The 115343-nt window shown below is 49.9% G+C and carries 84 protein-coding genes, 7 tRNA genes and 4 pseudogenes (2 of these 95 cut by a window edge); 70 read left to right on the top strand and 25 right to left on the bottom strand.

The window, feature by feature from the left end; all coding sequences use genetic code 11:
- The 17 genes from ST42_RS07885 to ST42_RS07810 all read left to right on the top strand — a co-directional run.
- Positions 1–804, top strand: the 3' portion of a protein-coding gene (locus ST42_RS07885) for a tyrosine-type recombinase/integrase (protein ID WP_044073085.1). 81 nt of this gene lie to the left of the window's left edge; 804 of the gene's 885 nt are visible here — the last part of the coding sequence; its start codon lies beyond the left edge, outside the window; its stop codon occupies positions 802–804.
- A gap of 25 nt (positions 805–829) precedes the next feature.
- Positions 830–1129, top strand: a complete 300-nt coding sequence (gene hpf / locus ST42_RS07880) for a ribosome hibernation-promoting factor, HPF/YfiA family (protein WP_022316019.1) — start codon at positions 830–832, stop codon at positions 1127–1129.
- 102 nt (positions 1130–1231) lie between these two features.
- Positions 1232–1305, top strand: a tRNA-Thr gene (locus ST42_RS07875).
- A gap of 28 nt (positions 1306–1333) precedes the next feature.
- Positions 1334–1416, top strand: a tRNA-Tyr gene (locus tag ST42_RS07870).
- A 17-nt stretch (positions 1417–1433) separates the two neighbouring features.
- Positions 1434–1506 (top strand) — tRNA-Gly (locus ST42_RS07865).
- Between the two features lie 6 nt (positions 1507–1512).
- Positions 1513–1584 (top strand) — tRNA-Thr (locus ST42_RS07860).
- Between the two features lie 79 nt (positions 1585–1663).
- Positions 1664–2857 carry an elongation factor Tu gene (gene tuf / locus ST42_RS07855; protein WP_042520216.1) on the top strand — a complete coding sequence of 398 codons (1194 nt, stop codon included), beginning with the start codon at positions 1664–1666 and terminating at the stop codon, positions 2855–2857.
- Between the two features lie 58 nt (positions 2858–2915).
- Positions 2916–2988, top strand: a tRNA-Trp gene (locus ST42_RS07850).
- Positions 2989–3002: 14 nt separating this feature from the next.
- The gene (secE, locus tag ST42_RS14585; RefSeq protein ID WP_082026244.1) at positions 3003–3194 is read left to right on the top strand and encodes a preprotein translocase subunit SecE; all 192 of its coding nucleotides are present in this window, start codon (positions 3003–3005) and stop codon (positions 3192–3194) included.
- A gap of 12 nt (positions 3195–3206) precedes the next feature.
- Positions 3207–3749 (top strand): transcription termination/antitermination protein NusG, encoded by a 543-nt coding sequence (gene nusG, locus ST42_RS07845; RefSeq protein ID WP_022316016.1) that lies wholly within the window; start codon positions 3207–3209, stop codon positions 3747–3749.
- A gap of 57 nt (positions 3750–3806) precedes the next feature.
- Positions 3807–4247, top strand: coding sequence for a 50S ribosomal protein L11 (gene rplK / locus ST42_RS07840; protein ID WP_022316015.1), 441 nt, complete (start codon positions 3807–3809; stop codon positions 4245–4247).
- Positions 4248–4269: 22 nt separating this feature from the next.
- The gene (gene rplA / locus ST42_RS07835; RefSeq protein ID WP_022317234.1) at positions 4270–4962 is read left to right on the top strand and encodes a 50S ribosomal protein L1; all 693 of its coding nucleotides are present in this window, start codon (positions 4270–4272) and stop codon (positions 4960–4962) included.
- An 18-nt stretch (positions 4963–4980) separates the two neighbouring features.
- Positions 4981–5499: a 50S ribosomal protein L10 gene (gene rplJ, locus ST42_RS07830; protein ID WP_022317235.1), complete on the top strand. Its 519-nt coding sequence runs from the start codon at positions 4981–4983 to the stop codon at positions 5497–5499.
- Between the two features lie 56 nt (positions 5500–5555).
- Entirely contained in the window at positions 5556–5933 is a 378-nt protein-coding gene (gene rplL, locus ST42_RS07825; protein ID WP_022317236.1) for a 50S ribosomal protein L7/L12, read from the top strand.
- A gap of 168 nt (positions 5934–6101) precedes the next feature.
- Positions 6102–9914: a DNA-directed RNA polymerase subunit beta gene (gene rpoB / locus ST42_RS07820; protein WP_022317237.1), complete on the top strand. Its 3813-nt coding sequence runs from the start codon at positions 6102–6104 to the stop codon at positions 9912–9914.
- Positions 9915–9953: 39 nt separating this feature from the next.
- A complete protein-coding gene (gene rpoC / locus ST42_RS07815; protein ID WP_044073083.1) occupies positions 9954–14294 on the top strand; it encodes a DNA-directed RNA polymerase subunit beta' in 4341 nt (1446 codons plus the stop codon).
- A gap of 569 nt (positions 14295–14863) precedes the next feature.
- A complete protein-coding gene (locus ST42_RS07810) occupies positions 14864–16939 on the top strand; it encodes a glycoside hydrolase family 20 protein (protein WP_231556971.1) in 2076 nt (691 codons plus the stop codon).
- Between the two features lie 102 nt (positions 16940–17041).
- Here ST42_RS07810 and ST42_RS07805 read toward each other — a convergent pair.
- The 6 genes and pseudogenes from ST42_RS07805 to trpS form a co-directional block, all read right to left on the bottom strand.
- Positions 17042–17410 (bottom strand): annotated as a pseudogene (locus tag ST42_RS07805) (virulence RhuM family protein); the annotation flags it as partial.
- A gap of 269 nt (positions 17411–17679) precedes the next feature.
- Complete coding sequence (locus ST42_RS07800) at positions 17680–18693, bottom strand: GGGtGRT protein (RefSeq protein ID WP_022317242.1); 1014 nt, start codon at positions 18691–18693, stop codon at positions 17680–17682.
- A 17-nt stretch (positions 18694–18710) separates the two neighbouring features.
- Positions 18711–19412 (bottom strand): iron-sulfur cluster assembly scaffold protein, encoded by a 702-nt coding sequence (locus tag ST42_RS07795; RefSeq protein WP_022317243.1) that lies wholly within the window; start codon positions 19410–19412, stop codon positions 18711–18713.
- 50 nt (positions 19413–19462) lie between these two features.
- A complete protein-coding gene (locus ST42_RS13855; RefSeq protein ID WP_156136901.1) occupies positions 19463–19645 on the bottom strand; it encodes a hypothetical protein in 183 nt (60 codons plus the stop codon).
- Positions 19646–19852: 207 nt separating this feature from the next.
- Positions 19853–21322, bottom strand: a complete 1470-nt coding sequence (locus ST42_RS07790; protein WP_044073080.1) for a hypothetical protein — start codon at positions 21320–21322, stop codon at positions 19853–19855.
- Positions 21323–21679: 357 nt separating this feature from the next.
- Complete coding sequence (gene trpS / locus ST42_RS07785) at positions 21680–22768, bottom strand: tryptophan--tRNA ligase (RefSeq protein ID WP_022316694.1); 1089 nt, start codon at positions 22766–22768, stop codon at positions 21680–21682.
- A gap of 3086 nt (positions 22769–25854) precedes the next feature.
- On the opposite strand from trpS, the gene ST42_RS07780 reads away from it, so the two are divergent.
- The 6 genes from ST42_RS07780 to ST42_RS07755 all read left to right on the top strand — a co-directional run bounded on the left by ST42_RS07780 (position 25855) and on the right by ST42_RS07755 (position 42076).
- On the top strand, positions 25855–29226 hold the full coding sequence (locus ST42_RS07780) for a T9SS-dependent choice-of-anchor J family protein (RefSeq protein WP_044073078.1): 3372 nt from the start codon (positions 25855–25857) through the stop codon (positions 29224–29226).
- Positions 29227–29386: 160 nt separating this feature from the next.
- The gene (locus tag ST42_RS07775) at positions 29387–31912 is read left to right on the top strand and encodes a choice-of-anchor J domain-containing protein (protein ID WP_044073076.1); all 2526 of its coding nucleotides are present in this window, start codon (positions 29387–29389) and stop codon (positions 31910–31912) included.
- A gap of 29 nt (positions 31913–31941) precedes the next feature.
- Complete coding sequence (locus tag ST42_RS07770) at positions 31942–33861, top strand: Omp28-related outer membrane protein (RefSeq protein WP_082028618.1); 1920 nt, start codon at positions 31942–31944, stop codon at positions 33859–33861.
- 106 nt (positions 33862–33967) lie between these two features.
- Entirely contained in the window at positions 33968–37894 is a 3927-nt protein-coding gene (locus tag ST42_RS07765) for a carboxypeptidase regulatory-like domain-containing protein (protein WP_082028617.1), read from the top strand.
- A gap of 227 nt (positions 37895–38121) precedes the next feature.
- On the top strand, positions 38122–39162 hold the full coding sequence (locus tag ST42_RS07760) for a porin (protein WP_044073128.1): 1041 nt from the start codon (positions 38122–38124) through the stop codon (positions 39160–39162).
- Between the two features lie 367 nt (positions 39163–39529).
- Positions 39530–42076, top strand: coding sequence for an outer membrane beta-barrel family protein (locus ST42_RS07755; RefSeq protein WP_044073074.1), 2547 nt, complete (start codon positions 39530–39532; stop codon positions 42074–42076).
- Here ST42_RS07755 and ST42_RS07750 read toward each other — a convergent pair.
- Genes ST42_RS07750 through ST42_RS07725 form a run of 6 tightly spaced genes read right to left on the bottom strand, consistent with a single transcriptional unit; the run spans position 42073 to position 48671 of the window.
- Positions 42073–43377 (bottom strand): DUF58 domain-containing protein, encoded by a 1305-nt coding sequence (locus tag ST42_RS07750; RefSeq protein WP_044073073.1) that lies wholly within the window; start codon positions 43375–43377, stop codon positions 42073–42075. The two genes, ST42_RS07755 and ST42_RS07750, sit on opposite strands and share 4 nt — an antisense overlap.
- 42 nt (positions 43378–43419) lie before the next feature.
- Positions 43420–44382, bottom strand: a complete 963-nt coding sequence (locus ST42_RS07745) for an AAA family ATPase (RefSeq protein ID WP_022315838.1) — start codon at positions 44380–44382, stop codon at positions 43420–43422.
- 18 nt (positions 44383–44400) lie between these two features.
- Positions 44401–45813, bottom strand: a complete 1413-nt coding sequence (locus ST42_RS07740) for a DUF4350 domain-containing protein (protein WP_044073072.1) — start codon at positions 45811–45813, stop codon at positions 44401–44403.
- The gene (locus ST42_RS07735; protein ID WP_052488279.1) at positions 45810–46454 is read right to left on the bottom strand and encodes a DUF4129 domain-containing protein; all 645 of its coding nucleotides are present in this window, start codon (positions 46452–46454) and stop codon (positions 45810–45812) included. The genes ST42_RS07740 and ST42_RS07735 overlap by 4 nt, the downstream gene beginning before the upstream one ends.
- A gap of 5 nt (positions 46455–46459) precedes the next feature.
- Complete coding sequence (locus tag ST42_RS07730) at positions 46460–47566, bottom strand: hypothetical protein (protein WP_044073071.1); 1107 nt, start codon at positions 47564–47566, stop codon at positions 46460–46462.
- 55 nt (positions 47567–47621) lie between these two features.
- Positions 47622–48671, bottom strand: a complete 1050-nt coding sequence (locus ST42_RS07725) for a stage II sporulation protein M (protein WP_044073070.1) — start codon at positions 48669–48671, stop codon at positions 47622–47624.
- 139 nt (positions 48672–48810) lie between these two features.
- Between ST42_RS07725 and ST42_RS07720 the strand changes: the two genes are divergently transcribed.
- Both ST42_RS07720 and ST42_RS14340 read left to right on the top strand, forming a co-directional pair.
- The gene (locus tag ST42_RS07720) at positions 48811–49554 is read left to right on the top strand and encodes an RDD family protein (RefSeq protein ID WP_044073069.1); all 744 of its coding nucleotides are present in this window, start codon (positions 48811–48813) and stop codon (positions 49552–49554) included.
- 210 nt (positions 49555–49764) lie between these two features.
- Positions 49765–49935 (top strand): annotated as a pseudogene (locus ST42_RS14340) (IS982 family transposase); the annotation flags it as partial.
- Here ST42_RS14340 and ST42_RS07710 read toward each other — a convergent pair.
- Positions 49932–50321 carry a hypothetical protein gene (locus tag ST42_RS07710; protein ID WP_197068929.1) on the bottom strand — a complete coding sequence of 130 codons (390 nt, stop codon included), beginning with the start codon at positions 50319–50321 and terminating at the stop codon, positions 49932–49934. The pseudogene ST42_RS14340 and the gene ST42_RS07710 overlap by 4 nt on opposite strands.
- 306 nt (positions 50322–50627) lie before the next feature.
- Between ST42_RS07710 and ST42_RS07705 the strand changes: the two genes are divergently transcribed.
- From ST42_RS07705 to ST42_RS07660, 13 genes and pseudogenes are all read left to right on the top strand, one after another.
- Positions 50628–51104, top strand: coding sequence for a transposase (locus tag ST42_RS07705; protein ID WP_082028615.1), 477 nt, complete (start codon positions 50628–50630; stop codon positions 51102–51104).
- A gap of 117 nt (positions 51105–51221) precedes the next feature.
- Positions 51222–51386 (top strand): hypothetical protein, encoded by a 165-nt coding sequence (locus ST42_RS13850; protein ID WP_156139330.1) that lies wholly within the window; start codon positions 51222–51224, stop codon positions 51384–51386.
- A 140-nt stretch (positions 51387–51526) separates the two neighbouring features.
- A complete protein-coding gene (argS, locus tag ST42_RS07700) occupies positions 51527–53344 on the top strand; it encodes an arginine--tRNA ligase (RefSeq protein ID WP_042520202.1) in 1818 nt (605 codons plus the stop codon).
- 264 nt (positions 53345–53608) lie between these two features.
- Positions 53609–54079: an RNase H family protein gene (locus tag ST42_RS07695; RefSeq protein WP_022315845.1), complete on the top strand. Its 471-nt coding sequence runs from the start codon at positions 53609–53611 to the stop codon at positions 54077–54079.
- Positions 54080–54359: 280 nt separating this feature from the next.
- The gene (locus tag ST42_RS07690; protein WP_042520200.1) at positions 54360–54911 is read left to right on the top strand and encodes an RNA polymerase sigma factor; all 552 of its coding nucleotides are present in this window, start codon (positions 54360–54362) and stop codon (positions 54909–54911) included.
- A 10-nt stretch (positions 54912–54921) separates the two neighbouring features.
- On the top strand, positions 54922–56274 hold the full coding sequence (locus tag ST42_RS13190; protein ID WP_052484564.1) for an outer membrane beta-barrel protein: 1353 nt from the start codon (positions 54922–54924) through the stop codon (positions 56272–56274).
- A gap of 302 nt (positions 56275–56576) precedes the next feature.
- On the top strand, positions 56577–58010 hold the full coding sequence (gene tnpC, locus ST42_RS07680) for an IS66 family transposase (protein ID WP_044073066.1): 1434 nt from the start codon (positions 56577–56579) through the stop codon (positions 58008–58010).
- 222 nt (positions 58011–58232) lie between these two features.
- Positions 58233–60158, top strand: a complete 1926-nt coding sequence (gene tet(Q) / locus ST42_RS07675; protein WP_044073065.1) for a tetracycline resistance ribosomal protection protein Tet(Q) — start codon at positions 58233–58235, stop codon at positions 60156–60158.
- Positions 60158–60367, top strand: a pseudogene (locus ST42_RS07670) (hypothetical protein); the annotation flags it as partial. The gene tet(Q) and the pseudogene ST42_RS07670, both read left to right, overlap by 1 nt.
- Positions 60368–60714: 347 nt before the next feature.
- Positions 60715–62334 (top strand): hypothetical protein, encoded by a 1620-nt coding sequence (locus tag ST42_RS07665; protein WP_044073064.1) that lies wholly within the window; start codon positions 60715–60717, stop codon positions 62332–62334.
- Positions 62280–62402, top strand: a pseudogene (locus ST42_RS14580) (hypothetical protein); the annotation flags it as partial. The gene ST42_RS07665 and the pseudogene ST42_RS14580, both read left to right, overlap by 55 nt.
- A 3-nt stretch (positions 62403–62405) precedes the next feature.
- On the top strand, positions 62406–62546 hold the full coding sequence (locus ST42_RS13845; protein ID WP_156137022.1) for a hypothetical protein: 141 nt from the start codon (positions 62406–62408) through the stop codon (positions 62544–62546).
- 208 nt (positions 62547–62754) lie between these two features.
- The gene (locus tag ST42_RS07660) at positions 62755–66306 is read left to right on the top strand and encodes a glycosyl hydrolase 2 galactose-binding domain-containing protein (RefSeq protein WP_197068928.1); all 3552 of its coding nucleotides are present in this window, start codon (positions 62755–62757) and stop codon (positions 66304–66306) included.
- 176 nt (positions 66307–66482) lie between these two features.
- Here ST42_RS07660 and ST42_RS07655 read toward each other — a convergent pair whose 3' ends face one another.
- Positions 66483–66881: an HIT family protein gene (locus tag ST42_RS07655; RefSeq protein ID WP_022317581.1), complete on the bottom strand. Its 399-nt coding sequence runs from the start codon at positions 66879–66881 to the stop codon at positions 66483–66485.
- Positions 66882–66893: 12 nt separating this feature from the next.
- Positions 66894–67361 carry a transcription elongation factor GreA gene (greA, locus tag ST42_RS07650; protein ID WP_022317580.1) on the bottom strand — a complete coding sequence of 156 codons (468 nt, stop codon included), beginning with the start codon at positions 67359–67361 and terminating at the stop codon, positions 66894–66896.
- Positions 67362–67607: 246 nt separating this feature from the next.
- Here greA and ST42_RS07645 point away from each other — a divergent pair, with 246 nt between their 5' ends.
- The 5 genes from ST42_RS07645 (at position 67608) to ST42_RS07625 (ending at position 74626) form a co-directional block, all read left to right on the top strand.
- A complete protein-coding gene (locus ST42_RS07645; RefSeq protein WP_197065834.1) occupies positions 67608–68906 on the top strand; it encodes an L-cysteine desulfidase family protein in 1299 nt (432 codons plus the stop codon).
- A gap of 82 nt (positions 68907–68988) precedes the next feature.
- On the top strand, positions 68989–71019 hold the full coding sequence (locus ST42_RS07640; RefSeq protein WP_022317578.1) for a protein-disulfide reductase DsbD family protein: 2031 nt from the start codon (positions 68989–68991) through the stop codon (positions 71017–71019).
- Between the two features lie 143 nt (positions 71020–71162).
- A complete protein-coding gene (locus tag ST42_RS07635) occupies positions 71163–72452 on the top strand; it encodes a M18 family aminopeptidase (RefSeq protein ID WP_044073063.1) in 1290 nt (429 codons plus the stop codon).
- A 382-nt stretch (positions 72453–72834) separates the two neighbouring features.
- Entirely contained in the window at positions 72835–73617 is a 783-nt protein-coding gene (gene kdsA / locus ST42_RS07630; RefSeq protein WP_262503199.1) for a 3-deoxy-8-phosphooctulonate synthase, read from the top strand.
- 61 nt (positions 73618–73678) lie between these two features.
- Entirely contained in the window at positions 73679–74626 is a 948-nt protein-coding gene (locus ST42_RS07625; protein ID WP_042520191.1) for a KpsF/GutQ family sugar-phosphate isomerase, read from the top strand.
- Between the two features lie 100 nt (positions 74627–74726).
- On the opposite strand, the gene ST42_RS07620 is transcribed toward ST42_RS07625, so the two are convergent.
- Positions 74727–75515, bottom strand: coding sequence for a leucine-rich repeat domain-containing protein (locus tag ST42_RS07620; protein ID WP_044073061.1), 789 nt, complete (start codon positions 75513–75515; stop codon positions 74727–74729).
- A 124-nt stretch (positions 75516–75639) separates the two neighbouring features.
- Complete coding sequence (locus ST42_RS07615) at positions 75640–76026, bottom strand: A1S_2505 family phage non-structural protein (RefSeq protein WP_042520236.1); 387 nt, start codon at positions 76024–76026, stop codon at positions 75640–75642.
- A 727-nt stretch (positions 76027–76753) separates the two neighbouring features.
- Here ST42_RS07615 and ST42_RS14055 point away from each other — a divergent pair.
- Positions 76754–77095 (top strand): hypothetical protein, encoded by a 342-nt coding sequence (locus ST42_RS14055; protein WP_042520190.1) that lies wholly within the window; start codon positions 76754–76756, stop codon positions 77093–77095.
- Between the two features lie 30 nt (positions 77096–77125).
- The gene (locus ST42_RS07605) at positions 77126–77941 is read left to right on the top strand and encodes a vWA domain-containing protein (protein WP_052488277.1); all 816 of its coding nucleotides are present in this window, start codon (positions 77126–77128) and stop codon (positions 77939–77941) included.
- 274 nt (positions 77942–78215) lie between these two features.
- Here ST42_RS07605 and ST42_RS07600 read toward each other — a convergent pair.
- A tRNA-Leu gene (locus ST42_RS07600) sits at positions 78216–78297 on the bottom strand.
- A gap of 206 nt (positions 78298–78503) precedes the next feature.
- On the opposite strand from ST42_RS07600, the gene ST42_RS07595 reads away from it, so the two are divergent.
- From ST42_RS07595 to ST42_RS07500, 20 genes are all read left to right on the top strand, one after another.
- Positions 78504–79592: a mannose-1-phosphate guanylyltransferase gene (locus tag ST42_RS07595; protein ID WP_044073060.1), complete on the top strand. Its 1089-nt coding sequence runs from the start codon at positions 78504–78506 to the stop codon at positions 79590–79592.
- A 220-nt stretch (positions 79593–79812) separates the two neighbouring features.
- On the top strand, positions 79813–80292 hold the full coding sequence (locus tag ST42_RS07590; protein ID WP_022316669.1) for an RNA polymerase sigma factor: 480 nt from the start codon (positions 79813–79815) through the stop codon (positions 80290–80292).
- 19 nt (positions 80293–80311) lie between these two features.
- Positions 80312–80905 (top strand): hypothetical protein, encoded by a 594-nt coding sequence (locus tag ST42_RS07585; protein WP_044066152.1) that lies wholly within the window; start codon positions 80312–80314, stop codon positions 80903–80905.
- Between the two features lie 482 nt (positions 80906–81387).
- A complete protein-coding gene (gene tsaB / locus ST42_RS07580; protein ID WP_044066153.1) occupies positions 81388–82077 on the top strand; it encodes a tRNA (adenosine(37)-N6)-threonylcarbamoyltransferase complex dimerization subunit type 1 TsaB in 690 nt (229 codons plus the stop codon).
- A 25-nt stretch (positions 82078–82102) separates the two neighbouring features.
- Complete coding sequence (locus tag ST42_RS07575) at positions 82103–82726, top strand: DUF4290 domain-containing protein (protein WP_042520186.1); 624 nt, start codon at positions 82103–82105, stop codon at positions 82724–82726.
- A gap of 10 nt (positions 82727–82736) precedes the next feature.
- Positions 82737–84047 (top strand): UDP-N-acetylglucosamine 1-carboxyvinyltransferase, encoded by a 1311-nt coding sequence (gene murA / locus ST42_RS07570; protein WP_044073057.1) that lies wholly within the window; start codon positions 82737–82739, stop codon positions 84045–84047.
- Positions 84047–84583 (top strand): ribosome maturation factor RimM, encoded by a 537-nt coding sequence (gene rimM / locus ST42_RS07565; RefSeq protein WP_044073056.1) that lies wholly within the window; start codon positions 84047–84049, stop codon positions 84581–84583. Before murA ends, rimM begins: the two co-directional genes overlap by 1 nt.
- Position 84584: 1 nt before the next feature.
- Positions 84585–85739: a 1-deoxy-D-xylulose-5-phosphate reductoisomerase gene (locus ST42_RS07560; RefSeq protein ID WP_022316663.1), complete on the top strand. Its 1155-nt coding sequence runs from the start codon at positions 84585–84587 to the stop codon at positions 85737–85739.
- A 139-nt stretch (positions 85740–85878) separates the two neighbouring features.
- Complete coding sequence (gene rseP, locus ST42_RS07555) at positions 85879–87261, top strand: RIP metalloprotease RseP (RefSeq protein WP_044073055.1); 1383 nt, start codon at positions 85879–85881, stop codon at positions 87259–87261.
- Between the two features lie 15 nt (positions 87262–87276).
- A complete protein-coding gene (locus ST42_RS07550) occupies positions 87277–89229 on the top strand; it encodes a phosphoethanolamine transferase (protein ID WP_044073054.1) in 1953 nt (650 codons plus the stop codon).
- Complete coding sequence (locus tag ST42_RS07545; protein ID WP_044073053.1) at positions 89226–90293, top strand: acyltransferase family protein; 1068 nt, start codon at positions 89226–89228, stop codon at positions 90291–90293. The genes ST42_RS07550 and ST42_RS07545 overlap by 4 nt, the downstream gene beginning before the upstream one ends.
- A gap of 111 nt (positions 90294–90404) precedes the next feature.
- Complete coding sequence (locus ST42_RS07540) at positions 90405–91457, top strand: acyltransferase family protein (RefSeq protein WP_044073051.1); 1053 nt, start codon at positions 90405–90407, stop codon at positions 91455–91457.
- Positions 91458–91514: 57 nt separating this feature from the next.
- Positions 91515–92399: a decaprenyl-phosphate phosphoribosyltransferase gene (locus ST42_RS07535; protein WP_022316658.1), complete on the top strand. Its 885-nt coding sequence runs from the start codon at positions 91515–91517 to the stop codon at positions 92397–92399.
- 38 nt (positions 92400–92437) lie between these two features.
- Complete coding sequence (locus tag ST42_RS07530) at positions 92438–93031, top strand: HAD family hydrolase (protein WP_022316657.1); 594 nt, start codon at positions 92438–92440, stop codon at positions 93029–93031.
- 66 nt (positions 93032–93097) lie between these two features.
- Entirely contained in the window at positions 93098–94567 is a 1470-nt protein-coding gene (locus tag ST42_RS07525) for a DUF6080 domain-containing protein (protein WP_052488276.1), read from the top strand.
- A 105-nt stretch (positions 94568–94672) separates the two neighbouring features.
- On the top strand, positions 94673–95548 hold the full coding sequence (locus ST42_RS07520) for a YicC/YloC family endoribonuclease (protein ID WP_042520180.1): 876 nt from the start codon (positions 94673–94675) through the stop codon (positions 95546–95548).
- Between the two features lie 55 nt (positions 95549–95603).
- Positions 95604–96176, top strand: a complete 573-nt coding sequence (gene gmk / locus ST42_RS07515) for a guanylate kinase (RefSeq protein ID WP_022316654.1) — start codon at positions 95604–95606, stop codon at positions 96174–96176.
- 149 nt (positions 96177–96325) lie between these two features.
- Positions 96326–96916 carry a nicotinate (nicotinamide) nucleotide adenylyltransferase gene (gene nadD, locus ST42_RS07510; protein ID WP_044073050.1) on the top strand — a complete coding sequence of 197 codons (591 nt, stop codon included), beginning with the start codon at positions 96326–96328 and terminating at the stop codon, positions 96914–96916.
- Between the two features lie 36 nt (positions 96917–96952).
- Positions 96953–97582 carry a YhcH/YjgK/YiaL family protein gene (locus ST42_RS07505; protein WP_044066163.1) on the top strand — a complete coding sequence of 210 codons (630 nt, stop codon included), beginning with the start codon at positions 96953–96955 and terminating at the stop codon, positions 97580–97582.
- Positions 97583–97705: 123 nt separating this feature from the next.
- Positions 97706–97779 (top strand) — tRNA-Pro (locus ST42_RS07500).
- 485 nt (positions 97780–98264) lie between these two features.
- On the opposite strand, the gene ST42_RS07495 is transcribed toward ST42_RS07500, so the two are convergent.
- Positions 98265–101090, bottom strand: coding sequence for a hybrid sensor histidine kinase/response regulator transcription factor (locus ST42_RS07495; RefSeq protein WP_044073049.1), 2826 nt, complete (start codon positions 101088–101090; stop codon positions 98265–98267).
- A 478-nt stretch (positions 101091–101568) separates the two neighbouring features.
- On the opposite strand from ST42_RS07495, the gene ST42_RS07490 reads away from it, so the two are divergent.
- The gene (locus ST42_RS07490) at positions 101569–102132 is read left to right on the top strand and encodes a hypothetical protein (RefSeq protein WP_156139329.1); all 564 of its coding nucleotides are present in this window, start codon (positions 101569–101571) and stop codon (positions 102130–102132) included.
- 306 nt (positions 102133–102438) lie between these two features.
- Here ST42_RS07490 and ST42_RS07485 read toward each other — a convergent pair whose 3' ends face one another.
- From ST42_RS07485 to ST42_RS07475, 3 genes are all read right to left on the bottom strand, one after another.
- Positions 102439–103350 (bottom strand): hypothetical protein, encoded by a 912-nt coding sequence (locus ST42_RS07485; RefSeq protein WP_022316649.1) that lies wholly within the window; start codon positions 103348–103350, stop codon positions 102439–102441.
- A gap of 38 nt (positions 103351–103388) precedes the next feature.
- Positions 103389–104111: a DUF6935 domain-containing protein gene (locus ST42_RS07480; RefSeq protein WP_156139328.1), complete on the bottom strand. Its 723-nt coding sequence runs from the start codon at positions 104109–104111 to the stop codon at positions 103389–103391.
- Between the two features lie 232 nt (positions 104112–104343).
- On the bottom strand, positions 104344–105636 hold the full coding sequence (locus tag ST42_RS07475) for a TMEM43 family protein (protein WP_044073047.1): 1293 nt from the start codon (positions 105634–105636) through the stop codon (positions 104344–104346).
- Positions 105637–106339: 703 nt separating this feature from the next.
- On the opposite strand from ST42_RS07475, the gene ST42_RS14050 reads away from it, so the two are divergent.
- The 3 genes from ST42_RS14050 (at position 106340) to ST42_RS07465 (ending at position 109031) form a co-directional block, all read left to right on the top strand.
- The gene (locus tag ST42_RS14050) at positions 106340–106501 is read left to right on the top strand and encodes a hypothetical protein (RefSeq protein ID WP_197068927.1); all 162 of its coding nucleotides are present in this window, start codon (positions 106340–106342) and stop codon (positions 106499–106501) included.
- Between the two features lie 247 nt (positions 106502–106748).
- Positions 106749–108062, top strand: coding sequence for a hypothetical protein (locus ST42_RS07470; protein ID WP_044073045.1), 1314 nt, complete (start codon positions 106749–106751; stop codon positions 108060–108062).
- A gap of 135 nt (positions 108063–108197) precedes the next feature.
- Entirely contained in the window at positions 108198–109031 is an 834-nt protein-coding gene (locus ST42_RS07465; RefSeq protein WP_044073044.1) for a hypothetical protein, read from the top strand.
- Positions 109032–109352: 321 nt separating this feature from the next.
- Here ST42_RS07465 and ST42_RS07455 read toward each other — a convergent pair whose 3' ends face one another.
- From ST42_RS07455 to dapF, 3 genes are all read right to left on the bottom strand, one after another.
- The gene (locus ST42_RS07455; protein ID WP_022316644.1) at positions 109353–111542 is read right to left on the bottom strand and encodes a glutamine synthetase III family protein; all 2190 of its coding nucleotides are present in this window, start codon (positions 111540–111542) and stop codon (positions 109353–109355) included.
- Positions 111543–111707: 165 nt separating this feature from the next.
- A complete protein-coding gene (locus tag ST42_RS07450) occupies positions 111708–112943 on the bottom strand; it encodes an LL-diaminopimelate aminotransferase (RefSeq protein ID WP_044073042.1) in 1236 nt (411 codons plus the stop codon).
- A gap of 117 nt (positions 112944–113060) precedes the next feature.
- Complete coding sequence (gene dapF / locus ST42_RS07445) at positions 113061–113906, bottom strand: diaminopimelate epimerase (RefSeq protein WP_044073041.1); 846 nt, start codon at positions 113904–113906, stop codon at positions 113061–113063.
- 1124 nt (positions 113907–115030) lie between these two features.
- On the opposite strand from dapF, the gene ST42_RS07440 reads away from it, so the two are divergent.
- Positions 115031–115343, top strand: the 5' end (the start) of a protein-coding gene (locus ST42_RS07440) for an iron-containing alcohol dehydrogenase (RefSeq protein WP_044073039.1). The gene runs 869 nt beyond the window's last position; 313 of the gene's 1182 nt are visible here — the first part of the coding sequence; the start codon lies at positions 115031–115033; its stop codon lies off the right edge, out of view.

Genomic DNA, 115343 nt, shown 5'->3' with positions numbered 1-115343 from the left:
CTGACCGAACTCGAAGAGTATTTCAGGAATGTCGACGCCGGACTGTCGTGGAACACCATCGACTCAGACGTCATTCGCGGATGGATGGAGACAATGATAGACAAAGGCAACGTGGCGGCGTCGGTCAACAGAAGACTCAGCGCCGTGAGGTCGTTCTTCAAGTTCGCCCTCTCCCACGGACTCGTGGACAAAGATCCCTCACGGATAATCGAAGGAGTGAAGAAAAACAAGCGCCTTCCGGTATTCGTTAAAGATTCAGAGATGCAGGAACTGCTCGATGAAACGATGTGGGACATGACGAAATTCATAGACGTATGCGCCAGAACGATAATCATGGTGTTCTATGAAACGGGGATGCGCCTCTCGGAACTGACGTCGCTCGACGACGATGCCGTTGATTTCGTAAACCTTCAGGTAAAGGTGACCGGAAAACGCAGCAAGCAGCGCATAATCCCATTCGGCGAGGAACTTAAAAAGGAGATTCTCTATTATATAAAGGTTAGAGACGAGAATGTAACGCGCCATACCGAAGCCCTGTTCGTGACGAAAAAAGGCATACGGATGGATGACGCAGCCGTAAGATACCGGGTGAAGAAAAACATCTCGCGGGTCTGCACGGCAAAGAAACGCTCTCCCCACGTGCTCCGACACACCTTCGCCACCACGATGCTCAACCATGGCGCCGGACTGGAAAGCGTGCAGAAGCTGCTCGGACATGAGAGTCTGGTCACCACGGAGATCTATACACACACCACATTCGAGAAACTTAAACAAGAGTACAAAGCCGCTCATCCGCGGCGATAACCTTTTTAATATAGGAGAAAGAACTATGGAAATTAAGATTAAATCAATTCACTTCGACGCAACAGACCAGTTGAAGGCATTCATCGAGAAGAAGGTAGAGAAGTTGTCAAAGACTTATGAGGATATCCAGAACACAGAAGTACAGCTGAAAGTCGTGAAGCCTGCAACGGCCATGAACAAGGAGGCAAGCCTTAGTGTTACGGTGCCTGGAAGCAAACTTTTCGTAGAGAAGACATGCGACACTTTTGAGGAGGCAATCGACCAGTGTGTGGACTCTATGAAGGTTCAACTGACCAAATTTAAAGAAAAATCAAGGGAAAATTAAAAAAAAAGCCCAAAAGTTTTGGTGGTTTAAAAATAATGCGTACCTTTGCAGCCGTGTTCAAGACACATCGCTTGCGACAAGCCAATACGGCTGCAAGGTTTTGCCTCTTTAGCTCAGTTGGCCAGAGCACGTGATTTGTAATCTCGGGGTCGTTGGTTCGAATCCGACAAGAGGCTCAAACGCAAGGTGTCTGAAACATGACAAGGGTGGTTACCAGAGTGGCCAAATGGGGCAGACTGTAAATCTGCTGTCTTTCGACTTCGGTGGTTCGAATCCATCACCACCCACTTCAGTAGAGATTTTTGCGGAAATAGCTCAGTTGATAGAGCACTAGCCTTCCAAGCTGGGGGTCGCGGGTTTGAGCCCCGTTTTCCGCTCTCGCTGCTGTAATAGCTCAGTGGTAGAGCACTTCCTTGGTAAGGAAGAGGTCCCGAGTTCAAGTCTCGGTTACAGCTCTACGGCTTTTTTATTTTTTTTAATAGGAAGCACGATTAACACGATAATTCATTATAAATAATAAACTAAAGAAAAGCTATGGCTAAAGAGACATTCGTACGTACCAAACCGCACGTAAACATTGGTACTATTGGTCACGTAGACCACGGTAAGACTACTCTGACAGCTGCCATCTCAAAGGTTCTCAGCGAGAAGGGTTTCGGTTCAGAAGAGATTAAGTCTTTCGATCAGATTGACAACGCTCCTGAGGAAAAAGAGCGTGGTATTACCATCAATACTGCTCACATCGAGTATGAGACAGCTAACCGTCACTATGCACACGTTGACTGTCCGGGACACGCCGACTATGTGAAGAACATGGTTACTGGTGCCGCTCAGATGGATGGTGCTATCATCGTGGTTGCTGCTACCGATGGTCCTATGCCTCAGACACGTGAGCACGTGCTTCTCGCTCGCCAGGTAAACGTTCCACGTCTGGTTGTTTTCCTGAACAAGTGTGATATGGTTGAGGACGAGGAAATGCTCGAGCTCGTTGAGATGGAGATGCGTGAGCTTCTTGATCAGTACGAGTACGATGGCGACAATACTCCTATCGTCCGTGGTTCTGCTCTCGGTGCACTGAACGGTGTTGAAAAGTGGGTAGATAAGGTTATGGAGCTTATGGACGCTGTTGACACATGGATTCCACTGCCTCCACGTGACTTGGATAAGCCATTCTTGATGCCTGTTGAGGACGTATTCTCAATCACTGGTCGTGGTACTGTTGCTACTGGTCGTATCGAGACTGGTCGCGTTAAGGTTGGCGACGAGGTTGAGCTGCTCGGTCTCGGTGAGGACAAGAAGTCAGTTGTAACTGGCGTTGAGATGTTCCGCAAGCTCCTCGAAGAGGGTGAGGCTGGTGACAACGTTGGTCTGCTGCTCCGTGGTATCGACAAGAACGAGATCAAGCGTGGTATGGTTCTCTGCCACCCAGGACAGATCAAGCCTTACAAGAAGTTCCAGGCTCAGATCTACGTTCTGAAGAAAGAGGAAGGTGGACGCCACACTCCATTCGGAAACAAGTATCGTCCTCAGTTCTACCTCCGTACGATGGACTGTACAGGTGAGATCTCTCTTCCAGAGGGAGTTGAGATGGTAATGCCTGGTGACAACGTAACAATCACTGTAGACTTGATTTACGCTGTTGCTCTGAACGTTGGTCTCCGTTTCGCTATCCGTGAGGGTGGTCGTACAGTAGGTGCTGGTCAGATCACAGAGATCATCGATGACTAATCAATAGTCTTCAGATAAATACAAGAGTTCCGTTTGGAATAAAGCGGAACTCTTTTTTACGGGAATAGCTCAGTTGGTAGAGCACTGGTCTCCAAAACCAGGTGTCGGGAGTTCGAGCCTCTCTTCCCGTGCTAATTCAATAATTATGTTCAAAAAGTTTGGAAATTATTGCAAGGTTTGTTACGACGAACTTGCGCATAAAACTACTTGGCCGACGCGGGGTGAGTTGACCCACAATGCTATGGTTGTATTATCTGCTTCCTTGATCATAGCACTTGTAGTCTTCGCAATGGACTCCGTGTTCAGCTTTGTCATGAGTGTGGTTTATCCTAACTAATCGTTTGAGAAAATGGCTGAAACTAAGAGAAACTGGTATGTTCTTCGTGCCGTTAGCGGAAAAGAAGCTAAGGTGAAAGAATACATCGAAGCAGAATTAAAACACAACGAATTGCTTTCTAAGTATGTTTTTCAGGTATTCATACCTACAGAAAAACATGCTACTTTGCGTAATGGTAAGCGTGTCGTGAAAGAGAAAATCGCTCTTCCGGGATATGTTCTTATTGAGGCGGAGTTGAAAGGCGATACTGCTCACACATTGAGGTTCATGCCAAACGTTTTGGGTTTTCTTGGCGGTCTGGATCATCCTACTCCTGTAAAGCAGTCTGATATCAACCGTATGTTCGGAAGCGCCGAGGAGTCTGAGATAGTGGATGAGGTTGCAATCCCATACATTGTCAACGACACCGTGAAGGTGACCGACGGACCATTCAGTGGTTTCACTGGAGTTATCGAAGAGGTAAATACTGAGAAGCACAAGCTGAAGGTTATGGTTAAGATCTTCGGACGTAAGACACCGCTTGAGTTGAGTTTTATGCAAGTAACAAAAGAGTAACTCGCTGTTACGGGCGTGTGACTCTTTTATAATAATCAATTTTTAATAAACAAAGAAATGGCTAAAGAAGTTGCTGGATTAATCAAATTACAGATTAAAGGTGGCGCTGCGAATCCTTCACCTCCAGTAGGACCTGCACTTGGTTCTAAGGGTATTAACATTATGGGATTCTGCAAAGAGTTCAACGCCAGGACCCAGGATAAGGCAGGTAAGATTCTTCCTGTTGTTATCACTTACTATACTGACAAGTCATATAGCTTTGAGATAAAGACTCCTCCTGCTGCTGTTCAGCTGCTCGAGGCTGCCAAGGTAAAGAAGGGTTCTTCTGAACCAAACCGTAAGAAGGTTGCTTCTGTAACTTGGGATCAGGTCAAGGCTATCGCAGAAGACAAGATGCCGGATTTGAACTGCTTCACTGTCGAGTCTGCAATGAGACTTGTAGCAGGTACAGCAAGAAGTATGGGTATCACTGTAAATGGGGACTTCCCTGGTAAATAATTTATAACTTCAACTTAAGAAAATGAGTAAACTGACAAAAAATCAAAAATCAGTAGCTGATAAGATTGAAGCAGGGAAAGCATACTCTTTGAAGGAGGCTTCAGAGTTGGTAAAGGAAATTACCACTACCAAGTTCGAGGCTTCTCTTGATATCGATGTGCGTTTGGGCGTTGATCCACGTAAGGCCAACCAGATGGTTCGCGGTGTTGTTACACTGCCTAACGGAACTGGTAAGGTTACACGTGTTCTCTGTCTCTGCACACCTGATGCTGAGGCTGCTGCTAAAGAAGCTGGCGCTGATTATGTTGGTCTTGACGAGTACATCGAAAAGATCAAAGGTGGATGGACTGACATTGATGTTATCATAACAATGCCTTCTTGCATGGGTAAGATCGGTCCTCTTGGCCGTGTGCTTGGTCCTCGCGGACTCATGCCTAACCCTAAGAGCGGTACTGTTACCATGGATGTAGCTAAGGCTGTCAAGGAGGTAAAGGCCGGTAAGATTGACTTCAAGGTTGACAAGTCTGGTATTATTCACACATCAATCGGTAAGATTTCATTCACTCCAGAGCAGATCTATCAGAATGCTAAAGAATTCATAGCTACTGTAATCAAGTTGAAACCGTCTGCTGCTAAGGGTACATATATCAAGAGTATCTATCTTTCTAGTACGATGAGTAAGGGTATCAAGATTGATCCTAAATCAGTTGAATAACTCTAAAAGTTTTGTAAAATGAAAAAGGAAGTAAAAGATACTATAGTTGTTGAACTTGGCGAGAAACTCAAAGAGTTCGCTCACTTCTATTTGGTTGACGTTCACGGACTGGACGCTGCCAAGACAAGCGACTTGCGCCGCAAGTGCTTCAAGAGTGAGATTCAGATGGTTGTTGTGAAGAATAATCTTCTTCGCAAGGCGTTCGAGGCTTCTGAAATCGATTTCGAGCCTCTCTACAGCTGCTTGAAGGGTAGCACAGCTGTTTTGTTCTGTAACACAGCTAATGTTCCTGCTAAGTTGCTGAAGAGCTATGTCAAGGAGGGTATTCCTACACTCAAGGGTGCTTATGCTGAGGAAGGTCTCTTCGTAGGTGCTGACAAACTTGAGGAACTTGCAGCTCTCAAGAGCAAGAACGAGGTTATCGCAGACATTGTTGCTTTGCTTCAGTCTCCTGCAAAGAACGTCGTTTCAGCTCTCCAATCAGGTGCAAACACTATCCACGGTGTGCTTAAGACTTTAGGCGAGCGTCCTGAATAAAAACAATTAAAGTCACTAACATTAACATTAAAAAAACAATAAAAATTTAGAATAAAATGGCAGATATCAAAGCTATTGCTGAAGAATTGGTAAATTTGACAGTTAAGGAAGTAAACGAGTTGGCAACAGTCCTGAAGGACGAGTACGGAATTGAGCCTGCTGCTGCAGCTGTTGCTGTTGCTGCTGGTCCTGCTGCTGGTGGTGCAGCTGAGGCAGAGGAGAAGACTTCTTTCGACGTTGTTCTCGCTGAGGTAGGTGGCGCTAAGCTTCAGGTTGTAAAGGCTGTTAAGGAGGCTTGCGGTCTTGGTCTGAAGGAGGCTAAGGAGCTCGTTGACGGTGCACCTTCTACATTGAAGGAGGGTTTGGCTAAGGCTGAGGCTGAGAACCTGAAGAAGGCTATCGAAGAGGCTGGTGCTAAGGTTGAGCTCAAGTAATTGAGTATTAAAAAATATTTAAGGTTAAGGTTCTTCCAATAGAAGAGTCTTAACCTTTTTGTGTCTTTGCGCTTCTGTTGTTAACCACCGCAGCAGTGGCTCCGGCTCTCCTTTGAGAGTCTTCTATATATTCAATGGTGGCTTATATAACGGTAACAAAAATCTGTAATGGCTTCTAAAATCGTTGATAACAGAGTAAACTTTGCCAGCATCAAGAATCCGATGCCGTATCCGGATTTCCTCGATGTGCAATTAAAGTCTTTTAGAGACTTCCTGCAGTTGGACACTCCGCCTGAGGAACGTGAGAACGACGGTTTGTACAAGGTGTTCTCTGAGAATTTCCCTATAACCGACACTCGTAATAATTTCGTTCTTGAGTTCTTGGATTACTATATCGACCCGCCTCGCTACTCTATTGATGAGTGTCTGGAGCGTGGTCTTACATATAGTGTGCCTTTGAAGGCCAAGATGAAACTATACTGTACGGACCCTGAGCATGAGGACTTCGGTACTGTTATCGAGGATGTCTTCCTCGGTACGATCCCTTATATGACGAGTAATGGTACTTTCGTGATTAATGGAGCAGAGCGTGTTGTTGTATCTCAGCTGCACCGTTCGCCTGGCGTTTTCTTCAGCCAGGGCGTGCACGCCAACGGTACTGCACTCTATTCTGCCCGTATCATCCCGTTCAAGGGTTCATGGATTGAGTTTGCTACTGACATCAACAACGTTATGTTCGCTTACATCGACCGTAAGAAGAAGTTGCCTGTAACTACTCTTCTGCGTGCCATCGGTTTTGAGTCAGACAAGGACATCCTGCAGATATTCGACCTTGCCGAGGAGGTTAAGGTGAACAAGAAGAATCTGAAGGAGGCCGTTGGCAGAACTCTTGCCGGAACGGTATTGAAGAGCTGGAATGAGGATTTCGTTGACGAGGACACCGGTGAGGTTGTATCAATCGAGCGCAACGAGGTCATCATGGAGCGTGAGACTGTCATCACAAAGGAGAACATGGAGGACATCATCGACAGCGGTGCTTCTACTATCCTTCTCCACAAGGATGCCGAGTCTGCAAACAAGTACTCCATCGTGTTCAACACATTGCAGAAAGACCCGACAAACTCTGAGAAGGACGCCGTGCTCTACATCTACAAGCAGCTGCGTAATGCTGATCCTGCTGATGAGGCAAGTGCAAAGGAGGTTATCCAGAACCTGTTCTTCTCTGACAAGCGTTATGACTTGGGCAAGGTGGGCCGTTACCGCATCAACAAGAAACTGGGTCTTGATACCGACGAGGATGTTCGTATCCTGACCAAAGAAGATATAATCGAGATCATCAAGTATCTCATCCAGCTGGTTAACTCCAACGCTACAGTCGATGATATCGACCACCTGAGCAACCGTCGTGTACGCACCGTCGGCGAGCAGTTGAGCAACCAGTTCTCTATCGGTCTGGCTCGTATGAGCCGCACAATCCGTGAGCGTATGAACGTGCGCGACAATGAGGTGTTCAAGCCAACAGACTTGATCAACACCAAGACAATCTCAAGTGTCATCAACTCATTCTTCGGCACCAACCCATTGTCACAGTTCATGGACCAGACCAACCCGCTTGCTGAGGTAACCCACAAGCGTCGTCTCTCTGCCCTCGGACCTGGCGGTCTGTCAAGAGAGCGTGCCGGATTCGAGGTTCGTGACGTTCACTACACACACTATGGTCGTCTGTGTCCTATCGAGAGTCCTGAGGGTCCTAACATCGGACTTATCTCTTCTCTCTGTGTGTATGCCAAGATAAATGAACTCGGATTCATCGAGACTCCATACCGTAAGGTCGAGAATGGTGTAGTAGACCTGAAGAACGAGGATGTCGTTTACCTTACCGCTGAGGATGAGGAAGACCACGTGATCGGTCAGGGAAATGCTCCGTTGAATGACGACGGTACGTTTATCCGCGAGGTTGTCAAGTGTCGTCAGGATGCCGACTTCCCAGTCGTGCCACCGACAGACGTTGACCTCATGGACGTTTCTCCACAGCAGATCGCTTCTATCGCTGCCGGACTCATCCCATTCTTGGAGCATGACGATGCTCACCGTGCGTTGATGGGATCCAACATGATGCGCCAGGCAGTTCCATTGCTCCACAATGAGGCACCTATCGTAGGTACCGGCGTCGAGAAGCAGGTATGTGTAGACTCACGTACTATGATCACTGCCGAGGGCGAAGGCGTTATCGAATATGTTGACGCTACCACAATCCGTATCCTCTACGACAGAACCGAGGACGAGGAATTCGTAAGCTTCGAGCCGGCGCTCAAGGAATACCGCATACCTAAGTTCCGTCGTACCAACCAGAACATGACCATCGACCTCCGTCCTATCTGCAACAAGGGACAGCGAGTGAAGAAGGGCGATATCCTGACAGAGGGTTATGCTACAGAGGATGGCGAGCTCGCACTCGGTCGCAACCTGCTCGTGGCCTACATGCCATGGAAGGGTTACAACTATGAGGACGCCATCGTGCTCAACGAGCGTATCGTCCGTGACGACGTGCTGACATCTGTTCATGTCGACGAGTTCTCTCTCGACGTGCGTGAGACAAAGCGCGGTACTGAGGAGTTCACAAACGATATTCCTAACGTCAGCGAAGAGGCAACCAAGGACCTCGACGACAACGGTATCATCCGTGTCGGTGCCCGTGTAGAGCCAGGCGATATCCTCATCGGTAAGATTTCTCCTAAGGGAGAGAGCGACCCGTCACCAGAGGAGAAGCTTCTGAGAGCCATCTTCGGCGACAAGGCAGGTGATGTGAAGGATTCTTCATTGAAGGCCAACCCATCATTGAGCGGTGTGGTAATCGACAAGAAGCTGTTCTCTCGTGCTATCAAGACCCGTGCTTCAAAGCAGAAGGACAAGGTTATCCTTGCCAAGATAGACGAGGAGTATGAGGCAAAGATCGACGACCTGAAGGATATCCTCGTTGACAAGCTCCTGACTCTCACCGAGGACAAGGTTTGCCAGGGCATCAAGGACTATTCACGTGCCGAGATCATCACAAAGGGCAGCAAGTTCACCGCTACCCAGCTCATGAACATCAACTATGAGGAAATCCAGTCGAACAACTGGACTGACGATGACCATACAAACGGCTTGATTTCAAAGCTCATCACAAACTTCCTGAAGAAGGCAAAGCTTCTCGATGCAGAGAACAAGCGTCGCAAGTTCGCCATCACCATCGGCGACGAGCTGCCATCGGGCATCCTGCAGATGGCAAAGGTATACATCGCCAAGAAGCGTAAGATCGGTGTCGGCGACAAGTTGGCCGGACGCCACGGTAACAAGGGTATCGTGTCGAAGATCGTTCGCCAGGAGGATATGCCGTTCCTGCCGGACGGACGTCCTGTTGACTTGGTGCTCAACCCATTGGGTGTGCCTTCACGTATGAACCTCGGTCAGATTTTCGAGGCTATCCTCGGTGCTGCCGGAAAGCGTCTCGGCGTGAAGTTCGCTACTCCTATCTTCGACGGTGCCCACCTCGACGACCTCAAGGAGTGGACAGACAAGGCAGGTTTGCCAAACCTCGGTTCTATGCACCTCTATGACGGTGAGACAGGAGAGATGTTCGACCAGCCGGCTACAGTGGGTATCACATACTTCCTCAAGCTCGGCCACATGGTAGAGGACAAGATGCACGCCCGTTCTATCGGTCCGTACTCACTCATCACCCAGCAGCCACTCGGTGGTAAGGCGCAGTTCGGTGGACAGCGTTTCGGAGAGATGGAGGTCTGGGCACTCGAGGCATTCGGTGCAAGTCATGTATTGCAGGAGATTCTGACCATCAAGTCAGACGACGTAGTAGGCCGTTCCAAGGCTTATGAGGCAATCGTCAAGGGCGAGCCTATGCCGACAGCCGGCATCCCAGAGTCTCTCAATGTGTTGCTCCATGAGCTGCGTGGCCTTGGTCTGAGCGTTACCCTCGACTAATATTGCAACTCTTTACTCATACATATATAAACAAGAATTATGGCTTTTAAGAAAGATACAAAGATAAAGAGTAATTTCACGAAGATTACCATCAGCTTAGCATCGCCAGAGGAAATCCTCGAGAATTCATTCGGTGAGGTTACCAAGCCTGAAACCATAAACTACCGTACATACAAACCGGAGCGCGACGGACTCTTCTGCGAGCGCATCTTCGGTCCTACAAAGGATTTCGAGTGTGCCTGCGGAAAGTACAAGCGTATCAGATACAAAGGCATCGTCTGCGACCGATGCGGTGTGGAAGTCACCGAGAAAAAGGTACGTCGTGAGCGTACCGGCCATATCGAGCTTGTAGTTCCAGTGGCCCACATCTGGTATTTCCGCTCATTGCCGAACAAGATCGGCTACCTGCTCGGACTGCCTACCAAGAAGCTCGACTCTGTGGTATACTATGAGAAGTATATCGTTGTGCAGCCAGGTGTGCTGGCTGGCAGAATGGATCCTGAGAAGGAAGAGGAACTCAATGGTTCCCACAAGATGGACCTCCTCACAGAGGACGAGTATCTCGATCTTATGGATCAGATTCCAGAGGACAACGAGTATCTTGATGATTCAGATCCAAACAAGTTCATCGCAAAGATGGGAGCCGAGGCTATCTACGACCTCTTGGCAGGTCTCGACCTCGACTCACTCTCATACGAACTCCGCGACCGCGCCAATACCGATTCATCACAGCAGCGCAAGACAGAGGCTCTGAAGCGTCTGCAGGTGGTAGAGGCATTCCGTGGAAGCAGCAACGTGAACCGTCCTGAGTGGATGATCATGAAGATCATCCCTGTCACTCCACCGGAGCTCCGTCCGTTGGTGCCGCTGGATGGTGGACGTTTCGCCACATCCGACCTCAACGACCTTTATCGTCGTGTCATCATACGTAACAACCGTCTGAAGCGACTCATCGAGATCAAGGCTCCAGAGGTAATCCTCCGCAACGAGAAGCGTATGCTTCAGGAGGCTGTTGACAGTTTGTTCGACAACTCCCGCAAGAGCAGCGCCGTGAAGAGCGAGTCAAACCGTCCGTTGAAGTCACTCTCCGACTCTCTGAAGGGTAAGGCAGGACGTTTCCGTCAGAACCTCCTCGGTAAGCGTGTCGACTATTCAGCACGTTCAGTTATCGTCGTTGGTCCTGAGCTGAAGATGGGCGAGTGCGGTCTTCCTAAGCTGATGGCAGCAGAGCTCTACAAGCCATTCATCATCCGCAAGCTCATCGAGCGCGGCATCGTGAAGACAGTGAAGAGCGCCAAGAAGATCGTTGACCGTCGTGAGCCTGTTATCTGGGATATCCTTGAGAATGTGATGAAGGGTCATCCGGTTCTCCTTAACCGTGCCCCTACGCTTCACCGTCTCGGTATCCAGGCCTTCCAGCCTAAGCTCATCGAGGGTAAGGCAATCCAGCTCCATCCGTTGGCTTGTACTGCGTTCAACGCCGACTTCGACGGTGACCAGATGGCTGTCCACCTCCCATTGAGCAACGAGGCAGTGCTCGAGGCACAGATTCTGATGCTCCAGAGCCACAACATCCTCAACCCTGCCAACGGTGCGCCTATCACGGTGCCGTCACAGGATATGGTGCTTGGTCTTTACTATATCACCAAGATCCGTCCGGGTGCTAAGGGAGAGGGCCTTACATTCTACGGTCCGGAAGAGGCTATCATCGCCCACAACGAAGGCCGTTGTGATCTCCACGCCCAGGTCAAGGTCGTTGTCAAGGACCTTGCCGACAATGGTGGCTACGAGCAGAAACTCGTAGAGACATCAGTAGGTCGTGTAATCGTGAATGGCATCATTCCAGACGAGGTAGGTTACGTAAACAAGGTAATCTCCAAGAAGAGCTTGCGTGACATCATCTCTGATGTTATCAAGGCAGTAGGTTTCGCCCGTGCCTGCGAGTTCCTCGATGGTATCAAGAACCTCGGTTACCGTATGGCATACCTCGCCGGACTTTCCTTCAACCTCGACGACATCATCATCCCAGAGGAGAAGAAAGCACTCGTTCAGCGTGGAAATGACGAAGTACGTCAGATTACTGACAACTATAATATGGGATTCATCACCGACAAGGAGCGTTACAACCAGGTAATCGATGCCTGGACTCACGTCAACAACGAGCTCGGTGATGTATTGATGAAGCAGATGACAGAGGCCGATCAGGGATTCAACGCCGTATACATGATGCTTGACTCTGGAGCCCGTGGTTCTAAAGACCAGATCCGTCAGCTTGCCGGTATGCGTGGACTTATGGCCAAGCCACAGAAGGCTGGTGCTGAGGGTGCACAGATTATCGAGAACCCTATCTTGTCTAACTTCAAGGAGGGAATGAGCGTGTTGGAGTACTTCATCTCTACCCACGGTGCCCGTAAGGGTCTTGCCGATACCGCCATGAAGACTGCCGACGCCGGATATCTGACTCGTCGTCTTGTTGACGTTTCTCACGACGTCATCATCAACGAGGAAGACTGCGGCACATTGCGCGGACTTGTATGCACAGCTCTGAAGAACGGCGACGAGGTTATCTCTACCCTCTATGAGCGCATCCTCGGCCGTGTGTCAGTACACGATATCGTGAATCCTCAGACTGGCGAGCTCATCGTGGCTGCCGGCGACGAGATCACAGAGTCTATCGCCCAGGCTATCGAGGACTCTCCAATCGAGAGCGTCGAGATCCGTTCAGTGCTCACCTGCGAGAGCAAGCACGGCGTCTGCATGAAGTGTTACGGACGTAACCTTGCTACCAGCCGTATGGTTCAGAAGGGTGAGGCAGTAGGAGTCATCGCCGCACAGGCTATCGGTGAGCCTGGTACACAGCTTACCCTCCGTACGTTCCACGCCGGTGGTGTGGCTGCCAACGCAGCCGCCAATGCCACTATCGTAGCAAAGAACGATTCAAAGATTGAATTCGATGAGTTGCGCACGGTGCCATTCGTTGAAAAAACCGACGATGGCAGCGACCGCGAGTGCGAGATGGTAGTGAGCCGTCTGGCTGAAATCCGCTTCATCGATCCACATACAGGCATCACGCTTTCTTCTATGAACGTGCCTTACGGTAGCTCGCTCTACCACAAGGCAGGCGATGTGCTCGCCAAGGGTGAGGTAATCGCCAAGTGGGACCCATTCAACGCCGTCATCGTTACAGAGTATGCCGGTACGCTGAAGTTCCGCGACGTTATCGAGGGCGTTACCTACCATTCAGAGACCGACGATACCACCGGACTTACCGAGACCATCATCACCGAGTCTAAGGACAAGAGCAAGGTGCCAACCTGCGACATCATAGATGAGAACGGCGAGGTGATTGGAACATACAACCTCCCTGTGGGTGGTCACGTTGTGGTGGTAGACGGTCAGAAGGTGGCAACCGGTGTCACTCTCGTCAAGATTCCACGTTCTGTCGGCAAGGCAGGAGATATCACGGGAGGTCTCCCACGAGTAACAGAGCTCTTCGAGGCCCGCAACCCATCCAACCCTGCTGTAGTGTCAGAAATCGACGGTGAGGTTACAATGGGCAAGGTAAAGCGTGGTAACCGTGAGATCATCGTTACATCGAAGACTGGCGAGCAGCGCAAATATCTCGTTTCGCTCTCTAAGCAGATCCTTGTGCAGGAGCACGACGCCGTACGCGCCGGAACACCGCTCTCCGACGGTTCTATCACCCCTGGCGATATCCTCGCCATCAAGGGTCCTACCGCCGTTCAGGAGTACATCGTCAACGAGGTACAGGACGTTTACCGTCTGCAGGGTGTGAAGATCAACGACAAGCACTTCGAGATCATCGTTCGTCAGATGATGCGTAAGGTTCAGATCAACGATCCGGGCGATACCACGTTCCTCGAGCAGCAGATGGTTGACAAGCTCGACTTCGCTGAGGAGAACGACCGCATCTGGGGCAAGAAGGTTGTAGTGGATGCTGGCGACAGCGACACACTCCAGAAGGGACAGATCATTACAGCCCGTCGTCTGCGCGACGAGAATTCAAGTCTGAAGCGCCGCGACCTCAAGCTCGTTCAGGTGCGTGATGCAGTGGCTGCTACATCTACTCAGATTCTCCAGGGTATCACACGTGCTGCCCTCCAGACCAAGAGCTTCATGTCGGCAGCATCCTTCCAGGAGACCACCAAGGTGCTCAACGAGGCTGCTATCCGCGGTAAGGTAGACCGTCTTGAGGGTATGAAGGAGAACGTTATCTGCGGTCACCTCATCCCTGCCGGTACCGGTCTTCGCGAGTTTGAGAAAATCATCGTTGGCTCTCAGGAGGAGCACGACCGTATGCAGGCAAACCGCAAGAACGTAATCGACTACTCCGACAAGCAGACCGTTGAGGAGAACTAATTCTGACTATACATGATTAAGAGAAGGGTGGACCACAGCTTCCGCCATTCTCTTTCTGAAAACAATAAACGCTATGAGGGCTGTCCTGTTGATATGGGACAGCCCTCATCGTGTTTTCGCATGTCATTATTCGTAATTGTATAAAGTGATAGTAGATTTGCTCCATATCCAGTCTGACGTTAAGGTCAGACTTGGGGCTTAGGAGATTGTTTTATTCGAAAATAAAACGGCATGTAGGGAGATTTCTGATTTCTCCTTCATGCCGCTTTTCCTTGTATGAGATGTTGTTTCAATAATCTGTTTCACTCCTTTCTCGCATATGGTTTAATTCAATAAATATCTTTTACACGAAGTTTATACCCGTTTTTGCATCAAATTTGTGCAGTTTTCTTCAAATTCTGCATCAATCTCGTGCAGATTCCTTTGAAAACTGCATCAATCTCGTGCAGATTCTGAATTCGGACTTGATTAAATGAAAGTCTTGTGTCTTTTCATTTTTTTGCATTATCTTTGCAAAGACATAGAAAACACAGGAAACCTAAGTTGGAATACAGAAAACATAATATCACATGAATATAGACAGAAGAATACGCAAAAGAGTGAAGACACTCGCCATGAGCCTTGTCCTCACCTTTGCCGTGGCCACGCCGCAGGGCAAGGCGTCAGCACAGGGCATACTACCCAAACCACAGTCGTGTGCGCCAGCCAAAGGCACATTCCATACCCGTGGCAGACAAGTGAGAGTGGAGAACAGGGTGGGGGACATCGCCCGCAACATCTATTCCGAGCCATGGATGGCTGTTAGCAAGGGAGGCGCCCGTCAGGTGATGATATTCGACAGACTGTCTCCAAAGTCGATAGCCGGACTGACGCTGAAAGATGGGGCAGAAGCCGAAGCCTATCAGTTGCATGTTTCTCCCGACACCATCCTTATCCGAGCCGCCAGTGCCGACGGCTTCCGTCTGGCTTGGGCTACGGTGAGACAGTTGACTACGAAGAAGGGAGTGGCATGCTGCGATGTGTTAGACGCACCGGCATACAAATGGCGCTCGATGATGCTCGACGTGTCGCGTCATTTCCGTTCCATCGACTTCCTGAAGCGTCAGATCGACGCCATGGCGCGATATAAGTTCAACCGCCTGCATCTGCATCTCACCGATGCCGCCGGATGGCGAATAGAGATAAAGCGATACCCCCGGCTCACCAACCTCGCCGCTTGGCGTCCCTATGCCACATGGCAGGAGTGGACCGACAACGGCGGAAAATACGTGGAGGAGGGCACACCGGGAGCCTACGGCGGGTATTACACCCAGGACCAGCTGCGTGAGCTCGTAAGCTATGCCGCCGACCGGGGCATAACGATAGTGCCGGAGATAGAGATGCCGGGCCACTCAGAAGAAGTGCTCGCCGCCTATCCCGAACTGTCATGCTCGCATGAGCCATACAAGGATTCCGACATGTGTCCCGGCAGTGTGGCAACATACGATTTCATGGAGAACGTGCTCCTTGAGGTGATGGACATATTCCCTTCGGAATATATCCATGTGGGAGGCGACGAGGCAGTGATGAAAGCCTGGGACAACTGTCTGCTCTGCCAGCGCATGATGAAAGAGCTGCATACCGACAAGGCAGGACTGCAGGCACATCTCATCACCCACTTCGGCAATTTCCTCAATGCCCACGGCAGACGTCTCGTGGGATGGGACGAGGTTATAGCCTCCCGTCTCGCCCCCAATACCACTGTGATGGTGTGGCGAGAGACCGACCTGGCACGCAAGGCTATCGAGCACGGCTACGATGTGGTGCTCTCGCCGGGCGACTACTGCTATATCGACAGATATCAGGATGCTCCCATCACCCAGCCTACGGCGATGGGCGGATACCTCACACTCAAGAAGATGTATGACTACGTGCCGGGCGATGACCTCACCGCCGACGAGCGCCGCCATATCACGGGCTTGCAGGCTAACCTGTGGGCAGAATACATACCGTCTGACGAGCAGATGGAGTATATGTTCTGGCCACGTGCTATGGCGATAGCCGAGATAGGATGGAACGGAGCAGAGAAGAAAGACTATGCCGATTTCCACCGTCGTGCCTTGGCAGAGTGTGACACGGTGAGGGCTATGGGAATCCACGCCTTCGACCTTCGTCATGAGATAGGAGAGCGCAAGGAGTCGTTCACTCCCGTGAAGCATAAGGCTCGCGGCTGCCGTGTGACCTACAACACACCGTTGCATCCCAAATACACTGCCGGTGGCGAACAGGCGCTTGTTGACGGAGTGCGTGGCGGATGGACCTATGCCGACAAGAGGTGGCAGGGCTTCACAGGCACCGATGGATGGTGTCTCGACGTGACGATAGACATGGGCAGCATACAGAAGCTGCATGAGGTGTCGGCGGTATTTATGCAGTCGCTCGGTCCGTGGATTTATTATCCTACCAAATATCGGGTGTCTTTGAGCGAAGACGGCAAGACATTCACCCAGGTGTATTCGCAAGACCAGCCGCAGCGCGACCCCTGTCGTGTGGGCTACCGCACTCAGGCATGGCATGGCAGCCGGAAGGCACGCTACGTGAGAGTGCAGGGCAGCTGCGACACCGAATTCGGATGGCTCTTCACCGATGAAATCGTGGTGAGATAAAAACAGCCTGATGACCGATTGGGAGTTAAGCACAATCGATCATCAGGGCTTGTATTCTGATATAATTAAGGTGTGGTTGATATGTAGAGCAGACTTTACTTATCCTTTCACAATATACTCCTTCAATACCTTGGTTGCCCATATACGGAACTGAACACCACGGTAGGAATGTACGCGGTAGCCTACGCTGATAATCATGTCGAGATTGTAAAAAGCCACTTGATGCTTCTGTAGCTTTCCTTCAATAGCACCGTGTTTAGTGGTTGTTGCAAAAAATGCAACAACCTCATTTTCGTCAAGTTCCCCGTCCTCCAACACATTCTTTATATGTCGTGAGATAGTGGACTTATTACGCTGAAACAACTCTGCCATCTGGTCAAGTGAGAGCCAGACAGTATCGTTTTGCAGCTTCACCTCTATCTGTGAATCACCGTCAGGAGTCTGATATAATAGAAATTGTCCTTTATCCATTGTTATTCTTTTCTTCTTAGCTTTTCTATCAGGTCATTTACAATTCTTGCTCCATATAGAATATAATGTCGCTTGATGCAAATATATATATATTCTCCGAAAATCCACCATTCTCCACGTTAAATAAAGGGAAATATGGCATACCCCCCGATCACAAGTTCACCAGAAAAGCCAATATCCAACAGGTTTGCAGATACAAAAAAATCCTCCATAATCGCTATAAGGATTATGGAGGATAATATTATGTAAATATCTTATGAACAAGATAATTACTTCTTGTTGAGGGCGAGGTCGATAGCTACGGCGATAGCCACTGTAGCACCTACCATCGGGTTGTTACCCATACCCAGGAAGCCCATCATCTCTACGTGGGCAGGAACTGAAGAAGAACCTGCGAACTGAGCGTCAGAGTGCATACGGCCCATGGTGTCGGTCATACCGTAAGAAGCAGGACCAGCAGCCATGTTGTCTGGGTGAAGAGTACGTCCGGTACCACCACCTGAAGCCACTGAGAAGTAAGGCTTGCCTGCAGCGAGACGCTCCTTCTTGTATGTACCGGCTACCGGGTGCTGGAAACGTGTCGGGTTTGTAGAGTTACCGGTGATGGAAACGTCTACATCCTCGCTCCAGTTGATAGCCACACCCTCGCGAACGTCGTTTGCACCGTAGCAGTTCACCTTTGCACGTGGACCGTCAGAGTAAGCGATGCGGTTAACGACCTTCAGCTCGCCAGTGTAGTAGTCGAATTCTGTCTGTACGTATGTGAAACCGTTGATACGGCTGATGATCATGGCAGCGTCCTTGCCGAGACCGTTGAGGATAACGCGCAGAGGATTCTTGCGAACCTTGTTTGCCATCTCAGCAATCTTGATGGCACCCTCAGCGGCAGCGAATGACTCGTGGCCGGCGAGGAATGCGAAACACTGTGTCTCCTCGCGGAGCAGACGTGCAGCGAGGTTACCGTGGCCAAGACCAACCTTACGGTCGTCGGCAACAGAACCAGGGATGCAGAATGCCTGCAGACCCACGCCGATAGCCTCTGCACAATCAGCAGCAGTCTTGCAGCCGCGCTTGATGGCGATGGCAGCACCGCAAACGTATGCCCACTTTGCATTCTCGAAGCAGATACGCTGAGTGTCCTCACACATCTGATAAGGATCAACACCTGCAGCCTCGCAAATCTCGTTAGCCTCTTCTACGCTCTTGATACCCTCAGCGTTGAGGGCAGCGAGAACCTGCGCCTCGCGACGCTCCTGACTTTCGTAACTTACTTTTCTAATCATGTCTTTGTTTCTCCTTATTATTCTTTACGTGGATCAATAGCTTTAACAACTCCCTGCTCGGCGGTGGTGCGTCCGTAAGAGCCTGTGAACTTCTTCACTGCCTCGTTGGCGTCCATACCGTTCTTGATGGCCTCCATCATCTTGCCCAGGTGTACATACTCGTAACCGCAAACCTGGTTGTCCTTGTCGAGGAACTGGCGTGTGATATATCCCTCGGTGAGCTCGAGGTAGCGTGTGCCCTTGGCAACAGTACCGTAGAGAGTACCAGTCTGTGAGCGGAGTCCCTTGCCGAGGTCCTCAAGACCGGCACCGATTGTCAGACCACCCTCAGAGAATGCACTCTGTGTGCGTCCGTAAACGATCTGCAGGAAGAGTTCGCGCATGGCAGTGTTGATGGCGTCGCAAACGAGGTCTGTGTTGAGAGCCTCGAGGATTGTCTTGCCTGGCAGGATTTCTGATGCCATGGCAGCAGAGTGGGTCATACCCGTGCAACCGATAGTCTCAACGAGAGCCTCCTGGATAACGCCGTCCTTAACGTTGAGAGACAGCTTGCAGGCGCCCTGCTGAGGAGCACACCAACCCACACCGTGTGTGTAGCCGGAGATGTCTTTGATTTCTTTAGCATAAACCCATTTTCCTTCCTCTGGGATAGGAGCTGGTCCGTGGTTTGGGCCTTTGGCCACAACGCACATGTTCTTTACTTCTGTTGAATAAATCATAATGTTATTATAATATTATAATGTATTGTGTCTCACTAATACCTTCTCGATTATCGATAATGCAGTTTTCGATTTGTCGTTGTTGTCGTTTCCCGATCTGTCGATGATGCCGTCTGCCGGCTTGTAGCTAATACCGTTTCGAGTCTTGTCATGCCGTTTCCGTTTCCGTGGTTGGCAAACATGGCTCGCTCTGGAGCTGCCACGATAACGGTATGGCTCTTTTTACGTGGCAAAATTACAAAGAAAATCTGATATACCCCGTACCCTTATGTAAATATTTTATGTCATTCACACTATTTAGTGAGGTTTGTCAATCCATAGTGCTGACTTTGTCAAGACGGGTTTGCAAAGTGGGTGTTATCGGCTGTAGAAATGAATAATCCCCGTGGCGTCTTTCGATGCCACGGGGATTGTATTGGATGTTAGTCTGGTCTATGTCATTATCTTGCTATGCGTACGCTCTTTGTCTCAGAGCCGTTGCTCATCTGGAGGATGAATACGCCGTGCTTGCCGCTACCGATGTTGTTGTTCATAGCGCCCTTCTCTACGCAGCGTCCCTGCAGGTCGAAGAGAGAGTATGTGGTGAAGCCTTCAGCGTTAGCCTTCACTGTGTCGATAGCGTCAACTTCGCCAACCTTTGTGAAGTCTGAGTAAACAGTGCGCTGGTTTGGAGTGTAGTTTACAGTGCCGTCCTCGAGAACCTTGTTGAAGAAATCGAATGAGTAAGCCACGATCTCTGTCGGGTAGTCATAGGTAGCATCGTATGTGTAAACGTCCTTGCGGGCATAGTAGAGTTCGATTGGAGAGCCGTATCCGCTTCCCCACTGCTCATCGCCACACTTCACGCCTTTTTCATTGTAGTAGTAAACATACTTGCTCAATGAAATCTCATCTGCGCCTTTCTCTCCGTCGCCGTTCTTATCCCACCAGCTTTCGTCATAGTAGTAGTAAGAACCGTTATCGTCAATTAGCTTGTTTGTCATGACGTCACTGCCAGATCCGTCGAGGTATGTATAATTAGCTACATACTCAGGATACTTCTCACCGTATGTAATTACATAGTCACCGTAGTCCACACCGCGATAATTGAATCTGTATTCAGTAGCGCGGCAATTGCCCATACGGAAGTTGTCGTTTATGTTCACGAACTGGTCGTCACACTCTTGCCATTTCAAGTTATGGAATCTCCTAATCTCGCCCAATACGTTTGCCTGTGCGTCATTGTCCCATATCTGGTCCTCCATCACCACTGATGAAGGATGGCCGGTAGCCTCGTCGTATGTAGGAGTGATACGCTGGTTGATATACTCCTTCTTCATGTCATTGTATCTGTAGTTCACATACAGAGTCACGCGGCCCTTGTCGTCGCGGGTAATCTCTGTGCGGAAGCAGTTCTCTGGAGACATCTTGGTGAGCTGCTTTGTCACGACGCTGTATTCATACATCATGGCACCAGTCTGTAGGCCCTTCACCACGTTGTCCCAAGTCTTCTCGATTTTCCAGTCGCCCTTCCATGTCTCTTTGTCGCCGCTGTATTCAAAGAGTACGAGCGTCTCGTTTCCGTCCTCGTCATACTCGTATGTGTAGCGCGAATATTTCTGGTTTGCAACCTCAGCCTTAGGGTCGTAGCTGAGCTTTGTCTTCACGCGGCCCTTCTCGTCGTAGGTGTAAGTGTACTCCTCGGCTGCCTTTTCTGCCCATCCGTCGTCTTTGTCGTTTCTGTAGAAGATCTGCTCCTTAGCAGGGCGCATGATGTCAGAAACCGCCTTCTTGGCTACCGGGCTCTGTGCTGGAGCGTAAACACCTGATACACTCTCAAGTGAGATGCGCTGGTTCTGTACAGGGTTCTGTGCATTTGCAGATTGTGCAGCGAAGATGGCCGCGAACGAAAGTAAAGTAAATATTCTCATAAGCTTAAATTTATTTAGTTGATAATTTAATCAGTTGTTGTATGTTTCTCTCTAACGTTTCCTTTCTTGCAATTTATACTGTTTTTCATCTTTCCTCATTGCAATTTTGCTTCTTGAATAACGTTCCGCTTGCAAAAGTCGAGATATTTTTTGAGATGTACAAATAAAATCCAAAAAATATTAGATAAAAATTGGCAATATGATTAAAATCCTTCTTTTAAAGTGTCAAATTGATAACCTTTTATTATATGTAAAAACTCCCCATACGGCATGAAGCGCAATATGGGGAGTATCGTGGTGTCTTTTTTTTGTCAGGATTGCGTTCCGATGATTGCTCCTTAGCCTCTCGGTCCGCAATTATTTATTTCTATACATCTCAGCCTGCTGCTGGATGAGGGCTGCGTCGTTGAAATAGTTTATCTTCATAGCCTCGCGAACCTCGTCGAGAGTCTTTGCTGCCACTTCGCGTGCTGCCTCGCTGCCCTTCTTCAGGATGTTGTAAACCTCAGGGATGTCCTGCTCAAACTCATGGCGGCGCTGGCGGATAGGTTCAAGGCGCTTGTCGAGCACCTTGATGAGGAACTTCTTGCATTTCATGTCGCCCAGACCGCCACGCTGGTAGTGGTCCTTCAGTTCATCGAGATTTTTATACTCTGGCCAGAACTCAGCGAAGTCGTCCTCTGTAGAGAATGCGTCGAGATATGTGAACACGGTGTTGCCCTCCACCTTACCCGGGTCTTCCACGCGCAAGTGGCCCGGATCGGTGTACATTCCTTTCACTTTCTGCTGCATTTCCTTCGATGAATCCGACAAATATATGCAGTTTCCGAGGCTTTTGCTCATCTTCGCCTTACCGTCGGTTCCCGGCAGTCGGCAGCACACCTGATTGGTAGGCAGCATGATTTTCGGTTCCACGAGCACGTCGCCATAGATATAGTTGAAGCGCTTCACGATTTCGCGGGTCTGCTCTAGCATCGGCTCCTGGTCCTCTCCGGCCGGCACGGTGGTAGCCTTGAAAGCCGTGATGTCGGCAGCCTGAGAAATAGGGTATGTGAAGAAGCCTACAGGGATGCTCGTTTCGAAGTTTCTCATCTGAATCTCCGTTTTCACCGTAGGATTTCGCTGCAGGCGCGACACGGTGACGAGGTTCATGAAGTATACCGTCAGTTCGGCGAGCTCCGGAATCATAGACTGTACGAAGAGCGTCACTTTCTCCGGGTCGAGACCTGCAGAGAGATAGTCGAGAGCCACTTCGATGATGTTCTGTCTGACCTTTTCTGGATTGTCAGCATTATCAGTGAGAGCCTGCACATCTGCGATGAAAACGAACATTTTGTCGAAATCACCCTCGTTTTGCAGTTCCACGCGGCGGCGCAGCGATCCCACGTAATGACCTAAGTGTAGGCGTCCCGTCGGACGGTCGCCAGTGAGTATAATCTTTCCCATTTTGTTGTATATTTTGTTGTTTTTATTGTTTATTCCGTATTTCGTTCCTTTGGAACATGGATTCTGCCATGCGGATTCTGTGGCGTTTCCCATTTCCGCCTTCGTTTCAATCTCATGGCAATTCTCCGCTTTGTGCATTGTCTTGGTAGCGCAACAAGGCGAAAAACTACAAAAAATGCCGATTTCATCGGTATTAACCCTTTGATATTGTAAAATTACGTCATATTTTCCAAACTTCCAAACTTTTGTCCTTAAAACAAGGATTTACAGCTTTTAGTACACTGCTCTTTAGTGGTCTTGTCCTGTGTCTCCTGACTTGAAATTGATGACACTATCCCTGACGGAGAGACAGGGAGCAATGATGGTGACTATAGAATTGCTATTTCACTAAAAAATCGTCAAAACTGTCAGATTGTCTGGTTTTTTCATGTAGTGCTTTGATATTCAGGCAGTTGGCTGTCAGACAACTGTCAGGCAATTGTCTGGATGGTTTGCTGATGAGAGGAAGTATCAGATGGCAGGAATTCAGATGGCAGGAATTGCATGTGTTGGCAGAATCCAGAAAACAGGAATATGGATATTACAACATTAACTTATTGGGCAGCCGTCTGGTGCATTTTCTGCCCAAGTGGGGCAAGCAGCGTGCCCAAGTGGGGCAAGCACGTTGCCCAACATGGGCAAGCACGTTGCCCCAGTTGGGCAGATTTTGTACTCTCTGACAGGATCATAGACTGCTGTCCATCAACCATAGGCTGGGGATACAGCGACATCACGGAATGACAAATGGTTTTATGGTGTTTTATCTGTAACCCATACGCTCTTGGTTACAACCTAACATTCCCAAAGTGGAGTAACAGATTACTCTGCCTCTGACTTCAGCCCCCTCTCGTTCTCCCCCGAAGGGGAGATGCAGGTTACTCCGTTTCTGTCATAGAGTGGTGGTGCCGTTTACTTCGAATACTGATGACCATTGGTGGTCAAGTTGCAAAATTATGGATAACCCACTGGTAAACAGGCAGTCAAGAGTAACCAGTCCCTCCCCTACGGGGGAGGATAGGTGGGGGCTGATGGCAATATGCAGAGTAACTTGTCCCTTCCCTTTAGGAAGGTCAGGATGGTTCTAATGACCGATTGGGGTTAAAATAAATAAAGCTGTATGATATTTCGATGATACATCAATGATACTTTTCTGTAAAGAGTTCGGAAAAGTATCATTGGCGTTACTCGTTGGCTTGCAGGATTTTAGCCGTTCTGAGAGACCATAAAATGATACTATGATACTTTTTCCCGTAAAAAAACATTCTTATGTGTATATTTTGTGCTTGATTATCGTTACCCCCCCCCATCGGTCATTAGGCCGTTTAATATATAATTCAAATAACTGCTTGCAGTCTTTTGATTTTCATAAGGCGTCTTTCGTCTGTTTTTAATTCGCAATAGCCCGCTATTACTCATTAAAAGCCAAACAAAATCCATCCTTCTAAAAAACAAAATCCAAGCAAGCCCTAACGACCGATTTGGGTTAAAAGACAATTATATTTCGACCTTCTAAAAGCAAGCCATAGTAGTTGATTGTGATCTAAGAATTGGCGGTTTCATCGGAAAAAACTTTTATTTTCCAACAGTTTTTCAATCAAGTGATTTTAGTTTGTATGTTACGAAGCCATACCTGGCAAGAGGTCCTGACTTATCAGAGCTGTAGCAATGGTCAAGACAAGTTATGGTTTTTTCGTCTGGTTGCCATCCACTTCTTGCATGATATTCTTCTGGTTTCTTATTATGAGCAGGGTAATGATTTATCTACTTACTTTTTTCTTTCTTTTTGTCCGTTTTCTATGTTATTGTCAATCTTTTTCCAATTCCGAATGTATACAGTCAATTTGTAAGTGACACTTTGTTATTTCTTTGTGATAAAATATCCAATATTTGTTCAATCCTCTTTCTTTCAATATGTAGCTTTGGCTTTGCCATCCCTGTATATCATTTAAGCAGAACAGAGTGTTTTCTTACAATCTGTAGCAAAACGGCAATTTTGCATTTACATTGTCTTATATATAATGTAGTAGAGACATTGTGCACTAAAAAAAGCGTATATTTTTGCGATTTTTTCAAAAAGCACAAAAAAAAGTGATATATTGTTTTGTGAAAATAAAATAAAGCAATATATTTGCAGGCGTAATAACAAAACAAGGAACATAGTAATAATTTAATTAAAGGAAACATACGATACTACTGACGAAAGCATATAAAAAGGACAAGAAATCGTGAAATCAACTTTTGTGGGAGCGTCAACGATAATGACATATTCTCCCGTTAGAGACAACTATTAACTGGCACCACAAGCCGTTACATTATTCATCAATCTCTATAGTCATAACGACTACAAATGATAGGTTCATAGTTTCTAAGGTCGAAAGTCAATTGCTAACCCAATCCAGACATTTCATCCAAAGTCTTTCAAAAATGCATCTTGACGTAGAAAAGCCGGTCAAGTGAGGTTATCTGGTCTTTTACATTCCATTCCTCCACGACGCGAAACTGCGAACAGGTCATGACAGTCAGTATGAAAAGAGAAAAAACAGACATAATATATAATATTTCCAAGTACATTTTTAGCAGAAATGAATAAATTATATTGAAGGTAATGATTAAATAACATGTAGTATTTGTTCGGACGCGAACAAGAAAACCTTAGGCAAGGCATTGTGTGTCCTGTCTAAGGTTTTTTAATTTTTATATGCTTGTTATGATTGTCATTGTTACTATTTCTCTCTGACTGATTTTAATCCGTAACTTTATTGGCGGTGGTCATGCAAAATCTTCCATTTTGTATCTTTTGCATTACAAATTAATGCGACAAATTGTATTTTAATAGATTGCCTGCCGTATTTTTGCATAAAATGTTAGCAAAAAGTGAGTTTTTTTATTACTTTTGCCGATGAAACGACACGATGATACAAGAAGTCAGTTGTCGGCAGAAAGGAACAACCAGTATGGTGATTGATTCACAAATATTATTCCCTCTATATATAAATATGTGTTTAACGAAATAGATATAACAATAATAATCCCAAAAAGCAAAGCCAATGAAAAAGTTTAAATCTTTAATGCTGTTAGCGGCAATGTTTGCTACTTCTGTAAGCGTCAGCGCACAGAAAGTATTGCTCGACGAGGGTTTTGAGACCGACTATGTGAGAGCTTCGGAAGAAGACACTCCATTCTCGCGTCCTGTAGCCAGCGGCCAAGGGTGGACAACGGTAGACACCTACGCCGGCGAGACCCCCCAGTATAAATGGACCAACTATTATTCTGAAAAAGGTACGATATCCGGTAAACACGTGGCATATTGCGACGGACAGATGTTTTCGGGTGCCGACGGCGCCGGACCGAGAGAGGAAATCCTGCTCACACCTGAGCTCGACCTCGACGACACCTATCAGCTGAGCTTCGACTGGAAGACCTCGCAGGTGGCATTCAGTGCCGAGTCCCTGTACGACCTGCAGGTGCGCATCGTGAAAAACGGTGACCTCGCCAATGCCGAGACGATATTCTCCATCCAGAATCCAGAAGACCTGAAAGAGAGCGGAGTGACCAACTTCGTGGGTTGGCAGACACAGTCAAGCAAGCTCGACCTCAGCGAATGGAAGGGCCAGAAGGTGAAGATCGCCTTTGTGTACAAGATGCTCACCACCAATTCAAACTCCATGGCATTGGACAACGTGCTCGTGAAGCAGTTCACTCCAGCCACTACACCAGTGGGCAAGCTCAACCTCACGAGCTATGACTACGGCAAGATGTATCTCGGAGAGAAATTCTATACCAAGCAGTTCACCCTCACCAACGTGGGCAAGAAGGGTCTGCAGATAACAGGCGTCGACATGCCTGACTGCGTTAAGATGACACTCGACCCTACCACAGTGAACCTCGACAAGAACGAGGCGGTCAGCTTCCAGCTGTCGTATACCGCTTCGCTTGCCAGTCCATCGTCAGCTGACGTGGTGCTCCATACCAATGGCGGCGACCTCACCATCACCCTGAAGGCAACCAAGGAAATGCTGCCCGACGGTATGACAGAGGAAACCTTCGAGGCATATTTCCCACCGGCAGGATGGAAGAACTCAGGATGGTCGGCAACATCTACAGCCCTTGAGGGCGACCGCTCGGCAGTGGCAAGCGTAGACATGCAGGACAACTACATCACTACGCCACGTCTCGACCTCACCAATGGCGGCAAGGTGATATTCGAATACTACAACGACTTCACCAGCGAAGACGGTACTACATACCAGAGCAACGACATCAAGGTGGAACTCTCTACCGACGGCGGAAAGACATGGACCGAGAAATGGATATTCCCATACCAAGATGTCAGCAAGAGCAACGTGAAGGTGACACAGACCGTTGACCTCGGCACAGGAACAGACAACTCATACGTGCGCTGGGTGAACACCGGCGTGACATCAAACGACGGCTACGTGCCGGAGTGCAGCAACTTCTATCTCGACCGTATCCTCCTTCCTGCACTCTACGGACAGGACGGCGTGCCAGACACCTGCAAGGTGGTGACACCTAAGGACAAGGCAACAGACATCTATCCTAAGGACATCAAGCTCGAATGGACACCGGCATTGTTCGCCGAGGGCTACAACCTCTATGTGGGAACAGCAGAAGGCGTTTACAACGTGATCGACGGACAGAATGTGGGCAACGTGCTCACCTATACAATCCCAACAGCCGACTATGAGACTACATACTACTGGAAGGTAGTGGCATACAACGCTGCAGGCCAGGCAACGAAATCTCCGGAATGGCGCTTCACCACACAGAAAGACGCTTCGGTTGCCGACTATCCATATACCGAGGACTTCAGTGGCGACAATCTGCCGACAGGCTGGACCACAGAAGGCGAGTCGCAGTATAACCGCGAATGGAGCGTCAATACAGTATCAGGCAATCCAATGCCATGCCTCTATGCCACATGGCTCAATAACGGCGAGCATATCTCAGTGTCTACACAGGAGTTCAAGCTCCCTGCCAACAAGACCATGGCAATATCATTCGACTGGGGCGACCGTCATCCTACAGACCTCGTGGCAGATGCGAGCGGCATTGAAAAGAAAGTAAACATAGAGCCTAACAACGGCGTTGAGAAGCTGACCTTCGAAATCTATGCCGACGGTGAATGGAAAGAACTCTCTTACATGTCAACAGACTGGGCGAAGGAGAAGATCTACTGGATCAGAGAATCGTTCGACCTCGCAGAATACGCAGGCAAGACAGTGAAGTTCCGCTGGACACACTACAGCTACAGCGGCAAGGATTCAGGCGGAGCTCTCGACAATGTGGTATTGGAAGAGAAAGAAGGCGACAAGGCAATCCTCAACAAGAGCGGATGGAACGCAGGCAAGGTGAACTACAACATGGCAACCAATTCCGGCGACATCTTCACACTCATCAACAAGGGAGCCAATACGCTCAAGGTCAAGAGCGCAACGTTCGCAACCGGCAACTTCGAGACATCCATCAAGGCAGGCGACGAGATAGCAGCCGGTGAGGGACAGAAGTTCAACGTTCAGTTCAATGCCAAGGATGCCGTTTCTACAGTAAGCGACAACCTCACAGTGACATTCGAGAGCGGCTACACCCTTTCGCTCCCTGTTGAGGGAACAGCGTTGGCAAGCAACGTTTACTACTATTCATTCGAGGACAACGACCTCGACCACAACTGGAAGAACGACTTCACAATGATTGACGTGGACAGAGCTGCAACATCACGCTTCACATACTACGGCACAGAATGTCCGGAGAGCGGTGGCGTCTTCGCTTTCACCATCGTCTACGAGCGTCCTAACCACAACGGCATCGCTCCAATATCAGGCGACGCAGTGCTCATGGCTGGAACACCGTTGTCGGAGAACATCACGGGCGACAACTGGATTATCAGTCAGAAGCTCAAGGCTGGAGAAGGCGCACAGTTCGACTTCTGGGCACGCAACCTGGAGAGTCTGCAGAGCGTGTTGCCATCAGCAAAGCATAAGGTGGCAGTGCTCGTCAGCGAGACAGGCAACAGCAGCACCGACCAGTTCACAGAGGTATTGCCGCTTGAGGAGATTCCGTTCCTCGACCGTGCAGACTGGAAACACTACGTCATCGACCTCTCTGCATACGCAGGCAAGGACATCTACGTGGCAGTGCGCGACTACAACGCGACATTTGCTCTCCAGGCATTCTACGACGACTTCACGTTCACCAACTTCGTGCCGGCAGAAGGCAGCAACATCCAGGGCATCAGTGCTGAAGACGCACAGAACGCTGCAGTCACAGTATACTCTCTGAACGGATCGCAGCTCGCCAAGGGAACCGGAATGCAGACACTCGACCAGCTCGAGAACGGCATCTATGTCGTAAGGATGCAGACCGCCGACGGTGTGAAGACCATGAAGGTAACTGTTAAATAAATTCTTTGAAAATTAGTATTGGTAATGGGTAACAGTCCCGCCCCAGCAGGCGGGACACCCCGTTACCTTTTTTTATTTTCCCGCATTTCTTGCCGCAGCCGCAGTTCGCTATGGTATAGGCAGATAATCAGGAAACAATATAAACGAAAAACAACGCGATATGAGAAAAGATATCCTACTCCTTATGTTTCTCTTCGTCCTCTTCGGCAGTATCCTCCCGGCATCCGCACAGAAGAAGGACAAGACGCTGAACATCACCGTTGTCGCCACTACAGGCGAGAATCTCAGCGGACAGCCGGTCAGCGTGAAGCAGACCGACTACGACGTGGCATATTCAAACGTCACCCTCAATGCCGAGGGCAAGGCCACGCTGAAGGCATACGCCGGAAACCACACCGTTGCCGTGACACGCGACGGATATGAACCGGCAACAACATCATTCAACATCGCCGACGGTGAAACCGAGAAAAACGTGTCGCTCACATTGGTGGAGAAGACACGCAAGCCATTCGCCTTCAACGCCAAGCTCAATGTAGACCCGTTCACAGGCAAGAACAGCGTGGCGCTGACATGGAACACCGAAGCACCGGCATTCTTCGATGATTTCGAGAGCTATGATCCATTCACCATTACCTTCGGCGACTGGACCGGTATCGACGGCGACCATCTCATGGCGGCACCGCTCACCGGCGACTATCCCAACCGAGGCGTGATGCAGTATGCACAGATCATCAATCCCCTCAAAGTAGATCCTATATGGTGGTATTCCTACCCGGTGCTCCGTCCTTATGACGGCAAACAGTATGTAGGTTTCGTGCGCACCGCAAACGGTGAAGCCAACGACGACTGGCTCATATCGCCCGAAATCACCGTAGGCACCGACAATATCCTCAGTTTCTATGCCAAGGCAGCCGACAAGTATAACGAGGAATTCTTTGTATATATCACCACCCAGACCGACAGTCCGGTGCAGTCAGATTTCACCCTCCTCACCAAAGGCAATGCCGAGAGCGTGGACTACAAGTCATGGCACGAGATGCAGTACGACCTCTCGCAGTATGCCGGCAAGAAAGTGAAGATAGCCATACGCTATGTAGGTGAGGCGAATTCCACTACGGGAGCCTTCATGCTGATGGTAGACAATTTCTATGTGGGTCAGCCGGATTATACAGCCCAGCCGGCGGCGGCAAAGCAGCTTGCTGCCAAGGCACACAGGGTAACTTCAGATATGGCGGCATTCTCGCCGGCCAACCCCAACGAGCGTTTCGAGGTGTATATGGACGATGCACTGGTTGCCACCACTGACGGATATACATATAATATAGATGATGTGGCAACCGGCACCCACACCTTCGGAGTGAAGGCGAAATATCTCATGACAGAGAGTGAGATGGTGACCACTACGATAGACGTGAACCACGACGGATATGCGGCAGCAGACTTCACCGTATCTTCAAACAGCAAGCTCACTGCCGACGGACAGAAGCTGAACATGCTCTCAACAGCCAGCGGCGAGACATATACCGCTGTCGTTGCCGGCGGCAAGGCATCGTTCAAGGCACTCGCTAAAGGGCAGTATCTCATGAATATCGGAGGCGGCGCCTTCAAGGGGCAGTCGGTAAACATCGACCTGACCGCCGATGCACAGTATGACCTGACGCTCGAAGACAATGTAATCACGCCATACAACATCACCGCCGACCTCACCGCCGCCGACGACGGTACGCAGACGGCACTGCTGAAATGGAACCAGGACCTCGGCTTCACCGACAGTTTTGAGGATTATGCCGACTTCGCTACAGGAGAGTTCGGAGGATGGAAGACTATAGACAACGACAAGATGCCGGTTTATCCGATCAGTCTTGCCGGCTATATCATCAGCTTCCCGGGTTCAGGCACTCAGTCAAGCCCTACGGCAATACCTCCTATGGTGTTCAATCCAGCCAAGACCGAACCGGCGATGGTGCCTACAGACAAGGCGATGTATGCCCCCACCGGCGACAAATATGTCATCTTCTTCTCCCCACAGTCAAGTCAGGCAGACAAATGGCTCATCTCGCCGGAGCTGACAATCTACGACGGTTATGAACTGCAGGTTACGGCTAAGAGCTATGCCGATACCTATCCGGAGACACTGGAGTTTGCCGTTTCAGAGGGTAGCGATGACCCTACAGATTTCGTGAAGATCAGCACTGCAGCCAAGATGCCGTCCGACCAGTGGTCGGTATTCACCACTCCGCTCACAGACTATGTAGGCAAGAAAGTGCGCATCGGCATACACTATATCTCATACGACACCTTCTTTGCCCAGCTCGACGACTTCAAGGTAGGTCCGGCAGCAGGCAGCGCCTCGTTGGTAGACTATGGCAACGTGGTCAACTACAACGTATATCTCGACTCAGAGAAGGTGGGCGAGCCGACCACGCCGGAGTTCACGCTCCGCGGAATCACGGCAGGCACACACACCGTAGCCATAGAAGCAGTGTATCAGGGTGCGGTGTCGGAAAAGGGTTATTACAACATAGAAGTCAGCTCCATCGGTACCATCACCTCTGTTGAGGCAATACCAGCCGATGCCGAAGTGTATAGCCTCTCAGGCCAGCGCATCGCCACATCTATATCATCATTGCCTAAGGGCGTGTATGTGGTGAAGAGCGGAGAGAAGGTCATGAAGGTGCGCTTCTGACAATTGTTTCACATTATATTTGTAAAGTCATGAAAAGAATAGCGATATTATCAGCGATGCTGCTGCAGATGTCACTTTGCGGAGCACAGGAAATCACTTTGGGTTCCATGCGAACCCTGCGGAACATCAGCATACCCACAGTAAGAGAGCTGCCGGCCGACGGTGACGGCCAGCGTCCGCAGCGTGTCCTGTCGGCTACGGAGCGTACTCTCGGCTACGTCAAAGGCGACAGCATCACCACAAGAGGCGTGTATGTGGGCAAGGCAGGCACGTTCAAGGTGGGTGCCATAATAACCCCTGCCACTCTGTCAGATTATGCCGGCTGCAAGATAGTCGGAATGCGTTTCGCCCTCAGCCAGTCGATAGGCAAGTCATCGGCATTCCTATATAATATAGTAGACAGCAAGGCGTCGGAGCTCGTCAGCAGTACCGTTCGCCGCACTGCAGAAGGATGGAACGAGGTGCGTTTCAACACAGCCCAGGAGTATACCATCACCGGCAGCGAGCAGCTGCTCTTCGGCTTTGCCTACAACGAGACGGAGGATATGGTGGCTGACAAAGCTGGCGCCCTCTGTTTCGACGTCTCGTCGGCAGTCAACGATAACGCTTCTCTGATAGAGAAAGAAGGGGCTTTCTATAACATCGACGGACTCGGCAACCTGTGTGTGCAGCTCATATTGGATGTCAGCAATCTGCCGGCAAAGGCAGTGCAGCTGCAGAATCTGATGACCGGCAACAAGTATCACAAGCCGGGTGAACAGATTGACGGTTTCGTGATGTTCAGCAACACGGGTCTTGAGGCAATCAATTCCGTGCGCATCGGCTATAGCATCGACAATGAAGAGCCGCAGTATATCGACCATACCGAGGCAGTCGCCTCCGGTGCTACGGGCAGTGTGGAACAGGTGTTCGCCCTTCCGCAAAACCTCTCGTCTGGCGACCATAAGATAAAGTTCTTCGTAGATAAGATTGACGGTGAGACTCCGGCAGAAGATGCGGCGTCGATGATATACAACGACATTGTTGTCTACACCCAGTCGCTGCCGCGTCAGAAGCATTATGTGGAGCAGTATAACAGTCAGCAGAGCTATCAGTCAGCCCTCGTCAATGAGGACATGAGCGGCGAGAACTCCAAAGACAACATCTGTCTCGTTAATATCTACCGTGAGAACGAGCCGTTGAATGATCCGTCCTCAGACTATCTCTTCGGCCTATATGCCTACACCTATCCGTGCTTCACTGTAGACCGCTTCTATTTCATGGCAGAGCCATACGTCGCCTTCGACGTGAACGACTACATCATGATAATGCCCGACATCGCGGCACAGTCGGTGGAGATGCTCGCTGCCGAGGCCGACAAGAATCCTTCGTTTGCAAGCATCGACCTGAAGCCGACATTCGATGATGCCAGCCGCAAGCTCACTGTCACAGTGTCGGGAAACGTGGTAGACGAATATCCTTCAGTCCTTGGCAACCTCGGCATAACGCTGATGCTCACCGAAGACAATGTGAAGTCCACTCAGCAGGTGCTGAACGGCAACACAGTGGTGACAGACAACAACTATATCCACAATCAAGTGTTCCGTACGTATCTCACCTCTTCTGTAGGCGACAAGGTGAACATCGTGGACGGCAAGTATGAGACCACCTATAACTTCACGTTGCCAGAGATGTGGAAAGCTGACGATATGCGCGTGGTGGCACTTGCCACAAGGTATTTCGATACCGTGGACGACAGTAATTTACTTGAAGCTGACGTTACCAATGCCATGAGCACCACGCTTAACGGTAAGGTGAATGCCATTGAGAGCGTTGAGGCGTCAGCCGCGGACAATGCTTCCGACGGTGTCTATACCATTGATGGCATGAAAGTAGGGGACGGTAAACTCCCGAGCGGAATATTTGTCGTCAGAAAAGATGGCAAAATTCATAAAGTTGTGATAAAATAACGTCGATATTTTATATTTGTCTGACTTTGTGTTGCGTTTATGGTTTAAAAACTGTAAATTTGCAACCGGGAACGTATAAACTACAACTAATTAATATATTTCGTTTATGAAACACTTGAATTATTTATTGTCGTTTCTCATGGCATTGCTGTGGGGGACCGGTGTGGCGAATGCTGACGTAGTGCAAAACTACACGATGGATTTCAACACGTCTATTGATGTGACCGACCATGAGTTCAAGGCGGCTTCAGGTTGGGGCCATATTGCCGAGAGCTATTACGACAATGAGGAATGGGAAACCTATTGGGTTACATACACCTATTCTACTACTGCGGGCGTTGGCGGTACCGGTGCTCTGAAAGTTGGAGACCAGACTATCGGTTCATGGTCAAACTCGCAGGCCGTGAATGACTTGCTCGTTACTCCTGCCGTGACAGGAACTTCGAGCATCTATGTGAAAAAAGTCTATAGCAGTGGCAGCATCTCCTTCTACAAGGTGACCAAGGATGCCACTACAGGCAAATTCGTGCAAGGCGACAAGATGAGCGTCACCATCCCAACGCTCTCCACTTCGGAGTATGTCAAGGTAGACATCCCTGCCGTTGAGGGCCAGTATATCGGAATACGCGCTTCTCAAGTATATCTCGACGACTTCGCCGCCGAGCAGGTGGACAAGGAGTTGGCCCGCTCGCTGAAGATCACCAGTGTGACGAAGGCTTCGAACACAGGCTATAGCATCGATTGCGACCCTACCGGACATTTCACCATCGAGCTTAAGGCTACCGTCACCAACAACGGTGACGTGACGCTGAATCCTGGCGACGAGAACTACAGCCTCTCTGTTGTAGCAGTGAAAGACAACGGCATTCTCGGAACGAAAGATATCGACCAGACACTTGCTCCTGGCGAGTCAGCAGAGTTCACCGTTTCCGGTACTGCCGATTATGCCACATACAGCGGCTATCTCGGATATACCGTGAAGGAAAACGTGTCAAATACTGTAAGCACAAACAGACAGTGGTATGAGGCTGTGCCATACGCTCCCGTCATGGAGCTGCGCACAAGCGACGGCGACAAGGTGGCGACGACAGACAACTTTGCCTACGGCATGGTGCAGGCTGCCACCTCTAAGATGTTCACAATCAAGAGCACAGGAGCAGCACCGCTCGTAGTCACGGCAGTGACGGTTCCAGACGGATTCACTACCGACCTGCAGTTGCCTCTCACTATCGCGCCTCACGAAATGTCGACCTTCAACCTCACTCTCACCGCAGCCACTACAGGAGTGTTCAGCGGCAACGTGACACTGTCGGCTACCGGACTCGACGACTTCTCTTTCGGAGTGTCAGGAACAGTGCTCGACCCGTCTAAGTTCTTTGTAGACTTCGAGAACCAGGAACTCCCTGCCGGTTCATACGCCGAGGGCTCATGGAAGATAGCACAGCGCAACTATTATTCTGAAGACAACGTATACTTCCTGAGCAACGGCACTCAGAACTCTGAGGATAAGTTCGTCACTCCTCTGCTCCGTGTGGCAGAGGGAGAGAAGATGACCGTTGATGTGGCACGTACATACTTCAACACCTCCGGCGACGGTGTTTATCTGAAGGTTTATTACTCTACAGACCGCCGCAACTGGACTCTCGCCAAGAATATCAGCAGTACGGAGATGAGTAGCACACGTGCCGTGTCTTACACATATACATTCGGTGAGCTCTCAACCTTCGTAATCGACAATATCCCTGCCGGTGACTACTATATCGGTTTCGCTGCCGGCTATAGCTGTATCGACAACATCTACGGATTCCAGAAACTCGACGTTGCCCACGACCTCGTGTTGAAGGAGCAGAAGATTCCTGCCAAGGGAATGGTGAACAACACTTATACAGCCAGCATTACATTGGATAATCTCAACGCTCTGGCAGAGGCTGCCGACTCTTATGAGGTTGCCCTCTATGTCAACGGCGAGAAGGTCAGCGAGGCTGTTGAGAAACCTGAGATTGCCGTAGCAGGCACAGCTACTTTCGAATTCTCCATGACTCCTCATGAGGTGGGCACATTCCCTGTATACATTGAGTTCAAGAGCCTTGCCGACGGATTTACCTTGAAGTCCGACGCAGTCGACGTTACTGTCAGCGAGGAAACGGCAAGCAAGGACATCGTGGTAGGTGAGGCTTTGAAGCAGGACTACAGCGTACCGTTCTATTTCTTCAATGCCGACAACGCGCTTGGTGCCGACACCGACATCCTCTACCCGGCAGACATGCTGAAGAACTTCGGTCTCTCTGCAGGACAGAAGATCTGTTCTGTCACATACACCGGAACACCGCTGACTAACAAGGATTACAAGACCCTCAACGCTTATGCTTGTGTGGGAGCAGTTGATGAGGCTACATACACACCGAGCGAGAATGAAGACGGAATGCAGAAGACGGAATTCTTCAAGGATGCCGCTTTCTCATTCAAGACCGACGAACCGTTCATCACAAAGATAGAACTTGAAGAGCCTATCGTCTGGGACGGTGTGCAGGCAATCCGCGTGCGTACCCATGCTCAGAGCAACACCTACGTAAAGGTGAACTACGACTTGGATACAAACTATAAGACAGCTTACTACAAGAGAACTTCATCTTCTTCGTTCTCCAACTGCGAGACCCCTGTTGCAGTGTTCGGTGTCACTGCCGATCCTGTCACGGTATCCGGTAAGGTGACATGCGGAGAGGAACCTGTTGCCAACGCCACTGTGAAGCTCACCAGCGGTGAGGTCTATTACACCGCCGTTACCGCTGATGACGGTACATATACAATGAGCATATTCCAGAGCGACAAGCAGTATGTGTTGACGGCCACTGCCGAGGGCTTCGATGCTTATGCTGAGACAGAACCGGTTGACGTGTCTGCCGGATTGACAAAGGATATCAATCTCGTTAAGACTTATGTAGCCGTGTCTGGTCTCGTGACCTATCGCAAGGCACCTCTTGCCGGAGCTAAGGTCACTCTGACCGATGATGCAGAGGAGACTCTTGAGGCAGTAACTGCCGAGGATGGAACATTCAAGTTTGACGCCGTGCGCCACTCAAAGAGCTACACTCTCAAGGCAACCTGCGAGAAGTTCAATGACTACACCGCTGCAGAACCGCTGGTGGTTGAGAACGACGACGTGAACGTGGCTGAAATTGCCATGGACAAGCCGAACGCCAATGTCACCGGTGTGGTGAAGTGTGGTGATGAGATTGTTGCCGGTGCAAAGGTGAAGGTGACTTCAAAGAACACCTACGGAATGGAGACAGAGCTGACTACCGATACTGACGGCATGTTCACGGTAGCTCTTCCACAGGACGTAAAATACATGTTCGCTTTCGAGGCTGAAGGTTACGAGCCATACGCTCTGACAGACTCTGTAGAGATTACAGGTGACTACGACTTCGGTACCGTAGAACTCAAGGCACTCACCGTAGACATCGTGATGCCAGAGGGCGGATACCTCGCTTATAGCTCCGACAAGGCACTCGACTTCTCCGTTTGCGACGGACTGAAGGCTTATGTCGTTACTGAAGTGAAGATGAAGAACGATGCTGCATACGTGGTGATGGCAGAGGTAGCCAAGGTGCCAGCCAAGACTGGTGTCATCCTCGTTGCTGCCGCCGGCGACTATACCGCCCGCGTGGCTCTTGACGCCGAGGCAGTGGAGACCAACCTGCTCATCAATACCGCTGATGAGGCTTACAAGGCAAAGGCTGACGAGAAGAACATTGTATGGACGTTGGGCAGAACGACAACCGACAAGGTGGCGTTCACCACAGCCGATGATATCGAGGTGCCACAGGGCAGTGCATACCTGCGCTTCGCTGCTGAAATACCTTATATATATATCAATGAGGCTGACGTTCCTAAACTCGACGGCATCAACGGCGTTTCTGCCAACGGCGCTCTCGACCTCAACGCTCCGATGTATGACCTCTCTGGCCAGAAGGTTGGCAAGGAGTACAAGGGCATCGTGATACAGAAAGGCAAGAAATACAGCAAAAAATGATAAGGAGATACCTGATTTTCTAAGGTAATACCTTATTGACATAGCAAAGATGGGATGTGGCAATCAGTTTGCTGCATCCCATTTTGCGTTTACACTTTTCTTTGTCTCTGTCTGGCGACAATATATTGTAACGGGATTGTAATGCATCTGACATTTCCCAGTAATCTTGAATCATGACCTTTGCAACCGGAAACGAAAGGATAAATGAACAAATCCAAATAATGGAAATGAAAACAAGGATTACAGCTTTAGCTCTGTTCTGTCTTCTCGCTGGAACATCAATGGCTCAGACAGAAGAGGAGAAGGACAAACCATCTGCCGTAAACGTCCACGGTACGATACGCTCCAAGTATGAATACCAGACCGAAGAGGCAGAGGGACGCTTCGAAGTGCGCAATGCCCGAATCAGCGTTGACGGCAGCCTCTCGTCAATCATCCAGTATAAGGCGGAGATAGATCTTTGCGATGAGGGCAAGATAAAGATGCTCGACGCATACACACGGCTGAAACCAGTCAGCGGACTGCAGTTTACTCTCGGTCAGTTCCGTGTGCCGTTTACCATCGACGCCCACCGTTCGCCACACCAGCAGTATTTCGCCAACCGTTCCTTCATCGCCAAGCAGGTGGGCAACGTGCGTGACGTGGGTTGCGCCGTGGGCTATTCCTTCAATGTCGGCATACCGGTAGTGCTGGAGGCTGGACTCTTCAATGGTTCCGGACTGACAAACCAGAAAGACTATTGGACCAAGAGCGTGAACTACTCCGCCAAGGCACAGTTCTTTCTCCCTCATGGCTTCAACCTCACGTTGAGCACTCAGAAGATAAAGCCCGACAATGTGGCTGTGAATATGTACGACGCCGGTGCCTACTGGCATTCCAAAGGCTGGCACGTTGAGGCTGAGTATCTCTATAAACATTATGCCGACGATGCCTTCCGTGCGGTCCATGCCTTCGACTCGTTCGTGAGCTATGATATTCCGACAGGCAACGGATTCATCCGCTATGTCACACCGCTCCTGCGCTACGACTATATGAGCGACCACAGCGACGGCAAGCGCTATCTCGACGGCAAGGTAGACGAGATGGGCAAACTGACAGTGAACGACCACCAGCGTTCCCGTCTCACCGGCGGTGTCACTCTGAGTCTGAAGAAACCTTTCGTCAGCGACATCCGTCTGAACTACGAGAAATATTTCTATCGCAACAGCGGCGTTGCCCTTCCTTCGGAGCGTGACAAGATTGTGGTGGAAGTGATGACAAGGTTCTGATGAAAATGCCAAGTAAGTCCTAATGACCGATTTTGGCGAATCTCCGGCTTCATGTGTATGGCTAAATGGTCGTGTGCTCAAATTGAGTGTCATGGATGTTTGGGCGTGACTTATTATCCCGAACTGAGGTAACGATATGGGTTTAAGAGCCATTATTTTGCCGGGCAGCAATATTAATATATCTTAAATGTGTGCTCTCTCTTGTATTTTTTCTGTCCTTCGCTTCGTCTAATGTATGTAATGCGCCACAGAGACGCAGAAAAGCGGAAAATGCCTTTGATTCCTGAAACTATGGCGGATAGTGGCAGGAAAAGAGGATTCCAGAGTAATGACAGTTTGAAGAATAACAACAATCAACAGAGAGAGTATGAAAATCAGGAAAAGAATAATCGTTTTGGCTTTCCTCGCCGTTGCCTTCATTTCGGCAATGGCGCAGAAACAGCAGTTTGATTACACGATATATGGTGTGGTGGAAGATTCCATCACGCATGAGGGAGAACCCTACGCCACTCTCAGCATATACCGCAAGGGACATGAGGAGAAAGCCGTTCAGATGGCAGTTACCGACGCCAACGGCAAGTTCAAGGTGACGTCGAAAGGCGAGGGCGACTATGTGCTCGAAGTGAAATCGGTGAGCCGTACGCCGTTGCGCCGCTTTTTCACCGTCAGCAAGCAATCCAGAAGCCAGAACCTCGGCACGCTTTTCGTCAGCGACAGCAAGACAGAGCTGAAAGGCGTGGAGGTGGTGGCATACAAACCACTCGTAAAGGCCGACATCGACAAGCTGACATACAGTGTGGAAGACGATCCCGAATCACAGACCAACACCGTGATGGAAATGCTCAAGAAGGTTCCGATGGTTAGCGTTGACGGACAGGACAACGTGAAGGTGAACGGCTCCACATCCTTCAAGGTGTATGTCAACGGCAAGCCGAACAACATGATGACCAAGAATCCGAAGGAAGTGCTCAAGTCGATGCCCGCCACGGGAATCAAGAAGATAGAGGTGATAACAAATCCCGGTCCGAAATACGACGCCGAGGGAGTGGCAGGCATCCTCAACATCGTCACCGCCGGCAGCGGAATGGAAGGATATACAGCAACGTTCTCCGGCAATGGCGGAACGAGAGGCGGCGGAGGAGGACTCTTCGCCACGGTGAAGAAAGGCAAGTTCACCATGAGCGTCAACTACAACAGCAACTTCGACAACCAGGGAAAGGCGACGAAAGTGGACCTGCAGTCCATACTCGACGATGAAGGCAACTATCTCCGCACCACCACTCAAGACGCCCATGGCAAGACAAAAAACCAGTGGCATGGCGGAACATTGGAGGCGAGCTATGAGATAGACACCCTGCGCCTCGTGTCGGCATCCTTCTCTATGAACAGGGCATCATGGAATATCCCAGGTGTGGGTTCTTTCACCTCCGTGGCTCCATACCTCGACAACAAGTTCCTATTCAGCCATGACATCAGCGGAAAGAACAAGGGCACCTACAACGACATCAGCGCCGGCATCGACTATCAGCGATCCTTCAAGACGCCTGGCCGTCTGCTCACCTTCTCATATCGTCTGGAGAGCAATCCCTGCACGACCCTTTCAGACTATCGCTACACCAACCTGCGCACTACTGCTGATTGGGCAGACTATACGGCATTGCTGGAGGACGTGCGCAGTGATGGAGACCAGAGCACTACGGAGCATACCTTCCAGCTGGACTTCACCACTCCGTTTGCCAAATACCACACGATAGAGACCGGCGCAAAATATATCCTGCGCCAGAACAAGGCATTTGACGACAGGTATTCGGCATTGTCGGAGAGCGGCAAGGAGCAGGAATACGACACCGAAAACAGTTCGCACTACAAACACCGCAACGACATCCTCGCCGCATACCTCGGCTATGGACTGTCGGTGGACAAATGGTCGGCAAGACTCGGATTGCGCTATGAGCACACATTCCAGAAGGTGGAATATCTGCTCGGCAGAGGTTCTGACTTCAGCAAAGACTTCGACGACCTCGTGCCGTCGGCAAAGATAGGCTACAAGATTTCAGACACCCAGAACCTCTCGTTCAACTACAAGATGCGCATCAGCCGTCCGGGAATATGGTATCTCAATCCGTATCTCTCAGATACTAACCGCGAACAGCTGACACAGGGAAACCCGAATCTGGAATCAGAGAAGAACCACTCGTTCGACCTGCAGTTCGGCAGCTTCGCCCAGAAGTTGAGCTACAACATCTCCGTGGGCTACAACTTCACCGACAACAGCATACAGAGCTTTCAGAAGATAGTCACCGACAATGAAGTGGCCGGTCTGCAGAATCCTACAGGCAAGCAGGTGCTCTACACCACATATTATAATATGGGAAAGACCCAGAGCGCCACCTTTAGCGGATATGCCAGCTGGTCGCCGTTCACCAACACCCGACTTGTAGTCAACACATGGGGTGGCTACAGCCATTTCAGCGACGGCCAGGGTCTGAAAAACCACGGATGGAACATAAGCGTATATGCCCAGCTACAGCAGACGATAGCCAAGACGTGGACAGCGTCGGCAAGTGTGTTCAAGATGACGCCGGGCGTCAATCTGCAAGGAAAGACGATGGGATATTTCAGCCATACGCTGAGTCTGCAGAAGTCGATGCTCAACGACAGACTCAACATCACGTTCACTGCCGACAACCCGTTCCAGAAATACTATCATATCAAGTCGAACAGCTCCGGCAAGAACTTCGCCACATCTTCTTCAATCAAGTTCATACCACAGTCATTCTCCATTGGCGTCAGCTATCGCATCGGAAAGCTGCAGAGTGGTGTGAAGAAGACAGAGCGCACAATCACCAACGACGACGTTAAGTCGGGCGGCGGCGGTGGCGGCAAATTAGGTGGCGATAATGTGGGAAGCTAAGACTTCCTCCTGATTTCCAGATATTTGTTTATCACGTCTACCGATAGATTCTCGGGCGAGGTGAGAATACTGAGAATACCGTTCTGGCGGAGCAGCGACACTATCAGCCGTTGTTCCGCCATTGTCTTTTCGGCTATCACGTGGCGGTAGTAGTCCTCGGTAGAGGAGTAGGGCGTTTCCACATATTCCTTCAGATCGTTGTCGATGAAGAACACCACGAGCAGCGTGTTGTCCTTTGCCAGTTGTTTCATATATGGCAGCTGGCGTTCCATGCTCGCCTTGCCGTTGAAGTTGGTGTAGAGAACCAGCAGGCTCCGCTTGCTTACGTGGCGGCGTATGCTGTCGCAGAGCGACGAGAAATCGCTCTCGCCGAATGTAGAGCGCTGTTTGTATAGCGACTCCAGTATCGTCTGCATCTGTCCCGGCAGCTTGGCGGGTGGCACATAGGAGTCGAAGTCTTCGCAGAAGGAGGCGATGCCCGCCTTGTCCTCCTTGTATATGGCGATATACGACAATACCAGACTGGCGTTTATTGCATAGTCGAGCAGCGTCATGCCGCGGAAGCTATGCTGCATCATGCGCCCCTTGTCGATGATGCTTATCACCTGCTGCGACTTCTCCTCCTCGTATGTGTTCACCATCAGACTGTGGCGGCATGCCGATGCCTTCCAGTTTATGCAGCGGTAGTCGTCGCCGCTCACGTATTCCCTTATCTGTTCAAACTCAGTCTTGTTGCCCGGCCGGCGGATCTTCTTGATGCCCAGTTCGGTGAGACGGTTGCTGATGGCGAGGAATTCAAACTGCCTCAGTGCGAGATACGACGGGTAGACCCTCACCGTGGTATCGTTGCCGCACGAGAAGCGCCTCTCAATCAGTCCGATACGTGTGGATGCGAACACGCGGATTCTGCCAAACCCGTATTCGCCGCGCTTCGTCGGTCTGAGTCTGTATTCTATGTCCTTTGTCCTGCCCTTTCCCACGCTGGCTCTGAAGTCGATGTCGCGCCGCTGGAAGATGAACGGAATCTCATCGGTCACCGACAGTCTCACGGCAAAGGGGAAACGGTTTTCTATATGTATGCCGATGATGTTGTCGTCGCCATTCGAGAATCTGTCGGCGCAGCGTCGTTCGGCGCTGATCCCCTTCTTGTGGTATAGCGCAAAGAATTCCACTACGAACAGAGTGGCGATGACAGCCACCACAGTCCATCCCACCTCGCGCAGCACCGGCAGATAGAGTCCGCCGGCGATGATGAAGATGGCCATTGTCAGTGCTATGTATAGTCTTGTCTTTAAGAACATACCGTCAGTGAGTTATCTTTGTTGCAATTCCGAGAGTGTGTGTTATTTCGGCACCTCCACTTTGTCGATGAGAGTCCTCGTCACCTTGTCGGGAGTCAGTCCGCTCATCTCCGCCTCGGCATTGAGGATAATGCGATGGTGTATGACGTATGGTGCCACCGCCTTGATGTCGTCGGGTGTCACGAAGTCGCGGCCCTGCAGCAGGGCATAAGCCTTGGCACACTGCATCACCGCCACCGTGGCACGTGGCGACGCACCCACAAACACCGCCTTGCTCTTGCGTGTCTGGCTTATTATCTCGGCGATGTAGCGCATCAGCGACTCTTCCATCACCACGCTGTCCATCATCCTGCGCATATCCGTGAGCTGTTCCTTTGTCATTATCGGTTCCACGTCGTTGATGCGGGCAAACTGCGAATTGCCGTTGTGGCGCTTCAGAATCTCCACCTCCTCGTCTATCGACGGGAATCCCATCGTTATCTTCATCAGGAAACGGTCGAGTTGGGCCTCCGGCAGGCGGTAGGTGCCCTCCTGTTCTATAGGGTTCTGGGTGGCGATGATGGTATATACGTCGTCCATCTTGTATGTGTTGCCGTCGATGGTGGCTTGTCTTTCCTCCATCACCTCGAAGAGGGCAGCCTGCGTCTTTGCCGGCGAACGGTTTATCTCGTCGGCAAGCACGATGTTGGCGAACACCGGACCGGGATGGAAATCGAATTCCGACGTCTTCATGCTGAATACCGATGTGCCGAGCACGTCGCTCGGCATCAGGTCCGGCGTGAACTGTATTCTTGAGAACTTCGCGTCGATGAGTTTTGCCGTGAGTCTTGCCATGAGCGTCTTCGCCACGCCTGGCATTCCCTCTATCAGCACGTGGCCGTTGGCGAGGATGCAGGTTATCAGCATGTCGACAGCCTCCTGCTGTCCCACGATGACGCTTGATATTCTCTTTCTTATCTGTGATATTCTCTCGTTGAATAGCGAGAGGTCTGTTCTTGCTTCCATATTTTGTGATGTTTGGGGTTATGATAGTTTTCTTGTTATCTCGTTCATGCTGTCGATTGCCTTCTTCATTTCCGGGTCAGAAACCTGCAGCTCGTTGCTGACGAGAAATCTCAGCTGTTTCAGCGTCTCGATTATCCTGTCGTGTGGCATCCCGGTCAGAGCGGCGATGGTCTGGGAGTTTTCCTCGTCGTCGGCAATGTTGGTGATGTCGGCGGCTGTGCTGTGGCGTATGGCATCAACGAAGGTGGCGTATTTCTTTTGCAGCAGGTCGTTGTTGTCGTGTCTTTGCCAATAGAGCGTTCCGATGAGTTTCACGAACTCAATGTTGTGGTTGCGAGGTGCTTTATACACTGGTATCACCCTCTGTCTGCGTCGTGCGTTGAAAATCAGGAACAGCAGGATGGTGAACAGCATGAGCTGCCATGCCTCGGTGAGCGACGGCTGGCTGAACACATAGTCCAGCGGAGTCTTCTCTTCTTTGCCGCGCAGCATGGAGTCAGAAAACCTGCTCGTACCCTTTGTGCTGCGCAGCGTCGGTTTGTCGGCGAGTTCAGCCATGAGCAGCGACGTCAGTCGGGTGTTCCTCCGGCTCAGTATGCCGTAGTTGGAGAAAGGCAATGCGCTCGCCACCACAATCAGTCTGCCTTTGCCGACCTTCTTCTCTATAGCCACGGGATGCTTTACCGGCGGCAGGTCGTCATTATAGTCGTCGTTGCCTTTGTAGAATTCTTCGTTGAAGTCCTCCAGCTTTCTCAACCTCGTTCCTTCGTCCGGTTCCTTCATTATCTCTTTTTGCCGCTGCTGGTTGGACTTGAAGTAAATCCTTGCATAAGGGTTTGCCCGGTCGTGGTTGAACACGTGGGCGATTTCTCTGTATTCAGATTCCTCATCGCAGATGAGATAAGAGCCGAACATGAAGTCATACAGCTGCATCTTTTCCGGTGTAGAACCGTTGCTCTTGTCGTAGAATATCGTGGTGTATGGCCGATAATCATTGTCGTTATTCTGGTTTATCAGGTTACTGACGTCTCTGAACAGATATTTGCAGTGCACCACGCCGTAGTCGTAGGCGAGTATGCTGTCGGTTTCATCCCTAAGAAAATTGGTTACGGCAATCATCACCGTGGCCCCGTTGTTCAGCATCCGTTTCAGGGCGTCCGCTTCGGTTTCAGAAAGATTCAGTTTCTCAGCCGCTATCAGCACGTTGTGTCTGCCGTCGGCAATCTGGTTGAGTCTCTTGTCCGTCACTTCATATCCCTTCGGCATACTGCTCCGCATCACGCTGTCGAACACCATACAGCCGTAAGGCTCGCTGTCGTTGCCGTCGTGAGTCTCCAGCCATACGTATTTATGTGGCATGGACAGCTGCAGCACTATCAGCACGGCGAGCAGTGACAGAATTGTCATTATGAATCCTCTGCTTGTCTTCATGGCGTGTCGTTTAGCTTGTTTTCGTTTATCGTTCCGGCAATGCCGTCGGCGAGTGAGCATACAGTGGCAAAAAGGTCTTTGTCAGCATCGAAGTCGCCGTATCTCACTCTCAGGAAATGGTTTGTCATAATGCGCAGTTTCTCGTCCTGGAACTCCCGGGTGTATTGAGAAGGTGTCTTGAAAGGCTGCCAGTCGATGATTTCCCTGTCCGAGAGCAGTCGCAGCGTCTTCAGATACGTCAGTCTTATTGCCTCCCTGTAGTTCCCGTTTTCGGCGGCACGGGTTATCTCCGTATCGAAGTCGATGCCGTAGATAGTGTCTTCGCTCACAGTATATTCCATCTTGTCGCCTCTGCTTTTCCTGGAGAAGAACAGGTCGGGCCTCTTTATCATTATCACCGCCACGATGGCTATCACGATGGCAATGGCTATCAGCGACCATATCAGCTGCTGGTTTTCGGCGTATGTGTCGCTGCCGAAGATGGAATCAATAAAATTCCTCAGAGCTTCGCGCAGCAAGTCGAAATACGAACTTCCCGGCTTCACTATCTGTGAGTCGTAGTCGTATTCCTGTCGCAGATTTTCAATCTGCAGACTGTCCATGGTCAGTGGGCTTGTCATTATGGTCAGTGAGTCAGTCATTGGCGTCAGAGTTTTTCAAAGTCGTCAATCTCGTCGAAGCGGGGCTTGCCGTTGGTGTTGCCTTGATTGTTGTTGGAATCGTATCCGCTTCCATTGCCGTAACCGTAATTGCCGGCATTGTTCCTGGTGTTGTCGTTTTTTCCGGTGTCGTCGTTATTGCCGCTGTTGTTCCGGCCGTCGTTGGCGAGATTGTCAAAATCGTTTATCTGGCTTGTTATTCCCTCATCGCCCAGCTTGTCGGCGGCATGGCCGTACTGGTAGGCGATAGCCACAGCCAATATCGAATATCCGAGATACGACACGAATGTGGTCAGCACTCCCATGATGTATGTCGCTATGGTGTATACAGGACTGTTCACTATGGGGGAGAGGTCGGATGTTATTCCCACCATTGACTTCATCACCAGCAGGATGGAGTAGGGGATGCTCGCCATGTTGCCCACCATGCTCACGATGAGACTTATCACGACACAGATGGCGAAGATTCCTCCCCAAGTCTTGAAACCCCAGACAATCGTTTTCTTCAGAGCCTCTGTTATGGAGATGCGCTCGAAGATGTAGACAGGGAACAACAGTGACAGAGGGATGAACAGGGCGAATGAGCCGAACAGCGGCAGCACAAGGAGAAATGGCGATACCATTGCGATGCCGATAGATACGAGAAGTATCAGCGCCGCAATCAAGTCTATAGTCACCATGGCAGTTGCAGCTCTCAGCATCGTCCTTTTCAGCTTGGGCAGCAGTTCCTTGAAGGTCATTCCGCTGATGTCACCCTTGTTCTCCTCGTATGCCATCATCAGTGCGTATGTCATGCCGAAGACCAGCGTCATGCCTATGATGGAGAAAACCATCGTTGCAGCGCTGCCGGCGATAAACTGCATCAGTAATCCGTCGCTTCCCGACATGTTGTTGATTTTGTCTATGTCCATCATTCCCTGCATGTAAGTGTTGAGGCTCAGCGCCTGAAACATGCTTAAGGGCAGAAGGATATAAGTCAGCATACGCAGATATACCTTCCAGTTTCTGCCGAAATAGTCGAAGGTGTCGTTGAACTTCTGTGTGAACGTGCGTTCCTTGTATAGTGGGATTATTGGTTTTTGGGATAGATTCATTGTCGTTGTTTTTTATTATAATGTCATTGATTGATGTTTCTTGATTGTGTCCCGTTTAATCCGGTGTCATTCCGTTTGATGAATGATGCATACTCGTCTGTTGGATAAGGTCTTCGTCATACGGCAGGTCTGATTTCCGGAGCGTCGTCAGCTTCCGTTTCCTGTTCCTTCTCCTTGGCAGCACCACGAAATAGAATATCACGAATGCGAGACAGAGGATGATGAACAAGAGGCGCACCCCGTCGGCAACTTCCGTATGGCGTGTGAGGAATCCCTCGATGAATCCCGCCACGATGAATATCGGCACTGTGCCCACGACGATTTTCAGTCCCCGTTTAGCCCCTCTCCTGAATGCCGTGATGCGTGAATACGTGCCGGGAAACAGTATGCCGTTGCCCAGTGCTATTCCGGCAGCACCTGCCACCACGATGGCGCTCAGCTCCAGTGTGCCGTGCAGGAATACCGCCAGCATCGACTCGCCCAGCAGCCCATGCTGCCAGAATAGCGTCTCGAAGCATCCCACCATCACGCCGTTGTAGAACAGCATGATGCCCGATCCTATACATGTCAGCATTCCCATGGCAAAGATGTTGAACGACACCCCGATGTTGTTCTGGGTGATTTCGAGAAACGAGTTCATCTCTCTGCCGCCGGTATATACGTTCATCGGCATCCCTTCCTTGATGTTCTCCAGTGTCATGTCCACATAAGCGTCGCCCAGGATGATGCGGCAGAAATCATGGTCGCCGAGCTGCGACACGATGCCTGTCACCACGCTCACCATCATTATGGTGAAGGCAGCCAGCAGCAGTCGCCTTGCCTCAAACATCGTGTCGGGCACCTCCTGAGTCCAGAAGGTGATAAGGCGGCTCCACTTCTCCTTCTTGTTGCGGTATATGCCGTTGTGGAGCGCTACGCAGAGGTTGTTGAGATACAGCGTTATGCGCGAGTTGGGATAGTGGGTATAGGCAAAGGCGAGGTCGGCAGTGGTGTCGGTGTAGGCATCGGCAAGGTCGTCGGGCGAATATGCCGACGGGTCGTTGGCAATGTTCTCCACGTCTTGCCATTTCCTGATGTTGTTTCTTATGAATATGATTTCCTTCATTCCTCACAGTCTGATTTTGTCCTTTGCCGATAATATTTTGGCAAATATATCGCAAATGTAGTCAGATTTCCATATATTTGCAAACGGCAAGCGATAAAACTTGCATACAAAGATAATAACCACTCGTTTTTTTTATAACATGGCAACGGCAGACATATTGACAGGACAGTTCGTGATACTCGACCAGACACCGGCGAGCATCGGCGACCGCATCATAGCGCGCATCATAGATATGATGGTGCGCGTGGCCTATGTCATCGTTGCTCTGGTGTTCTTCACTTGGGTGCCAAGTGGCGTCGATGATGATTTCTGGTCGCTCATGCTGGTCCTGCTCGTGGGATTGCCGCTGGTGTTATACACCTTCCTGTGTGAATTGCTTTTCAACGGACAGACCATAGGCAAGATGGTGATGAAGATACGCACGGTCAGCGTCGACGGGTCGTGTCCCACGATGGGCAGCCTCTTTCTGCGCTGGCTGCTCGAAATCGTAGACGTCACCTTCTTCTTCGTTGGCATAATCCCCATCATCACCACCCGCCGTCACCAGAGATTCGGCGATCTTGCCGCCGGCACGATGGTGATAGCCCGTCCTGACCCTTCTCTGATGCATATCTCGCTGTCAGAATTCCAGTATGCCTTCCCCGACTACCAGCCCCATTATGCAGGCGCAAAGCTTTTGTCGCTCGGTCAGGCAGAACTGATAGAGCGCTTCGTCAACGTGGCGGACCGCCACGGGGCTTGTGATGAGTCTGCTCTCGCCAACCTTTCCCGTAAGGTGGCTGCCGCCATTCAGGCTCCCGGCAATCCAGGCAGTCTGCAGTTCCTCCGTACGGTGCTCAATGATTATCGTTATTATGCCCTTAATGAGGTGTGTTTATGTTAATAATTACTCTATGATCTTTTGACGCAATACATCATTCCCGGAATGATGCTCGCATTCGGAATATGCCTTTTCTTCCTTTCCATACCCGACAAGGAAGGACTCAAGAACTACCCCAGTTCGGGATAAGAATAGTTCATAAAAAAGTTGGTAGTCTCACAAATATTTTGTACCTTTATAGGTGATTTACAACAAGTTACAAATATATTTGATATGACTACCGATTACAAAGTTACAGAATTATTTTGTATTATAGACGAGTTTTGCAAACATTTTAATGCAGAAAATTCAGGAAATCTACTTGAAGACAATAGCGGAGTGAAGCGTAGACTGCGTGCAGCATCGTTGTCCGACAGTGAAATCATGACGATTCTGTTGTATTATATTGTATAAAACACTCGGTTATCCCGAATTGGGGTTATGTTTTTTCTAATAAGAACCAAACCTAAGCTTTTGTTAAAAATTAATTTCAAGGCAATGGATGCACTTAAAAATAGAATAAACAACAGTATGCATATTAACGTCATTGCACCTGATTCTGCATCTTTTTTGTGGTACATATAAGCATGCTGTTTAGACTTTAAAATTTCTTTATTTGTATATTCTTTTACTGTCATTCCTTTAGCCTTGATTCTTTTTCTTAAAAATGGCAGTTGAAATATTAAATTAAGGATAGGTTCAAGAAACCCAAAAATCGGCACGTCCATAATCCTGTAGCCACGCAATGCTATGCAATATGCACCTAGAAATATATTGACAATTAGTTTCATACAAAATTAATAATAAAAATAGTCAAACACAACTCCACTTATTGCTCCTCCGAAATCGCCTCCCAAAATGCCACCGGCATAACCTCCAACTAATCTTCCTAAAACAAAAGCTGGTACGGAGAGTAATCCTTCTGAATATGTGCCAGCTGCAGCACTCGCACCATAGGCAAGCCCTTCGCCTAAAAAATGTGCGCCAATTTCACTCCCTGCAATTCTTCCACTTGCAACAAATAAAGCGCATCGATATTCTCTGCTGTCCGAACCATATACATTACCCGTTGGCGGAATTAATTTAAGTTGATAAATATGAGTAAAAAGTTGTATATATCACTGATTTTTAGTAACTTAGTGGTGTTCAAAACATTAAGTCCCAACCATCGTATGTACAACCTTTATACAAAATTCGTCAAAATACTTGAGATATGCAAGCAATTCTCTGAAAATCTCGTCAATGAATCTGCTAATTATGGTGACAAAGGGTATATTGGAGCTGACGTACAGCTTGACTTGTTCGAAACCGCACACATAAGACTGGAGTGTCCGTATCGGCTCAACCAAAAGGACAGGAAACCGACATTCATTCCGTTTGCAAAGGCAAGAAAGAGGATTGAGACAATATTCTCACAACTTACAGACCAGTTCCTGGTCATCAGAAACTACGCGAAAAAAACGAATGGTTTGTTTGCCAGAATCATTGGCAAAATTAGTGCACTTACCATTCTGCAATACGTAAACTTCATTAACGACAAGCCCATTGGCAGAATTAAGTATGCACTAAATTAATTCCGCCAACAGGTTGTATATCTTTCCCAAGATCAAGGAACCATTAGAAGATTCCGTCTGTGAAGCCACCGCGGTGACGGTGGATGTTATGGAGACACCATCCGACACGGAATCGGAATGCACCGTGGCGACAGAAGACGATTTGATGCTCTCGCTTCAGAGGCGGGATTTGCCGGCAGGGTAAACCTCTATCGCGCTTTCAAACGCAAGACCGGAGTGTCGCCGACAGACAGGGATGCCTATAAGTCGCCGCTGACCGACAATATTGCCATTGATTGTTAAAAAACAACAAGAATACACATTAAATCAGTCATAAGAAAGCGTGGTGTTGCTTATTCGACAGGGTTTTTGTAAATTTGCAATGATTTTCAGGGCGTATCTTCATCGGATGCGCCCATAGACTATATGCTATAAACAGAATTATGAATATAATCAGCGAAATAAACAAGGCGGCGCTCGAAGCCGTGAAAGCACTCTACGGACAGGACGTGCCAGAGAAGATGGTGCAAGTGCAGAAGACAAAGAAGGAGTTTGAGGGAAGCCTCACGCTCGTGGTTTTCCCATTCCTCAAGATTTCAAAGAAAAAGCCTGAAGACACAGCGGCTGAAATCGGAGAATGGATGAAGCAGAACTGCAAGGCAGTGGCAGACTACAACGTGGTGAAGGGATTCCTCAACATCGTAATCGACACTGCGGCATGGATAGGAATGCTCAACGACATCAACGCCGACGAACACTATGGCGAGAAGCAGGCAACGGAAGACTCTCCGCTGGTGATGATAGAATATTCTTCGCCAAACACAAACAAACCTCTACACCTGGGTCATGTGCGCAACAACCTGCTCGGATGGTCGCTGGCGCAGATCATGGCGGCCAACGGCAACAAGGTGGTGAAGACAAATATCGTGAACGACCGCGGTATCCACATCTGCAAGTCTATGCTCGCATGGCAGAAGTGGGGCAACGGCGTTACTCCAGAGACAAGCGGCATGAAGGGCGACCACCTCATCGGTGACTTCTACGTGGCTTTCGACAAGCACTACCGCGAGGAGGTGAAGGAACTGAAAGCCAAGTTCGTGGCAGAAGGCATGGACGAAGAGGCTGCCGAGAAGAAAGCCAAGGATGAGGCTCCGCTGATAAAGGAGGCCCACGAGATGCTCGTGAAATGGGAGCAGGGCGACAAGGACGTACGCGACCTGTGGCAGAAGATGAACTCATGGGTATATGCCGGTTTCGACGAGACATACAAGAACCTCGGAGTAGGCTTCGACAAGATATACTACGAGTCTGACACCTACCTCAAAGGCAAGGCAAAGGTGGAAGAAGGACTTGAGAAGGGACTCTTTGAGCGCCACGAGGACAACAGCGTGTGGGCTGACCTCACCAACGAGGGACTCGACCAGAAGCTGCTGCTCCGTTCTGACGGCACTTCGGTGTATATGACTCAGGATATCGGTACCGCCGAGATGCGTTTCAAGGACTATCCTATCGACAAGATGATATACGTGGTGGGCAACGAGCAGAACTATCACTTCCAGGTGCTCTCGATACTTCTCGACCGCCTCGGCTTCAAGTGGGGCAAGGAGCTCGTACACTTCTCCTATGGTATGGTGGAACTGCCAAACGGTAAGATGAAGAGCCGTGAGGGAACAGTGGTGGATGCCGACGACCTGATAGAGACAATGGTGGCCGACGCCAAGAAGACGAGCGAGGAACTGGGCAAGTTCAACGACATGACAGAGGAGGAGCGCAACGAGATAGCCCGCATCGTGGGTATGGGAGCGCTGAAATACTTCATACTGAAAGTTGACGCCCGCAAGAACATGCTCTTCAATCCGGAAGAGAGCATCGACTTCAACGGCAACACCGGTCCGTTCATCCAGTATACCTATGCCCGCATCCGCAGTATTCTTCGCAAGGCAGCCGGTCAGGGTGTCACCATCCCGGATGCGCTCGCCGACAATATGCCTCTCTGCCAGAAGGAGACGGAGCTGATACAGAAGATGGACGAGTTTGGTGCCGCAGTGCGTCAGGCTGGCAAGGACTACTCTCCGAGCGGCATCGCCAACTACTGCTATGAGTTGACCAAGGACTTCAACCAGTTCTACCACGATTACAGCATCCTCAACGCTGATACCGAAGAGGAGAAAGTCGTTCGCCTTGTCATCGCCAAGAACGTGGCCAAGACCATCAAGAACGGTATGGCACTGCTTGGCATCGAGGTGCCTGAGAGAATGTAGTTGATTCATAATTGCAATTCGTGGTTGGTGGATGATATCGTTCGGGCATCAATCATGGATTGGTGGAAAAGCATAAAGGGTGGCGGAAATTGGAAATAAAAGATATTCTGTCACCCTGACTTTTGCTTATGGAAGAAGTCGGTGACGTCGGATTTACAGACTTGGACAGAAATGTGATGCCCCCACCGGATCGGTCATTAGACCGTTTGGGCAAATGTATAGCACCGGGAATATGCTCCGGTCTGTAATTATGAATTATGAAATATGGATTATGAATTGACAAACCCTCCGTCGTATAGAAACGACACCGTGTTGCCGTTGCCGATGGAAGTGACCGCCGATGCGTGGGCGGTTGATGCGGCATGTTCCGGCAATCCCGGTCCGATGGAATATCGGGGTATAGACCTCGCCACGGGAGCCGTGGTATTCCATTATGGTCCTGTGCACGGCACTAACAATATCGGTGAGTTCCTCGCCATTGTGCATGCACTTGCACTGATGGAACAGAAAGGCATACGCAAGACAATATATTCAGACAGCCACAATGCCATACTGTGGGTCAGCAAGAAGCAATGCAAGACCAAGTTGGAACGCACGCCACAGACTGCACAGCTATACAATGTGATAGCACGGGCGGAACAGTGGCTCAAGACACACCCCTTCCGTGTGCCGATACTGAAATGGGAGACGAAACGCTGGGGAGAAGTGCCGGCGGATTTCGGAAGGAAGGGATGAGGCTGATCAGGGTATCAGACTGCTGATGAAATGTGAAAACTGCATTTAATCCGCAAATAATTACAATTCTCATGCAATGTTTTCTGCTAACGGATGTTAACCTTATAGAAATCGTTTCAAGAGGTTAAACTGTTGGAGAAACATTGTTCACCCTCAATCGGACATCAGACCCCGTTGGGATTTAACAAAAGAAGGAGCTGCCTATACATTATTATATAATATAACTATAGGAATGCATATATATAGAATGAAGGCAAGTCTCTCTTAACAATAGTGAACAATGATGTACATATCGGAACAGCAACTCTATGAACGCCTGCAAAGCGGTGACGCTATGGCGCAGAAGGCTCTCTACGCGAAGTATGTGGGGAGTCTGACTGCCGTTTGTTCCCGTTATGTGGCAGATGCCGACGACGTGAAGGACGTCATGCAGGAGGTGTTCATCAAAGTGTTCACACAGATTGCCTCGTTCACCTTCCGTGGCGAAGGTTCGCTGAAGGCATGGCTGATGAGGATTACCGTCAACACATCGTTGACCTATCTGAAGAATGCCGGACGTCTGAGCGTGGTGAGAGACGACACACAGGTGGCTGACATTGTGGAGGACGAGGAACCGGATGCCGAAGGAGTGCCGCCAGACGAACTGCAACGGATGATAATGCGCTTGCCCGACGGCTACAGAACGGTGCTCAACCTATATGTCTTCGAGGACAAGAGCCACAAGGAAATCGCCGCATTATTGAATATAAAGCCGACGTCGTCGGCGTCGCAGCTGTTTCATGCCAAGGCGCTGATGGCGAAAATGATAGTAGAATATAAAAGAACCCATTGACTGTTTCACGATGAAGGAAGAGTGGAAATACAAACTGCAAAGAAGTCTGGCAGACTATGAACAGTCTGCCCCAGACGGATTGTGGGAAGACATACAGAAAGCTATGTCTGCCTCTGCCGGCGTGATGCAGGATGCAGGTAAGGTGATACCGCTGCCTGGCAAGAACCGTACAAAGGTGGTGGCGCTGAGGATTGCCGCTGCCGCAGCATGCGTTGCTTGTGGAGTGGGACTGTATCTCAGTATGCCGGACCACGACAAGGGCGCACACTCCATGGTGGCAGATGCCTTGGGAGACGGAAGCAAAGCAGCTGGCAGCAATGGCATGCAGACTGATACTCCGGCAAACGGCGACGGTCATGGCATGATGCCGCAAAGACACGACGCTGTGGGCAAGCTTCTGGCAAAGGCGGATATCCCGGCAGCAGTGAGAGAGGCGATAAGCTACGCACAGAAGGAAACCCAGACGGAACAGCTGGAATATGCTCCGCAGGAGGCAGCGGCTGTTGCTGCAGCCAACAATGGTAATGCTTCTATAGAAAAGAAACCAGAGACACAGGCTAATGCCGTCGGTGCGATGCGTGAGAGCTTGGTGCGTCGTGGCAGTAATGCGTCTTCAGCTCGTTATATGAACACCTCGTCGAAAGCTGTGGATGTCAGCCATTCAGCATCAGAGGGACGTCTCACGGCAAGTCTTTTCGCTGCCAATGCCATGGGCGGAAGCGGCAACAGCATAACCAGCGACAGGTCGATGTTTGCGATGAGCTATATGATGTTCAATGATTATCCCGAACTGAGCGATGCCTACAGTGCCGTAAACACAAGGACTTCCGGCAGTTCGCTCAACGATGAGAGCGTTGACCATCATCAGCCGATACGCGTAGGACTGTCGTTGCACTATTCCCTCTCTGAGAAGTGGGGACTGGAGACAGGACTCACATACTCATATCTCTATTCTGAGACTACGGCAGGCAAGAGCGACAACCGCTACGACACAAAGCAGAAAGTGCATTTCTTAGGCATTCCGCTGACTGTGGACTATAGCATCTGGCGCAACAAGCTGCTCAACGTATATGTGGCAGGCGGCGGAATGGTGGAGAAGAGTCTGAGAGCCAAAGCCACCACATCGTATGTCCTCAACGGCAGGGAGATGAATACCGAGACCAACAAGCTCAGCATGAAGGAACTGCAATGGTCAGTAAATGCCGCTGCCGGCATACAGCTGAACATCACCAAGGAGGTGGGCATCTACGCCGAGCCGGGCGTGGGATACTATTTCGACAATGGCAGTGATGTGAAAACGGCATACAGCGACAATCCTTTCAATTTCAACATGAAGCTCGGTTTGCGTTATTCGATCAAGTGACATGACATCTCAATCAGATGATACGAATTGGTAATGACAGCTCAATACAATCGGCAGGTTGTAATGGACTGTCATTAATTGTTTTCAGACGGTTTGATAATCCAGAAACGCTCGTTTAACCCAAATCGGTCGTTAGGGTTTGTTAGGATTTTTTTAGATTAGAGGCTTTGTTGGTAACTATTCAGCGATAGCCTTGCACCTTAATCCGCGATTGAAATATACAGCAAAAAGACCCATAAAAAGACAAAATAAAGTGTCTATATTTCTTGCCTATGTGAGATATTTTTTGTACCTTTATACCTATGAAAGAGCAAGTTACGGACATATCAAATGTACTGCAAGACATGACAGTAGAGATAAGGTTGATGCGTGAAACCATCAATCAGCAATATGCTGAGATTGCCAAACTGAACCGTAACATAGAAGCTCTGAATCATCAAATACGCAAGAAGGACGAAGAAAATGCAAGACTTAAAGAGCGTCTGTCTAAATACGAGAAGCCCAAGAAGAATTCCAGCAACAGCAGCACTCCGCCGAGCAAGGAGAGCATGAAAGACGAGATAGTCAGAAGAACAAAAAGTCTTCGCAAACCAAGCGGAAAGAAACCAGGCGGACAGGCGGGGCATGACGGTCACAAACTATCCTGCTCTCCATCGCCGGACGAGATAATTGATGACATGCCTAACTATTGCACTAATTGCGGTGAAACGCTCGCAGACGCAGAGCGTGTGCTTGACTATGTAACGCAAGTAGTATCAATTCCGGAACTTAAACCAGTAATCAAGGAGATACGTCACTATGTGATGATTTGCAAGAAGTGTGGTGAGCGTGTACGCACTGCACCAAGACGCAAGTCTAATGATGTTATTTATGATGCAAGCGTGAAATCGCTTGTCGTGTATCTCAGTGTCGTGCAGTTTCTTCCGTATGGGCGTATAGCAAGTTTCTTGCGTGAGGTGTTCGGGCTTGCTCCGAGTGAAGGTTCGCTTGTAAACTGGGTGAAGGAAGCCAAAAGAAACGCACAACCTACCATTGAGAAAATCCAGGAATATATCATGTCGTCAAGTGTCGTCGGTTTCGACGAGAGCGGATGTTATTGCAACAAGCGTCTTGACTGGGCATGGATAGCGCAGACAGTTTATTACACCTTACTCTTCCGTGCTGACGGCAGAAGCTCAAAAGTATTGACGGACAAGTTCGGCGACAGTCTGGAACGAATGACAGCCGTGACAGACCGCCATAGCGCATACTTTGCACTTCATTTCCTCAATCATCAAGTTTGCCTTGCCCATCTGCTGCGAGAGTTGCAGTATTTGTCAGAATTGAACGACAAGCAGGATTGGTCCGACAAGATAGCAAGCTTGTTCCGTGAAGCCATACATGAGAGAAACTCGAACCCATCTGCGATAATACCCAAGGCGTCGTGGTTGGAACGCTTAGACAACCTGCTCAAACTGAATATCTGCAATTTAGGCAAGAAGTTTGAGACACTCAAAAAGGGTCTGATAAAATGCCGTGACTACATCTTCAATTTCCTCGAAGACCCAATGATACCATCTGACAATAATGGAAGTGAGCGTGGAATACGTAAGTTGAAAATCAAGTTGAAGAACTCCTGCACATTCCGTTCTGATTTTGGGGCAGATGCATTTCTTGAATTACATTCAATCGTTGAAACAGCTAAGAAACACAACAAGACTCCGTTCAATGCAATTCAAGCCTTATTTGAGGCTTGATACCCCGCCATGCCCTTTCGCTGAATAGTTACAAAAAGTTAAAAAATCCTCCCACTTTTGTTAGATATATTTTTTTTGTGTAATTTTGTAATCGTTATGCGGCAGTAATAATATACATATTAATACGAGTTAGTAATCCTGTAGTTCTCATATGCTACGAGGAGGTATTAAAAGGTGCGTTTCGACAATGCATCTATTGTAGTATATTATTGCTTAATCCAAATGAATATTATAAATTTAGGAATTCTTGCTCACATTGATGCAGGAAAAACTTCCGTAACCGAGAATCTGCTGTTTGCCAGTGGAGCAACGGAAAAGTGCGGCCGTGTGGATAATGGTGACACCATAACGGACTCTATGGATATAGAGAAACGTAGAGGAATTACTGTCCGGGCTTCTACGACATCTATTATCTGGAATGGAGTGAAATGCAATATCATTGACACTCCGGGACACATGGATTTTATTGCGGAAGTGGAGCGGACATTCAAAATGCTTGATGGAGCAGTCCTCATCTTATCCGCAAAGGAAGGCATACAAGCGCAGACAAAGTTGCTGTTCAGTACTTTACAAAAGCTGCAAATCCCGACAATTATATTTATCAATAAGATTGACCGTGACGGTGTGAATTTGGAGCGTTTGTATATGGATATAAAAACAAATCTGTCGCAAGATGTCCTGTTTATGCAAACTGTTGTCGATGGATCGGTTTATCCGGTTTGCTCCCAAACATATATAAAGGAAGAATACAAAGAATTTGTATGCAACCATGACGACGATATATTAGAACGATATTTGGCGGATAGCGAAATTTCACCGGCTGATTATTGGAATACGATAATCGCTCTTGTGGCAAAAGCCAAAGTCTATCCGGTGCTACATGGATCAGCAATGTTCAATATCGGTATCAATGAGTTGTTGGACGCCATTTCTTCTTTTATACTTCCTCCAGAATCAGTCTCAAACAGACTTTCAGCTTATCTCTATAAGATAGAGCATGACCCCAAAGGGCATAAAAGAAGTTTTCTTAAAATAATTGACGGAAGTCTGAGACTTCGAGACGTTGTAAGAATCAACGATTCGGAAAAATTCATCAAGATTAAAAATCTAAAGACTATTTATCAGGGCAGAGAGATAAATGTTGATGAAGTGGGGGCCAATGATATCGCGATTGTAGAAGATATAGAAGATTTTCGAATCGGAGATTATTTAGGTGCTAAACCTTGTTTGATTCAAGGATTATCGCATCAGCATCCCGCTCTCAAATCCTCCGTCCGGCCAGACAGGCCCGAAGAGAGAAGCAAGGTGATATCCGCTCTGAATACATTGTGGATTGAAGACCCGTCTTTGTCCTTTTCCATAAACTCATATAGTGATGAATTGGAAATCTCGTTATATGGTTTGACCCAAAAGGAAATCATACAGACATTGCTGGAAGAACGATTTTCCGTAAAGGTCCATTTTGATGAGATCAAGACTATCTACAAAGAACGACCTATAAAAAAGGTCAATAAGATTATTCAGATCGAAGTACCACCCAACCCTTACTGGGCCACAATAGGGCTGACTCTTGAACCCTTACCGTTAGGGGCAGGGTTGCAAATCGAAAGTGACATCTCCTATGGTTATCTGAACCATTCTTTTCAAAATGCCGTTTTTGAAGGGATTCGTATGTCTTGCCAATCTGGTTTACATGGATGGGAAGTGACAGATCTGAAAGTAACTTTTACTCAAGCCGAGTATTATAGCCCGGTAAGTACACCTGCTGATTTCAGACAGCTGACCCCTTATGTCTTCAGGCTGGCCTTGCAACAGTCAGGTGTGGACATTCTCGAACCGATGCTCTATTTTGAGTTGCAGATACCCCAAGCGGCAAGTTCCAAAGCTATTACAGATTTGCAAAAAATGATGTCTGAGATTGAAGACATCAGTTGCAATAATGAGTGGTGTCATATTAAAGGGAAAGTTCCATTAAATACAAGTAAAGACTATGCATCAGAAGTAAGTTCATACACTAAGGGCTTAGGCATTTTTATGGTTAAGCCATGCGGGTATCAAATAACAAAAGGCGGTTATTCTGATAATATCCGCATGAACGAAAAAGATAAACTTTTATTCATGTTCCAAAAATCAATGTCATCAAAATAATGGAGCGGTCAGGAAATTTCTATAAGGCAATACAGTTGGGATATATACTTATCTCCATTCTTATCGGATGTATGGCATATAATAGCCTCTATGAATGGCAGGAGATAGAAGCATTAGAACTTGGCAATAAAAAAATAGACGAGCTCCGAAAAGAAATAAACAATATCAATATTCAAATGATAAAATTTTCTCTATTGGGTGAAACAATACCTTTGTTGGATTAAATAATTCCGGTGACAAAAATATATAGCTAAAATCCCCCCATAGCGTGGGGAACAGAACCCCCTAATGTGGGGTTTCATTCCCCACGCTATGGGGGATTTTATACAAAAACTTGAGTCAAGTTGTAAATATCTTGACAAACATTGTTGTTTTGATCTGCTTTTTATTATATTTGCAAAAAATAACAAAACAAAAGAAAAGTTAGACTACTGATAAAACAGGTACGTTAATGGACTGCTGCATGTTCTGCAACAGAATATTCAGACATGATATATAGTACGACACAGTGGACTTGACTATAACAACACTGCAACATAACCAACAAAAAAATAACATGAAGAAATCAAATCTTTCCGCGAGATTGCTACCGGCACTGTTCGTCGCAGGTGCGCTCGTGTTCACAGGATGTTCAGACAGTGACTATGATTTTGGAAACATCGATTCCACGATTGGTATCGGAAGCGATGGACTCCAGATTCCTGTCAGCACAACCGAAAACATCAAGTTGGGCGACATTTTGGAACTCGAGGAAAACGGAAGTGTAGTAGAGGCTGCAAACGGCGATTATGTGTTCCGCCAGGATGGTGGAAACGTTGCCCCCGTGCATCCGCTTATCGACAAGATTGTAGTTTGGAAGAAGTCCGAGCCCATCATCACTCCAGTGCCTGTAGGTGTCGTATCGCCTACAAAGTCGAAAGGCGTGCGTCGCAATGACTCGTATGTTGGCGACATAAGTGGCGTAGGATACCTTGTGGAGTTCCATTACAGGGGTGAGAAACCGGCAGATGTAATCGAAATGAAGAAGGCTGAATTGAAAGCACCCGTAACACTCAGACTCAAATTCGATGACAATATCAAGAGGAGCATTCCGAAGTTCCAGGAACTCTCGCTGACATTCCCTAACTATATGGAACTGGCAGACAACGGAAGTTTGATGACGCCGACTGTAAATGGAAGAAAGGTAGTCTTCAATGATGTGCCAACCTCAAAAGACCTGGTGGTAAAGGTGAATATCAAGACTATCGACTTCAAGGCTAAGCAGGAATATCCAGGTTCTTCAATAAAGATAAACGGCAAGGATGTGGAACTTGACGGCTTTATCGTATTGAATGTTTCAGCTCCATATACCGGTTCTGCAGCAGATGCAGGAAATGTCGGAGGAGAGATCACCTGTACCTATGAGAACGACAACTTCACCATCGAAGCAGCCACAGGACGCTTCAACCCGGATATCGCCCTCAACGACCTCGGTGACGTGGACATCACCGGCGTGCCGGACTTCCTGAAAGACGGAAATGTGGTGGCAGACCTGTATAATCCGCAGATTTCGCTCGACATCAGCAACGACATGCAGGTGGATGGTGTCGTAAACGGTACTATCAAAGCCTTCAAGAACGGACGCGAGACAGCCTCGGTGGATGTAGAGGGAATACGTGTGACAGGCGGCAAGACAACCCATGTGTGCATCTGCCGCAGAGGAAACGGAGTGGAAGGTTACGACCAGGTAATCACCAAGAGCAATCTGTCAGACCTCATAAAGACCATACCAGACAACATCAAGTTCACCGCTACGGCAATGGCAGACAGCAAGAAGGAAGGACGCTTCGAACTCGGACATACCTACGTGATACAGCCTTCGTATCATGTTGACGCACCGTTGGCATTTGCAGAGAATGCGGTGATAGAATACCGTGACACCCTCGACGGATGGCACGACGACATCAAGGACATGAAGCTTGCAGACGGTGCTTATCTGCTGGCTACGGCAAACGTGACAAGTTGTGTGCCTGCATACATGTCGTTGGATGTCATACCGGTGGATGCCGACAAGAAGGAACTCAAGGGCATCGAGGTGCAGCTCGTTCAGAAGGATGTGAAGGCATCGGCAGACGGAGTGGAATCGCAGACATCACCGCTGGAGGTGAAGATCATGCAGACCGACGAGGCAGACTGAGCGCCAACTGGAAACCCCTCAAGTGGCTTGACGGGGGCATCAGCTTTGCGGCAAGCAGCTTTGCTACAAGCATGGGATATGTGGTGAACATCCATCCGAAGGGCTACAACTTCTTCATCGGCATGGACCACATCCTTGGCAAGACCAGCAAGGAATGTATCCCTCTCAGCTCAAACGCCAGCATATCGATGGGTATGAGCGTGACATGGTAAGATGCCATAACGGACTTTTGCGCGGTATGACAGCCGCTTGTGATATAGCCGGAGGCCAATGGGTGTTGATAGCCCGATGGTCTCTGGCTTTTTTCGTCACTAAACGCTTGTTTCATGAATAAACGCTTGCCGTTTCAAATACTTTTCTTAACTTCGCATCTAAAACCTATTATATATGATCTGTTACCGTAGGATAGCCAATAGCCTGATGGCATTTCTGTTTGCATCAGCAGCCTTTGCTGCCGATCCCGATGCCGATGACAACCTGTCGTTGATGCGCCAGGTGCGCACATCATCATGTTTTGACTACAATCTCACAGGACAACTTCTCACCGATGGCATCGTGACAACCGCGATGCCGCCGACACTCACCGTATGCGATGTCGCCGGACCGCTGCCAAGACGCGAGCGGGAATGGGCAATCGACGGTGGGGAGTGGACCCGCAACACGCTGATGGGCAGCAGCAACAGCCTGCAATATCAGTGGACGGCGATGTCGGTGAAAGCCGACCGCATAAAGTTGCGCTGCTATGTGGCATACGATGAGGCGAAGGCACATGGAGGCTACAGTATAAAAGTGCTTGTGCCGACCGGCAAGAAAGGCGGATGGCGTGTGGTGGCAGAAGACCGGGGCGACAAGCTGCCCGGCACTTTGTCGAAGAGCAAGGTGAGCAGCGACCCAAACAAGCAGACCGGGACAAGCATGCTGCCGCAGCGCGACATCAATCTGCAGTTCGACCTGCCCGCTGACTGCCGGGACATCACGGCCATGCGCCTGGAGTTGGATATGGAAGGAGCTGTATATTGGACAGTCTTCAATATCGATTTCTACAAGGACGGTGGGCGAGTGCTTGCCGATGTCATACCAAACTCCCGTTTCGGAAGCGCCTGGATGAGTGCCGGCGAGGGACATGAATGGGCACAGGTAGACCTGGCGGCAAAGTCAGAGGTGTCGTTCGTTGACCTTTCGTGGATACGCCGACCCAAGCATGGATATATAGAAGTCAGCGACGACGCCCGGCAATGGCGCCGTGTGGCAACGCTGCCCGACAACAGCAAGCGGCGCACCGACCGCATAAAACTCAGCGGCGTCAGTTGCCGCTATGTCAGAGTCACCATGGACGGCGGCAGCATTGATGTGGCGAAGACCGGCGATGTGCCAACCAAGGCATACGTGCTGAGCGAACTGAAGGTTGAAGGAAAGGGCGTTCGGCGCGACACGGAGTCTGCAACCCGCCCCGGTATGGAGTCAGCAAACGGTGGATATGCCGACAACCGCATGATGCTCAATGCCGGAGACTGGAAAGTGTGCCGCGCGTCACAGGTGAAAGCAGGAGGTGAGAAGGTCTCCACCAGACAGTTTGCCACCGATGACAGTTGGATTCCAGCCACCGTGCCAGCCACCGTGCTCACCAGTTTCGTCAACTATGGCGCTCTTGCCAATCCAGACTATGCCGACAATATGTTCGGCATCAGCGATTCATATTTCAACTCCGACTTCTGGTATCGCCGCACCTTCTCCCTGCCGAAGGAGATGGCAGGACAGCGGGTGCTTCTGAATTTCGACGGCATCAACTGGAAAGCCGATGTGTGGGTCAACGGCAAGAAGATAGACCGCATAGAGGGAGCCTTCACCAGTTCCGTAGCCGACATCACGCCATATCTCAACGGAGGAGTAAACACACTCGCCGTGCTTATCCACAAGAATGCACATCCCGGAGCGATAAAGGAGAAAAACCATCTGAACACCGATTTCAACGGCGGCATACTCGGAGCAGACAACCCCACCTTCCATGCCACTATCGGCTGGGACTGGATATCAACTATCCGCGGTCGTGATATCGGTATCTGGAACGATGTCTATCTTACTTCTACTGCTTCCGTAACACTCGCAGACCCCGTAGTAAGCACCCGTTTCGACAATCTGCCCGACACCCTTGCCACCATGACGCCACGCGTGTTGGCGCACAACTGGCTCGACAAGGAAGTGAGCGGAACGCTGAGAGGATGGATAGGCAATCTGAAGTTTGAAAAGAATATCACGCTGAAAGCCGGAGAACAGCGAGAGGTGATGTTCAGTCCCGACGAATACCAGACCCTGTGCGACCGGCGCATACGCCTCTGGTGGCCAAACGGACATGGCGAACCATATCTGCATGATGCCGGATTTGAGTTCGTGGCAGACAATCAGCAGTGCCACAACGCCACTGCCCGCATCCACTACAAGGCAGGTATAAGGGAGATGCGATATGCCGACCCTGACACGCAGCTGAAACTTTTCGTCAACGGGCGACGCATCGTGCCGCTCGGCGGAAACTGGGGATTTCCGGAGTCTAACCTCAACTATCGCCAGAGGGAATACGACATTGCCGTGCGCCTGCACCGCGACATGAACTTCAATATGATTCGCAACTGGGTGGGAATGACCGGCGACGAGGAGTTTTATGACGCTTGCGACAAGTATGGCATCATGGTGTGGCAGGACTTCTGGCTTGCCAACCCTGCCGACGGACCGGATCCCGACGACGAGGTGATGTTCATGCGCAATGCCCGTGATTTCACAAGCCGTATGCGCCGCCATCCGTCGATTGCTCTCTATTGCGGACGAAACGAAGGTTATCCTCCAAAGACCCTCGACGACGGTTTGCGGCAGACTGTGGCAGAGATGAACCCGAAGTTACTCTACATATCATCTTCGGCTGATGATGGAGTGAGCGGACACGGACCGTATTGGGCGGAACCGCCACGTACCTACTTCGCCAAGCAGAGCGGAAAACTGCATACCGAGCGTGGCATGCCTAACGTGATGACGCCGGAAGGCACACGCCGCACACTCGCAGAACCGATAGAATGGGAACCCGGCGACGCCTGGGGACAGCATGATTTCACACAGGCAGGCGCTCAGCGAGGCGCTTCGTTCATGGCAATCGTCGAACGTATGTTCGGCAAACCGGAGTCTGCCGACGACTTCACCCGTCTGGCACAATGGGAAAACTATGAAGGTTATCGTGCGATGTATGAGGCAGACTCGAAATACCGCCAGGGACTGCTCATCTGGATGAGCCATGCCTGCTGGCCAAGCTATACATGGCAGTGTTATGACTATTATTTCGAACCTACGGCAGCCTTCTTCGGCGCACGCAAGGCTTGCGAACCATTGCATATCCAGCGTAACGCCCTGACACGCAGCATCGAGGTGGTAAACCGCACGGCGGATAACTATAAAGACCTTGTGGCAACCCGCGAACTGCTCGATATCCGTGGCAATATTGTCCGTGTGGATAGCAATATGGTAAACTCCAATGGTGACTCCACCGTAGAACTGGCAGCTCTCGCCACCGACTCCGTGCCCGGGAATATCGACGGAACGGTGTATTACATCCGTTTGAGACTCGCCGACAGCAATAACGCGACGTTGTCTACCAATTTCTATGTGCTGTCTACCGACGAAGGCAATCTGCAGCAGCTTGCCACGCTGCCCGTGGTGAAAGTGGCGGCTTCAGTAAAACGCCCGTCCGGCAACGGCATGACTCTGACTTTGCGGAACACCGCTTCCACACCGGCAATGATGATAAGGCTGAACCTCAAGACCGGAGATGGCAGTCAGGTGCTGCCCGTGGACTATTCAGACAATTATTTCCACCTCATGCCCGGAGAGGAGCGCACTGTCAATATCAGATGGGACAATGCCGATGCGCGACAGCAAGTACCGTTTGTCGAGCTTACGGGATATAACGTGGAACAGTGTGTGTTGAAATAGTAAAGCCGTACGGAGATAGGGTAGGAGTGTCGTCATTTCTTGTCTTATATGGCGATTTGTCCATAAAAAAAATTAACCCCAAACGGTCATCATGCCGTTTGGGGTTAAAAAATCTCTTGGAGTTTCCGTCGTGTCCCTGCTCTTAGTTTTCCTTCAGCCAGAGTGGGGCAGCGTAATTACAGTTTGTTGAACTCAGCGAAGATCTTGTCGGAGATTTCCTTGAACTCTTCGTCGGTGAGTTTCAGCTTAGGGTTAGAGAAGAGCATGTCCTTCTCGTTCTGCATCGGCACGAGGTGAACGTGGGCATGAGCCACTTCCAGTCCGAGCACCGCCATGCCCACCTTGCGGCATGGGAAAGCGTTCTTGATGGCAACTGCCACCTTCTTTGCAAATACCGCCATTTCGGCAATCTCCTCGTCGGTCATGTCGAAATAGTAGTCCACCTCACGGCGTGGGATCACCAGAGTGTGACCCTTCACCAGAGGGTTGATGTCGAGGAACGCATAGAATTTCTCGTTTGCGGCGCATTTCCAGCTTGGAATCTCGCCTGCAGCAATCTTAGAAAAAATGTCCATAATCTATAGTTTTTATTCTACGGAAATCTTGTCGATTCTCAGTCTTATGGTGCCACGAGGAATCTTTATCTCAGCCTCGTCGCCCACCTTCTTGTTGAGCAGTCCCTGTGCGATAGGAGTCTTGATGGAGATTTTTCCCTCCTTGAGGTTCGCCTCGCTCTCGCTGACGATAGTGTATGTCATCTTTGCCTTAGTGGCGATGTTTGTCATCTCCACCTTCGACAAAATCTGTACGGTGTCGGTGCTGAGGCGTGACGTGTCAACGATCTTCGCTTCAGCGATGGCGAGCTTCAGCTTGTTGATCTTGTCTTCCAGATGAGCCTGTGCCTCTTTTGCCGCATCATACTCAGAGTTCTCACTAAGGTCGCCCTTGTCGGCAGCCTCTGCGATTGCGGCAGATGCCTTCGGACGCTCAATACTTTCCAAACGTTTCAGTTCGGCTACCATCTTGTCGTAGCCATCTTGTGACATGTAAGCCATAATGAAAATTATTTTTTATTTGATTTTATGTGTTTCCTGGCAATATAATATAATGGATTCCGGCAGAGAAATTAGTGCCGGAATCCATTATATTCTCACCAAATGTCTATTCTTTTTGCAAAGATAGGCATATTTTTCATAATTACAAAATAAAAAATTGGCTAAAAACGTGTTTGTTAATATAATTATGCTTATTTTTGCAGCTACATAATTATGTAATACTTTTATTATCCTTGTTATATTATGATTACACCTTCAGAGTATAATGCTATTTTGGACTTGATGCATCGTCAGGTTGTGCCTGCTATTGGATGTACCGAGCCAATTGCTGTGGCACTTTGTGTGGCAAAAGCAACAGAGCTGCTTGCAGCGGAGCCTGATACTATTGATGTCAGACTTAGTGCAAACATTTTTAAGAACGCCATGGGAGTAGGCATCCCTGGCACGGGAATGATCGGTCTTCCCATCGCCATCGCTTTGGGAGCGCTGGCAGGAAAGCCTGAACTCAGTCTGGAAGTGCTCCGCGACTGCACGAAGGACGATGTGGAGCGTGGAAAGAAATACATCGACGAGGGAAGAATCAAGATAACCCTCGAACATGATGACGCCGACAAACTGTATATCAACGCCCTCTGCAAGGCTGGCGGAAAGGAAGCTGAGGCTCGCATCAAGAGCTCCCACACCAATTTCGTCTTCATGCGCAAGGACGCAGAGGAACTGCTCAACGTGGCTTCGTGTGCCGCTAAAGCCTCACAGGCTGCCGACGACATCAGGCTGACGCTGGGTAAAGTGTATGAATTCGCCCACACTGCCAAGCTCGACGACATCCGCTTCATCCTCGACGCCAAGAAGCTCAACGAGGCTGCATCTGCGGCAGGACTGCGCGAGAACTATGGCCACCAGCTGGGCAAGACGCTCTGCAGTCCGCTCGGTCATGGAATCATGGGCGACAGCATCTTCTCCAGAATACTGTCTGCCACAAGCTGTGCCTGCGACGCACGTATGGCGGGAGCCATGGTGCCGGTGATGAGCAACAGCGGCAGCGGAAACCAGGGTATCTGCACCACCATGCCGGTGGTGGTATTTGCCAAGGAGAACCATAACACCGAGGAGGAGCTTATCCGTGCGCTTGTGATGAGTAACCTCACGGCAATATATATCAAACAAAACCTCGGCACGCTGTCTGCACTTTGCGGATGCGTGGTTGCCAGCACGGGCAGCAGCTGCGGTATCACATATCTCATGGGCGGCAACTTCGAGCAGATTTGCTTCTCGGTGAAGAATATGATAGCAAACCTTACGGGAATGATCTGCGACGGTGCGAAGCCAAGTTGCGCCCTGAAGCTCACCAGCGGCGTGAGCACGGCGGTGCTCAGTGCGATGCTCGCCATGCAGCACAAATATGTCACCTCATACGAGGGAATCATCGACGACGATGTGGACCAGAGCATCCGCAACCTCACAGCCATCGGCAGCCGCGGCATGAACGATACCGACCGTTTCGTGCTCGACATCATGACCCACAAAGGTGTGAAGGAGGATTGACGTAACTATATAAGGATTCCTGTTGGAGTCACCTTGATAAACAATCGAAGAAAAATAAAAATAAAAAAACAATAAAGTAATAATGAAAAGTTCAGTAATCAAAAGAATGTTTACGACTTCGCTCATGATGCTTATGGCTATCATGCTGTGGGCACAAGGAAGTCCAGTACATTTCACAGTTAGTCAGAAGCAGGTTTCTGACACCGAAATCGATGTGGTCTTCAAGGGTAAGATCGCCAAGGGCTGGCATGTATATGCCCCCAACATCCCTGCTGACGGACCAATCCCTGCCACTATGCACACCGAGAAGGCTGAGGGCGTGAAGGCAGTAGGCAAGCTCAAGGCCCAGGGCCGGGAAATCAAGGAGTACGACCAGATTTTCGGTATGCAGCTTCGCTATTATGAGAACAGCGTTACCTTCGTGCAGCGCTATAAGATTACGGGCAAGACATACTCTGTGAAGGGTTATCTGGAGTATGGCGCCTGCAACGACTCTGGCTGTATGCCTCCTACCTCTGTAGAGTTCTCATACAAGGGCAACGGTCCTGCCGATGCTCCTGAGGCTCAGGAGGAAGCTACAGAGGAGGCTGCCGCTGCCGACACTGCAGCCGTGGCACCGGCCGGCGAGGCTGTTGAGGCTGACTCGGCATCCGTAGTTGCCGACGGCGACCTCTGGAAACCGGTTATCAATGAGCTGAAGGCATATCAGGAAGGTGGCAACGCAAGCCACTCTCTCTTCTATATCCTCATCATGGGCTTCGTGGGCGGTCTGCTCGCAGTGCTCATGCCATGTATCTGGCCTATCATCCCAATGACCGTAAGCTTCTTCATGAAGCGCAACAAGGACAAGAAGAAGGGTATCCGCGATGCCGTTACCTATGGCGTTTCCATCATCGTGATCTACGTGTTGCTCGGCTTCCTTATCACTCTTATTTCGGGTGGTAACGGACTGAACAGTCTTTCTACCAACGCCGTGTTCAACATCATCATCTTCCTCGTGCTCGTTGTATTCGCAGTGTCATTCTTCGGATGGTTCGAGCTTGAGCTGCCTTCTAAGTGGACAAACTCCGTAGACAACAAGGCTTCTGCAACAACAGGTCTCGTGTCTATCTTCCTTATGGCGTTCACCCTCGTGCTCGTGTCATTCTCTTGCACCGCACCTATCATCGGACTGCTCCTCGCTGAGTTCTCTACATCGGGTAACATCGCCGCTCCGGCAGTCGGTATGCTTGGCTTCTCTATTGCCCTCGCATTGCCGTTCACACTCTTTGCCATGTTCCCGGCATGGCTCAAGTCAGCTCCTAAGTCTGGCTCTTGGATGAACACACTGAAGGTGAGCCTCGGTTTCGTGGAGCTCGCATTCTCTCTGAAGTTCCTCTCTGTTGCAGACCTCGCTTACGGATGGCACATCCTCGACCGTGAGACATTCCTCGCTCTCTGGATAGCTATCTTCTTCCTCTTGGGTCTCTACCTCATCGGCAAGCTCAAGTTCCAGAGCGACGTGATGCTCGGTGAGCCAAAGCCAATGCCAGTGCCTTGCGTGATGCTCGGTCTTGTTTCTCTGGCATTCGCCGTATATATGATTCCTGGTCTCTGGGGTGCTCCTTGTAAGGCTGTCAGCGCCTTCGCACCGCCGATGAACACACAGGACTTCAACCTTAATACCAACGAGGTGAAACCTAAGTACACTTCTTATGAAGAGGGTGTAGCTGCCGCTGCAGCACAGGGCAAGCCTATCCTCATCGACTTCACCGGCTTCGGTTGTGTGAACTGCCGTAAGATGGAGGCTGCCGTATGGACAGACCCACGCGTTGCCGACAAACTCAACAACGACTATGTGCTCATCTCTCTCTATGTTGACGACAAGCAGCCTCTGGCCAAGCCTATCGAGGTGACCGTGAACGGACAGAAGCGCACTCTGCGTACTGTCGGTGACAAGTGGAGCTACCTGCAGCAGAGCAAGTTCGGTGCCCTCGCACAGCCATACTACGTGACCCTCGGTCCTGACGGTATGCCTCTCTCTCGTCCATTCTCATTCAAGGAAGACGTGTCAGACTATCTGAACTTCCTCCAGGAGGGCTTGGACAATTATAGAAGCAAGCAGAACGACTGATAAGCAAATACAGAGAAAGGGACAGCCGGATGATGCATCGTCACGTCGGGCATGTCCCTTTCTTGTTATATATAATATGGTATGAATGAGGCGTCTGTCATTCTCCGACGCGCCTTGATTGTATAACTTAAAAACAAAGTACTATGGTAAAAGACCTTCTCGCATTTCTCGATGCATCGCCAGTGAATTTCCTCGCAGTGAAGACCCTCAAGGAGCGTCTTGCCGCTGCCGGTTTCAAAGAGATGGATTCCACTGCTCCCATAGGCACCATTGAGCCAGGCGACCAGCTGTTCTTCACCAAGAACGACTCCTCGCTCTATGCCGTCCGCATAGGCAGGCAGACTATCGCCGATGCGGGATTCCATCTGATATGCGCCCATTGCGACTCGCCCACCTTCCGTATCAAACCGAATCCGGAAATGGTATGTGAGGGAGGCATCACGAAACTCAACACCGAGGTATATGGTGGACCTATCATGAGCACATGGTTCGACCGTCCGCTGAGCCTCGCCGGAAGAGTCATCTTGCGCACCGACAATCCGCTGCAGCCGGAAACCCGTCTGCTGCATGTGAAGCGACCATTGCTGCAGATTACCAATATCGCCATCCACTTCAACCGTCAGGTGAACGACGGTGTGAAACTGAGCAAGCAGAAAGACATGCTCCCGCTGCTCGGCATCGTGAACGACCAGCTTGAGGCTGGCAACATGCTGATGAACGTCATCACCGGCGAACTCGGTGTAAAGGCGCAGGATATCCTCGACTTCGACCTCTATCTCTACGACACTGCTCCTGCCAGCACTTTCGGCGTGCATGATGAGTTTATCTCTGCCGGCAGACTCGACGACCTGAGCATGGTTCATGCCGGACTCATGGCGTTGATGATGAGTGGCGGTGTGCCGGAGACTACACAGGTGCTTGCCGTATTCGACAATGAGGAGACCGGCAGCCAGACAAAGCAGGGAGCCGGCAGCCCGTTCCTGAGCAGTCTGTTGCAGCGTCTGGTGTTCGCACAGGGTGGCGAAATGTCGGATTTCTACCGCAGCGTGGAGAATTCGTTCATGATTTCTGCCGACAATGCCCATGCCTGGCATCCTAACTATCCTGAGAAGTTCGACCCTACCAACCATCCTATGCTTGGCGGTGGTCCATGCATCAAGTTCAATGCAGCCCAGAAGTATGCCAGCGACGCCGTTTCGGCAGCCATCTTCACAGGCATTTGTGAGAAAGCCGGTGTGCCATGCCAGCGCTTCGTCAACCATAGCGACGTGGCAGGCGGCAGCACCCTCGGCAATATCCTTGCTTCATCATTGCCTCTGCGTGGCGTAGACATGGGTAACCCTGTCCTCGGCATGCACTCCGTGCGTGAGACGGGTTCTGTGGCAGACCATGAATACTGCATCAAGGCATTCACGGAGTTCTATAAACTGTGATTTGCAGAGCGTAGACCTGCATAACCCCAAAACGCTGTCATCTGGTCGTTCAACGTAATACCCAAAACGGTCATCCCTCTTTGCTGTATTTGCAATGTGGGATGACCGCTATCGTTTCTAATATGTCGTTATAGCCTTTTGGCCTTCAAATGATAACTGAAAGTCTTTCTTAATGGCTGTTGTTGTCAGTAATTACTTTCTTGCCGTTGATGATATTATGAAACGATAGGCTAATGGTATATAGTAGCCAAAGATTTTCAGGAAAATCCTTTGCTGCTTGGAGTTGATGTGTTATATTTGCCGTGAAATTGAGAAATATGCTTTTTTGCGTCCTTATAGTCCGTTGAGATGAGGGCGGGAGAAGGCAGGGATTGTTATAATTATTAGAAACAAAACTTATCATCAACAAATGGATCCAATATTTATCACCGGACCATGTGTCATAGAGTCGGCAGAATTGCTCGACACCATAGCGGCAGAGATAAAGCGCCTAAGCGACATGACGGGTCGCACATTCTATTTCAAGGCATCCTTCGACAAGGCAAACCGCACGTCGATACACTCCTTCCGCGGCCCCGGACTGGAACGCGGACTGCAGATGCTTGCCGACGTGAGAGAGAAATACCATCTGCCGCTGCTCACCGATATCCATGAGAGCTGGCAGGCAAAGGCAGCCGGAGAGGTGGTGGACGTGTTGCAGATTCCTGCATTCCTGTGCCGCCAGACCGACCTCCTCGTAGAGGCAGCACGCACCGGACGCACGGTGAACATCAAGAAGGCACAGTTTCTTTCTGGCGAAGACATGCGCTATCCCGTGGAGAAATGCCGTGAGGCAGGTGCCAAGGAGGTGTGGCTTACCGAGAGAGGCAACAGCTTCGGATACAACAATCTTGTGGTGGACTTCCGCAATCTGCCAGCCATGTCGCAGTATGCCGACCGCGTGGTGATGGACTGCACACACAGCGTGCAGCGGCCAGGAGGAGCCGGCGGAAAGACTGGCGGCGACCGTCAGTATGTGCCGATGATGGCGTTGGCGGCAAAGGCGTTCGGAGCACAGGGATATTTCTTCGAGACGCATCCCGACCCTGACCATGCCCTCAGCGACGGACCGAACATGCTCTATCTGAAAGACCTCGAAGGAGTGGTGAAGAGTCTGCTTGACTAACAGAAACTGCCGTCCCGTCAGTCAGTGCTGATGGGAATAATCGGAAAACAAAAGTAGAATTATGAAATACACACATACAGCAATAAAATGTATCGAGGACGAGTCGAAGGCTCTCCTTGAACTCATACCCAATATCGATGACAATTTCGACAAGGCTGTCGATATCATACTACAGTGTAAGGGAAAGCTCATCGTTACCGGAGTGGGCAAGAGCGGACATATCGGTGCGAAGATTGCCGCTACGCTCTCTTCAACGGGAACGCCGAGCTTCTTCATCAATCCCCTTGATGCCTTCCACGGCGATCTCGGCGTGATACAGGCAGAGGATGTGGTGTTGGCATTGTCTAATTCCGGACAGACCGATGAGCTGCTGCGCTTCCTGCCGTATCTCATCGAACATAAGATCCCTGTTATCGGAATGAGCGGAAACCCGGAGTCGCTGCTCGCCAAATATGCCACTGCCCATCTGAACTCCAGAGTGAGCCGTGAGGCTTGTCCGTTGGGACTCGCTCCCACATCATCCACTACGGCAGCCCTCGCCCTGGGCGACGCCCTGGCATGTGCGCTGATGGTGGCACGCAACTTCAAGGCTACCGATTTCGCACAGTTCCATCCAGGCGGTTCGCTCGGCAGACGACTGCTCACCAGGGCTAAGGACGTGATGCGTTCCGACGACCTGCCTGTAGTAGACCCTCAGACGAAGCTCGGCGAGGCCGTTATACATGTGAGCAACGGCAGACTGGGACTGTGTGTGCCGGTGGTTGACGGCAAGGTGGTGGGTCTCGTCACCGACGGCGACATACGCCGTGCGATGGAGAGCTCGCAGGACAGATTCTTCCAACTCACCGTTGCCGACATCATGACGAAGACGCCGAAGATGGTGTCGCCGGAAATGAAGATTACCGACATAGAGCAGGTGCTCCATCAGAACAAGATACACTGTGTTCTCGTGGTTGACGAGGAGAAGCATCTGCTTGGCGTGGTGGATTCATTCCGCACTATGTTGTAGATTTTTTCAGCTATATATATAAGCCCCCAAACGGTCATTAGGTCGACAAGTCCTAATGACCGTTTTGGGATAAAAAGGTTGGTGGAGCTGGCGCAAAGTCTTATTTCAGCTTGCTCCGCTCAATCACGTGTACGAAGTCCTGCCAACCTTTCTTCGCCTTGTATTTTCCCACACATCCGTCAGGAACTACGAGCCATGTGTTCTGCAGCACTTCGCGGCAGAAAGCGTTAGGCGCGTCGTGAGGATTCCTGTTTGTTATTGCTATCGCCTTCAGGTTTGGAGTGTCGCTGAATGCGCCTTCGCCGATGTTTATCATGTCATCGCCAAGAGTGACATACTCCAACGAGGTGCAGCATCTGAAAGCGTTCTCGCCGATAGTGTGCATGTCTTTCGGACAGTCGAAGCGTTTCAGTTTGATGCATCCCCAGAAGCAGGCGTTACCGATGCCCTTGAGGTTGTTGTCGGTATGTATTGATTCAAGCTCCGTACACCATTGAAAGGCACTCATGCCGATGTGGCGCAGCTTGGCAGGACAGGTGAAAGTCTTCAGCGGACATCTGGTGAATGCTTGTGACTCGATGAACTTTATGGCATCGTTTAGCGTTATCGACTCCAGCGAGCAACCGTCGAAGGCACCGCAGGCAATCACCTCTATGGTCCAGTTCGTCAGTCCTCTTGACACATTGTATGGAATCTTGACATGCTTCAGGTTCGGTTCCATACACCGTTGTACGGTGGCCTCTCCCTGGTATGTCAGTGCCGTCTCCGACACCATTCCGTATTGTATCGGTCCGGAGATGAAGTATGGCAGATTGAGGTGGTCTTGCGCCATGGCGGCGTTGGTCATGACCATAAAGCAGGTCAGCAGTAGCATCTTCAGTTTCTTCATGATGTTATTGTTTTTTATTGTTCTTGATTATACCTTATCTATTATGCGTTGTCGTTGGTGGAGAGAACGTCCTGTTGTCGTCATACTCTGTTATTCCCCAATCGGTCATCAGTCTGTTGTTGGCTTATTCCAGCACATCCCAGAACTCATCGGGCAGCGAGATGTTCTCAATGTCCTTTGCCTCTTCAAACAGTGGGGCGATGTCATCGGCATCGAATCCCGCTATGCCGCAGCCGATGGCAGTGACGAGGAAATGGAGTTCGGGATGCTTACGGGCATATTCCACGAATTCGTCAACGTAGGGCTTGATGGTCTCCGTGCCTCCCTGCATGGTTGGGATGGCATACGACTGTCCCTGCATTCCTACGCCCTGTCCCATTACGGCACCGAAATGCAGTCTCGCCGCACGTGCCGCGCCGCCGGCGTGGATGCCCTGCAGGTTTGAACCGAACACGAATATCTCGTTCGGCTTGAGGGCGGTGATTAGTGATGGTGTGATTCTTCTGTTCATGATATCTGTATTTTGTTCTGATTCCTGTTGCCAGTTGGCGAAGCGTGGGAGTAATGAAGCTGACATCGGACTTGCCTTGCTGAAGCATGCGTCTGCCGAACTGTCTTCCATGCAGGGTTCCATGACCGGAGCCATGGTGAGACCTTCGCCGTAATTCTCGATTACGTAGGGAGTCACCACTTCCTCCATCATCTTCTTGTATCTCATGTTCACTGCAGCCGGAGTGATGCCGAGCTGTGCCGCCACGTCCTTCTGTTTGAATCCGGCATAAAACACCATGTGGGCTATCTCCTGCATCATGCGGTCGTGGTAGTGTGATGCCACAGCCTCTGCCACTTGCAGCAGCATGCCCTCCTCCTTGTCGGTGGACCGCACATATTCCAACACCACATCGGAAGCCTCTTCAGAGAGATGCTCATACTCCTTGTTGTAAGCCTTCAGTGCATCGAGCACCACGAAATGGAAACCCCTCACCATCCATGTAGACAGCTTGGCAGCTTTCGGCTTCTTGAGCAGAGGTTCGAAATGGTGGGTGAGCAACTGTATGTAGTAGTCGTGGGCGAGTGAATAGAAGTCAAGTCCCGCCTTGCCGTGTAGCTGGTATTTCCTGTCGTATATGCTGTATGCACGCCGGCAGTAGCCATAGAAGTACTCTTTGGTCATATCGCCGTTGAAGGATATGAAGCCGTTTAGTATTATGTCGTCTGGAAGATGAGCCATAAGCTGAATGTTGTTATTGTATGCCGATTTTATTCTCCATGGCAAAGATAATGCAAACCGAAGACAATACAAAACAAGCTTGCTTGTTTTTATTGTTGAGGTGCCGCTTATCTTATTCAAAGATAATGCAAACCGAAGACAATACAAAACAAGCTTGCTTGTTTTTATTGTTGAGGTGCCGCTTATCTTATTCAAAGATAATGCAAACCGAAGACAATACAAAACAAGCCTGCTTGTTTTTATTGTTGAGGTGCCGCTTGTCTTATTGAAAGATTCCATTGTTCTTCTGAAAAAACTTATTATTTTCCGTTTCTTGCTTAATTTTTTTCTGAAATGGTCTTATAAATAGAAAAGAAGTAAACAATTAAACATTACCATTATGAAAAAGATTTTCAATACAAAGAAAGAAACTACTATCGTAGAGAACACGACTACAACTATCGGTGGCGCAGACGAGAAGGGTATGAAAGACATCGCTCCCAAGAAGGTGGGAATGCTCGATATGGTGATTGCCTTCGACACCACCGGTTCGATGGCGGCATATATCGACGACGTGCGCCGTCAGGTGGCCGACCTTATTCCACGACTCTTCAAGGACAATGACGACCTGCGTCTCGGCATTGTGGCTTTCGGCGACTATTGCGACATGAACGGCAAGAATGATTTCGGCGACGCCTATCAGTGTCTGCCGCTCACTCGGAATGAGAACAGCATCATAAAGTTTATAAAGAATACCAAGGATACCTGCGGCGGCGACGGCGACGAGTTCTACGAGTTGGTGATAAAGAAGATAGTGGAGGAGACTTCGTGGCGCCATGGTTCCACACGCAGCATCCTGCTCATCTCCGACGCCGAACCCCACGAACTGGGCTACACTTATCGGAATTATGTGGTGGGCAATCAGATTGACTGGCGCCATGAGGCGAAGAAGGCATCGAAGCGCCGCATCAAGATCGACACCGTGTCTATCAATCCGTTGCCGTGGTATAAGGAACTGTCGGCGATGACGAACGGCGTCAACGTGCCCTTCTCGTCGAGCAGCTATACGGCAGACCTCATCGTTGCCGGCACCATGGCACGCGGTTCCAGCAAGCAGCGCAAGGAGTTTGACAGCCTGGCAATGAAGGCAAGTGTGTGCTGTCCAGACATGGCATCGGTATACGAATGCTACCGTGAGGAAAGAGAAGACGAATAGTCGTTTGGAAAGTTGCTTCAATCTGTCATCAGTTTAACACCGCATTTACGGTCTGATGGCTTTTTGTGAAAATATTAGTTCAGCGGTTTCAGAATCATGACATTACATTACATGTTCTGAAGCCGCTTGCTCTTTTTTTTGTTATGCAATTTTTTGTCTTCTTGTACTCATAAAAGTGTCGCACAAAATTAATTCGCCAACGGGTGTCAATAGGATATGAGTAATCAAAGGGAGGCAACAAAAAAAGGAGAGAAGCAAGCTTCTCTCCTTTCAGTACCCAGAGCCGGGGTCGAACCGGCACGGGTTGCCCCACTGGTGTTTGAGACCAGCGCGTCTACCGATTCCGCCATCTGGGCTTTAATGCGGTGCAAAGGTAATACATTTTGTTGCAATACGCAAACTTTTGCGGATTTTTCTTTTTAAGTAATGTCCAAATTGTTTTTGAACATTACTAAGCACTTCGAATAAAAGAGAAAAAAACATAAAATGTTGTGGGACTCTACAATAATGAGTAACTTAGTGCGTAATAAAGATAAAACCCATTCATTGAATTTAATGCGATATGAATTACAACAACGATAACTACTGCGTGATACTTGCCGGCGGAAAGGGCAGAAGACTCTGGCCGGCAAGCCGCGAAAACGCTCCGAAGCAATTCCTCGACTTCTTCTCCACCGGACGTACGCTCCTGCAGCAGACCTTCGACAGGATGAAGAATATCATCGCTCCTGAGAATATCCTCGTGGCAACCAATGAGGAGTATGGACATTTCGTGAGCGAGCAGCTTCCCGAGCTGCCCGAAGAGAATGTGCTGCTCGAACCCGTCAGCCGCAACACCGCTCCCAGCGTGGAGTGGGCCACCTACCGTATCCTCCACCGCAATGAGAAGGCAAGGATCGTCACGGTGCCGGCAGACCAGATGGTGATGGATGCCGATGCCTTCAGGCGTGATGTCTGCGATGGTCTCGACTGGGTGGGTGCCCATGACGGTCTGCTCGCCATAGGAGTGAAACCCACACGTCCGGAGCCGGGATATGGATACATTCAGTTTGAAGGCGAAGCCGATGCCAGCGGCATATACAAGGTGAAGAGCTACACGGAGAAGCCGGAGAGGGAATTTGCCGAGATGTTCATGAACAGCGGCGAGTTCTATTGGAACACCGGACTCTTCATTGCCCGCTGCTCCACGTTGCGCAACAGCCTGAAAGCCCTGTTTCCGCCAGTGCTGAGCGTCATCGATTCGGCGTCGGTATATTCCCTTGAGGCAGAACAGGCACATATCGCCAAGCGCTATTCGGCTTACCCCAACCTCTCGGTAGACTCTGCCGTGCTGGAAAAGGGCACCAATGTGTATGTCAAGAACGCCTCTTTCGGCTGGGCGGACCTCGGCACCTGGCATTCCATGTATGAAACGATGAGCAAGTGTATGGGCGACAATGTGGTGATAGGCAACATGGTGAAACTCGACAAATGTCATGGCAACATCGTGAAGATGCCCGACGACCATGTGGCGGTGCTCAACGGTCTCGACGGTTATATCGTGGCAGAGAAGGGCAACGTGCTCCTTGTCTGCAAGAAAGAAGACTCGTCAGCCCTCGTGCGCAAATACATCAACGAGGTGAGGATGGACCACGGCGAGGAATATCTGTAACGACGGTTCCCGGCGACTATTATAGCCCCAATCGGTGATTATGCCGGTTGGGGCTTATGACGACACAGACATTCAGCAACAGATGAGACGACACACGGCCTCTCTGAAAGTTGGACATATAAGAAAAAAGGGAAAAAAAGAAAAAACATGCTCCCCAGGCGTAGTGAATCGCGCCACTCCTGCGTATTAAGAGTAGATATTCCGATAAAACAGTATTGCGATGGATGTAAGGAAAGATGAATTTGAGAAACTGGCACGAGAAAACAAGGACACGATCTACACCGTGTGCTATATGTTTTCCAAAGACCGGGACGAGGTGGCAGACCTCTATCAGGAGACGCTGATAAATCTCTGGAAGGGCATGCCGCAGATGAAGCGCGACGGCAATGTGAGAGGCTGGGTCTACAGGGTGGCTCTGAACACCTGCATCTCTATGGGACGAAAGAAGAAAAGCCGTCCCACGGTGAGGCTGACGATGGACGTCGACCCCTTTGAACCCTCCGACGAGCGTACTACGCAGGTTGGCATGCTCCACAGGCGCATCAGCAAGCTGCAGCCGTTCGACCGTGCCATCGTGTTGCTGTGGCTCGAGAACATCAGTTATGATGAAATCGGCAAGATGCTCGGAATATCCACGGCAAACGTGTCGGTGAGACTGGTGCGTATTCGTGAACAGCTCAAAAAAATGTCTAACGATTAACTTATTCAGGAGGCTATAAATGGAAAAAGATATTTTGATGGAACTCGACGAGATGCGCTCACAGTTCGGCGAACTCAAGTCGATGCTCAAAGACCAGCAGATAGTAAACGAGAAGATGGCGCGCCGGGCGATGAAGGGCGACTACAACAAGGTGCGCAAGGACCTTATCTTCGCCATCGTGCTCGAGGTGGTGGCTATTCCGCTGCAGGTGGTGCTGCTGCCGCTCATCGGAATGCCCACATGGTATTTGGTGTTCACCGTGTTGTTTCTCCTATCGGCGCTCGTGGCTTCGGTGTATTCGCTCAGGCGCTATGCTTCAGCCGACATGATTTCGGGCAATCTCACCGAGGTGGCGCTGGGCATCGTGAAATACAAGCGTTTCGAACTGAAATGGTTCCTCTATGCCATCCCGTTGCTGCTCGTGTGGATATTCTTCTTCTTCTATTATCTCACAAGGGGCTATGAGTCAGAGCTGGTGCGCGGTTCGGTATGGGGCGGCATAATAGGAGTGATAATCGGTTTCACTTTCGGTTTCATCAACTATTACCAGAACCTCAAGCGCATGAACAGACTCCTCAGGCAGATTAAGGAGGTGAAGGGTGATGCAGTCTGACGCAAGGATGATTACAGACATGCCCTGATGGCTGATTTTTGCATAAAAACAAAAAAATGCGAAAAACCGTCAACCATCTGGTCTTGAATGTGTAAGTTGTTGAATCATAGATATTTAAGTTTTTTATTTACGACCCGAACCATCTGGTAATTGTCTGGATGGTTCGGGCCGTTCCCTTTAGATTATCTTTAGTCATCCTGTTTTTTGTGGATGGCTAAATTGTCGTGTGTTCAAATCGGCGACTGTTTTCGGTGATTTTTTCCGAATTGGGCACGGACAGGATTGCAAATGTGCCCAACCGGGGCAAGCACCGTGCCCATGTTGGGCAAGCACGTTGCCCCAACTGGGCAAGCACCGTGCCCAATTTCGTAGCGGTGAACACAGGTGCGGAACAGTGTGAAAAGTGAAAATAGATGAATTATTTTGAATTGCAAGCTAATTGTACTATCTTTGCAAACTGTTATTCGAATACATTATTATATATGTCGTGCATTATCAATATTGAAACGAGCACAAACGTGTGCTCTCTAACAGTGAGTCAGGACGGCGCCGACATCTTTACGAAAGAAGACCATTCCGGACCTAACCACGCCGTAAAACTTGGAGAATTCGTAGACGAGGGACTGTCGTTCGCCGACAGTCATGCCATACCCGTTGATGCCGTTGCCGTGAGCTGCGGCCCCGGTTCCTACACCGGCCTCCGCATCGGAGTGTCGATGGCAAAAGGCATCTGCTACGGCAGGGGAGTGAAGCTCATTGCCGTACCGACGCTCGAACTGATGGCGGTGCCCGTGTTGCTGCATCATGAGATAGAGGAGGACGCACTGCTCTGTCCGATGATCGACGCAAGGCGTATGGAGGTGTATGCCGCCGTATACAACCGCCGTCTGCAGGAAGTCAGGAAGGTACAGGCCGACGTCGTAGACGCCGACACCTACAAGGAATTCCTCGACAAGGGACCCGTGTATTTCTTCGGCAACGGAGCTGAGAAATGCATGGAGACCATAAACCATCCCAATGCCCACCTTATAAAGGACATCGAACCTCTGTCGAGATTCATGTACCCGCTGGCAGAGAAGAGGATAGCAGAGGAGAGATATGAAGACGTGGCATATTTCGTGCCGTTCTATCTGAAGGACTTCGTGGCGAAGACACCGCGCAAGCTCCTCTAAGGAAAAACAAGATAACTTACAGAAGATGAATATAAAAGGACTGGATTACAATACCGAGAGAGAAAAGCTCATCCTGCCGGAATACGGAAGGGAGGTGCAGCAGATGGTTGACATCGCCGTGAATCTGCCCACCAAGGAGGAGCGCCAGAGATGTGCCGAGACGATCGTGAGAGTGATGGAGCGCATGTTGCCTCAGAACCGCAACAATGCCGACTACAAATGCAAGCTCTGGGACCATCTCGCCATCATCAGCGACTTCAAACTCGACATCGACTATCCATACGACGTGAGCAAGGCGAAGGAAATATCAGAGAAGCCGAAACCGCTGGCTTATCCGATGACGAAAATCAAGGTGAGACACTATGGCCACCTGCTTTTCGAGAGCTTCGAACTGCTCAAGAAGATGGAGCCGGGAAAGGAGCGCGACGAACTGGCAAGGCTCACCGCAGAGCAGATGAAGCACAACCTCGGACAGTGGAGCCACGGCGCCAACAATTATGACAAGGTGGTAGACGACATCGCCCGCTTCACCGACGGAATAATCCAGCTCGACCCGAGAGAACTGCAGAACGCCCGCTTCAACCTGCCGCAGCCGCAACAGAAGAGCGGCGGTGGGTCGAAAGGAAAGCGAAGAAGACAAAACCACTAACCTACCCACTATGGAATCTTTCATCATAGAAGGCGGGCATCCGCTGAGCGGAACGATTACGCCGCAGGGAGCCAAGAACGAGGCTCTCGAAGTGATATGCGCCACTCTCCTGACAGAGGAGAAGGTGGTGATGAGAAACGTGCCGGACATTCTGGACGTGAACAACCTGATTCTCCTGCTGAAAGACATCGGCGTGAGCGTGGAGCGCATAGGCAAGAACGAATACACTTTTGAATCGAAAGACATAAATCTCGACTATCTCGGCAGCGAGGAGTTCGTGAAGAAATGCTCGTCGCTCCGTGGCAGCGTGCTGATGATCGGTCCGCTGCTCGCACGCTTCGGCAAGGCAGTGGTGGCAAAGCCCGGAGGCGACAAGATAGGCAGACGCCGGCTCGACACCCACTTCCTGGGATTCAAGAATCTGGGAGCCAAGTTCGTTCACAGCGAGGGCAGCAACACCTTCGAGATAAAGGCAAGCAGACTCAAGGGTACCTATATGCTTCTTGATGAGGCTTCGGTGACGGGAACGGCAAACATCGTGATGGCTGCCGTGCTCGCCAAGGGCACCACGACGATATACAACGCCGCCTGCGAACCATACATCCAGCAGCTGTGCAAGATGCTCAATGCCATGGGAGCGAAAATCAGCGGCATAGCGTCAAACCTGCTCACCATAGAGGGAGTGGACAAGCTGCATGGTGCTGACCACACCATATTGCCCGACATGATAGAGGTGGGCTCCTTTATCGGCATGGCGGCGATGGTGGGCAACGGACTGAGGATAAAGAACGTGTCGGTGGAGAATCTCGGTATCATACCAGATGCCTTCCGCCGGTTGGGAGTGAAGATATTGATAGAGGGCGACGACCTCTACATACCGCATATGCCTCACTATCAGGTGGATTCGTTTATCGACGGATCGATAATGACGCTTGCCGACGCCCCTTGGCCCGGACTCACTCCAGACCTCATCTCCGTGTTGCTCGTGGTGGCTACACAGGCGAGAGGCAGCGTGCTCGTGCATCAGAAGATGTTCGAGAGCCGACTGTTCTTCGTTGACAAGCTGATAGACATGGGCGCACAGATAATACTCTGCGACCCACACCGCGCCGTGGTGATAGGCCACGACCACAAGGTGAGACTGAAAGCCGGCAGGATGACCAGCCCGGACATACGCGCCGGCATAGCGCTGCTCATAGCGGCTCTCAGCGCCAACGGCACGTCGAGAATCGATAATATAGCCCAGATAGACCGTGGCTATGAGGACATAGAGGCACGCCTCAATGCTCTCGGCGCCAACATTAAGCGTGTGAAAAACTGATGATAAGACAGGAAGAGGTATATAAGATTGGCAAGATTGGCAAGCCGCACGGAGTGAAGGGAGAGCTGACGCTCTTCTTCGACGACGACGTGTTCGACCGTGTCGACGCCGACTATCTCGTGCTCCTTATCGACGGCATCCTCGTGCCCTTCTATATGGAGGAGTGGAGATTCAAGTCGGGCGAGACGGCACTCGTGAAGTTTGAGGACATCGACACCAAGGAGGAAGCCAGCGAGATAGTGGGCAGCGAGGTGTATTTCCCCAAACATCTCTCCGACCGGGGCGACGACGAACTGACCTGGGACGAGCTGAAGGGATTCAGCCTTGCCGATGACAATATGGACGGAACCATAGTAGGCAAAGTGGTGGGCATCGACGAGAGCACCATCAACGTGCTGCTCGAGGTGGAGACCGCCGCCGGCGACATCGCGCTCATCCCGGCAAGCGAGGACATCATAGTGGATGTGGACGCCGGGAAGAAGCTGCTCAGGGCAAAACTTCCGGAAGGTCTTATCGACATCAACGACAACAACTGATATGAAAAAGCAAATAGCCATACTCGGCTCAACAGGATCAATAGGTACGCAGGCACTGGAGGTGATAGAAGAACACTCCGACCTATACGAGGTGTATTGCCTCACGGCAAACAACAGGGTGAGGGAACTGGCTGAACAGGCACGCAGGTTCAATCCTGCCGCCGTGGTGATAGCCAACGAGGCACACTACGAGGAACTGAAGTCGCTGCTCGCCGACTGTCCCGACATCAATGTATATGCCGGCAGACAGGCAATCGACGACATCGTGACAGCCGGTCCGATAGACATGGTGCTTACGGCGATGGTGGGATTCGCCGGACTGAGCCCTACCATCAGTGCGATAAAGGCACACAAGAAGATATGTCTCGCCAACAAAGAGACGCTCGTGGTGGCTGGCGAACTGATATGCAGGCTCGCGGCAGAGAACCACTCGCCGATACTCCCTGTGGACAGTGAGCATTCGGCGATATTCCAGAGCATCGTGGGCGAGGGCGACAACGAAATAGAGAAAATTCTGCTCACGGCATCCGGCGGACCGTTCCGCACATTCTCAAAGGAACAGCTCGCCAAGGTGACGAAGGCAGACGCCCTGCACCATCCCACATGGGAGATGGGGGCGAAGATCACCATCGACAGCGCCTCGATGATGAACAAGGGCTTCGAGGTGATAGAGGCAAAGTGGCTCTTCGGAGTGGACGTAGACAAGATTCAGGTGCTCGTGCATCCGCAGTCGATAGTACATAGTGCGGTGCAGTTTGTCGACGGGGCTGTGAAAGCACAGCTTGGAGTGCCCGACATGCGTCTGCCGATACAGTATGCCTTCTCATATCCCGACAGGCTGCATCTCAATGGTGACAGACTGAATCTCTTTGAGCATCCGCTGGAGTTCTTCGAGCCGGATATGGAGAAATTCCGCTGTCTGGCGCTTGCCTACGAGGCGATGCGCAAAGGCGGCAACATGCCTTGCATACTGAATGCCGCCAACGAGATAGTGAACCGCGGATTCCTTGACGACAAATGCGGTTTCCTCGACATGCCGCGCATCATAGAAGAGACCATGGCAAGGGTGGCGTTTGATGCCAACCCGTCGTACGACACCTACATCGCTACCGACGCCGAGGCAAGACGAGTGGCAACGGAGCTGATGGGAGCATGACGGAAACGGCAAAGAGACATCGTCCTTTACATTATTATATATATAGAAAGAAAGTGTGGAAGCCGTTTTACTCCAGTTCGTTTCGGAATGACGGCGCATCAACTCAAGAATAACAACCCAAGAATATCAACAAAACAAGATGGAAATATTTTTAATCAGATTGCTGCAGTTCATGCTCGCAATCTCTATCCTTGTCCTGCTGCATGAGGGCGGACACTTCTTTTTCTCAAAACTTTTCGGTGTGCGCGTAGAGAAGTTCTATCTTTTCTTCGACCCCTGGTTCCACCTCTTCGAATTCAAGCCGAAGAAGAGCGACACGACATACGGCGTGGGATGGCTGCCGCTGGGCGGATACTGCAAGATTTCGGGAATGATAGACGAATCGTTCGACACGGAGCAGATGAAACAGCCCGCACAACCATGGGAGTTCCGTTCCAAACCGGCATGGCAGCGACTGCTGATAATGATAGGCGGAGTGCTCGTCAACTTCCTGCTCGCTTTGTTTATCTACAGTATGGTGCTCTTCTATTGGGGAGATTCATACATGCCTGTTCAGGACATGACGATGGGTATGAAATTCAACACCGAGGCAAAGGCAATAGGATTCCAGGACGGTGACGTGCCAGTAGGCACCGACCAGAAGGAATTCAAGAAGTTTGATGTTGACCTCTTCCGCAATATCGCTGATGCCAAGACCGTTACGGTGAAGAGAAAAGGAAAGCTCGTCACCATCACCCTGCCCGAAGACATGAGCCTGCTGAAGATGCTGAAGTCAGAACCGGCCTTCATGCGACCGATCATTCCAGCCGAGGTAGACAGCGTGATGCCAAATATGGCAGCCGCCAAGACAGGAATCAGGAAGGGTGACAGGATTGTGGCGTTCAACGGAGCGCCGGTGAACTCATGGTGCGATTTCGACGACCAGATAGGAGTGATGACCGACGTGATGACGGCTACGGCAAAGACTACGAAAGACTCGCTGAAGGTGCGCACCACTACTCTCGTGTATAAGAGCAAGGCAACAGGACAGCTCGACACCGCAAAGGTGGTGTTGTCGCCGGAGTTGCAGTTGGGAGTGGGCAAGACGAGTCTCATGACATACTACAAGCCGGTGACGACGGAATATGGATTCCTCGAGAGTTTCCCGGCAGGAATCAAATATGGTATCGGTGTGTTGCGCGGATATGTAGACGACATGAAATACGTGTTCACGGCAGACGGCGCGAAGTCGCTCGGCGGATTCGGCGCCATCGGAAGTCTCTTCCCGCCGGTTTGGGACTGGATGCTGTTCTGGAGAATGACGGCATTCCTCAGCATCATCCTCGCATTCATGAACATACTGCCGATACCGGCACTCGACGGCGGCCACGTGCTCTTCCTCATATATGAAATGGTGACGGGACGCGCTCCAAGCGAGAAGTTCCTGTTGAGGGCAGAATACGTGGGCTTCACGATATTGATATTACTCATGGTGGTGGCAAATCTGAATGATGTGCTGCGCTGGTTGGGTTTCATGCACTAAGGCAATAAGAAACAAATGGGTTTTCTGATAAAACTGGGCAAGATATTGTCCTTGGGTCTGCTTCCGATAAGGCGCAACTCCGCCTTCTTCGTGACGATGTATATTCTGGGTATGATATGTGCGTATGCCGTCATACCAAAGAAGGGTGAATTATACAGTCTGGCATGGGAGGAACTGTTCTTCGACGTCTACTTCCTGTGTGTCGTCCTCGCCCTGATACCACAAAAGGTGAGGAGATGGATAAGACCGTTTTTCTATGTCCTGGCATACGCCACGGCAGTGGTAGACCTCTACTGCTTCGTGAGGTTCGACTCCACTCTCACTCCAACGATGCTGCTGCTCGTGGGCGAGACAAACGGAGATGAAGCCACGGAATTCCTGCAGTCGTATCTCAGTCTCGACCTTCTCGGAAGCAGCGTCGGACTGGTATTGCTGCTCATGCTGTTGCATATCCTCTATGCCGCATTCTCAAAGAAGGTGTGGCGATGGGCAAAAAGCAAATTGGCTGAGAACGACAACCTGCTGCAGACAGCAAGAGAGGTGAAGGAGAAATTCCTGATTATGGCGCCATACGCAAGCGCTTCGCTGGGACTGGCAGCCGTGATACTCTTCTTCTCGTATGGCAACCTGTGTTGGGAAAACAAGGTGCTGTACCACAGGCTGATGTCGTATGACAACATCGGCGATGTGGAGCATGAACTGACAAAGAAGCCGCATGCCGTGCAATATCAGCCGATATACAGACTGGCGTTCAGTCTGTATGCCAACGAACTGACGGCAAAGCAGCTCGTGAAACTCAAGGAGAGTCTCAACGAGGTGAAGGTGGACAGCTGTTCTTTCAAATCACGCAACATCGTGCTTATCATAGGAGAGAGCTACAACCGCAACCACTCACAGCTCTACGGATACAAGACGCCGAACACTCCGCGACAGGTGAAGATGAGAAGAAGAGGCGAACTGGTGCCGTTTACCGACGTGGTGTCGCCATGGAATCTCACGAGCTTCGTGTTCAAGCATATATTCTCGCTATACACGGTGGGCGACAAAGGCGAATGGTGTGACTATCCGCTCTTCCCCGAAGTGTTCAGAAAGGCAGGATATCATGTGACATTCATGACAAACCAGTTCCTGCCGCAAGCCAAGGAGGCGGTGTATGACTTCAGCGGAGGGTTCTTCCTCAACGACGAAGTGCTGAGCAAAGCACAGTTTGACACCCGCAACACAACGCTCTACCGCTTCGACAACGGACTGCTCCACAACTACGAGAAACTGAAGGGCGAGGGAGAAGGAAAGCCGCAGCTGATAATCTTCCACCTGAAAGGACAGCATGTGGACTACAAGAGCCGCTGCCCGAAGGTGCAGAAGAAGTTTGACAAGGACTACTACAAGGATCTGCGCCCGGAGCTGAACGACAAGGAGCGTACGGCACTTGCCGAATACGACAACGCCACGCTTTACAACGACAGTATCGTGAAGGCAATTGTGGACAAGTTCAGAAAGCAGGATGCTATCGTCATCTACGTGCCCGACCACGGTGAGGAGTGCTACGACGGAGCACACTTCTACGGAAGAATGCACTCAGCCCAGGTGACGCCACGACTCGCACATGCCGAGTTTGAAATACCGATGTGGATATGGGCGTCAAGAAAATACAGAGCCACGCATCCGGAAATATGGAGAAGCGTGAAGGCAAGCAGGAAGCGTCCGTATATGACCGACGCCCTGCCGTATCTGCTGCTCGACCTCGCCGGCATCAGCTGTCCGCAATACCGCGACGAACTGAATATCCTCAGCGACAAGTATAACGCCAAGAGGAAAAGAATTCTCAAGGGAAAAGCCGACTACGACGAACTGATGGCTCAGGAGAAAGCTGAAAAGGAAAAGGAGGCGGCAGAAGCGAAGAAGAACTCCAAGGACAAGAAAGACAAGAAGAAAGCCCGAAGGGGCATAAAGAAACATAGCAGATGAACAAGCAACAATTACTGAGCATAGCGGAATCGAAGGCGCTGAGAGGCATTGCCATTCTCGGCATCATTCTGCATAACTACTGTCACTTCCTGGGGTTCGCCGTGAAGGAGAACGAGTATACCTTCGATGCAGAAAAACCGATGATGATGCTGGACAGGCTCTGTTCGCTCAACCATTATCTGTTCGTGCACATACTGTCGTTCTTCGGACATTATGGAGTGCCGGTGTTCCTCTTCATCAGCGGCTTCGGACTGGTGATGAAATATGAATACAAGAACAAGGACAAGGAGACGCGGATACTGCCGTTCGTCCGGTATAACTATGCCAAACTGCTCCGGCTCATGTTCCTCGGATACATCGCCTTCGCCGTAGTGAGCTATCTCGACCCTCATGGCTATCATGGATATACCGTGGGCAGGGTAGTGGCGCAGCTGTTCATGTATATCAACATCCTGCCCGATCCCGACCATATCATCAAGCCGGGACCATACTGGTATTTCGGACTCACCCTGCAGCTGTATATCGTATACCGCTTGCTGTTATACCGCCGCAAGTCGGCTTACACGATAGCGCTCATCGCCGTATGCTGGATTCTGCAGACGGTGTTCTCGCCGGAGATGTATGGCAGTTGGGACTCTCTCAACCGCATCAGATACAATTTCATAGGAGGAATGCTGCCGTTCGGCATGGGAATGCTGTATGCCCGCCATGGCAGACTGTTGCCGAAGGGCGCCTATGCCGCTCTGGCGGTGGTGTCGGCAGCGGTGGTGTTCTGGGGAAGCTTCAATTTCCATTCATGGCTGTGGGTACCGGCATTCATCGTCATAGGAGCGGTGTCTACGTTCAAACTCCTGCCCGAATGGGCTTTGAAACCATGTATGTGGACGGGAGTGATATCGTCGTCGCTCTTTGTCGTACACCCTGTTCTCAGGGAAATCATAATACCGATGTCGCGCCGTGGACAGGTGTTCACGGGAATAGTGGTATATCTCGTGGCGTCTGTCCTTTGCGCATGGCTGTTCATGAAGCTGCTGAAGTTCATACCCAAGCCAAAAAGCATCTGATGCTAACGCTGCTGACGGTGCCTGCCGTGTCAAAGTGCCACATGGCGGGCAGCGCAATGATGACACGCTGAATACGATAATTTTTCTAACATTCAAATCATTGTTGAATAGATGGTCAAGTTTGAGGATCTGAGCAAATACCGTGGCGAACTGATGGGACTCGCCATCCTGTTCGTCATCCTGTTTCATATAGGAATGCCGCAGAGCAATTTCTTCTATCCGCTCCGAAGGCTGGGAAACATCGGTGTGGACATGTTCCTGTTTGTAAGCGGTATGGGACTGTGGTTCTCTTGGACCCGTTCACGACTGGGAAAGAAACTCGACGGCAACGGGGCAATGGGAATCCGCCCGGCAACGATACGCTTCTTCAAGCACCGCTACAAGCGGATCTATCCCGTTTGGATCATCGTGGCGTCGGTATTCTATATCGGCAAATACGTTGAGGCACCGGGCAGCGGCTATAGTCCTGATATCCCCAATCTGATTGCCAACGTGTTGTTCAACTGGAGTTTCTGGCGAATAGACGACCTTACCTTTTGGTATGTTCCGGCAACGATGATGCTGTATATCTTCGCTCCGGGATATATGGAACTTGTGCGTGAGCGGCCCACTTACCGCTGGCTGCCTGTGGCATTCATAATATTGGCGGCTATGGTGCGCTATGTACCGTTGATACACAACAGTGTGGGACATCTGGAGATATTCTTCAGCCGCATACCGATATTTTTCATCGGCATAAACGCCGGGAAATGGGTGATGGAAAAGCGGACACTGGAGAAAGGCAGCATCTGGATGATAGTCATCATCTTTGCCATGAGCCTCTGGCTATGTCTGCAACTGGAATATATCGGCCACAGAAGGTTTCCGCTGTTCATGGAGCGCATCGTCTACATACCGCTCACCGTCACGGCATTGCTGCTGGAATGCAAGCTCATAGCCGTCATGCCGAAGAATATAAACCGGGTGCTGACCATGCTCGGCACTATTAGTCTTGAGATATATCTCATTCACATACAGTTCGTCATGCTGCCGCTGCAGCAATACAAGCTCGGATATTGCGTTACGGCGCTGTTGGTAATCGTGATATCAACGCCGGTGGCATACCTGCTGCATTGGATAATCGAAAAGGTGATGGGCTGCAGGGTATTCAGAATATTGCAATGACCATCAAATGGCTTTTGCAATGGCCATCAAGAACATACAACATCAAGAGCTTTCGTAATGAACATAAAGAACATACTATCCATAATCCGTCCACACCAGTGGATAAAGAATGTCTTCGTGATGGTACCGCTGTTCTTCGGCGGCAGCCTTCTCGATTCCACAGACATCATAGCCTCGCTGATAGCGGCGCTGGCGTTCAGTTTCATAGCCTCGTCGATATACTGTCTTAACGACATCATCGACGTGGAGGACGACCGACGTCATCCCGTGAAACGCAACCGTCCGATAGCGTCGGGCAAGGTGAGCGTGAAACAGGGATATGTCTGCATGGCAATGATGGTGGCGCTGAGTTTCGGACTCGCGACGCTTATCGGCGAACAGGCAATGGGAGTGGCTGCGGCACTTGGAACGTATTTCCTACTGAACATAGCCTACTGTCTGTGGCTGAAGAGATTCGCCATAGTGGACGTATGCGTGATAGCGTTCGGATTTGTGTTGAGGCTGCTCGTAGGAGGACTTGCCACGTGTATAGAACTGAGCAACTGGATTGTGCTCATGACATTCCTGCTCACGCTGTTCCTCTCTCTGGCAAAGCGACGCGACGATGTGGTGAGGATGAACGAAACCGGTCATGCGCCGCGGAAGAACACCATTCGATACAACCTGGAATTCATAAACCAGGCAATCACCATCACGGCAACGGTGACTCTCGTATGCTATATTATGTATACCGTGTCGCCGGAGGTGGAAAAGAGGATAGGCACACGCTATCTGTATCTCACCACAGTGTTCGTATTGCTCGGCATACTGAGGTATCTCCAGCTCACACTCGTTGACAACAAGAGTGGTGACCCTACCAAGACGATGCTGCGCGACAGGATGATGCAGATTGTGGTGGCGCTGTGGCTGCTGGCGTTCCTGCTCATAATATACGTGTTTTAGCGGCGTGACATACTTGGCATTTAAAAAAATAAGAAGAGATGAAGAACATCTACGCATTCGATTTTGACGGAACACTGACGAAACGCGACTCGCTGATAGCCTTCCTGCTGTTTGCAAAAGGATGGAAAGAGTTTCTGAAATGTTTCGCACTGCATATACATCTGCTGATAGCCATGAAACTGAAACTGGCTGACAGTGGAAAAGTGAAGGAAAGCATCTTCGCATACTATTTCCAGAATATGCCGGAGAGCATGTTCGACAACCTGTGTGAACGCTTTGCCGCCACACATTCACACATCCTGCGCCCGAAAGGCGTCGAGAGAGTGAGGGAGGCGATGGCAGAACCAGACTCCACGGTGATGATAGTGAGTGCGAGCATCAACAACTGGGTGGCGCCGTTTTTCAGGGAATTTCCCGGCATAGAGATATTCTGCACCAGGATAGAAGTGAAGGAAGGCAACCTGACGGGGCGTTTCCTATCTGCCAACTGCCGCGGCAAGGAGAAGGTGAGACGGATACTCGCCCTGCATCCCGACCGCAAGAGCTACTTCCTTACGGCGTTTGGCGACAGCAGCGGCGACATCGCAATGCTCGACTTTGCCGACGAGGGATTCTATAAACCGTTCAGATAACGCGACAATACACCGTTCAGATAACACGACAATACACCAAAAAGACAAAACAAGAAACAGCATAGCATGACAAATCCGATAAAAGAACTGAAGAATATCTTCATACAGATAGGCAGGATGTTCAGAGTGAAGAAAAACGAGGTGATACCTTCTCTCTCGGCTCTCGCCGTTTACATCATCCTCAACGCCCTGATAATAATGCGCTACTACGACTCGTTCTCCAAAGTGCACGTGGCGTTCTGGAAAAACTTCATCAAGAAGTTCAGCGTGTCGGGATTCGACCCTATCACGTATGTGGTGTTGAGCACGTGGGGACCTAAATACGACATACACCGGCATCCTCTGCTCGCATTCTTCGTATATCCGCTGTATCTGCTGAACACGGCGCTGATGGACCTCACCGGACTGAATCTCGTGCAGTTTATCATCGCCTTGATACTGCTCTTCCTCATGTTCTATTCCTTCATATTCATGATGAGGATATGCCGCGACATCATCGGACTGAGAAACACCGATGCCGCACTGCTCAGCGGATTCCTGTTCAGCTGCGCGTATATAATGCTGACATTCATCGTGCCCGACCATTTCGCACCGTCGATGTTCATGCTGCTCATGGCGCTCTATGTCTGTGGAGTGAAGATTCGCGACAAGAAACGGCTCAACGGATGGCAGGCGGTGCTCATGTTCATATTCACAGCCGGTACGACGCTGAGCAACGGAGCGAAGATTGTCATCGACGCTCTCTTCGTGGAGGGCAAGAGATTCTTCCGTCCCAAATACCTTATCTTCGCCATCGCCATGCCATGTGCCGGAATGTGGTATCTGTCAGATGCGGAATACAGATATTACCGTCTGCCGGTGGAGCAGCAGCGAAGGGCAGACGTGAAGAAGGCGAGCGAAAGAGAATGGGCAAAGAACCATGCCGCCTTCATGGATACCACTACAATCATGGACTCCGCTGAGGCTGAGAAGGCTTTCAAGGTGTGGGACAACAAGCGGATTCTCGCCAAATACAGGAAAGACCAGAAGCTGCCATGGAATGCCCACAAGGGCAAACCGCTGGTGAAGAAGGGAATGCTGCAATACACCGACATGACGACACCACGCTGGCAGTCGCTTGTAGACAATGTCTTCGGAGAGACGATACAGCTGCATCAGGACTACCTGCTGGGCGACACGCTGCGCGACCGCCCCGTGTTCGTAAGCTACCGGAATGTCGTCAACTATATCGTAGAGGCTGCCATCGTATTGCTGTTCCTCTTTGGAATATGGTGTGGCAGGAAGAGCCGCTTCCTGTGGATGGCACTCCTGGGCTTCGGTATAGACTTCACCGTACATGTGATTCTCGGTTTCGGTCTCAACGAGGTATATATCATGGGAGCACACTGGCTGTTCATAATCCCGATAGCCATCGCCTTTGCCATGAAGAAGGCTGAGGGCAGAAGGCTCCTTGCGCTCCGGGCGCTGCTGGGTATCATCACGGCATTCCTGCTGATATACAACGGTTCGCTGCTCGTGGGCTATTTGCTGGCATAGTCCGTGCATAATGTCTGCAGACCGGCTTGAAGATAAAAACAACACGCCACATAGACGTATTTACGAATAAATGTGTAATTTTGCACAATTAATATTGATAAAAGCATGATACAATCAATGACTGGCTACGGCAAGGCTGTAGTGGAATACGGAGAAAAGAAAATAAACGTTGAGGTGAAGTCGCTTAACAGCAAGACTCTCGACCTCTCAACACGTATAGCGCCAATCTATCGCGAAAAGGAAATGCAGATACGACAGATGGTGTCGCAGGCTCTCACACGAGGCAAAGTGGACTTCAGCATCTGGATTGAGAAGGATACCGTGGTGGATGCCACACCCGTGAACGGAGCGCTCGTGGCTGGCTACTACAAGCAGATAAAGGAGATTATACAGAAGAACAACATACCGGAACCTGCCGACTGGCTCGCCACGCTGATGAGAATGCCCGATGTGCTGACGAAGACAGAAACGGAGACTCTCACCGACGAGGAATGGGAAGCTGCTACCAAAGCCATCAATGAGGCTCTCGGAAAGCTCACCGAATTCCGTATGCAGGAGGGAGCGGCTCTCCAGAGGAAGTTCAGCGAGAAAATTGACAATATCGCTGCCCTGCTCGAAAGCATCGAACCGTTTGAGAAGGCGAGGGTGGAGAAAATCCGCTCACGAATCATCGACGGACTGAAATCAATCCCCGAGGTGGAATACGACAAGAACCGTCTGGAGCAGGAACTCATATATTATATCGAGAAACTCGACATCAGCGAGGAGAAGCAGAGACTTGCCAACCATCTGAAATACTTCCGCGAGACGATGGAGGAGACTCAGGGAGTGGGCAAGAAGCTCGGATTCATAGCCCAGGAGATGGGACGCGAGATAAACACCACCGGCAGCAAGAGCAACAACGCCGAGATGCAGAACATCGTGGTGAAGATGAAAGATGAACTGGAGCAGATAAAGGAGCAGGTGCTCAACGCCCTGTAACATATATTCTGGACTCTGACTGTAATCTGTTTCACTGTAAAAAAAACAACAAGCAATGCAAGGAAAAGTAATAATCTTCTCCGCACCGAGCGGCAGCGGAAAGAGCACCATCATAAACTGGCTGATGAACGAGCACAAGGAACTGAACCTCGCTTTCAGCATCTCATGCACCAGCCGACAGCCAAGAGGAACGGAGAAGGACGGAGTGGAATACTTCTTCGTCACTCCAGAGGAGTTCAGACAGCGCATCGCCAACGAGGAATTCCTGGAATACGAGGAGGTGTATGCCGATCGATTCTATGGCACACTGAAGGCGCAGGTGGAGAAACAGCTCGAAAAAGGAGAGAATGTGGTGCTCGACGTTGACGTGAAGGGTGGCTGCAACATCAAGAAATATTATGGCGACAAGGCACTGAGCCTTTTCATCCAGCCGCCGTCTGTGGAGGAGCTGCGAAAGCGTCTCACCGGCAGGGGAACCGATGCGCCGGAGGTGATAGAAGACCGTATCAAGCGTGCGGAGTTCGAACTCTCGTTTGCCGACAAGTTCGACCATGTGGTGGTCAACGACGACTTGCAGACCGCCGAGCAGGAGGCTCTCTCAATGGTGAGCTCGTTCATAGCAAAATAGCTAAGCAGAATCCACTCTTCTAAAAAGCAAAAATCCAAGCCGGCCCTAATGACCGATTGGTAAGTGCGACAAGAGTGAAACATACTAACTAACAGAAAGACAGGGGTAATACCCTGTTTTTCATATACCCATATCAGAAAAGACACAATATGTCAGAAAAGAGGACAGGTATCTTCGGTGGGTCGTTCAATCCCATCCATAACGGACATATAGCTCTGGCAAAGCGCATCATGCAGCTCGACAGGCTCGATGAGGTGTGGTTCATGGTTTCACCACACAATCCTCTGAAGAACTCCGGTTCGCTTCTGCCCGATGTCGACAGACTGAACATGGTGAGGCTCGCCCTCGAAGGAGAACCGGGGCTTATAGCCTCAGACTATGAGTTCAGACTTCCCAAACCGTCGTACACGCTACATACCCTCAATGCCATACGCCATGACTATCCCGACCGGAAGTTCGTGCTGATAATAGGTGCTGACAATTGGGAATGTTTCGACAGATGGTATGGCAGTAAAGAGATATTGGCTGACTATGAGATTGCCGTATATCCGCGGCTGGGGTCACATATCGATGCCGGCAGTCTGCCACACAACGTGAAACTGGTGGACACCGGACTCTTCAATGTGAGCAGCACCGAGATAAGGACTCTGCTCAGTGAGGGGAAACCGGCAGGCCACCTTATGCCGCCACAAGTGGCGCAGTATATAAAAACGAATCACTTGTTCGGTACAAAACGGTAAACACAGATAAAGAACAAACTACAAAACTACTCACAAATGAAATCAACAAGTCTGAGAATCATCCTCTCCCTGCTGCTCATCGCAATCACGGCGCAGGGAATTGAGGCGCGCAACAAATCAAAGAAGGTGTCGAAGAAGAAAGCCGCTGCATGGGTGGCAGAGGGAGAATGGAAAAACGGATTCGACGCCATGCCTGATGCCACGGTAAACCTGCAGGAGTTCTATGCGCAGTATCACAAGAACAAGGCTCAATGGGATGCAGCCTTCAAATGGCTCGCTGAAACCGATCTGCTGAATATCCCCAAAGGGAAACTCATGATACCGGGCACCAACATCCGTGCATCCATAGAAGACAGCAAGAACGAACCGCTGGAAAAGCGCAAGTCAGAATCCCACCGCAAGAAAATAGACTTCATGTATGTAGTTAAGGGCTCGGAGGGCTTTATGCTTCTCGACCACAACACCTCTACTCCCAACTGCGAATATAGTGAGGAGAAAGATGTGATACGCTACGATTACATTCCCGAGAAGTCTCATTTCTTCACATCCACTCCAAAGCGTTTCGTCATCTGTTTCCCTTCCGACTGGCACATAGCAAAGGTGAAAACACCATTCTCTGACCAGTCGTTGCGCGTCGTAGTGCTGAAGATAGACTATGTGGAATAAGCCATATTCATAAATTGATTGTGGTTATAAAAGCAAAAACTCACGGAAAAGTTTTGTAATCTCGCAAATAGTGACTATTTTTGCAGTCGCTAAAAAGGCAAACGCCTTTCATGCGCAAGGTTTCGGGATGTAGCGCAGTTGGTTAGCGCACGCGTCTGGGGGGCGTGAGGTCGCTGGTTCGAGTCCAGTCATCCCGACAATACAAGGGTTAGGATATTGCGTTGCAATATTTTAGCCCTTGTTGCTTTTTGCCCAAACGGCCAATTTGGGGATTTTGGAAAATAGAGGGCGGAGACATTATTATATATAAAAGGAAAAGCCACCTACACGTCTCGTGCAAGTGGCTCGGATAGTTCTTTTATTTATATTTTCAAAGATGAAAACATATCCGCCAGACAGTAGACAAGCATACTTGAACAAAAATGGGCACGACGCTTGCCCAACTGGGGTACGCTGCTTTCTCATCAGGGGCACGCTGCTTGCCCCGGATGGGCAGAATTGCTGTCAGACGTCTGACCAATAAGTTAATGTTGTAATACCCATATTCCTGTTTTTCTGGATTCTGCTAGCGCATGCAATTCCTGCAGACTGAATTACTCACAGCTGACAATTATCTCTTCCATCTCAGTCTGCATAAAGAAGCGAATTCCTCAATTACATATTGCGCCAAAACTACTTCCCTCTACACCACCGGTCTTGCTGATTCGCTTCTGGTGTATTGTTTCGGGGTGATGCCGCAGACGTTGCGGAAGGCGCGGATGAAAGAGGAATAGTCGTTGAAACCGCAACGCAGAGCCACGTCGGTGAGCAGAGAGGTAGGGTCGGCATCGAGCATCATGCAGGCTTTCCTCACCTTGACGCGCTGGATGAATGACGCCGGGGTGAGACCTGTGGTGTCGCTCATCTTGCGGTAGAACTGGCTCGGACTCATACATACCGTTGCAGATATCGAACGCACGTCGGCACATTTGTTCTGTCTTATCATGGCATATATGGCGTCGGTAACCTTGGCTATGAATATGCGGTCCTCGTCTCCTATCGTGTTTTCTTCGTTCTTGGCCTCTGTTTCACTGTCGGGGCGTATGTCAGATGCTATCTTGCGTCGCTGTTCCAGCAACTTGTCCACTCTGATCAGCAGTTCGCTGCTGTTGAAAGGCTTTGTGAGATATGCGTCAGCACCGGCTTCAAGTCCGCAGAGCCTGTCTTCGTCGGTAATCTTCGCCGTTACCATCACTATAGGTATATGCGCTACGCTCTCGTCGCCTCTTAGTCTCCGGCACATCTCATATCCGTCCATCACCGGCATCATCACGTCGCTCATGATGATGTCAGGCATTGCGTCCTTCGCCTTGTCCAGTCCCTCCTGTCCGTTCTCGGCATACAGCACGTTATATCTGTCCTCCAGCAGTTCGCCGATATACTGTGCCACGCTCCTGTTGTCTTCCACCACAAGCACGGTGTATTCTTTTCCGCTCTTCTTGTCGGCATTCTGCTTCGTCATGTCTTCAGACTCCGTGTTCTCCACTATGACAGGTGCTGCCGTCATCTCGAAATGCCGCTTCACGTTGTTCTTTACCGGTATGCAGATATGGAATGTCGTGCCATATCCCACCTTGCTCTCCACCTTGATTTCTCCGCCGAGAGCCTTCACTGCGTACTGCACGATGGGCAGTCCGATGCCGGTGCCGATATATTCCTTTCCGTTTTCCGACTGATAGAAAGGTTCGAAGATATGCTGCAGGGCGTTAGCCTCTATTCCGCTGCCCGTGTCGCAGACGTCGAGATAGAACATGTTGTCGGCACACCATGTGATGACGCTCACCTTGCCCGACTTGGGAGTGAACTTCATGGCGTTTGACAGCAGGTTGTTCATCACCTTGCTTATGTAGTCGGGTATGAAGTCCATTGCCATCTGGTTTTTCTCCACATACTGCAATGCGATTCCTTTGTTTGTGGCATACGGCTTGTATCCCTCCACTATCATTTCCACGTAGGCACACACGTTTCCGTTTGTCCATTCCGGATTGCCGATGTTCGACTTTATCTTCGAAATGTCGAGAATCTGGTTGATGAGCATGAGCAGGTTGCGTCCCTGCTTCTCTATCGTCATCATCTTCTTCCGGCTGTCGTCGTCCAGGTTCTTCTTGTCCTTCGCCATGTCGTGGCTCAGACCGAGGATCAGCGTCAGCGGTGTGCGGAATTCGTGGGTGATGTTGGTGAAGAAGTTCTCCTTCATCTTCATGTATCGTTGCTGCATGGCAAACGATTTTCGTCTTGCCTTCAGTGTGTATGCCATCATCAGCGTGATGCCGAGCAGCAGTATGGCGGCGGCGGCAAGCATCCTTTTCTGCATCCTCTGCTCGTTCAGGTGCTGCTCGTTCAGCATCCTGTCCTTCTCCTTCTGCCTCTGGTTCAGGTCGCTGTGCAGCTTTTCGATTTCAAAGAGGTTTCTGGCGTTCATCGTGCTGTCCTCTATGCTCTTTGCCCTGGCGTAGCAGTCGAGTGCCTTCTGGTAGTTGCCGTTGCTCTTGTATAGTTCCGACAGTATCTTCAGTATTCTCGGGTCATATTCCCTTGTGCCGATTTCGTTGGATTGCATTCTGACAGTCTCCAGATATTTCCATGCGCTGTCCGGCTTGTTTGCAGCCACATACGCCTCGGCGAGCGCCGAACAAGGTTGCAGCCAAAGCCATGCGTCGCGGTCGCGGTTTATCGTTCCCATTGATTTTCTGAACAGTTCTATGGCGTTCTCATACCTGTTTTTTTTCATCTCCAGACTTCCAAGATGCATGTAGCAGTATGCCACTCCGGTCCGCGAGTTGCATTTCTTGCTGTGATACATGGCACGGTTGTAGTATATCCGTGCGGAGTCTATCATTCCCCTTTTCTCAAACACCATTCCCAGGTTAGAGCAGTCCACGTTCATTCCCAGGTCGCTGCCCAGCCTCGTCTCTATGGCGAGTGCTCTTCTCAGCATCTCGTCAGCCTTCTGGTAGTGGCCCACGGCCATATACGAGTTTCCGCATCCGTTGTATCCGATAGCCATACACTTCAGATATTTGTATCTCGCCTCCTGTATTGACAGAGAGCTCACCTCCACGGCAGCGAGATGGTTTGACAGGGCATCGTAGTATAGTCCCATTCTGCGGTAGTTCACTCCCAGGTCGTTCAGAGCACTAGCCCTCATCAGCGTGTCGTCGAGTTCTGTGGCGATTTCGAGCTGCTGCTGGTGTGCCGCTATCGCACTGGTGTAGCGGTTGGCGTTCAGGAAGCAGTGACCCAGTTCGGCGTATGCCGCCATCTCCTTGTCGCGCTCTTCCGATTTCTTGTATCTGTTCACGAGTGCAGTCAGCGAGTCGATGTTCTTGCTGCGTATCGCTGAAGTGTCGAGCTGCAGCCGCTGGCTTTCGGTGTATGATTCAGAAGCATTGTTTCGCCGTTGGCATGCCGTAAGGTTTAGCATAGCCAACAGTATAGCGAAGATGTATCGTAGTTGGTCTTTTTTCATAGCTTGATGCTTTTATGTCTGTCGAGGATAGTAGTGTCGTAATATGTACGTCTCTTGTTTGTCTGCAAAAATAGTCATTTTCTCCTAAATAACGACAAATAGTGGAATAATAAAGTATATGAGTTGAATATTCCAAACAAACCCAGATTGCCGTTTTGAACTTAAAATATCATAATAACCCGCTTCCTTTTCAATCTTTATTTGTTCTTATGTGTCGAAAAGTGTAGCTTTGTATTGATATTATGTGTCAGAAATTGTAAGTTTTCGCCATCGTCATGTGTCGAAAAGTGTATTGATCTGGCTGTTTTATGTGTCTGAAAGTGTAATAGTCAGGATTGTTATTGTGCTTTTCCAATGAGTTTCTTATATTTGCAGAAGAGTAGGGTAGTCTGCCGCACTCATTGATGAAAAACGAGATTGATGGTCTGCCGGCCATTTGTGACATTAGATATTAACCGATAACAAAAACGAAAGAATTATGAAAAGATGCGCATTGTTACTGATGATTTTTGCATTCCTGCAAACCTGTGTGGCTCTTTCAGCCGAACCGTTCACCAAGAAGCAATACGAAGAGATGGTGAGACTGTTCAACGACCACCAGCAATCCAACGTCAAGCAACCATTTGACAAGTGGACCACGCTGCCGCTGATAAACAAGCCGGAGGGGCTCGAAGTGGTTTTCCTTGCTTCGGAGAATGAGGCAACGGGAGGCTTTTTCTTCGTGGACAGTACCGACGGCAAGGTGAAGACAATCACGACATACACCTCACCAATGAAGTTCGCTTTCTATTCCATGTCGATAGAGGGCGGCAAGATAGGACTGACGGCGTTGGCTGGAGGACCGTGTGTCTCTTATTGGACATATTCCGTGTTCCCCGACAAGGCAGATTATTATGTCTTCGTGAATGAATGCTACGGAGAAGTGGAGGAGGCCACAAGTACTACTACCGACAAGCTCGATCCGGAGATTGCCAGGATTACAGTGAAGCAATTCATGATGGAGCATGACCCGGTGGGGGAGTGGCATAAGCTGCGCCGCTGATGATACAGTAGTTATATAAACTCCAAGCGGCCTAATGAGCAATTTGGGATAAAAGTCAAAATCCAAGCAAACCCTAATGACTGATTCGGGCTAAAATCCAAGCAAACCCTAATGACCGGTGTCGGATAAAAAACGCCCCATCGTCGTTGGTCTCCCAACGAGTGACGGGGCGGTTGACAATTCATTAGCGAGTTGTTCAGGATAATCCTGTATGCGCTATATATATAATGTGCGACAAGATTTCAGAACCTCACTTTCTAAGAACATGATTTATGTTTGAAAATATGTTGCTTCTTGTGAGTTGGATTACAGGTTGTTTGAGACTTCAAGTATGTTCTTGATGCACGTTGTGTTGCGGTTGTCTTCCAACCATACCCTACCGTTCTTCTTGTCAAACTTCTTCACTGTAAACTTATCCTCATAAGAATCTACGTATACGCCGAACACCTTGTCTCCAGGTTTGAACGAAGGTTTCAGACTGATGAGCTTACAGTCGCTGCGCTTGGCAACGTAGATGTGGCCTGCAAAACCAGAGATGAGCACCTTGTCGTCTGTAAGCGAGATGATGTATCCCGCCTTCTTCTGTCCTTCCTCTTCGTATGCCACCTGCATGCCAGGAGCCCATTCGCCTTCTTTCAGCACTCTGAATGTGCCGGGCTTAATCTTCTCGTCCTCTTTGAATTTCTTCACCTCTCCGTTCTTTATAGACCAAGACAAGTCGAGGTAAGACACCGTAGGAGCCTTAGGGTCAGAGGCATCGGTCACGATGGCACGCTTCAGGCCAGATCCTGACTGCCACCATGTGAGCAGGATGTCGCCTACCTTTGCCGTGGCGTCTGATGGCAGAGGTATAATCAGGGCATTAGGCACATCATATTCTTTGCCGATGTGATCCACCTTTGTGCTGCCCACTCCAGGTTCCGTCACTTCAGCACTATAGAATACGTAGGTCCTTTTAGACAGATCCTTGTCTTCTTGCAGATACTCTTGATAGTAAGATGGCGTAAGAACGGTCTGTCCCTTCTCCACGTCCACCTTCACGTCTCTCGGGAAGTCCCATGGCCATGGGTCCACGTTGCCAGCCTTTGCCTTGTCACCTTCATTCACTTCTGTAGAGTCAGCGTCAGGATTCGGTCCGTCCACTTTCTTGTTTCCACAGCTCATTGTCGTCAGAAACGCTCCCGCAAAAAGTGAAGCAATAATGATATTCTTCTTCATAGTCTTGTTGTTTTAAGTTGTTGTTATAGTTTTCTTGGTCACTTCCAGGGGTCTTTGTCTGCCGGAGTGCGTATGTCGGTGAGGGCAATCATCACGTTGGTTACAAACCATCTGCCCGTAGACTCCTTGTATCTCATCGTGATAGGAGCCGGCGAGTCAGCGCCTCCGCTGTGCAGATACACCTTTGCCCATTTGTAGCCGCCGTCCTCGCTGAACGAGTTCTTGTCAGAAGTCACCTTGATGGTGTACGGCATTGTCGGTGTGTAGCTATTGGCAGGTGTCGCACCGTCGAAGAAGGCGTAAGTGATATAACTCTTGTTGTCCTTCGATTTCAGCAGCCTCCTGTTCACGAGCTCCTTCTGCGACTGCGACCACTGTGTCGGACCGTTCAGGTATTCCAGCATCTCCCATGTGGCGTTGAGGTCGTTGTTGATGTTACACAGGGCAGCCACACACAGAGCAGCCGTCTTGTGAGGAGTGTTGAGCGACGCCTCGGGCAGAGCTTTCATTTCCGCCAGGTTCTTTGGCAGGGCGTTGAAAGTGAAGGTCTCTGTGCGCGGTGTGGTGTCCACTTCTCCCGGTGTGCCGTCGAGGTTCACTCCCGGGTCATTTGCCGATGAACCGCCATTGTTCGTTCCGCCCGTGTTTGTTCCGCCCGTGTTTGTTCCGCTGTTAGGCTTGTCAGTGCCGTCATCATCCTTTGAGCATGATGTGAGGCTGAGCGATAGTAAGGCTAATGCCATCAAAAAAAACTTTCTCATAATTGTCAATTCGTTTTTAGTTATCATGTTGAGCATGTAGTGGGAGCAAGGATCCGTGGGAGTCTTAATGTCAAACTTATATACTATATTTATTCCTAAACCTTTTATCCTTTACTCTTTTCTTCTTTGATCCCGTGGATCCCTGCTCCTTTATACATGCGTTATTATTAATTTTTAGTATTGGTTCCTTTTTATCCCATCCTATATCAGCCAGCCGATGGGCTTCGCTGCATTAGTTGCGTTTTGTATTCAATTTCTCTGCAATCAGCTTTTTGCCCTTCGCAGAGAAGGCGAAAATCACGGCTCCCACTATAGCCAGGAGCAGGATTCCTGTGAGCGGACGATAGAACAGCCATGCCAGTGCGATGATTGTTACAGACCATGCAAAGCCCAATACGCCGCAGATGAGCGATACTCCTAATGCGAAGATGTTTGCCACGAAAGGTATCACCTTCAGCAGAGTCTCTGCGATGCCCAGTATGCCGCGCAGACCGGAGATTACGAGCAGCACGCCGATTACGCGGAGCACCCAAGTCAGCATGCTGTTGCCCTCGTGCTGCTCGGTGAACATCTGGTCGGCAGTCTGCACACCCTGTCTGATTACCGACAGCTGCTTGCCGTTCTTTGCCGTATAGTTAGAGAATGTGTTGCCGTTCACCACTGCGATGACCGACACGTCGCCCGGATCACACTGCTTGTAAGTCACTCTCACGTCGCCGATTTCAGGAGTAGCCGAGTTCATGCCCATATATATCGTGTTGCCCTGAACATGAATGCATTCAGCATTATAGGCATTAGCAGACTTCTGTTCCACGGAGTCGTTAGCGTTCTGGGTCTCCTTGTTTTCAGCCGTCTCGTTGCTCTTGCTGCCGTGTTTCGACTTGTAGATCTTCACTATCTGCTTGTCCAGTTCGCGCAGCTTGTCGTCGGTTAGAGTCACCTTTGTCTCCGTATTTGTAGAGAGCGACGTCACTTGACTTTCGTTCAGCTTGTAGGCACCGAAGGTCACTTCCTTAGCGTCCCATCTCTCCCTCTTCAGGTCGGCAAGCACGAAGTTGCTGTTCTTATACTGAGGGTCGTGGAATTCGCTGGAGTTCACCGGTTCGCTCTTCCACCCCTTTTCATAAGTATATGTGGTTACAGTCTCTTCACTGCCGCCGAGCTTGTCTTTCTTGGTCTTCTTGGCAACCTCCACCCACTGATAGTATTCCACACTGCGCTGCAGGGCAATTGCGCCAACTTTGATTCCGAACACATCGTCGGTCAGTGTGTCTTTTGTCGTGGCGAGTCCTGTGGCATGTACGAGTTTGCCGTTTAGTGACGGGCTGATGTTTGTGATGTCTTTCATCTCCACATAGTTGCCCTGTGCCTCTTCAAGCATTCTGGTGGTTTTCACCGCTCTGCCTTCGTTCCACCATAATAGACAGGTTCCGATGATGAACATGAGGATTCCGGAGAATACACCGCCTACTGAATTTTTCAGTCTGCTACCGTAGCTGGTAGTTGTTGTTTCTGTGTATGCCATAATAGTTATGTTTATTGGTTAATATTTCTTGTTTGGTTTCATCAGGTGAGGAGTTCCTTTCCCCTTTGCTCCCCTTGGCCTGTTGTTCTGTCAATTTATCAGGATTTATCCTTTGTCAGTTTCTGTGAGGAAATTTCCCGACACGCTTTGTTTTTGTCTGGGGCAAAGTTATGGATGAAACCGGATATCCCACATTGCAAATCTTCTCAAAAAACTTGCAATTCCTACTTATTTCATTTCTCCTCCCGTCTTCGGCGGCGTTTCCCTGATGACAAAACCGGCAGTTTTGCCAACTCCAGTAAAAAAAACCTTTTACTTTGAACGAACTCGACATTTTCAAAACTTACACTGCTAAAGTGTTGATACATAATGTGTTAAATAACGATTCTGACAGGATTTGCCAATTTTGATGTTGCCTATAAGAGCCTTGAGGCAATAATTCTTGATTTTTCCTTCAAAAACATCATTTTCCAGTCTTCAGATTCAATTTTCCTTCAATTTTTCAGTGCTTTCCTAAGTTATCGCCAATGATGCTAATAATCATCTCTGTGTATACAGTAATATCCTGTTAGCATTCATTATATCGGCTATCCCCCTTCTTGTATGCCTCAAATCTTTGTATATTCCTGCGTCTGTTCCGATTTCATTAAGTTATTTTACCAAAATGTCAATTTGAGAAGATTTGCAATTTTTTTGGAAGAAAATGCAAGCTGATTTCCTTTGTTTCATCCTTACCTTTGCACCAGCAAGAGCGATGAACAGCCAGGCTGCATCGCTACCATCACAAAAATACGATATATATGATATTGCGCTCCGTGTGAAAGTGGGCGTCGGGAGGTTGCCGAAAGGCAGACATCATGGTTGATGGGGATCAACAGAGGCATACCGTTTGCCTCGGGAGCCGGATAAACAATACCGGCTCCAGTCCCCGCCAGCATGGATAGGATGAGAAAGACCATTGATGCAATGGTATACATATTATATATGCATTGACTCAAGACGGAAAATAGATGACGGAAAACAGACGTAAGGCGAAAAGACGAAACCATAATTAAAAACTGATAATATAAAGAGTGAGGCAATAACATTCATCAACCATAAACTATAAGATTATGAAAATGACAAAGACTATCGTTGCCCTCGCACTCCTGTTTGGATGCAGCGCAACAACAAACGCACAGATTGGCGGACTCCTGAACAAAGCAAAGAAAGCCGCCAAGGAAAAAGTGGAAAATAAAGTGAAAAAGGCAAAGAACGACGCTCGGAACAAGGCAGAAGACGCAGCCATGGAGAAGACTGGTATGAAGAAGGCCGACTACGACCCCAACCGCAAGTATAAGCCAAGCAAGGAAGCTCTCGCTGCCGACCCGCAGGCTAACGACCAGACCATCCAGGAAGGATTCACCAAGAGCATCGGCGATATCCATGCCTGCTATGAGCAGATTCAAGACGTTACACTCTACTCACCTTATTACACCGACGACGCCAAGCGCTTCTACGGCATAGGAGCTGAAGAGGGCACGTTCTACAACATCTTCTTCGGAATGTTTTCAGAAACACTGAAGTATGACGGTATTCACAAGGCATACCATTATCCTAAATTCACCCCTGTGAATCTGGCTAACGACCAGATACAGGTGCCTTGCGACGAGTTCGTTCTCAACTTCTGGACATGCCGCTTCATCGCCGACCCTAAGTCGGAGAAAGCTCTAAAGGAATTTGTCTATGCCTACACTTGGCTCAATTCTATGAATGTGAAAGCTATCCGCCACTATGCCATGAAGGACGAGACGGCAGGCGTGATCGGCGACAACGCAATACTGCCTTCTAATTTCCGGCAAATGCGCTACGACCGCGACAACATGGCTTATGGTCTGGCAGTCACCGTCACTCCATACGAGAATCTGCTGAAGCTTGCCAACGAATGTGCTGCAGGCATCACGGCAAAGGACGGCAGCGGTTTCTCAAGACTGCTCTATCACCTCGTGCTCAAAGTGCTCGTTGACGACTTCCTGCCAAGACACAAGGATGCGAAGAACGATGATTCGTTGAGGCTCCTGAGTCTGAAACTCGATACTCCGCGTATCGGAGAACTCCTCGACGCTTATCAGAATGACTTCGTAGATGCCGTTTCAGAGCCTAAGGGCGTCACCGTGGATGCCAAGACCCGCAATGCCGGTATCGCCGCAGCGAAGAAATTCGCAGGTGCAAACTTCGAGAAGGCTGTGTTCACCAAGAGCTCATGGCAGACGTTCAAGGAGTCTAAGTATCCTTACCGCATAACAGCCTACGCTCTTCCTATCGCTATCATCACCAAGGAAGGCGGCAAGCGCTTCGTGCAGTATTGCACTCTCACCAAGTCTGCCAATGGTTCGAACTACTTCGTGCAGGCTGGTAGCGACACACGCAAGCATCCGATCAAGTAGACAAGATAACGGGTAGGCAAGGAGATTTGCATCACTTGTTTATAAACTTAAACAATGATTGTCAAGGAAAGCAAATCCCCTTGTCTACTTGTCAACTCGTCAACTCGTTTACTAACCAATAAAAAAACTACAATTATGAAGAAGATTTTACTTACCATCGCCTCCTTCGCACTGGCAATTGCAGTCAATGCACAGGTGAGCGTAACGCAGCAGAATATCAGCGTGATAGAGAATAATCCGAACATGACTCAACGTCAGCACAGTCAGGTAGTGGCAAAAGCACCGAAGAAGATAGCAAGCAACCAGCGCTGGGTGGGCTATTACTCTTCGGATGCTCTCGCAGACCCTGACGATGGCATGGGAGTTCCGTCATATCCAGGCGAGAACAAGGTTGGCATATACCTTACGGAGTCGATTCTTGAACCTTATATCGGTATGAAGATTGTGGGCATCCGCTTCGGACTCTGTGAGGATATCGGTCAGTCTGGCGTATACCTTCACCGAATTGTTGATGGTATTCCAGGTCAGGTAGTTACCTCTAACTACGTTCAGTATGGCAAAACCGGCTGGAATCAGGAGGATTTTCCTAAGCCTTACGTCATAAAGGAAGGCGAAGAACTTGCAGCAGTTTTCGAATACACACAGTATGGTGATGAAGAAGACCACTCGTTTCCGCTCTCGTTTGTAAAAGAAGGAGATGGCAGCATTCCTATATGGTACTGGTGTTTGTATAACGGTACGAACTATTCATGGAACCAGTTCGACGTAGGCGGAAAAAACCTTAGTATCCAAGTGCTTGTAGAGGGCGACTTTCCCGTAGGTTCATCGGTTGAGAGCGTCACTGCAAGTGGCAATGCCGTTGAGGTGGCACGCTACAACGCTGCCGGACAACTCATCAACGGCAAGCAGAAGGGGCTGAACATCGTGAAATTCAGCGACGGAACGACACGCAAGGTGATGGTGAGATGATTCCCGGTTTTACGTGGAGTCAAACAGCCAAATCACAATCATTGGAAAGGATAGCAATTCTCCAGGAAATGGGCACCACCGTTGCCACAAGTGGGCACGGTGGTGCCCAAAACTGTGTCCAAAATATTCACAAATCGTTTTTCTTGTTTTCTCTTTTCTTGGTAATAAAAAAGGACTGCACGGTTTCACAACCAGGCAGCCCCAAACTTAAACAACCAATAAAAGAAATAGATTGTACATATAAATATGTGTAGTCATATCAGAGGGACCAATCTAAAATCCCCATGACGTCTTTTCAAACTCTTTTTCTGTTAGCCGCCGTTATCTGATGAACAGCAGTTCGCGATACTTAGGCAGCGTCCACAGCTCGTCGCTCACCGTGAGCTCCAGCTTGTCGATGTGGTAGCGAATCTGCTCCATCTTAGGGGCCACCGTGTCGTGGTATGCCACAGCCTTGGCACGCTCGTCGGTAAGCTTGTTTGCCACCTTGCGTGCGTTGACCAGTTCCTCCACACCCTTCTCGATAATCTGTGTGCGCTCGGCGATGTCCTCGATAATCTTGATGTTTCTCGAGCTCAGCTTTTCAGCCTTTTCCTCCGGGAACACCAGACGCATGTTCTGCACGTTTTTCAGCAGCATGCTCTGATAGTGGGTGGCAACAGGAATGATGTGGTTCATCGTGAGGTCGCCCATCACACGTGCCTCTATCTGGATTTTCTTGGTGTAGGTCTCCCATTTCACCTCGTTGCGCGCCTCAAGCTCCTTCTTCGTCATAACGCCCAGCTTTGTGAACATCTCTACGGAAGAGTCGCTCAGATAGTTGTCGAAAATCACCGGACAGCTTGTCTCGCAGTCCAGTCCGCGCTTCTTTGCCTCCTCTACCCATTCGTCAGAATAGCCGTTGCCGTCGAAGCGTATAGGCTTGCAGGTCTTGATGTCCTGGCGCAGAACGTCGATGATAGCTTTTACCTTGTCCTCGCCCTTCTCGATGAGAGCGTCAACACGAGTCTTGAAGTCAACCAGAGCCTCTGCCACGGCAGAGTTCAGAGCGATCATCGCTGCGGCACAGTTAGCCTCAGAACCCACGGCACGGAACTCGAAGCGGTTTCCGGTGAATGCGAAAGGCGATGTGCGGTTGCGGTCGGTGTTGTCGATGAGCAGTTCTGGAATTTCCGGAATGTCCATCTTCATTCCCTGTTTGCCCGCCATGTTGAACACATCCTCGCTGTCGCTGTTTTCTATCTTGTCGAGCAGCTGGGTGAGCTGCGAACCGAGGAATGACGATATGATTGCTGGAGGAGCCTCGTTGGCACCCAGACGGTGAGCGTTTGTGGCGCTCATGATAGACGCCTTGAGCAGTCCGTTGTGGCGGTATACACCCATCAGTGTTTCCACGATGAATGTCACGAAGCGCAGGTTTGCCTCCGGAGTCTTGCCGGGAGCATGGAGCAGCACGCCGGTGTCGGTAGACAAGCTCCAGTTGTTGTGCTTTCCGCTGCCGTTGATGCCGGCGAACGGTTTCTCGTGAAGCAATACTATGAATCCATGCTTGCGAGCCACCTTCTTCATGAGCGACATGAGCAGCATGTTGTGGTCTACGGCGAGGTTTGTCTCCTCAAAAATAGGAGCTATCTCAAACTGGTTTGGTGCCACCTCGTTGTGGCGTGTCTTGCATGGGATAGATAGTTCGAGAGCCTGTATCTCAAGATCCTTCATGAACGCCTGCACACGGTCAGGAATCGTTCCGAAGTAGTGGTCGTCCATCTGCTGGTTCTTTGCAGAGTCGTGTCCCATGAGTGTGCGGCCGGTGAGCATGAGGTCAGGGCGGGCACTGTATAGGTCGGCATCCACGAGGAAGTATTCCTGCTCCCATCCCAGGTTGGAAGTCACCTTTGACACCTTAGGGTCGAAATAATGGCATACGTTCGTTGCAGCCACGTTTACGGCGTGCAGCGCGCGGAGCAGCGGAGCCTTGTAGTCGAGCGCCTCTCCGGTGTATGATATGAAAACTGTAGGGATGCAGAGAGTGTCGTCTATGATGAAGACAGGCGATGTAGGGTCCCATGCCGAATATCCGCGCGCCTCGAAGGTGTTGCGGATTCCGCCGCTTGGGAATGAGCTGGCATCAGGCTCCTGCTGCACGAGCAGCTTGCCGGAGAATTCCTCAATCATTCCTCCCTTGCCGTCGTGCTCGATGAAGGCATCGTGCTTCTCTGCTGTTCCGCCGGTGAGCGGCTGGAACCAGTGTGTGTAGTGTGTCACGCCATTCTCCTCAGCCCATTGCTTCATGCCGTTAGCCACGGCGTTGGCGATGCTGCGGTCGAGTGTGGCGCCATTGTCAATTACGTCTATGAGCTTGTCGTAGACGTCGGCTGGCAGGTATTTGTACATTTTGGCACGGTTGAAAACGTATTTTCCGAAATACTCTGACGGACGTTCCACCGGTGCTATAACTTCTTCAGGGCGTTTCTTGAACGCCTCTTCTACAACCTGGAATCTTAAATTAGCCATTGTTTTTTAAGTCGATTTTATTGATGTTCTGTTTTCAGTTTGCAAAGGTAATGCTTTTTCTTGTTTCTACATACCTTTTTGTAATAATATTTGCGGCGTTTAATATCTTTTTGTAGTCTATTATTGATAAATGTCATGAAAATTGTTCTTTGTGCTCGCCGGAACTCATGATTTCATCCATTTGGCAAGGCGTTGCATTGCCTCCTTGCAGTCTTCGCGCTCGCCGAAGGAAGTGAATCTGACGAAGCCCTCTCCGCTCGGTCCGAAGCCGACACCGGGAGTGCATACTATCTGTGCTCCGTAGAGCAGCTGCTCAAAGAATTTCCAGCTGTCCACACCGTCGGGAGTCTTCACCCACAGGTATGGAGCGTTCACTCCGCCATATACTCTGAAGCCGAGCTTCTTCAGTGCGTCGTACATCAGTCTGGCGTTGCCCATATAATAGTCAATCACCGCCTTGGTCTGCTCCTTTCCCTCAGGAGAGTATATCGCCTCGGCAGCCCGTTGGCTGATATAGCTTGTGCCGTTGAACTTGGTGCATTGTCTGCGGAACCAGAGCGTGTTCAGGGCGATGCGCTCCTTGCCGTCGATGGTCACGGCGGTGAGTTCCTTCGGTATCACGGTGTATCCGCAGCGCACTCCGGTGAAGCCGGCCGTCTTTGAATAGCTGTGGAATTCTATCGCCACCTTGCGCGCTCCCTTTATCTCATAGATGGAGTGGGGGATATGAGGTTCCGTGATGTATGCCTCGTATGCGGCATCGTAGAGAATCAGCGTATCGTTCTTCAGAGCGTAGTTCACCCATTTCTTGAGTTCCTCCTTCGTTATCACCGTGCCCGTAGGGTTGTTGGGATAGCAGAGGTATATCATGTCTACGCGATGGTCGGGAATCTGCGGCACGAAGTCGTTGGTCTCCAGGCATGGCATATAGGTGACGTTGCTCCACTTGCCGTTTTCGAGCACTCCCGCCCTGCCGCACATCACGTTGGAGTCGATGTATACCGGATATATAGGGTCGGTCACTCCCAGACTGTTGTCCCATCTCACCAGTTCGCCGATGTTTCCAGTGTCGCTCTTCGCTCCGTCGTTTACGAACACCTCGCTCGGGTCGAGACGGATGCCTCGCGGCAGGAAGTCGTTTTTCACTATTGCCTCGCGGAGCCACAGATAGCCCTGTTCCGGTCCGTATCCATGGAATGTCTCCTTGTGGGCCATGTCGTCTACTGCCTTGTGCATGGCGTCGATGACGGCAGGCACCAGCGGACGCGTCACGTCGCCGATGCCGAGGCTGATGACTCTGGCCTTGGGATTAGCCACCTTGTAGGCATTCACCTTCTTGGCGATGTCGGCAAAAAGGTAGTTCTTCTGAAGTTTCAGGTAATGTTCGTTTACTAATGCCATATTGAAATTCTTTTTATTTGTTGTAAGTGTCGTTGTTGTTTGTTATGTGAGCGTTGTCGCTTGTTGTGAGTGTAGTTGTCGTTTCCTCTTTCTCCTGTGACTCTGTCTGCCGGCAGGTCATTCTCCGATTTCCCCGTCGAAGACGATTTCCGCCGGTCCGGTCATATATACATGGTTGTCAGTTGTTCGCCATTCAATCTGCAGCGTGCCGCCGTCCATGCGGATTTCGCTCCGGTGCGATGCCCGTCCGGTGAGTGCTGCCGCCACCGCCGTGGCACAAGCCCCTGTGCCGCAAGCCATCGTTATGCCGCTGCCGCGTTCCCACACACGGGTGCGGATGGCTCCGTCAGACAATATCTGCGCGAACTCGATGTTGCAGCGCTCAGGGAAATTGCTGTCGCGCTCCATCACGGCACCGTATCTTGCGATGTCTATCGTGTCGATGTCGTTGAGGAAAGTCACGAAGTGTGGATTTCCCATACATACGAAAGTTCCCTCAAACCGTCTGCCCTCAGCCAAGAGTATGCCCCCGCTGAGGTCGGCATACTGACGGTGGTTCTCCGTCAGCGGTTCGAGCATGTCAACGGTGACGCTCTCCACTGTCTTTCCCTCGCTGTCGAGATGCAGCATCAGCGTCTTTATGCCGGAGAGGGTTTCCAGTTTTATCTCCGTCTTGTCGGTGAGTCCACGCTCATAGAGATATTTCCCGATGCAGCGCGATGCGTTTCCGCACATCATCGCCTCAGACCCGTCGGCATTGAAAATCCTCATTCTGTAGTCGGCAGCGTCGGTGGTGGGTCGGCAGATGAGCACCAGTCCGTCGCCTCCGATACCCTTGTGGCGGTCGCTCCATCTGACGGAAGCCGAATTGGGGTCGTTTACATCATATAATAATGTGTTGACGTATATGTAGTCATTGCCAGCACCGTGCATCTTGGTGAAATGAATCTTCTTGTCTGACATCTTGCGTTTTGTTTGTTGTTAGGTTTAATCCCCCAATCGGTCATTATACCGTTTTGGTATCCCTAATGACCGATTTAGGCTTAATTTGTTTGCTTCGGCTGCAAATGTACAACAAATTGATTTATGTTGCTGCAAATACCGATACATTTTTGCGTATTTTTTTAATCTAAATAACGAATTGTAAGAGTTTGAGGACAGAAAAATGCTTTCCGTTATTGTAATGATGTTTTTCACTTATAGGTTTTCCGGATGTCGCCACGCAGATAATAACCCGTTGGCGGAATTTATTTAATTTGGTCGATATGAGTAAAAGTTGCCCATATCGCTGATTTTCAGTAAAACCAAGAATTGTCGAAAAACTGTCAGATTGTCTGGTTTTTGGTTGTAACATTCTGACAAACAGATAGTTGCCTGCCTGGCGATTGTCAGCCGATTGTCTGGATGGTTTGCTGATGAAAGGAATTGTCAAGTGTGATGAATCGTCAGCTGTGAGGAATTGTCAGATGAAAGGAATGCCAGCTGTGAGTAATTCAGACTGCAGGAATGGCATGCGCTGGCAGAATCCTGAAATCAGGAATATGAGTATTACAACATCAGCTTATTGGGCAGACGCCTGACATCAAATCTGCCCAACAGGGGCAAGCACGTTGCCCATGATGGGTAAGCACGTTGCCCCAGTTGGGCAAGCAGCGTGCCCAATTTTAGCCCGAATCCGTCATTAGAATTAAGAAATTAGTTCCGCCAACGGGTATGTATTTGGAGTCAAATGATTATGCTTTTTGGACTGTAGGATTGTCATAAGAGTGCTATGGATTTGGTCGTTTTCAAGGCGTTTAGAAACATGAAAATCGCCTGATACCAAAATTTATTTCTCGATTTTATAGCCTGACACCGAAATCTTTTCTTTGATTTTATAGCCTAATACCAAAATCTTTTCCGTGTTTTTATAGCCTGACACCGAAATCTTTTTCTTCGGTTTTATGGTCTGACACCATATAGGTATGTTGCATTCCTCCCCCCAATCCTCCCAAATTATTATCTTGCCGCCACTAAATTCATGAAATGCTTGAAGAATACAAAAATAATGACTACATTAGCGGTCTGTTATTTAAATAAAATCAGAAATGCAAGACTTCAAGTATTATGCACCAACCGAAGTGGTGTTCGGAAAGGATGCCGAAGAGCATCTCGTGGAAATGATAAACAAGTATGGCGGCAAGAAAGTGCTCGTACACTACGGCGGCCATAGCGCTGAGCGGTCAGGACTGCTCGCCTCAGTGCGCGAAAAGCTCAATGCCGCAGGAATAGCGTTCGTGGAACTGGGCGGCGTGAAGCCCAACCCGCGCCTCACACTCGTTCACGAAGGAATAGAACTCTGCCGCAAGGAGAATGTTGACTTCATACTCGCCGTAGGCGGCGGTAGCGTGATAGACTCGT

The sequence above is a fragment of the Prevotella pectinovora genome, assembly GCF_000834015.1.
GTDB lineage: Bacteria > Bacteroidota > Bacteroidia > Bacteroidales > Bacteroidaceae > Prevotella > Prevotella pectinovora.
The sequence above is the reverse complement of the archived record's forward strand: the minus strand, read 5'-3'. Positions and strand labels throughout refer to the sequence as shown.

Excerpts from the sequence above, each read along its gene's own strand:
- rpoC (WP_044073083.1), top strand. The coding sequence starts at position 9,954 with ATGGCTTTTAAGAAAGATACAAAGATAAAGAGTAATTTCACGAAGATT.
- ST42_RS07595 (WP_044073060.1), top strand. The coding sequence starts at position 78,504 with ATGAATTACAACAACGATAACTACTGCGTGATACTTGCCGGCGGAAAG.
- ST42_RS07495 (WP_044073049.1), bottom strand. The coding sequence starts at position 101,090 with ATGAAAAAAGACCAACTACGATACATCTTCGCTATACTGTTGGCTATG.
- ST42_RS07760 (WP_044073128.1), top strand. The coding sequence starts at position 38,122 with ATGAAAACAAGGATTACAGCTTTAGCTCTGTTCTGTCTTCTCGCTGGA.
- ST42_RS13850 (WP_156139330.1), top strand. The coding sequence starts at position 51,222 with ATGCACCGTGGCGACAGAAGACGATTTGATGCTCTCGCTTCAGAGGCG.
- secE (WP_082026244.1), top strand. The coding sequence starts at position 3,003 with ATGTTCAAAAAGTTTGGAAATTATTGCAAGGTTTGTTACGACGAACTT.
- ST42_RS07740 (WP_044073072.1), bottom strand. The coding sequence starts at position 45,813 with ATGAAGACAAGCAGAGGATTCATAATGACAATTCTGTCACTGCTCGCC.
- ST42_RS07525 (WP_052488276.1), top strand. The coding sequence starts at position 93,098 with ATGACAAATCCGATAAAAGAACTGAAGAATATCTTCATACAGATAGGC.
- ST42_RS07640 (WP_022317578.1), top strand. The coding sequence starts at position 68,989 with ATGAAAAGTTCAGTAATCAAAAGAATGTTTACGACTTCGCTCATGATG.
- ST42_RS07475 (WP_044073047.1), bottom strand. The coding sequence starts at position 105,636 with ATGGCATACACAGAAACAACAACTACCAGCTACGGTAGCAGACTGAAA.
- ST42_RS07560 (WP_022316663.1), top strand. The coding sequence starts at position 84,585 with ATGAAAAAGCAAATAGCCATACTCGGCTCAACAGGATCAATAGGTACG.
- ST42_RS07660 (WP_197068928.1), top strand. The coding sequence starts at position 62,755 with ATGGCATTTCTGTTTGCATCAGCAGCCTTTGCTGCCGATCCCGATGCC.
- ST42_RS07520 (WP_042520180.1), top strand. The coding sequence starts at position 94,673 with ATGATACAATCAATGACTGGCTACGGCAAGGCTGTAGTGGAATACGGA.
- ST42_RS07790 (WP_044073080.1), bottom strand. The coding sequence starts at position 21,322 with ATGAGAATATTTACTTTACTTTCGTTCGCGGCCATCTTCGCTGCACAA.
- ST42_RS07450 (WP_044073042.1), bottom strand. The coding sequence starts at position 112,943 with ATGGCATTAGTAAACGAACATTACCTGAAACTTCAGAAGAACTACCTT.
- ST42_RS07725 (WP_044073070.1), bottom strand. The coding sequence starts at position 48,671 with ATGAAGGAAATCATATTCATAAGAAACAACATCAGGAAATGGCAAGAC.
- ST42_RS07480 (WP_156139328.1), bottom strand. The coding sequence starts at position 104,111 with ATGAGAAAGTTTTTTTTGATGGCATTAGCCTTACTATCGCTCAGCCTC.
- ST42_RS07625 (WP_042520191.1), top strand. The coding sequence starts at position 73,679 with ATGAAATACACACATACAGCAATAAAATGTATCGAGGACGAGTCGAAG.
- ST42_RS14050 (WP_197068927.1), top strand. The coding sequence starts at position 106,340 with ATGCAAGCTGATTTCCTTTGTTTCATCCTTACCTTTGCACCAGCAAGA.
- ST42_RS07720 (WP_044073069.1), top strand. The coding sequence starts at position 48,811 with ATGGCAACGGCAGACATATTGACAGGACAGTTCGTGATACTCGACCAG.
- ST42_RS07540 (WP_044073051.1), top strand. The coding sequence starts at position 90,405 with ATGGTCAAGTTTGAGGATCTGAGCAAATACCGTGGCGAACTGATGGGA.
- trpS (WP_022316694.1), bottom strand. The coding sequence starts at position 22,768 with ATGGGAAAGATTATACTCACTGGCGACCGTCCGACGGGACGCCTACAC.
- rpoB (WP_022317237.1), top strand. The coding sequence starts at position 6,102 with ATGGCTTCTAAAATCGTTGATAACAGAGTAAACTTTGCCAGCATCAAG.
- gmk (WP_022316654.1), top strand. The coding sequence starts at position 95,604 with ATGCAAGGAAAAGTAATAATCTTCTCCGCACCGAGCGGCAGCGGAAAG.
- ST42_RS07705 (WP_082028615.1), top strand. The coding sequence starts at position 50,628 with ATGAGTAAAAAGTTGTATATATCACTGATTTTTAGTAACTTAGTGGTG.
- hpf (WP_022316019.1), top strand. The coding sequence starts at position 830 with ATGGAAATTAAGATTAAATCAATTCACTTCGACGCAACAGACCAGTTG.
- ST42_RS07545 (WP_044073053.1), top strand. The coding sequence starts at position 89,226 with ATGAACAAGCAACAATTACTGAGCATAGCGGAATCGAAGGCGCTGAGA.
- ST42_RS07585 (WP_044066152.1), top strand. The coding sequence starts at position 80,312 with ATGGAAAAAGATATTTTGATGGAACTCGACGAGATGCGCTCACAGTTC.
- ST42_RS07655 (WP_022317581.1), bottom strand. The coding sequence starts at position 66,881 with ATGGACATTTTTTCTAAGATTGCTGCAGGCGAGATTCCAAGCTGGAAA.
- ST42_RS07665 (WP_044073064.1), top strand. The coding sequence starts at position 60,715 with ATGAAGAAATCAAATCTTTCCGCGAGATTGCTACCGGCACTGTTCGTC.
- ST42_RS07775 (WP_044073076.1), top strand. The coding sequence starts at position 29,387 with ATGAGAAAAGATATCCTACTCCTTATGTTTCTCTTCGTCCTCTTCGGC.
- nadD (WP_044073050.1), top strand. The coding sequence starts at position 96,326 with ATGTCAGAAAAGAGGACAGGTATCTTCGGTGGGTCGTTCAATCCCATC.
- rplA (WP_022317234.1), top strand. The coding sequence starts at position 4,270 with ATGAGTAAACTGACAAAAAATCAAAAATCAGTAGCTGATAAGATTGAA.
- rplL (WP_022317236.1), top strand. The coding sequence starts at position 5,556 with ATGGCAGATATCAAAGCTATTGCTGAAGAATTGGTAAATTTGACAGTT.
- ST42_RS07770 (WP_082028618.1), top strand. The coding sequence starts at position 31,942 with ATGAAAAGAATAGCGATATTATCAGCGATGCTGCTGCAGATGTCACTT.
- ST42_RS07800 (WP_022317242.1), bottom strand. The coding sequence starts at position 18,693 with ATGATTAGAAAAGTAAGTTACGAAAGTCAGGAGCGTCGCGAGGCGCAG.
- ST42_RS13190 (WP_052484564.1), top strand. The coding sequence starts at position 54,922 with ATGAAGGAAGAGTGGAAATACAAACTGCAAAGAAGTCTGGCAGACTAT.
- ST42_RS07750 (WP_044073073.1), bottom strand. The coding sequence starts at position 43,377 with ATGTTCTTAAAGACAAGACTATACATAGCACTGACAATGGCCATCTTC.
- tsaB (WP_044066153.1), top strand. The coding sequence starts at position 81,388 with ATGTCGTGCATTATCAATATTGAAACGAGCACAAACGTGTGCTCTCTA.
- ST42_RS07695 (WP_022315845.1), top strand. The coding sequence starts at position 53,609 with ATGGATTATGAATTGACAAACCCTCCGTCGTATAGAAACGACACCGTG.
- tnpC (WP_044073066.1), top strand. The coding sequence starts at position 56,577 with ATGAAAGAGCAAGTTACGGACATATCAAATGTACTGCAAGACATGACA.
- ST42_RS07505 (WP_044066163.1), top strand. The coding sequence starts at position 96,953 with ATGAAATCAACAAGTCTGAGAATCATCCTCTCCCTGCTGCTCATCGCA.
- ST42_RS07535 (WP_022316658.1), top strand. The coding sequence starts at position 91,515 with ATGAACATAAAGAACATACTATCCATAATCCGTCCACACCAGTGGATA.
- ST42_RS07530 (WP_022316657.1), top strand. The coding sequence starts at position 92,438 with ATGAAGAACATCTACGCATTCGATTTTGACGGAACACTGACGAAACGC.
- ST42_RS07710 (WP_197068929.1), bottom strand. The coding sequence starts at position 50,321 with ATGAAACTAATTGTCAATATATTTCTAGGTGCATATTGCATAGCATTG.
- rimM (WP_044073056.1), top strand. The coding sequence starts at position 84,047 with ATGATAAGACAGGAAGAGGTATATAAGATTGGCAAGATTGGCAAGCCG.
- ST42_RS07730 (WP_044073071.1), bottom strand. The coding sequence starts at position 47,566 with ATGAATCTATCCCAAAAACCAATAATCCCACTATACAAGGAACGCACG.
- ST42_RS07745 (WP_022315838.1), bottom strand. The coding sequence starts at position 44,382 with ATGGAAGCAAGAACAGACCTCTCGCTATTCAACGAGAGAATATCACAG.
- ST42_RS07485 (WP_022316649.1), bottom strand. The coding sequence starts at position 103,350 with ATGAAGAAGAATATCATTATTGCTTCACTTTTTGCGGGAGCGTTTCTG.
- ST42_RS07550 (WP_044073054.1), top strand. The coding sequence starts at position 87,277 with ATGGGTTTTCTGATAAAACTGGGCAAGATATTGTCCTTGGGTCTGCTT.
- ST42_RS07795 (WP_022317243.1), bottom strand. The coding sequence starts at position 19,412 with ATGATTTATTCAACAGAAGTAAAGAACATGTGCGTTGTGGCCAAAGGC.
- ST42_RS07810 (WP_231556971.1), top strand. The coding sequence starts at position 14,864 with ATGAATATAGACAGAAGAATACGCAAAAGAGTGAAGACACTCGCCATG.
- ST42_RS07490 (WP_156139329.1), top strand. The coding sequence starts at position 101,569 with ATGAAAAGATGCGCATTGTTACTGATGATTTTTGCATTCCTGCAAACC.
- tuf (WP_042520216.1), top strand. The coding sequence starts at position 1,664 with ATGGCTAAAGAGACATTCGTACGTACCAAACCGCACGTAAACATTGGT.
- ST42_RS07635 (WP_044073063.1), top strand. The coding sequence starts at position 71,163 with ATGGTAAAAGACCTTCTCGCATTTCTCGATGCATCGCCAGTGAATTTC.
- greA (WP_022317580.1), bottom strand. The coding sequence starts at position 67,361 with ATGGCTTACATGTCACAAGATGGCTACGACAAGATGGTAGCCGAACTG.
- ST42_RS07575 (WP_042520186.1), top strand. The coding sequence starts at position 82,103 with ATGAATATAAAAGGACTGGATTACAATACCGAGAGAGAAAAGCTCATC.
- ST42_RS07615 (WP_042520236.1), bottom strand. The coding sequence starts at position 76,026 with ATGAACAGAAGAATCACACCATCACTAATCACCGCCCTCAAGCCGAAC.
- ST42_RS07780 (WP_044073078.1), top strand. The coding sequence starts at position 25,855 with ATGAAAAAGTTTAAATCTTTAATGCTGTTAGCGGCAATGTTTGCTACT.
- ST42_RS13845 (WP_156137022.1), top strand. The coding sequence starts at position 62,406 with ATGGGATATGTGGTGAACATCCATCCGAAGGGCTACAACTTCTTCATC.
- ST42_RS07465 (WP_044073044.1), top strand. The coding sequence starts at position 108,198 with ATGAAGAAGATTTTACTTACCATCGCCTCCTTCGCACTGGCAATTGCA.
- argS (WP_042520202.1), top strand. The coding sequence starts at position 51,527 with ATGAATATAATCAGCGAAATAAACAAGGCGGCGCTCGAAGCCGTGAAA.
- ST42_RS14055 (WP_042520190.1), top strand. The coding sequence starts at position 76,754 with ATGTTGTTATTGTATGCCGATTTTATTCTCCATGGCAAAGATAATGCA.
- rplJ (WP_022317235.1), top strand. The coding sequence starts at position 4,981 with ATGAAAAAGGAAGTAAAAGATACTATAGTTGTTGAACTTGGCGAGAAA.
- ST42_RS07590 (WP_022316669.1), top strand. The coding sequence starts at position 79,813 with ATGGATGTAAGGAAAGATGAATTTGAGAAACTGGCACGAGAAAACAAG.
- dapF (WP_044073041.1), bottom strand. The coding sequence starts at position 113,906 with ATGTCAGACAAGAAGATTCATTTCACCAAGATGCACGGTGCTGGCAAT.
- ST42_RS07690 (WP_042520200.1), top strand. The coding sequence starts at position 54,360 with ATGATGTACATATCGGAACAGCAACTCTATGAACGCCTGCAAAGCGGT.
- nusG (WP_022316016.1), top strand. The coding sequence starts at position 3,207 with ATGGCTGAAACTAAGAGAAACTGGTATGTTCTTCGTGCCGTTAGCGGA.
- ST42_RS07735 (WP_052488279.1), bottom strand. The coding sequence starts at position 46,454 with ATGACTGACTCACTGACCATAATGACAAGCCCACTGACCATGGACAGT.
- ST42_RS07755 (WP_044073074.1), top strand. The coding sequence starts at position 39,530 with ATGAAAATCAGGAAAAGAATAATCGTTTTGGCTTTCCTCGCCGTTGCC.
- murA (WP_044073057.1), top strand. The coding sequence starts at position 82,737 with ATGGAATCTTTCATCATAGAAGGCGGGCATCCGCTGAGCGGAACGATT.
- ST42_RS07765 (WP_082028617.1), top strand. The coding sequence starts at position 33,968 with ATGAAACACTTGAATTATTTATTGTCGTTTCTCATGGCATTGCTGTGG.
- rseP (WP_044073055.1), top strand. The coding sequence starts at position 85,879 with ATGGAAATATTTTTAATCAGATTGCTGCAGTTCATGCTCGCAATCTCT.
- ST42_RS07620 (WP_044073061.1), bottom strand. The coding sequence starts at position 75,515 with ATGAAGAAACTGAAGATGCTACTGCTGACCTGCTTTATGGTCATGACC.
- ST42_RS07470 (WP_044073045.1), top strand. The coding sequence starts at position 106,749 with ATGAAAATGACAAAGACTATCGTTGCCCTCGCACTCCTGTTTGGATGC.
- ST42_RS07455 (WP_022316644.1), bottom strand. The coding sequence starts at position 111,542 with ATGGCTAATTTAAGATTCCAGGTTGTAGAAGAGGCGTTCAAGAAACGC.
- ST42_RS07605 (WP_052488277.1), top strand. The coding sequence starts at position 77,126 with ATGAAAAAGATTTTCAATACAAAGAAAGAAACTACTATCGTAGAGAAC.
- rplK (WP_022316015.1), top strand. The coding sequence starts at position 3,807 with ATGGCTAAAGAAGTTGCTGGATTAATCAAATTACAGATTAAAGGTGGC.